This window comes from Microbulbifer variabilis, from assembly GCF_052468405.1.
Map to the genome: position 1 here is coordinate 2,501 of NZ_CP174343.1, position 115,343 is coordinate 117,843.

Consider the following 115,343-nt stretch of genomic DNA (forward strand, 5'->3'; position numbering starts at 1 on the left):
GCGAGGTTGAGTACTAACAATACTCAACATCAATATTGTGTGTCTCTCAAGCACACAATCCGGCGTCCGGGCCAATGATTTATTGTTGAGTCTGGATGTTAAAGTCGTTAGTAGTCGTTTGTGTTGTATGGTCAAGCGACTAAGCGTATACGGTGGATGCCTTGGCAGCTGGAGGCGATGAAGGACGTAGGAGCCTGCGAAAAGTCTAGGGGAGCTGGCACACAAGCTTTGATCCTAGAATGTCCGAATGGGGAAACCCACTCCTTTTAGGAGTATCCATAACTGAATTCATAGGTTATGGAGGCGAACCCGGGGAACTGAAACATCTAAGTACCCGGAGGAAAAGAAATCAACCGAGATTCCCTTAGTAGCGGCGAGCGAACGGGGATTAGCCCTTAAGCTCTTTATGTTTTAGTGGAAGGTTCTGGAAAGTACCGCGATACAGGGTGATAGCCCCGTACACGAAAAGGCATTTAGAGTGAAATCGAGTAGGTCGGGACACGTGTTATCTTGACTGAATATGGGGGGACCATCCTCCAAGGCTAAATACTCCCAGCTGACCGATAGTGAACCAGTACCGTGAGGGAAAGGCGAAAAGAACCCCGGAGAGGGGAGTGAAATAGAACCTGAAACCGTATACGTACAAGCAGTAGGAGCCCTTCGGGGTGACTGCGTACCTTTTGTATAATGGGTCAGCGACTTATTGTCTGTAGCAAGGTTAACCGCTTAGGGGAGCCGTAGAGAAATCGAGTCTTAATAGGGCGTTTAGTTGCAGGCAATAGACCCGAAACCCGGCGATCTATCCATGGGCAGGTTGAAGGTTGAGTAACATCAACTGGAGGACCGAACCCACTAATGTTGAAAAATTAGGGGATGACCTGTGGATCGGAGTGAAAGGCTAATCAAGCCGGGAGATAGCTGGTTCTCCTCGAAAGCTATTTAGGTAGCGCCTCGCGTCTCACCCTCGGGGGTAGAGCACTGTTTGGGCTAGGGGGTCATCCCGACTTACCAACCCCATGCAAACTCCGAATACCGAGGAGTGCAATCGCGGGAGACACACGGCGGGTGCTAACGTCCGTCGTGGAAAGGGAAACAACCCAGACCGCCAGCTAAGGTCCCAAATACCAATTAAGTGGGAAACGATGTGGGAAGGCCCAGACAGCTAGGAGGTTGGCTTAGAAGCAGCCATCCTTTAAAGAAAGCGTAATAGCTCACTAGTCGAGTCGGCCTGCGCGGAAGATATACCGGGGCTAAATTGGTAACCGAAGCTGCGGATGCCTTCGGGCATGGTAGAGGAGCGTTGTGTAAGCCGTTGAAGGTGGATCGGGAGGTCTGCTGGAGGTATCACAAGTGCGAATGCTGACATGAGTAACGATAAGGGAGGTGAAAAACCTCCCCGCCGGAAGACCAAGGGTTCCTGTCCAACGCTAATCGGGACAGGGTTAGTCGGCCCCTAAGGCGAGGGCGAAAGCCGTAGTCGATGGAAAACAGGTTAATATTCCTGTACTCGCTATTGCTGCGATGGAGTGACGGAGAAGGCTAGGCCAGCATGGCGATTGGTTGTCCATGTTTAAGGTTGTAGGCTGGGGACTTAGGCAAATCCGGGTCCCTAAGGCTGAGAACTGATGACGAGTCTCTTTTAGAGACGAAGTGGTTGATGCCCTGCTTCCAGGAAAAACTTCTAAGCTTCAGGCAATAGTGAACCGTACTCTAAACCGACACAGGTGGTCAGGTAGAGAATACCAAGGCGCTTGAGAGAACTCTGGTGAAGGAACTAGGCAAAATGGTACCGTAACTTCGGGAGAAGGTACGCCGGTTTTGGTGATGGGACTTGCTCCCTAAGCTGAGGCCGGTCGAAGTGACCAGGTGGCTGCGACTGTTTATTAAAAACATAGCACTCTGCAAACACGTAAGTGGACGTATAGGGTGTGACGCCTGCCCGGTGCCGGAAGGTTAATTGATGGGGTTAGCTTCGGCGAAGCTCTTGATCGAAGCCCCGGTAAACGGCGGCCGTAACTATAACGGTCCTAAGGTAGCGAAATTCCTTGTCGGGTAAGTTCCGACCTGCACGAATGGCGTAACGATGGCCACGCTGTCTCCACCAGAGACTCAGTGAAATTGAAATCGCTGTTAAGATGCAGTGTACCCGCGGCTAGACGGAAAGACCCCGTGAACCTTTACTACAGCTTTGCACTGAACTTTGAGCCTATTTGTGTAGGATAGGTGGGAGGCTTTGAAGCAGCGACGCTAGTTGTTGTGGAGCCGTCCTTGAAATACCACCCTGGTATGTTTGAGGTTCTAACTCTGGTCCGTTATCCGGATCGAGGACAGTGTATGGTGGGTAGTTTGACTGGGGCGGTCTCCTCCCAAAGAGTAACGGAGGAGTACGAAGGTGCACTCAGCATGGTCGGAAATCATGCAATGAGCATAATGGTATAAGTGCGCTTGACTGCGAGACAGACATGTCGAGCAGGTACGAAAGTAGGTCATAGTGATCCGGCGATTCTGTATGGAAGGGTCGTCGCTCAACGGATAAAAGGTACTCCGGGGATAACAGGCTGATACCGCCCAAGAGTTCACATCGACGGCGGTGTTTGGCACCTCGATGTCGGCTCATCACATCCTGGGGCTGAAGCCGGTCCCAAGGGTATGGCTGTTCGCCATTTAAAGTGGTACGCGAGCTGGGTTTAGAACGTCGTGAGACAGTTCGGTCCCTATCTGCCGTGGGCGTTGGAGATTTGAGAAGAGTTGCTCCTAGTACGAGAGGACCGGAGTGAACGAACCTCTGGTGTTCCGGTTGTCACGCCAGTGGCATTGCCGGGTAGCTATGTTCGGACGGGATAACCGCTGAAAGCATCTAAGCGGGAAGCCTCCTTCAAGATAAGATCTCCCTGGGAACTTGATTCCCCTAAAGGGCCGTGGAAGACTACCACGTTGATAGGCTGGGTGTGGAAGCGTTGTGAGGCGTTGAGCTAACCAGTACTAATTGCCCGTGCGGCTTGACCATACAACAGAGATGGTTACTAACGACTAGCTAAGCTAGCGGATTGTGAGTTAGAGACATACGATCGCTTGCGGTGTATTACTACAGATTGTTTTACCGACTTATTTGGGGTTATCGCCGGTCAACAACATGACCGAGGCAAACAGCGATAACGCGGCAGGCCAAGCACATTGCTTATAAGACCAGCGCCAACCCAAGCCAGTTTGCCTGACGACAATAGAGTTGTGGAACCACCTGATCCCTTGCCGAACTCAGAAGTGAAACGCAACATCGCCGATGGTAGTGTGGGGCTTCCCCATGTGAGAGTAGGTCATCGTCAGGCTTCTAATCCGAAAGGGCCACCCAATGGGTGGCCCTTTTTTTATGTGTGAAAAAAATATCCGTGAAGAGCCGTAAAGAAGAAAAGCAAAAACTTGGAAGTTAAAAATAAAAAAAGGCAAAGATGAAACGAAGAAAAATTAAAAAAGAAAAGCTAAAAATAAAAACTAAGAAAATAATGTGACAAAGAAACCCTGAAAAGTAATGAATAACCCAGTCAGGTTTTTGCCCTCAAAATCCAGTTGAAAAATTTAATCAGGAAAAACCCCGGTAAAAAGTCGAACACGTTTACGCGACTGTAAATAAAGAGTTCTCCTCGCGACTTTCTCTCCTGGAAAAAATTGAGCGCCCAGCTATTTTTTACTGCAATCTTCCCTGGAAGGGCATTCCCAAATAATTTACCGCAGTACTACTAGTAGTCTTCCCGGAAAAAATCTTCCCAATAAAGAAATTATCTCCGCTGTAAAAAAGGGCCTGACAGGGATAAAAGTGACACAAAAATACCAATGAAAAAGCCGGTGATTTTTTGTGCGCTCGCGCAATGTCACACAACTGTAAGGCTGGCAGCGGATATACCACAGTTATACACAAGTCTATCCAGCCATTCTGTTAATAACGGCCGACCTGTGGAAATCACCCTAGAATCAGTGGTGTTTTTTTACCCATTAAAAGGCCCCCTATGGAAACAGAGGCCTGAAAGTGGATATCCCGGAGTTATGCACAGGTCTATCCATGGATTCTGTTAGTAACCGTCTCTTCATCCGCTTGTCATCAGTTATAAACAACTACCTGTTTAGACAGAGATGTCAGTTTTATTAAAGGTGGCACGGAAGTCTTTGTGATCGAAAGTTTGGGTTGGGTGGAATAAGAGGGAAATAAAAAAACCCCTCTGAGTGGGGGCTTTTAAAAATAACTGGAGTATTTATAGATTACTCAGATTTAGTGGGAATACGCCCGAGGTCACCTTCCATTTCGGTGGCAAGGAAAGACATCACCACCCAGGCAGCGACATTTTGGCGCAGGTTCTCAGGGTCGATCTTGTCCAGGGTATCGTTGGGAGTGTGGTGGTAGTCGAAGTAATCAGTACCATCCTGGTAAAGGCCAAAGGCTGGCACACCCTGGGCGACGAAAACACTGCTATCGGGGCCGCCATAGGATTCGTTATTACCACGCTCAATACCTAGCGGCGCCAATAATTGCATCATCTGGTCGGCGATATCGAATTTACTCTCCGGTAGCCTAGTATCAAAGCGCCAGATTTTTCCTGCGCCAAAGTCAGATTCTGAAATGGCGATAATGTTGTCGAGTTCATGGCGGTGGGCATCGACATATTGCTTAGCACCGACCAAGCCAATTTCTTCTGCACCGAACAGGACTACACGCAGGGTGCGACGTGGACGCTCGGGTAACTCACCAATCAGGCGTGCAGTCTCCAAAACAATGGCGACACCAGCACCATCGTCAAGGGCACCTGTGGCTTCGTCCCAGGAGTCCAGATGGGCCCCAATGATCATGACTTCTTCCGGCTTTTCGCGACCAGTAATTTCCCCAATCACATTAAAAGAGGGGCCATCGGCAAGGCGCTCATTATTCACATTGAGCTTAACTTCTACAGGTGCACCGCGTTTGAGCATGGCTTCAAGCAGGTTGGCATCGGGTGCTGAGAGCGCCAGGGCGGGGACCGGATTTTTAATACCGTCGATAGACATCATACCGGTGTGAGCGAAACGGTCTGAGTCTGTGCCGACGGAGCGCAGGAGCAGGGCAGCTGCACCTTTCTCTGAAGCTGCGCGCATACCGCGACTGCGCCCCTGAACTGCAGGGCCATAGCCTTCACCGGTGCGGGCTTTTTCCATGCGTTTGTTGATAAACGCTATTTTACCCTTAACCTGTTTTGGCGATGCTTTAATTAAAGCCTCTACATCGGCGAACTCGACAATCTCGGCGGTGAGACCGCCATCGGGTGTTGCAACACTGTAGCCCAGGGAGCTGACAACCAGGGGTTGCGGATAAGGAGAAACAACTTCTGCGTGGGCATGGCCACGAGCCCAGCGCGGTACGTCTATCTGTTCCGTATAGACCCGGTCAAAACCCAGGTCTTGCATCTTTTTCTGAGCCCAGGCCACTGCACGCCGGTCTCCCTCGGTACCTGCGCGGCGAGGCCCAACCTCCACTGTCAATGATTCCACGATGCTGTATGCATCTGAGGACTCCAGGGCGCGGTCGCGTAGTACCTCGGCAACTGAGAGGTCCTCCTGAGGCAGCGGTTTTGCCTGGGCGATACCAATCGCCATGGTTGCTATAAGACCCCCGGTAAGGGATAACAGTGGTTTAAACATATGTTTATCCTTGATTAACACTCGTTGGCTCAAGATTTTGACTGTTTGTCTGATGTATTAATAAGTAGTTTGCTGCGAATTTGGCGCAGCTGTTCCAGTCCCCTTTCGGTAAATAAATAGGGTGGGCTATCACTGGACTCGTACTCTTCTATTTCCAGGCACTTGAGACGCATTTTCTCCAGCTCTGGGTCATGGCGCATCGGAATCGCCACCAAAGCACGCCACTCACTCTCGCTGGCCTGACCGGTAATGGCGTCTTCCAGGCCTTTAATAAAACTGGCTCTATCCATGCGAAAACGCGGGGTACGCAAGTGCATAAAAGTCCAGATTACAATGACGAATGCACAGAAGGACAGCAGCAAGGTGAGAAACAGGGTCACTTTTCTACGGCTCCAATAGTAATTTTATCGCGATAGCCAGGGTGGCAAGAATAATCACAGGCTTAATTAGCCTGGCTCCATGTGTGATAACCAGGTTGGACCCAAGTCTTGCACCAATTATCTGGGCGGCAGCCATAGTAATACCCAGCATTAGAGAGAGGTGGCCACCTAGTATAAATATAACTAGTGAAGTGATATTTGTGGCCAAAACCAATGGTTTGGTCGACGCAGTAGCTTTACGCATGTTGTAGCCGAGTAGCGCCGCAAATGCTAAGGCATAAAAGGCTCCCATGCCGGGGCCAAAAAAACCTCCGTAAAAACCTATCCCGCCACCGACAAAAAGATGAAAGAGCCTCGAGTCCATTCTGGGTTTGGAGTCGATGTCTGAAATTCTCGGTGAAAAACTGAAGTAGAGAGCAATGGCGATAATCAGTAAAGGCAGTAATGTATCCAGTGTTTCAACGCCGAGCTTTGTGACAGCCCAGGTCCCCATGGATGAACCGATCATTGCTGTGACAAGGCCGGGCCACAGGGGTCTCAGTTGCAAGTGCCCCTTTTGAAAATAGTTAAAACTGGATGAGAGAGTGCCGAAAACCGCTTGGAATTTATTGGTGCCGAGGGCATCGAGCGGGGGAAGGCCAGCCCATAAAAGTGTGGGCAGGGTGATCAGGCCTCCACCACCGGAGATGGCGTTGATAAAGCCCGCGGTGAAGGCCACCGCGGTGAGTATCAGGAGTGTGGTTAAGGTTAAATCGCTACTAAGTTCTATCACGGGAGGATTCGTTACCCTCCAAGGTGCCAGTCTGCATTTTGCGGTGGAACCCCTGGTATTTACTGAAGCGGTGCTGGATCTCTCTCATATCCTCGTCCAGGTTTCCGGTGGGATGGTAGAGGGAGTCAAGGCAGAAGCGTTTACGTGAAAAATCCCAGGCAACCAATAAGATTGGTACATTGGCTGCGTAAGCAATTCGCAGGAAACCACTTTTCCACTTGGTAACTTTCTTACGAGTTCCTTCGGGAGTAATACCGACCCACATTTTCTCGTTATTGCGGTACTGCGTGGCTACCTGTTTTGCGATACCCCCTGCGGAGCCGCGATTGGTAGGGACACCGCCGAGCCACATAAAGAGATTTTTAAAGGGAAAGAAAAAAGCTTCCCGTTTCATCAGCCAGGAAATTTTTACCCTGTAGGCCATGATAAAAGGCATGGCTACGACAAAATCCCAGTTGGATGTGTGTGGGGCCAGGGCCACCATCACTTTCTTCTCAGGGGGGAAGGTGCCCTCCAGGCGCCAGCCCATCAGCCTGATCAGCAGCCTGCCAATAGCAGCGGTGACGCTGTTGCCAAGGCGGGGTATCTCTGCCGGTAATTCTTTCTGCTGACTCATTATGGATCTCTCAGTCTACTGCTTAAACGCCCTGGAACTGGCAAATGGTCTCAGGAAAAGCCCGCATAAATTAATGCTCACGGGTAGCGTAGAAGCGAATATCCGGATAACGCTCCTCTGCCAACTGCAAATTCACTCGGGTTGGTGCCAGATAGGTTAGGTGGCCGCTACCGTCAATGGCGAGATTGGTACTTGCTTTGCGTTTGAAGTTCTCCAGTTCTTTGACGATTTCACTTTCCACCCAACGGGCTGTATTCACATTTACATTTTCGTAAATGGCTTCTACTTTGTATTCGTCCTTAAGGCGATAGGCAACCACTTCAAACTGCAATACACCAACGGCACCGACAATAATGTCGTTGTTATCCAGCGGGAAAAATACCTGGGTAGAGCCTTCTTCAGAAAGCTGTTGTAAACCTTTTTGTAACTGTTTCAGTTTCAACGGATCTTTGAGGCGAATCCGGCGGAACAACTCTGGAGCAAAATTGGGGATACCAGTAAATTTAAGAGCCTCACCTTCGGTAAATGTATCGCCAATCTGGATAGTACCGTGGTTGTGTAAGCCGATAATGTCACCGGCAATGGCCTCTTCTACATGGGTGCGGTCGCCGGCCATAAACGTCACGGCGTCGGCAATTTTTACATCCTTGCCAATGCGCACATGCTTCATTTTCATTCCGCGGGAGTAGGTACCGGAACAAACGCGCATAAAGGCGATACGATCCCGGTGTTTGGGGTCCATGTTGGCCTGGATCTTAAACACAAAACCGGAAAACTTTTCTTCGCTCGGTTCAACCTGGCGCTCTTGGGTAGCGCGGGACTGGGGACCCGGAGCCCACTCCACAAACCCATCGAGCATTTCACGAACGCCAAAGTTACCAAGGGCAGTACCAAAAAATACTGGGGTAAGTTCGCCCGCTAGGTAAGCTTCCAGATTGAACTCATGGGTGGCACCGCGCACCAGCTCGATCTCCTCGCGGATATCCTCTGCGTACTCCCCGAGCAATTCGTCAGCCTCTGCTGAATCAAGTCCCTTAATCTGGATATCATCCGGGATGGTGTGGCCTTGGCCTTGGGTAAATACGTGAATCGTATCGGTGTAGAGGTTGTAAACCCCTTTAAAGCTTTTGCCGGAACTGAGCGGCCAATTGATAGGAGCGGCCTGGATGTTGAGGACCTCCTCAATTTCATCCATCACTTCGATGGGGTCTCGAATGTCCCGATCGAGTTTGTTGATAAAAGATAGAATGGGAGTGGTACGCAGGCGGCACACATTCATTAGTTTTATTGTACGGTCTTCGACCCCCTTGGCCCCATCGATCACCATCAGTGCCGAGTCCACTGCGGTGAGTACCCGGTAAGTATCCTCGGAGAAGTCCTCGTGTCCAGGAGTATCGAGCAGGTTAACCGTGCGCTCTTTGTAGGGAAACTGCATGACCGATGAGGTGACAGAGATGCCCCTTTCTTGTTCCATGGTCATCCAGTCAGAGCGCGCATGGGGCCCCTTCTTACCTTTGACAGAGCCTGCCATCTGGATTGCGTTTCCGAACAAAAGTAACTTTTCGGTCACGGTTGTTTTACCGGCATCCGGGTGGGAAATGATGGCGAAAGTTCTACGTCTTTGAAATCGTTGAGAAAAATCTTGGTTCACTTAGATTTAACCTTATCTGTGTACGCCCTGTGTACACATATAGAAATATACTCCAAGGCCGAATCCGAAAGGACGCATTATATCAAATTGGCCTTTGGTTTTGCTCTTGGCTGGTGACCAATGAATACTATCCGGTCAGGCTGGTCGATGCTAATAGGGTGGCAGGGTAGGCTCTTGGCTGTATACATTTACTGTTGCTGGAGTTGACTCTTTCCAACGTTCCTGGGTTAGCTTCACTGATTAGTTTTTGCGGCCCATGTTTTGTATTGATGTGACAATATTGACATTTGATGACAGGCTGGGTTGAAATGGCTATGGACTTGCTGAAAGTCTTCACACGTCATTTTCAAGGAGCACTGAAATGGAAGTTAAACGAAAATTTTTTCTAACAGCAGCATTACTTGTATCAGTAGCGCACTCTGTACCGGCACTGGCATCTACATTATCAACCAGCATAGAACTCAAAAATAACACTTCTTCTGATAATGTGCTCATTAATGGAACAAATTCAACCGGGATTATTTCTCCATTATTTCCAAGCCCAGCAGTTGCAAACAATTCGACTTTCCACACCTCTATCACTAATGGTGTGGCGGATGCTGGGGTATTAACCTATCAATCATGTAGGTTCAATTGGTCAGTTATCCAGATGAATGGCTACTATCAATTTTCAATAGGAGCAACCCCTTCATCTAAGTGCAGTTCAGATGTATTGGTTCAAAATGTGTTTACTGGGGAATACAAAATAAGATTCAACATCGACGCCTAAATAAGTAAGTAATCCTTAGCGAAGGCGATGAGGTGCCTGCCATCGCTAAGGATGGACTGGAAAACAACTGTGTATTTTTTAGGCGTAAAATTTGAACCTCCCACTGCTCATCACCTTTGATCGACTAATATCCATTTAAAATCTTTTTGCCTTCGATATCGAAAATCCTTTAGAGATACACAAAATGTAATACCCGCTCAATTTTAACGCAGAAGAAATAATTATTTTCTATTAATTGATTATGGGTAATGGAGATAGATTTATTGAGAAATGCAATAAAAGACGCCGTGTAATTGTGTGTGATAAATAATGAACTTCGAAGCGTAACAACTTACCCCTTAGTGCCGACAAATAATCTCAAGTCAGATTTTTTACTTGAACTTAGTGGATAAATTTATTTGCGACGGTTATGTAAGGAGAATGATGATGTGTAATAGTTGTTATAGTTCTGGGGCAACTTATACCTTAATAAATAAAATTGAACTGTGGGCCAATAATGGTCTTACCTATACCGATTTAGAGTGTTTGGTTCGTTCATCTGCTGTGACTTATCCAAATACTTATGTTTTTGTTTTTAAAAATGCAATTATATTTAACGGTACTGCTCGAAAGGTATACGTCGACGTACATTATGTTGGCAACAAAATAATTCCGGGTTCGCCGCGACAAGCATTTGGAGGGCTTTGGGTGAGCGGAGTTGGAAATCAAGCGATGAAACCAGAACAGCACGGTGGTGTGCTACTAAGACAATTAAAATTGGAGCTTCCCAGTCATGCGCCAAAAGGTGGAGTAAAAGCTGTATTTGGTGACCGACATGGCAATCGGCCATTACCAAATGGGATAATTCAATCGAATAAGTTAATATAAGGTGCCCTTTTCGGGTTGATATCCTTCCCGCCCGATAAAATACAAGCTTTCCTCTTCGGGTGGGGAAGTATTGGTCTCAAGCTGCTTCTGGATGTGAAACTTGAGGCTCCCACTTTTCAATATCATCGATAGCCCAATGTTTGTGACTGTCAGATGCTTTGATGTGTGGCTATGGAAAAGGGTTTGTGTCTCGTTTTATCCATCTAAAAAATGTACGGCTTGAGCAGCGGTAGTGTTGGTATAAATCCTTGGTTGACCAATATCCTTTAATCATATTTTTTCTGTTTCTTAATATCTAGACATTTTGCTCTACACAAAGGCAAATCCCTGGCCGTTGTGTGTGAGTTCACCTGCTTGCTACACGGAGTCGTAAACGGGATTAACCGTTGCGTGTCCGAAGAAAATATCTTTGATAATATTGCGTATCATTAGGTGATGTGATCGCCGAAGTTACCATTACCGCTATACAGACTCCATACATCACCGGTGATTCGTAGGTAGATTTTCGGCAGGTCAGAAAGTCCATTATTGGGTCGTAATTGCCAGGTGAGGGGAAACTATACAAACGATCGAAAGACTCAATTTAAAGCCTGGCTAGGGAACCCTTTATCTGGGGGCTGTAGGTCCCCAAAAGAAATGGAAGATACAGGAGGCTTATATATCTCCTGCCTATACCATTAGGTGGGGACTTGCCAAGGGTGATGACTTGAGTAGTTAGTGGAAGCTGTACCTTAGGAGTGGGATTTGCTGAGGGTGGCAACTTGAGTGGCTTGCAGAAATTTTACCCTTAGAAAATTAATATTTAAATCAGGTAGTGTTCCACTTCATATTCTTTGTGCCATCTCAGCCACTGTATTCTGCCAAGTGTCCGACAGTGCTCAGTATGTATACATTTTCACGGTTAACAACAAGTCGATTTGTGAACATGCCTATATACAGATTTTCTTGTGGCTGAGGTTGGTTTTGTATGCGCCGGTACTGTTTAGAGGGTGGGGTATACTGCGAATTAGGCAATATGTGAGCTTGATCAGCGAAGACCAAGCTCCAATGGGCTGAGTTGCTGTCAGGGCTGGCGCTTCTGGACATCTTTCGAATAAAGTTGGCCTTTCAGCCAAATCAATGTTGGGCGGATTGCACAGTGGGACCAGTCAAGGCTGGTGAACGGGTTTGCAGTTCTCTTAAGTTAAGGGGGATCTATGAGTCAGGACAGGTTGCAGGCGTTGCGTGGTGAGCTCAAGCGGCAGGGGGTGGAGGCCTTCCTGGTTCCCCGCGCTGATGAATATCAGAATGAGTATGTACCCGCCGCCGATGAACGACTGTCCTGGATAACTGGGTTTACCGGGTCCGCCGGCATGGCAGTAATCAGTCAGAGGGAAGCAGCGCTGTTTGTCGATGGGCGTTATACATTGCAGGGAGAGCAGCAGATAGGGGATCAACCCATTGAGTTGGAAAACCTTGATGGTCAGGCTATTGCTGCTTGGGTTTGCGATCAATTACGTGAAGGACAGTCGCTTGGCTTTGACCCACGTTTACATACCGAACCTGGACTGGCACTGCTGAAAAAGCGTCTCGCCGAGAGGGATATCTCCCTCCGGCCACTGGAACAAAATCCAATAGATGCGGTTTGGCGGGATCGGCCCCACCCTCCCTGTGGAGCCGCGCGTCCACATCCATTGGTATTTACCGGGGAGCACTCTAGAGAAAAGCGCCAGCGTATTGCTGGATTACTGGCGGAAAAACGTGTAGATGCCCTTTGGCTGCCCAACCCCGAAAGCTGCGCTTGGCTTTTTAATATCCGCGGTGATGATATTCCCCACCTCCCCGTTGCCCTGGCTAATGCGGTGTTGTACCAGGATGGCAGTGCCACACTGTACCTGGCCGAGCAGGCTATTGGTGAAGGGGTGCTGGAGCATCTGGATCACGAAGTGATACTGGTGTCAGAAAAAGGGCAGTTATTCGAAGACTTGCGCCGTCGCCATGCCAATAAGATCTGGGTAGATGCCTCAATAAGCAATTGCTGGACCCTGCAGCAGCTGCGCGAACTGGATTTACAGTTGCTACTTGAGCGCGATCCCGTGATTGAGGCGAAGGCTTGTAAAAATTCTGTGGAGCTGGCCGGCTCCAGGGCCGCCCATGAGCGCGATGGCGCGGCACTGTGTGAGTTTCTGTGCGAGTTACCCAGTGCGGTTCAAAATGGCCTTGACGAACTGTCGGCGGTGCAACTGCTGTATAGCAAGCGCGAGGAGCGCGAGGGTTTCCGCGGAAATAGTTTTGAAACTATCTCGGGCTACGGACCCAACGGTGCCATTGTGCACTACCGGGTGAGTGATCAATCCAGCTTGGCGATGAAAGCGGAAAGCATTTACCTGTGTGATTCCGGGGCTCAATACCCGGATGGCACTACCGATGTCACTCGCACAGTGGCCCTGGGGAAATTTCCGGCACCTGCAAAGGAGCACTTTACCAGAGTACTGAAGGGCCACATTGCAATAGCCACCCTGCGCTTCCCACTAGGCACCTGCGGAGAGCAGATAGATGCTATCGCAAGGCGCTCACTGTGGGAGGCGGGTCTGGATTATGCTCATGGTACAGGCCATGGGGTTGGCAGTTTCTTAAGTGTGCATGAAGGACCACAGAGAATTGGCAAGGTAGCCACTGGTGTGGCATTGCAGCTAGGCATGATTCTTTCCAATGAGCCCGGCTTTTACCTTACCGGCCAATATGGAATTCGAATAGAAAATCTGGTTTTCGTTAAAGAGAGTGCGGATTACATCGGTTTTCTGGAGTTTGAGGAGCTGACATTGGCGCCGATCGATCACCGTTTAATTGATGTGGAGCTGCTGACAAAAAAGGAGTTGGACTGGCTCAATCGCTATCACCAGCGCGTACGCGATACTATTACGCCGCTGGTCAATGAGAAGACTGCCGAGTGGCTGCAAAAGGCGACCGAAGCCCTGTAATTTTTTAGCTGGGGCTTGCCCCCAGCAGTTGTTATAAGCACCAAAATTTGCCTGTGAATAACAAGGCTATTATTGCATCTCGAATTTATATCCCGCCCCATACACCGATTGAATAAGCTCTGTGTCTGGTAGTACAGCGGTTATTTTCTTGCGTACTTTTTTGATATGGCTGTCGATAGTGCGGTCGCTGATTACCCGGTAATCTGAATAGATGCGATCCATGATTTGCTCTCGGGAAAAAATGCGGCCGGGTTCACTGTAGAGCAGCTCAAACAAGTGAAACTCCAGGGAGGTCAAACCAACATCGCGGCCGCCAATACGCAGCTGCCTGGTTTTGGGTTCCAGTTGTATCGTGCCCAGGTCTGGTTGCCCGGTGGCAGTGGTACGACGTAATACCGCCTTTACCCTTGCTACCAGCTCCCTGGGACTGTACGGCTTGCACACATAATCGTCCGCACCAATTTCCAGCCCTCGCAGGCGGTCTGCTTCCTCTATTCTGGCGGTCATCATAATAATCGGTACATTACTGGTGCGACGGATTTCCTCGCAGATTTCCAGTCCGCCTTTTCCGGGGAGCATCAGGTCCAGCAAAATTAAATCTGGCGATTGGGACTTCACATAGGGCACAACCTGATTGCCATCAGAAAGGATATCGGCTTGATATTCAGCTGCGCGTAAATAGTCCAGCAGCAGGTTGGCCAGCTCGGTTTCATCTTCAACTATAAGGATTTTTGCGGTCATTATTCCTACCATTTGATCCGCTGAATAAGGGGGAGAAAAATACTGATTTCCAGGCCTCCTAAGCGCGAAGAGGTGGCTGAGATACTGCCCTCATGGGCTTTGACAATATTTTGACAGATTGACAAACCCAGGCCAGCCCCACCGGTCTCGCGGCTACGTGAACTTTCAGTACGGTATAGGCGGTCGAAAAGGTGGGGTATATCCCCATTGGTGACTCCAGGGGCTGAATCCTCGAAAGTGAGGATAACGGTTTGTGCTTTGGCACGGGCTGAAACTCGTAATTGGCCGCCACTATCGGTATAGCGCAAACTGTTAGTGAGCAGGTTGCCGAATAGCTGCTGTAGGCGCGCCGCATCGGCATAGATGAGCCTGTCTGCACTTAGTTTATTGGTCAATTTCAAGGCTATATTTTTCTGCGCAAAGGCACTGCGAAAATCATCGACGATATCATTTAGTAATGGAGCTAGGGGAATATCGGTTTTGCAATAACTAAGAGCTCCCACGTCAGATAGGGAGAGTTCGTAGAGGTCGTTGATCAGGCGATTTAACTGGTGAATTTTATCATGGAGTATATCGAGGTTTTTTGGGGAAGCGGTGCGTACACCATCCTGTAACGCCTCAATTTGTCCCTTCAACACTGCCAGTGGAGTGCGCAATTCATGGGATATATCTGCCATCCAGCGATTGCGTGCGTGCTCATTGGCCTCAAGGGTTGCAGCCAGCCGGTTGAAATCCGCACTTAGCTGGCCCAGCTCATCGCTGCGTTCAATATCGATACGGGTTTTGTAATTGCCGGAGGTAAGGCGATGGGTAGCTTCAGCTAGGCGGCGGATGGGGCGAACCAGCTGCCAGGCCAGGGGCAGGGCGATACCAAGGGCCAGGATGAAGGTGACAATAGAGATCAGTGCAAAAGTACGTGACTGTTCCCGTATAAAGCCCTGCTCATAATTATTGGACAGGGATGCCGGTGGGTTGATAGTGAGAAACCCCACTGTCTTGCCTTCAACGGTCAAGGGTTGGTAGAGCAATTTCTCTGCTGGTGCGGGGCGTCCAATCACCAGGCGCTTTTCGCTATCGAGCAGGCTTAGGCGTGGGCCGAGACGGTCACCAGCGGGTGGAGGCATTCCTGGTCTGCCACCTTCTGGACCCATGCCCCTTGGAGGCCTGCCGGGGCCGCCAGGGGGCGGTGGTGGTAATTGTCCCAGTTGGCGAAAGATGGTTTGATGGTGTAGGTCCAGCCATTCATGGCCGTTGCCTTCCAGGGACTGCCAGCTCCCTTTATGTGCATAAAAGTCTTCCAGCGCTTGAACAAGGTCTTCAACATCGCGTAGTTCCTGTGCACGCATGTAGGCGAGAAAACCGTGGCTAAAACTCCACTGGAAAAATACAAACATACCACCGACGGTAATTGCGGTGGTCAGTAAAAATGCCAAGCTGAGTTTGTAGCGAATATTTAACGACATATCGTATCCGGTTCGTCCTTCAGGCTGTAAACGCGGCGAATCCTCCCGTTCCGTTGATCCTGGGTCATGCCTGTGCTGGTCGGTTGTAACACAAGCGTACACGTACAGTAATTATGCAGTAAATACGCAGATGATTTTCTTTCCCATGGCGGGTGAGTAGCTTTTGCTGTGCAGAACAAAAGCTCAATTATTTGCAAGGGTGGCTCCCAGTGTTGGAGCCTGATTTTTAACGGAAGCTCCGAGAGAAATTGGCGAAGTGGAAAACCGGTGTAAGACAAAGTTTTCCCGGTCGCACTGTATAAAGAGGGTTGCCAGTATCCGTTTACCTCCACGGCTCCAGGTGCTGTGATCGTGTGCATTTAGGGTTACAGTGATTTGGTTAAATCCGGGCCGTAATAGCTTTTCTGGCAGGTGCACATCGGCGGCATAGAGGCGCTGTACTTTTTTGCCATTAATATAAAGATGTGCGTGGCCCTCAAGAAATCTTTGTGGGGTATCACTGGCATCGCGAGGTGATTCGAGTTCGAAGCGGTCAAAGTCGATGTGTAAATTGAATCCGGACATCGTATCCCGGCTGATGTTCAGCTCAATTCTCGGTGTGGCAATATGCATTGGTATTTCCACAATGGGGTGCTGATCACCACCGTGTCCTGTATGCGGATTGGCTTGGGCTATCACTGTGAGGGTGCCGATCACTGCATATACCAGGAACCCGGCAATTAAATACTTGTGTAATTTCATAAGCTGCTCGCTTCCAAGTATGATTAAACTTTAACGACCGAAAGTAGTGGAGCATCGATTCACGATAGTTTGGTCGTCCAGTTTTCCGTAAAAGCGCGGCCCAAAAGTAAATGGGAATGCCGGTATCAGCTGGGCATCATCACTGAGCGTAACCGTTAGGTGGTAGTGATAGCCGCGCTCGCTATCGCTGTGCCCGTTGTACTGATCAAGGTAGGCTCCGCCCAGAGCGGTTAATTCGGAATCCCAGTAGTAATCTTCGTAAAAGAAACCAGAGGTTGTATCGAATTCATTACCCGATAGTGAGGTATAGCTGCCGCTGGTAGTGGGACCGGTATTATTGGTGGTTTGGGTCCCCTGGTTGATGTTGTATTCATCTACCAAGAGACAGCTCCGCTCTCCGGCATCGCCACAGCCGGTTTTCGAGTTGGGATCGTTATAGTTGCGCACCGCCCAACTACTCAGTGCCAGTTGGTCGTCGTCTTCCCAGGGGCCGTGAATGGCATAGCCATCGGCAGTGTAGCCGTAGATTGGTGAGTGGCTATCACCCACATCACCCACCAGGTCAGCGAGGCAGTTGCTGTAGAAGTGATGGTGGTAGTCGCCATTGGCGGCATGGCCTCCACAGACATCCACATCGTAGACCTCTGCGAAAGGTGCGAGAGTGTGCCAGGTGTTGTTAACTGACTGGCCATCACTCCATTGGTAAATTGAGGTGCCGTTCACCCAGTAGCCCTGGACGCCGAGGCCGGTCTCGCAATCCTCGGTAGCAACTTCTGGCGTTTTGGGAATATAGCCTTCATGGGAAACGTTTTCTGGGCAAACGGGCCCCGGTGGCCAAAAACCATATCCAGCTTCAGCGCCGCAAGAGGAATTACTGCGGTAACCAATATCCTGACCAAAACTGATAATATCCCCTGGCTGCACTGTAGGGCTGCCACTGAGGAAGTCTGTGCTGACTTTGGGGCGGCTGAGAAGCGCGTTGAGGATATTGTCAGTGATAAGAATTTCGTAGTCGGGGATGCCTGTAGCAGTTACCCGTGTATAGTCTCTGCCACTCACCGTTACTGACTCGACACTTTGTACGTTTACCTGAACCTGTTCATTACTGTTATTCTCATAGATGTAAGGAGCGCGCTCATCGGTGGTGTTGATGATCCAAACACCGGCATCCCCCGAGCCGCCATCATCGCTGCTGTTATCCCCAGAGTCACTATCGCCATCACTGCCACTGCTGCTCACATCACTGCTTGTTTCTGTTTCAGAGGAGGAGTTTCCACCACCTCCACAGCCATGCAGTACACCAGCGAGTAATGTGAGGGTGAGGGCATAGGACAGTAGCGAGTACCCGTCGTGATTTAAGAGTGCTTTTACTTTCATAATCCACCGAGGCATCAAAGGATAAGTACTTTGAAACTACCCGAGAAAAGTGGACAAAATATGGATGCTTGCTGTGCATTTTGATACTGGATGCAGTACAAGAATTATACTGAGAAGCGGTTTCTAAACTGGAAATTCCCCCCGACAACCTAAACTGAAAAGCTGTCCTATGTCTTTGCCGCTAAGTAATTCAGTCATTTTTTAGAGAGAGCAAATTCCTCCTGTACCTATGATTATTTATCGCCGGGCATTGTGTACAGTGCGCCTGGGGTAATGGTGTTAATTTTTGCAAAGCCCAATATTTTTATGGACAGAGTTCCAGCGCACAGGCTGTGCGCTGGAGTCCCGTCGAGTCACGGAGGGAATCAGGGGCGCGGAGGTGGTCTGGGTGGCAGCCCGCCGCCGACTTCACCGGAGCAGACATTTACCAGGGTTTGATCGTCCAGCTTGCCGAAGAAGCGTGGGCCAAGGGTATAGGGGAAGGCTGGAATTAACTGCGTGTTGTCACTCAGGGTCACGGTCAGGTGGTAATGGTAGCCACGCTCTCTATTACTGTGCCCATTCTATTGGTCCAGATAAGCGCCGCCTTGTGCGGTTAGATGCGGGTCCCAGTAGTAATCCCTATAAAAGAAGCCGGCAGAAGTTTTGAAGATATTGCCGGACAGAGCGGTAAAAGTATCGCTGGTACTGGGACCAGGTTTATTCAGCACTTCATAACCTTGTGCCAGGCTTTATTCGTCGACCAGCCGGCGGTTCCTCTCTCCGGGAGAACCACACCCGCTGATTGAGTTGGATCGTCGTAATTTTCGGATAGCTCAGCTACTTTTGGCCAGCACACCATCTTCTTCCGAGGACCCATAAACTGCATAGCCGTCGGCAGTAAAGCCGTAAATGGGTGGGTGGTTGTTACCTATGTCGGCTACAAGCTCTGCAAGGCAGTCGCTATAGGAATGGTGGTGGTAATCGCCACGTGCGGCGTGCCCACCGCAAATATCCACATCCTACATTTCTGCCACTGGCGCCAGAGTGTGCAAGGTTCCATCCAAAACCTGGCCGTCGCTCCACTGATAGATAGAGGTACCGTTAACCCAGTACTCTTGGACACCCAGGCCAGTTTCACACGCCTCCCCAGACTCTTCCGGCACCAGCGGAAAATACCCCTCGTGGGAGATATTTTCCGGGCAGACCGGGCCTGATGGCCAGTAATCATAGCCAGCATTCACGCCACAGGAAGAGTTACTGCGATAGCCGATGTCCTGGCCAAATCTGATGAGATCGCCAACCTGTAGGAGTGGATTGCCGCTGACGAAATCGGTATCCACCCTGGGTCGACTTAGGAGCCATTCGTACAGGTCTTCAGTAATTTCGGTTTCATAGTCGGGGATACCGGGGGCCGTTACACTCGAATAGTCTTTTCCACTCACCGTAACCGAATCGACACTCTGTACATTCACCAGAACCTGTTCATGACTGTTGGCTTCGTAAATATAGGGCGCGCGTTTATTGTCGATATTTATTATCCAGGGGAAATTATCCAAGTTTTCAGTGAAGTTATTTAAATTCTCACTCGAGTCAGAGCTTTCTTGGGTTGGGTTATCCCGATCGCATCCGCCTAACAAGCCAATGAATATGATTAACAGGATTTTTTCAGGCAGCAGGCGCTGCATTGAGCGGGGGTATTCCATTGCTTCCATAGGTCACCGACCATGTTGGGAATTGGTCGATTTCTAAGTGATCCTTCACCGGAAATGCCGGATTTGAGGTGAGGCTTGCCGGTGGTGTCTGAAGCGATTGAGGAAAAGTGGAAGTAATGTGCATGAAGAGAAAAGTGGCGGTCGCTTCCTTGACTGGTACTGACGTTTGAGTGAGTGGAGTGCCTGAGGTGGGGAGTAAGCCCCGGTGTGCCCGGGGCTGCTGTTTAGCTGGCTGGCAGCTGCTCCGGGGTGGCTACTTCGGCCGTACGCTGTCGGGTATCGTGGCGTAGCCACCACCATGAAAGGATACCCAGGAGGATATTGGATGTGGCTGTCGCAACAAACAAACCGGTCATTCCCCATAGCTGATTTCCCAGCCAAGCCAGGGGCAGGTAGATACCGAGCACCCTCAAGAAGGAAATCATGGTAGCGGGCAGGGGGCGTCCAAGGCCGTTAAAGGCGGCATTGGCTGACATTACAAAGCCGTAACCGGCATAACTGATGGGCACCAGGGTGAGGTAGGCGACTGCCACGGCGATAACTTCTGGGGACTCACTAAACAGGCGCGCGATAGGTTCGCCAATAAAATATAAAAGTACTGCCAGGCTACTGCCCAGTATGAGGCAGAAACGTGCCAGTACGCTGACAGTTTCCCGCAGCCGATCGATTTTTCCAGCTCCAGCATTCTGTCCCATAAAAGGACCAACTACCGCTGAAAGCGCATAGAAGATAATCAGAGCCATCGGCTCAATACGCATCGCTACCCCCAGGCCGGCAACGGCATCATCACCATGCACAGCAACCAGTGCTACAACGACACCGCCAGACATGGGGATGATCACATTGGTCAGTATCGCCGGCAGTCCTACGGCCAGTATCTTGCGCCAGGATTCAATCAGGGTGCCCAGGTGCCATTGGGGTGGGGCCATCAAGTGTTCGCGGCGAATCAGGAAATAAAGAGCTGCAAAGAAACTCAGTGCGCGCACGATGACCGTCGCGATTGCCGCACCCTGTAATTCCAGGCGGGGGAAGCCAAACAGCCCAAAGATCAGGATGGGATCGAGAATAAGGTTAAACAGGGCCACACCCACCATAATACGCCCGGTCAAGGCGCTGTTGCCGATGGCGCGTAAGGCGGACATGGCGATCGTGGGGACAATCACGAAGATAGTGCCGAGGTACCAGGGCACCATATAGTCGGCAATGAGTGGCAGTAGCTCAGGGCTCGCACCAAGCAGTGAGAATAGTGGTCGGATCGTGAGCAGGCCGGCAACTGAGATTACCAGGGAGATCAGTAACGCCAAAATCGAAGTATCGGTAACCAGTCTGCGTACATCCTGTACTTCTCCGGCACCAAAGGCACGGGCGACTGCCGATGAGGTGCCGGCGCCCAGGCCGATAGCAAAGCTGTTGATTACCATCACTACGGGAAAGGTAAAACTCATGGCCGCCAGTGGCGCACTGCCCAATTGGGAGACAAAGAAAGTGTCCACAATATTGAAGGACATTACGGCGAGAATGCCCCATACCATAGGAAGGGCCAGCCTCTGCAGGTGAGCGGGCACCGAGCCTTCGAGGAGTGATGGGCTGCTGTTCGATAGCGTCATTCAATAACTCTTTTTACGCGGTCGGATCAGTGGGAACCTCGGTGATGCTGCCGCAAAAACTGATGGGTGGTGACGCTGTTTGGCAGGGCGCCCCCCTTGAAAGTCGCCCTCTAGGCGCAGTGAGAAAACGGTCCTTTCTGTCGTCAGTGGGTATTTTACGACCCGCTATCGTCCAGGGCGAGGCTCATGAGTACAGCATTCTCTCTGCTACCGTTTTCTGCGGGATAGTAATTCTTACGCAAGCCGTCTTCAGAAAAACCTAGTTTGCGGTAGAGCGAGAGTGCGGCGAGATTTGAACTGCGCACCTCAAGCAGTAGCCGCCGGATGTCATCGGGTAGCTCTGTGATTAACCCCTTGAGCAATCTCTCGGCGATGCCGTGCCGGCGCCAATTAGGAGCGACGGCTACATCGAGGATTTCCACCTCGTCGAATAGATGGCTGATGACACAGCAGGCGATCATTTCCCCTTCATTCTCAAGTAGCCAGCCTTGGTGTCCAGACTCAAGACTTTGTCGGTATTGGGTTTCATTCCACGGGTGGCTGTGAGCACTGCGTGCAAGCGCAGCGAGAGCTGCACAATCAGTTACTCCTGCCAGGCGTTTTCGTAACCCAACAGCTGCCGGCAAACTCATTTTGCCTCTGTCTCTGCCGGGTAAGTTACACGCAGTAATTGCCAGAGGTCGCGTTTGCGCTCGGGTTCCTGTAACAATAGGGACAGGCTTGGCATGCCGATGACACGGACCCCTTGCCAATTATTGACAGTTTCATCGAGTGGAATGGGAGTACAAAACTTCTGTGCTTCATCGCCCATCAGCCAAATAGACTTTACCGGGTGGCGGGCACAGGAAGCTTCTAGCCAGCTGGAAAAAGTATCTCGAGCTTCAGAGGCATCGGCTATCGGGCCAAAGCGGTTTTGTGCCAGAGGCCAGTGCAAGCGCTCCTGCTGACGCGATAACTGATGCCAGTTCATCGCTTGTACAATATTGCCAAACAGGGCATCCAGCGGTAGGGCGGCTCCGGGTTCATGGCTGTCCACAGCGAGAAGCTCTTCCCCGAGTCGCCAGCAATTGAGGACAAATGGCCGAACCTCCTGTCGGGGCGGCGCAACCTGCGTAATGACCGCAGGTTGCACTTGGGGTACGCCACCGGTAAGCGTTGCAATATCCGGCGGGCTAACAGCTGTGTCAGCCTGCTCTGGGGTAGAGACAATGTGCGCTACCGATTGAGGCAGAGGGTTGGCAGCGGGCTCTGCCTGTCGCAGTGGGGGTGGGGCAGCCTCTACAGCCGGTGGCAGCAGGGCTTGGCGAGGCTCCGGTGCGAGCGGCAATACGAAGCGCGGCGCATAGCTGGCGACACCAAGTACTGACAAATATTCCGCTCGCTGCAGTTCGTTCACTTACACGCCCTGTTTTTTACTCTCACTACTGGCGAGCAAGTTTAACGCATCCATATAGGCTTGTGCGGAGGCAATTAGAATATCGGTATCTGCCCCTACCCCGTTAACCAAACGGCCATCTTTTTCCAGGCGTACAGTCACTGATCCCTGGGAATCGGTTCCCTGGGTAACAGCATTCACGGAATAGAGTTTCAGGTCTGCACCGCTATCGACGATATGCTCAATGGCTTTAAACGTGGCATCTACGGGGCCGTCACCCTTAGCTTCTGTCTCGTGAGCTTTGCCATCAATTGACAGGCTGATAAAAGCCTGGGGGGCGCTGCCAATTTTGCTGCGTACATCCAGGTCGTTGAGCTGAAAGCGCTCCACAGGAGCTTCACTTTCAGCAACCAGGGAGTGTAAGTCTTCGTCGAAAATTTCGTGTTTCTTGTCAGCCAGTTCTTTAAAGCGCAGGAATACCTGATGGAATTCTTCGCTGTCTGAGAAATTGATGCCCAGTTCTTCGTAGCGGGCGCGCACGGCAGCACGACCGGAGTGTTTGCCTAAAACTAGGCGGTTCTGGCCCCAGCCCACATCCTCAGCACGCATGATTTCATAGGTTTCACGATGCTTGAGTACACCGTCCTGGTGAATGCCGGATTCGTGCGCGAAGGCATTGGCGCCGACGATAGCTTTGTTTGGCTGCACCGGGAAGCCGGTTACTGAGGAAACCATGCGTGAAGTGGGTACAATATGGCTGGTATCGATACCGGTTTCTACTGGGTAGAGATCCTGGCGGGTCTGCACAGCCATAACAATTTCTTCCAGGGAAGCATTGCCTGCGCGCTCTCCCAGACCGTTGATAGTGCACTCTACTTGACGTACCCCATTCATCACGGCGGATAGGGAGTTGGCTACTGCCAGGCCCAAGTCGTTGTGGCAATGGGTGGAGAAGATGGCTTTATCGGAATTGGGGACACTCTCGATAACCCGGCGGAACATGGCACCGTATTCTTCTGGTTCGCCGTAGCCGACAGTATCGGGAATATTGATGGTGCCAGCCCCGGCAGTGATTACCGCTTCAATAATGCGGTACATAAAATCGGGCTCGGAACGGCTACCGTCCTCCAGGGAGAATTCCACATCATCGGTAAACTGGCGTGCGGTTTTAACTGCGTTTACCGCTTGCTGCAACACGTCTTCCGGATCCATCTGTAGCTTGTACTTCATATGGATCGGAGAGGTGGCGATAAATGTGTGGATGCGGGAGGCGTTGGCTTTCTTTAAGGCTTCACCGGCACGCAGAATATCGGCGTTAACCGCCCGGGCCAAGCTACAAATCCGGGATTCGGTCACTGCTTCAGCGACTGCCTGCACGGCTTCGAAGTCCCCGGGGCTAGCGATTGCAAAACCGGCTTCTATAACGTCCACCCGCATGCGCTCCAGCATACGGGCAATACGTACCTTTTCCTCTTTGGTCATAGAGGCGCCGGGGCTCTGCTCACCATCGCGCAGAGTTGTATCAAAAATGACTAACTTATCTTTCTTTGTGCTCATTTTCGCTTGTTCTCCTTATTTGTTCCGAGGCTAAACAAGCGGCTCTGCTGCTGTCTATGCGCCGTCCAAATAAAGTTGGGAATTCTGTTGGGGGTGGGGGAGAGAAAAATTATATGCCGCGTAGCGGCAGTCGTAGCGAGGAAGCTAGGGCGAGATGATGCTGGCTAAATGTACAGATGTCAGTCTTCATGTCTGGCGATATCCGCGTCGGACTAGATTTCACACATTATGTATATTTTTCAACCTTGCAGTCAATGGTTATCCTAAATTTGCACTTTATTCTTTTTTTTGTGGTTTTTTCATCCTATTTTGTCTCGGTTTTCAATGAATTTTATTTAATAAATACATGTCCCCTCAAACTGTGAGGCCAATGAGGGGGCATAAATGGAGCAGTAGAGTCTATTTAGTAGGTGAACTGGCAGTCTCACTTCCCAGCTTATTCAGGAATTGCCAAAGGTCTCCGTGCAATTGCTCCACTTCAGACCGACTGATTGAAGACTGGTCAATGCGTTGTCGTACCCAGGCGCGGGCCCGGGGCTTAAGATCCAGAGCTACTTCGGTAGCCGATAGTAGGGTGACACGTTCATCCCAGGAGGCGCGGTATCTTTGGACCAGACCGCGCTGCTCCATGCGCTTTAATAGGGGGGTGAGTGTGCCCGAATCGAGCATGAGGCGCTGGCCAAGAGCTCCAAGGCTCCGATCTTTGTGGCTTTGATCCCCCTCCGCGGCCCACTCCCACAGAACCATCAATACCAGGTACTGGGGGTAGGTGATATCCAGGTCCTTCAGCATGGGCTGATATGCCCGGGTCATAGCTCGGGAGGCGGCGTAAAGGGCAAAGCAGAGCTGGCGATTGAGAGCCAGCTCTATGGAATCATCATCACAGACCACAGTCACAGCATCCGCTCAATTTCCGCCTGGAGGGATTCGGGAGTGTCCTTGGGAGCGTAGCGCTTTACCTGTTCGCCGTCCTTACTAATCAGAAACTTGGTGAAATTCCACTTGATTCCTTCGGTGCCAAGCAGCCCCGGTGCACGCTTTTTCAATTCTACAAACAGTGGATGTGCAGAGGGGCCATTTACGTCCAGCTTGGCGTAAACAGGGAAACTGACTCCAAAATTCAGCTCACAAAACTCCTGAATCTCTTCATCACTGCCTGGTTCCTGCTTGCCGAATTGGTTGCAAGGAAAACCGAGAACAGTCAGGCCGCGATCCTTGTACTCTTTGTAGAGGTTTTCCAGCCCACTGTACTGTTTGGTAAAGCCGCATTTACTAGCGGTATTGACTATCAGGATCACCTTGCCCTTAAAGTCTTCGAGAGTTGCAGTCTCACCAGCGGCAGTCTTGACGGGAATCGAGTAGAGGTCAGTCATGATCATCTCCTGTAATTTATATTGTACGCAATGTAATTGTGTGCAATATAAATTACAAGCTTATCTCTGAAGCAGTTAGTGTTCATGCGGACTTTGTTGTGAGAATGGTTATCAATTATATTATGCGCCATATTCTCAACATTGTTTGCAGCAACAGAAAAGGACTCTCCATGCGCCTTTCCCAATACCTGGCCCGCCTGTTTGTGGCGTTGTTGGCGATTACGATAATCCCCACCCAGGCCCAGCAGGCAGGCCTTTCCGAGCAGCAGCTGCGCCAGCTTATGCAGATGGCGGAATATATAGGTGTGGATTACCCGGAGGCGGTGGCCGACGGTGAGATCATTAACACGGATGAATATGCTGAGATGGAGGAGTTTGCCCAGTTGTTGATCGACCGTGGGCAACAGCTCGCGGATTCCGCAGAGGCTGTGACAATCCGCGCCGAAGCCAGGGCTTTACAGGAGGCGATTCAGCGCAAAGCAGCTATTGCCGAGGTCCAGGTGCATACGGCTAAATTGCGACAGGGATTACTGTCTATTGCGCCGGCGCTTTCTCTGCCTACCACGCTGCTCGATCTTAATGAAAGTCGTGCCCTCTATCAGGCTCAGTGTATCGCTTGCCATGGTGTGGAAGGTAAAGGGGATGGCCCTCTGGCGGCCCAGCTGGAACCTGCACCGACCGATTTCCACGAGCGCGAGCGGGCTGAGAATCGCTCGCTTCTTGGGCTCTATGATGCCATTAGCAATGGTATCGACGGTACTGCCATGACAGCATTCAAGAACCTCAACGAACAGCAGCGCTGGTCACTGGCTTTTTTCGTGGGGAGCCTGGCTTTTACAGGAGAAAGCGCTGACGCTGCAGAACCGAAGCTGAGCTTGCAGGATCTAGTGATGTACAGCCCACAGGTACTGCGAAGCGACCGTCCGGATTTTTCCCCCCAGTCAGTAGCGGCTCTGCGTGGAAATCCCAGCGCGCTGTTTAGCACTGCAATGGAAGAGGGGGACACCCCAATTGATGTCGCGCGTGTACAGTTGCAAAAATCCCTGCAAGCCTACCAGCAGGGCGACTTTGTCAGTGCCCGTACTCTGGCTATCAGCGCTTACCTGGATGGCTTTGAGATGGCTGAGAACTCGCTGGATTCACTGGATGTGCATCTGCGCCAGGCCACTGAGCGTGAACTGCTGGGTTTGCGTGCACAACTGAACGCAGACAGCGACCCACAACAGGTTGAAGATCAGGTTGAGGCGATTCTGCAGCAACTGGCTCAGGCGGAAGCACTGATGGAGGATAGCAATCTGTCCGGCGCCGCCTTGTTTATTGCCAGCTTGGTAATCCTACTGCGTGAAGGGCTGGAGGCCCTGCTGGTGGTAATTGCGCTGACAACAATTCTGGTGAAGACTGGACGCCGCGATGCCCTCAAATTTGTGCACTTGGGTTGGATTGGTGCATTTGCAGCTGGCTTTGCCACCTGGGTTGCGGCCCAAAGCGTTATCACCATCAGCGGTGCCAGCCGTGAGGTCATGGAAGGTGTCGCTGCGCTGTTGGCCGCAATGGTGCTCTTCTATGTAGGTTTCTGGATGCATAGTAAGACACAGGCGTCAGAGTGGCAGAAATATATTCAAGATAGTATCAATCGCAGCTTGAGTACTGGCGCCTTGTGGGGGATTGCCGGCTTAGCCTTCATTGCGGTTTATCGTGAAATTTTTGAAACTATTCTGTTCTATCAGTCGCTGTTGGCGCAGACTTCAGAAAGTCAGTACAACACACTCTGGGGAGGTATTGTCGCTGGTGTGGCCCTGCTCGCAGTAGTTGGCTTTGCCCTGATACGTTACTCAGTGAGCCTGCCGATTGGCAAGTTCTTCTCTGCGACCACTTATGTACTGCTGGCCCTGTCATTCGTGCTCGCAGGAAAAGCGGTGGCGGCGCTACAGGAAGCGGCCTGGATTGCTATTTCACCCCTTCCAGTACAATTCAGTATTGACTGGTTGGGAATTTACTCCACTTGGCAGGGGCTAGGTCTGCAGGCCACTATTCTTGTGGCCGCGTTATGGCTGATGAGAAAAGGCGGTGCTACTGCTGAAGCTGCGGGCAAAGCGGCTTAGATGTCAACGAGATACCCGTTCTTGTGGACGGGTATCACCTCCCCCTACTCCTCCTTCAAGTTTGCATTTGCTCTTGCAGAGTTTCCGCGTCAATTTTAAAAGCGGTCAAAGTCTTACCTGTCACGGCCAGAGTTCTGGGAAAGCTGGTTTTTTTCTTGTCTCTGGTTGTCGGGCCAGTGAGTTTGCAATATGGCTTTTGGGGAGCTAGGGGCATTACTGGCGCCGACGAACAATTGCTCAAGTACCCTTTGGAGATCATTGGTGAAAGGTTTTCGTATCTTCAGGAGTAATTGCTGCTCCAGCGGTGATATGAACTTTGGACAGAAGTTTCTGCCGCTTTTTACTCTTATTATTTCTGTGCGTATTGAGCCCCTGTAAAAAGATAGGAAAAAGGGGAGTAGTTATGCCGGACAGAACTCTGTCGATAGAGACCCGGTTATCTTGGGTATGATCTTTATCCGTTCCAGTACTGGGGAATAAGCAAACCAGATCACCATTGCCTAGCGCATTTTGGATGTCTCCAGATACTTTCTCTTCACCTTCGGTTATGTCATGGATGATGGGATTGGTGCCGTAATTCTTGAATATAAAGTGCAATACCGGTGCTTCATAGATAGACCTGGGCAACACAAAACGAATAGGGCGTGAAAACGTGTCCATTAATAGTAGAGGGGCAAGTTTCCCGTCAGGAGAGCAAGCCAATAGAGCCGCGCCCTTTTTGGGTATTTGATTGAGGTTTCCGTGTGTTGTGCGGACCAAAAGGCGAGATGAAAACCAGATTATCAGGTGCACAATAAATTCGGGTAATTTGCAAAAGAGGAAGGTTATGACTGCAATATTTAAAAGAGCGATGAGAATAAACAACTGTGGAATGGTGATTTTCAACACGTCCAAAAATACGATATTCAGCAGTGAGATAGCTACAATAAAGAAAGCGTTAAGTACGTTATTGAGAGATAAAACCTGAGCGCGAACCGTTTTTTCTGTTCGGTCCTGAATAATGGTATAGAGTGGAACGATAAAAATACCTCCAAAAATGCCCAGTAAAGCGGTGTATATCAGGATTGCATAGGCGCCATCGCTGCGGAGGTACTCTGCTACCGATGCCCCGGATAGTGTTTCAAACTGGGCGGCACTCCAACCCAACCCAAGACCGGCCAGTGTTATACCTAACGCACCGACAGGCACGATACCGAAGGTAATTCGTCCCCTGGAGAGACTCTCACACATCAGTGAGCCTACCGCGACCCCAATAGATAAACAGCATAAGATGAGGGTGATAACAGGTTCACTGGCGCCCAGTATATTTCTAGTGAAGCTGGGAATCTGGGCCAAATAGGCTGAGCTCACCAGCCAAAACCAAGAACAGGCAATAATTGCATAAAAAACAGATGGTGTTTTTATGGTCAGCCGTAAGATGCGCCAAGCCTGTGACAGGGGGTTCCAGCCGATATGTAGCTTGGAAGCCGATGATGGTGCTGTCGGGATCCAGCGACTAGTTAAGTAGCCAAATATTGCGACGATGACCATGATCCAGCCTATATCGAATAGACCAGGCTGTCCCGGTTTGGTATAGCCAGCCAGTAGAGAGCCGGCAATGGTACCGATAAGTACCCCGGCAAAGGAGCCCATTTGTGCAAGCCCGTTACCGCCCATTAACTCCTGGCGCTGCAAGTGCTGGGGTAAAATGGCATATTGCACTGGGCTGAAGATCGCTGTGTGTGCTGCCAGCAGGAAGAGCACAAGAAAGTCCAAGGTACGGCTGTTGTAAATCAGGGCATAGGCCCCGAGTATCACAATAAAAATCTCAGCCAGCTTCAATATTCTGATGATTACGCTTTTGTCATACTTGTCGGCCAACTGCCCGGCGGTAATGGAAAATAAGAAGTAGGGCAATATATAGAAGCCGGTAGCCAGGTTGATCAGTGCGTTGGCCTGACCTTCTGATAGGCGGAATGCCAACATTACCAGGAGAGCATTTTTGAATATATTGTCATTGAATGCCGCGGTAGTCAGCGACAGAAATAATGGCAGGAATCGGCGTCTACACAGCAGTTTGAATTGATTGTGCTGAGCCATTGATGCTCGCTTCATAGAATTATTAGCGCTGGATATTGCCGAGAGGCTCTAAGTATCTAGGGCATCAGTAAACGCAGCCTCGCCGCCCAATAGTGTGGAAATATCAAGATGCTAGTTATAAGAATGCTAGCAGGTTGTGGCAGTCATATTTGCCTGGCTTGTTTCAAGCTAGAAATACTTTTTCCATAGGTAAGAAAACTGTCGCTCAATACTCGCTTTATTTACACTGGCGTCATTAATAGGCTTATCAGCGAGGAGATAAAGCCGTCTAAACAGATGATGATGTTCATTATTGCCCTGTGTATCTTGAATTGAACCTGATTGCGTCTTTCCTGTTAAAAGTAGCGGAATGACTGGAAGTTCACTGTGCGCAAGGATCTTCCCCATCCGTCTATCCCAAGTACGTTCACCAACTTCTAGCTCAGGAAAAATACACAGTAGCTCGCCCTGACCGATGGCCCGCTCCAGTTCGGCACGAGTGGTCTTTGTGAAGTCCCCTGTGGATAAGTCATACCAAATAGGAGAGGGGCCGCCATGTTTCAGTGTGAATCGCAGAAGTGCCGATACTTCTTGGCAGTATAAAGCGGGCTTGTCGAGGCACCGTGTCATAAATAATCAGTGGAGCCAGTTGATCAAATGGGCTGCAGAATTTTACTGCCAATAAAGAGGGCGGCCGCACCCAGTAGAACTATAGGAATCTCTATCAGTTTGATGATTCGCAGCATACGGCTTTTATCTACCCTATCTGCCAATTGCCCTGCGGTAACTAAAAATAGGAAGAACGGGAGTAAGTAAAAACCGGTGGCGAAGTTGATCAGGGCATTGGCTTCTGACTTTGCCAGCTGGAATGCCAGTATGACCAGTAGAGCATTCCGGAATAAATCATCGTTGAAAAAGGTGGTGACGAGAGATAAAAAGAGTGGCAGAAAGCGACGTTTGCCCAGCAGTTTAAATTGATTTTCTCTGGCCATCGCCGCTTATTCTGGGAATAGGATTGTGCAGAGTCGTATAAATAACTGACAGCCATACTCTAGGCACATTCTGTACAATAAGTGGAGCGTCAGAGCGGAGCTAGGTGGGGAAAGGTTAGCGTTTGGGAGACTGTGGCTCAGTATCGTAACAATGAACTGGGGCTGAGCATGCAGGTCAGCCCCGGGAATAAGGGCTTTTAGCGCTGTTCGCCGCGCAATTCTAAAACTTCATCGTGGAGTATTTCTGCCTTGGCCTCGGGGGGCTCAATTGGACTACCGGCAACTACGCTCACTTTGGACCAGAAGCGCCGGGGCCAGGTGGAAAAAGCGTGCCCATCCTTGTGGCTGAAAAAACTGCCCCACAAGCCCCTTAGCGCCATAGGAATTACCGGCACCGGGGTTCGCGCCAATATTTTTTCAATACCGGCTTTAAACGGTTGTATTTCTCCATCCTTTGTCAGTTGTCCCTCGGGGAAAATACATAGTAGATCGCCATTCTTCAGCCCCTGTTCAATTTCCTGGAAAGCTTTTTCGTAACCCTCTGGGTCCTTCGCCTTGGAGCAGATGGGAATGGCGCGCCCGGTTCGGAAAATAAAATGCAAGACCGGAATTTGGTAAATGGGCTTGTACATGATGAAGCGAATCGGGCGTCGCACGGCGCCGGCCAATAGTAAAGCATCGACATAACTGACATGGTTGCACACAATTAGTGCCGGACCATTTGCGGGTATCTGTTCCAACCCTTCGTGCTTTACCCGGTACATCGTATGGGAAAGCATCCAGATCAGTAAGCGCATGGCAAACTCGGGCACCTTGGTAAATACGAAGGTGGCCACAGCGGCATTCATCAAGGCAATTACCAGAAAGAACTGTGGAATGGTGACTTCCAGGATATTCAGGAAGAACAGGCCGAGCAAGGCGGAGACCACCATAAACAGCGCGTTGAGGATATTGTTGACGGAGATAATTTGTGCGCGAATTTTTGGGGCTGAACGGTCTTGCATCATCGCGTAAAGAGGTACTATGTAGAGTCCCCCGCAGATACCGATCAGAACCAGACAGGTGAGGATTGGGTAAGCTCCGTCACTGCTGAGGAAAGCGCCCAGGCTTGCCTGCTGTAATTCGACAAAATTGCTGCCGAAAACAGATAGGGCAATACCGGTAACAGTAAGGCCGGCGGCCCCAAGGGGAACCAGGCCCAGTTCAATATTTCCATCCGACAAGCGCTCACATAGCAGTGAACCCAGGGCTATGCCAATGGTAAAGGTACATAACAGCAGTGTGACGAGGGATTCGTCACCGCCGAGAACATTTTTGGTAAAGCTGGGAATCTGTGTCAAGTAGGCTGCACCCATTAACCAGAACCAGGAAATACCAATAATTGCGTAGAAAATGGATGGGGTTTTGGAAGTCTGAACCAGGATGTTTTCTGTTTGGGTAAAAGGGTTTGGGTTGACGCGTAGGTTTGGCGCTGGTGCTGGAGCCAGTGGAATACTGCGACTAGTCAGATATCCCAGGACTGCCGCCCCCATAATCACCAGGCTTAGGTAGAAGAGGCCGTTTTCTCCCTGGCCGGTTATCCCTGCCAGCAGGCCTCCGACGATGGTCCCGGTAAGGATGCCGACAAAGGTTCCCATCTCTACCAATGCATTGCCGCCAACCAGCTCAGAGCGCTTCAGGTGTTGCGGCAGGATGGCATATTTAACTGGGCCGAAGAAAGCGGACTGTATACCAAGCAAGAAGAGCACGGCGAGACAGAATACATTATTTCCACTGTAAAGTGCGGTGACGCCAAGTGCCCCAATACAGATTTCCCCGAGCTTGATAAGCCTGATCAGACGGCTTTTATCGTACTTGTCGGCCAGTTGCCCGGCGGAGGCGGAAAAGAGAAAGAAAGGCAGGATGAACAGGCCCGCAGCCACATTAATCAGGGCATTTGCCTCGCTCTCTACCAGGCGGAAAGCAATCATCACGATCAGTGCATTTTTATAAACATTATCGTTAAAGGCACCGAGAAACTGGGTGAGGAAGAAAGGCAGAAAACGGCGGCTGCTTAGCAGCTGGAATTGGGTGCGATGGGCCATGAATAATCTCTTTCCAGTAAGCACCTTACCTATGTTACGCCATAGCGGCTACAAGTTGTCTAGGCTGTAGTGGCAATGAAATATGCGAAATTGGCTCGGGGCAGTGAATAGTGCAGAGAGGGGCAGGAGGAGAGATATCGCTGGGATAAGGATGACCGGCCGCTGGCGGCGGCCGGTCTTGAGAGGAAAGTCCGTTACCAGATTTTCACCCGCTCTTCCTCAGGCAGATACATGCCGTCACCCTCTTTTACATCGAACGCCTCGTAGAAAGCTTCAATGTTGGGCAATACGCCTTGGACTCGGTATTCGGCGGGAGAATGGGTATCTGTCTTCATACGACCGCTAAGCGCTTTATCGCGCATTTTACTGCGCCAAACCTGGGCCCAGCCCATAAATACACGCTGATCGCCAGTGAAGCCATCAATCACCGCAGCCTCTTTGCCATTGAGGGACATTTTGTAGGCTTTGTAAGCGATGCCCAGGCCGGAAAGATCACCGATATTCTCACCCAGGGTCAGCTCGCCATTGATATGTTCGCCTTCCAGCGGTTCGAAAGCGTTGTATTGGGAGACCAGCTTGCTGGTGAGGCTTTCAAAGTTGCTTCGGTCTGAGTCTGTCCACCAGTTGTTCAGATAGCCCTTGCCGTCGAACTTGCTGCCTTTGTCGTCGAAGCCGTGACCAATTTCATGGCCGATCACTCCACCAATACCACCATAATTCACCGCGTCGTCCGCATTTACATTGAAGAAAGGTGGTTGCAGGATAGCGGCCGGGAAAACAATCTCGTTCATCGCCGGGTTGTAGTAGGCATTAACGGTCTGTGGGCTCATGCCCCATTCGCTGCGATCGATAGGTTTACCCAGCTTGTCACGCTCGAAGTTGGCTTCAAACAAGTTGGCGGCCAGCACGTTACCTACCAGGTTATTGGCATCCACCTGAAGGGCGGAGTAGTCGCGCCACTTATCGGGATAGCCGATTTTTGTGGTGAAGTTATCCAGCTTAAACAGCGCCTGCTTGCGGGTATCCTCCCCCATCCACTCCAGAGACTGTATGGATTCACGGTAGGCCGCTTTCAGGTTATCCACCAGAATGACCATGCGCTCCTTGGCCTCTGGCGGGAAGTGCTTTTCTACGTAGCGCTTGCCGACAAGCTCACCCACCGCGCCGTTGACGAACTGTACTCCGCGCTTCCAGCGGGGCTCCATTTGCTCTACACCGTGAATAGTGGTGCTATAAAAGTCAAAATGGGCCTGTGCCAGTTCACTGTGCATATAGGGCGCCATAGCGGATAGGACTTTGACCTTTAGATAGCGCTTCCAGGTGGCCATATCGGTATCGGTGATAATCTGGTTGGCCGCTTCCAGGTATTCGGGCTGGCCGACGATGAAGCTGTCAGCCTTACCCAGCTTGGCCTTGGCCAGATAGCTGTCCCAGTCTACCGCCGGCATCAGCTTCTTTAGCTCCGCAACAGATTTTTTGTTGTAGTACTTCTCGGGGTCTCGGTTATCCAGACGGCTGCGCTGGTGCTTAGCTAAGCTCTCTTCCAGTTTGAAGATCTTGTCAGAGAAAGCTTTGGCATTGTCGAGCCCAGCCAACTCCTGGATTTGTGCCAAGTACTCTTTATATGCTTTGCGCAGTTTCTTGCTCTTCTCGGTATCCTCGAAATAGTAATCTCGATCCGGCAGTCCCAGACCCGCCTGCCAGAGGAAAGTTATGTAATTTTCAACCTGCTTCAGGTCCTGATAGATAGTACCGCCGAAAGGAACGTTGTAGCCGGCGGTATCTGCATAAGCGAAGAAGTCAGTTAGGTCTTTACGGGACTTGATAGCGTCTACCTTGGTGAGTTCACCGGAAACGGCAGACAAGCCCTTTTTCTCAATCAGCTTCTCATTCATAAAGCTGTTGTAGAGGTCACCAATTTGTTTAGCGCCATCGCTTTTGGCGCCCTTGCCCGCTTCCATAATGAGGGCTTTTACCTGCTCGGTGCTCTGGTCCCGCAGGATTGAGAAGCCACCCCAGCGGGATTTGTCAGCGGGGATTTCGGTGTTTTCCAGCCAGGTACCGTTTACATAGGCAAAGAAGTCATCCTGTGGACGTACGTTAGTATCCATGGCGCTGAGATCAATGCCTGAGGAGAGCTGCTCCTGCTGGCTAGCGGCTTTATGATGGCCAGAATTGCCGTGATCGTGTGCCTGGGCTGTTATTGATAGTTGGGTGCCGGTAAGGATGCCCGCGATAGCGACTGGTAATAATAATTTTTTCATTTTTGCTCTATTGGCTAAATTTTCATCGGTCAAAACAGCCGCATATGGTAAGAGGTGACCTCAGGCCAGGACAAGGGGAACTGCGTTCAGAGGGAGATTGGTCGCGATAGACTGCGGAGGGAGCAAGTAAAAAGAATGGGATGAGGGCGGTAAAAGTATCAGTTTGAGCCAGTAATAAGGCCCCATAAGCTGGGACCTTATTGGGATGGGACTTAGTCTGGTAAGTTAAAGGTAATTGGCAGTGAGAAGCTAAAGCCATCGCTCCCGAGCTGTGTGGGCACAGAGGGGTAGGGGGCTGCCCGCTCAACAGCAGCACGGGCTTCGCGATTGAGAATACTGTAGCGAGAGTCCTGTACAGTCTGAATTTCCTGGATATCACCAGCAGAATCAATTACCACATGCAAGCGTACACTGCCTTCCTGGCCGCGTTCCTGGGCGCGTTTGGGGTAACGAATATGGCTGAAAGTATGGCGCAATAGGGTGGAATGGAATATCTGACGGGCGAGAATCATATCTGCGGTGAGAGGGGCTTCTTCTTCCTCCTCAAGCATTTCCGCAGTGTCGGCGGAGGACTCCATGGCGTCAGTGGCAGCCAGTTGGTTGGCCTCTGCGCTGTCTACACCTGCGAGTTGGTGCGGTTCACCTGCTGACTGCAGGAGTTGGTCTGTTGTCTCAGCTCCGGCCGCGCTCTCTACCAAGTCTATGACTTCAATAGTCTCGGCAGCCGCGGGTGTTAGGGTCATTGTTGGGGGGGCGAGTTCGACTGCGGCCAGAGTCGGTTTGGGTAATACCTCCTCTTTTTCCGGCTCCTGGGCAGCCGCTAGGGCTTCTTCCTGGCTGATTTGCTTCAGCTGCAATTCGGCGATGCGTTCACTGCTGGGCTCGAGTGCTTCAAAGGAAGTGAGTAGGCCACTGGGAATATTTCCCGCAGCGAGCAGACCATCGCGGAAATCTGTGGATGGCGGTACAGGACCAACCCAGGCACGCATCAGGGTATCAAAGAAATCGGGATCATTGATCTCGCCCAGAGTAATGCCGTTTAAGGCTACGGTGGTGATGCCGGTATCTGCGGCAAAATCAATGGTCAACTGGTCCCCGCGTAAAAAGCGCCCCTTAAACAGATTGGCAAATGTCACCATGGTTTCAGCCTGGCTGCTCAAGGTATCGCCGCGGTTGTTAATGGCGATGCCTTCCATCCACTGGTTGCGGAATCGGCGTGCGGGAAGGCTACTGGCTAGTACACGCACCTCGAGCCGTCGTGGCAATTCACTATTAAGTAGCCCGGCGGAGTCACCGCTGAGATTTTCAGAATAGATGGCGGCGATGTAGAGCTCTTTGTTGAATTGCTTTTCGAGCGCGAGGCCGTTTAGGAGTGGTGCAGCTTTTGCAGATACAGCAAGTGTAAACACCAAAAGTGAGAAGACAATTTTTATCGATTTCATTGTTCTACGGTGTCTGATTACCCGGATTAAGAGGTTCCGGTAATTAAGAAGTTGGGGCCCCTCCCCAGTGCACACAAGTCAGATGAAAAAGTGCGCATTCAAAGTGTGAGCGAGCACACTGTACTCACCACTTCGTCTAACTCTACTGCAACTGCAATGGAGTTCAAGCCTAGAGCGGTTAGAATGTCCTCCTACAGGTGATTGGGCGATCACAGCGGGAAACGATTGTCACAAGTCAGGATGGGTGTTGCAGACTGTTATCGTTTAGAATCGCGCTTTATAAAGTCGCTTTGGCCACAGTTTCCAAAAAAATGGAATAGTTTTCACTAATTTGTCGTACGCATGGAAATTAAACCTCTTATCGATTACCCGCGGGATGCCGTGGATCGGCTGCTCAATGTCATTCATCTCTTTCGTGATATTCGCGCAGCCAGTGAATGGCAGTACGATGTACTGTTGAAGCGATCCAGGCTGGTAAGCCTGGAGCCGGGAGAGCAACTGTTGCGCGCCGGTGATGTGGATCAATGGGTCTATTTCCTGTTGCGTGGTGAGTTGCAGGTACAGATGGAAAATACCGGTAATGGTTTGGGGGTGTCCCCGGAGCGTACCTTGGCAGTTATTCGGCCGGGAGAATTATTTGGCGATTTGTCGATGTTGCTGGCGGAGCCGCGCAGTGCCAATGTATTTGCCGCGCGTCATAGCCGTGAGACTCAGGTACTAGGCCTCGATTGTACTTTGTTTGGTGATCTGGAAGACCTCTCCCTATTGCAGTTACCGGCTAAGCTGATTTTTTATCGCAACATGGTGCATTCACTGCGTTGGAAACTAGAGGTTTACCGCTCCAAGTATCCGGGCCACCAGTTGGCGGATAGCCACCGCAGGCTGAAACTTTATACTGGTCCCAAGAACAGTCGCGAGGAACTCCTTGCCCTTGCGGAGCAGGCTCGTGCATTGGCGCAAATACTGCTCGATTGGAATGCGGAGTTTGGTTCTGGCGAGTTGGTCGATGATGAATCTGATATGCTCGGCTTCCTCGAATCCATGCTCTCATGAGTATCAAACCAATTTAATCTTTAAGAGGGTTGAGCTGCTGTCGTGGCCCTAGGTAGTTAGTCAGAATTTGGCAGTGGCCAGCCTTCCCTCCTCTTTAGGTTAAATTCCCGGTTAAAACCAACGCTGTGATTAGGCTCCCCATATACTCAGAGTCTCTCAGACCTCTGTGGATGTAATCGGCCCTGTCGTCACGTCAGTTGGTCTATTTCCAGCAAAATTCAATTTTGGAATATGGCCGTGCTGTGTAAAATTTGGCCTGCTTAAGCCCCTGCTCCATTGAAGCGGGGCCTGTTTACCTTTGTTCAACAGGTTTTTATAGCTATGAGTTTATTGGCATCCATCTGGTCTAACCGCAATTACCGCATGGCAATGTTCATCAGCCTGTTGGCATTTGCCTGGCTGTTCAGCGGCGAATTGCGTTCGGGTGATCCTGTTGAGGAAGAGGAGAAAGCGGCGGCAGGTATAAAGCCTGAGGCGACTATGCGCGTCCAGGCCCAGCGTATCGAGGCACAGTCCTATGCAACCCAGGCACTGGTAAATGGGCACACAGAAGCTAACCGCAGTGTACGCCTGCGTGCGGAACTGGATGGGATCATTACCAATCTGCCTGTGCCCGAGGGCAGTTCTGTGCAACGCGGAGAGGTGATCTGCGAAATTGAAGCGGAGGATCGTCTGGATAAATTGGTGCTAGCGGAGGCAGCCCAGCGCAAGGCTGAGTTGGATTATGCCGGTGCCTTGCGCTTGAAAAAGAAGGGGTTGCAATCGGATACCGCCATGGCTGCTCAGCAGGTGGCATTGGCCCAGGCGCAAGCGGACTACATCCAAGCCAAGGTTATGGTTGATAACTTAAAAATCCGTGCCCCTTTTGACGGCGTTGTTAACAGCCGGGCTGTAGAGTTGGGAGACTTTATTCGCCGCGGTGAAGAGTGTGCCACTCTGTTGGATCTGGACCCGCTCCTGATAGTCGGAGAAGTATCGGAAAACCAAGTAGGCCACCTAATTCCAGGGGGACCAGCCAGCGCGCAATTACAGCGTGGAATACCGGTGCAAGGTAAGGTCCGTTATATCAGCCAACAGGCCCAGGAGATTACCCGTGCCTACCGGGTCGAGGTTGCAGTTAATAATCCTGATAATGCTCTACGGGGTGGCTTGAGTGGTCGCCTAGCCCTGCCTACCGGTGAAATCCTGGCACATTATATCAATTCCTCGCTATTGACCCTGGATGATCGGGGTGAACTGGGGGTGCGTATCCTCGATGAAAATAATCAGGTCAACTTTATTAATGTCACCCTGGTGGGCGATGGGGATGGTGGTGTCTGGGTTAGTGGTCTACCGGACAAGGTCACATTAATTACTGTAGGCCAGGAATATGTCAGTACTGGGGATATTGTCCGTGTGGAAATGATTGCACCCGAGCGGACTTTTGAAAGTCTTTCCCAGCCTGCAAATACTAACTCCGAGCCTATTTTAATACCTGCCTCGAACCAGCGCCCAATAGTAGAAGGTGACCAGCAATGAAGTTGTTGGAAGGCGCGATTGAGAGAAATCGCAGTACGCTTTGCTTGATGCTGCTGATTGTCCTGGTGGGGCTGGTGGCACGCGGAGCAATGACGATCGAATCCAGCCCCGAAGTAAATCCACCCTTTGTTATGGTGCAGGTAACCCATGAGGGAATCTCGCCGGAGGATGGAGTTCGACTGTTAGTGCGCCCAATGGAGCAGGAAATCCGTGCAGTCGAGGGCGTTGTCGAAGTGATTGCCGTCGCGCGGGAATCGCTCGCCTATATAGTGGTGGAATTTGATTCCGCAATCGACGTCGATGATGCCGTGGACGATATCCGCAATGCTGTTGAGAGAGCCAGGGCCGAATTACCCAGGGATGCGGAGGAGCCGACAGTTGAAGAGGCTTCAGCACAGCCATTCCCCACAATAGTAGTTACTCTTTCTGGAGAAAAGGTCAGTGAGCGGGTTTTACTCGACAGTGCACAACGGCTAAAACGCAAAATTGAAAATCTCAGTGATGTGCTGAGTGCAGACCTGCATGGAAACCGTGAAGAAGTTGTTGAAGCAATTATCGACCCGGTGCGCCTGGAGCATTACCAGGTAACCAGTAACCAGCTGATTAATGCGGTACTGGGTAATAATCTGCTGATTCCCGCCGGCGAACTGGATACCAAGCGCGGTCGTTTTTCAGTAAAAGTTCCAGGTTTGATAGAAACTGCCCAGGATGTTTATGAGATCCCCTTAAAAAACTCCCCCGATGGGGTCATTACCCTGGGAGACGTTACCGATATCCGCCGTACCTTCAAAGATGCCGTTAGTTATACAAGCATTAATGGCCGCCCCGGTCTCGCAATTAATGTCGAGAAACGTAACGATGCCAGCTCCGTAAATGTGGCTGACAGTGTCAGGCAGGTTGTACAGGAAGAGCTGGATATGCTGCCCAGGGGGGTGGAAGTGGAATTTGTCTTCGACCAGTCCAACTTTGCGCGGGATATGGTCAGTGAAATGCAGGGCAATATTCTCACAGCCATGCTGCTGGTGATGATTATTGTGGTCGCCGCACTTGGTTTCCGCTCGGGTATCCTCGTGGGTCTGGGCGTACCTTTTTCATTGCTATTTGGTTCCATTGTTACCTGGTATTTGGGTTACTCCTTCAACTTTATGGTGATGTTCGGCATGTTGCTGGCGCTCGGGATGTTGATTGATGGTTCCATTGTGATCACCGAGTTTGCCGATCGCAAAATGGCTGAGGGGTTGAGCGCACGCAATGCCTATATCGCCTCAGTCAGCCGCATGTTTTGGCCGGTGGTCGCCTCTACCGCGACAACGCTCGCCGCTTTTTTGCCGATTATGCTTTGGCCTGGAGTTGTCGGGGAGTTTATGCGTTATTTGCCGGTGACTGTATTTGCAGTTCTGGCGGGTTCGCTGTTGTACGCGCTCTTTTTTGCCCCGGTGCTGGGCTCCCTGTTTGGCAAGAGTAATCTGACTGCATCCACTCGAAATCACCTCAAGCAACTGGAGGAGGGAGAGCCGACCCTGCTGCCGGGCATTACCGGATATTACACACGCCTGCTGGCGTTTGTACTGCGTCGCCCCGCCGCAGCATTTGCAACCACGATAGTGATACTTGTGGCGATCTTTATGGCCTTTGGCCGTTACGGTGCTGGGGTGGAGTTTTTTACGGAAACTGAAGAGCAATATGGCAATGTAGAAATTCGGGCTCAGGGCAACTTATCTATGGCGGAAAAGAAAGTACTTGTAGCCCAGGTAGAAAAGGCTGTGTTAGGCGTACCGGAAGTTCGCGTTGCTCACAGTACTATTGGCTCTGGAGGAATATCCGGTAATTCCGATAGGGCACCGGATCAAATAGCCAATATGCTGGTAGAGCTGTTACCGGCAGAAGAGCGGGCAAGGCGCAGCCGGGAAGTATTTGAAGATATTCGTGCACGCACTGCCAACTTTGCCGGAATTAAGGTGACGGCCAATGTTATGGAGGGAGGGCCGCCGGTTGGTAAGGATATTGTCTTGGAGTTACGAGGGCAGGATTATGAAAAACTCCTGGCGGAGACTTGGCGATTGCACCGGGCGATGGAGGATGAATTCACAGGCCTGCGGGATGTTGTGAATACAGCCCCACTTCCCGGTATTCAGTGGGAGGTGCAAGTGGACCGAGCCAAAGCTGCCCTGTATGGAGCGGATCTCACTGAAGTAGGGCGCGCAGTACAATTGGTGACAAATGGTGTGCGCGTGGCCGAATACCGTCCCGATGACACTGATGAAGAGGTGGATATTCGTATTCGCTACCCAAGGAGCGCCCGTGGAATTACTGCATTGGAGCAGCTGAAGGTAAATACGGCCCGAGGTACAGTGCCGATCAGTAGCTTTGTACACACAGAGGCCATGCCCAAGGTTGATAAAATAGAGAGGATTGATGGAATAACCCGTATGCAGATTAAGGCGGACGCCCAGGAGGGAGTATTACCGGATGATAAGGTAAAAGAAATCCGGGCCTGGCTGGAAAAAAATCCGGTGGATCCGAGTATTGAATTACTGTTTCGTGGTGCAGATGAAGAGCAGAGTGAGTCTTTCCAGTTTTTAGGCGTTGCTTTCCTACTTTCACTATTCCTCATGTTTATCTTATTGGTGACCCAGTTCAACAGCTTTTATCAGTCATTGCTGATTCTATCCTCGGTAATTATGTCTACCATTGGCGTCATGCTCGGCCTGCTGGTAACCCAAAGTACTTTTAGCGTCATTATGACTGGAGTTGGCATCGTTGCTCTGGCGGGAATTGTGGTCAACAACAATATCGTACTTATTGATACTTACAATTTTGTGCGTAAGAGTGAACCGGGACTCACACCAGCCCAGGCTGCGCTAAAGGCCTCTACCCAGAGGCTGCGCCCGGTGTTTCTTACTACGGCCACAACTATTCTTGGGTTATTACCACTGGCTTTGGGGGTGAGTGTGGATATGGTTGGCAGGAATGTGGTGGTTGATGGAGTGATAGCCTCCTTCTGGGTCAAACTTGCCAGTGCTATTGTGTATGGTCTTTCTTTTTCCACATTACTAACGCTTCTGGTCACTCCGGTGATGCTGGTGCTACCGGGACATCTACGTGGAAAGCGATTTGGGACCGGGTTGGGCAAAATTCGCTGGAGTTAGCTTTATATAGTCTTATGATCACTAATTGCGGGGGCCATGGCCCCCGTTTTCTTTGTAGGAAATAAAAATGCTAAAAACCTGGCCCGAAAGTATTGTGGAGCGCAGCCGCTATCTTGTCGGGACAAACTTGCGCTCCAGTATCGTGGACTTTATTTCGCAGCATCAGTTGCCAGCGGAGTTTCACTCAGAGGTACTTCAATATTATTTGCCGCTGGCATTGTGGTTGCAGGAGTGTCATGCACCAGGAAAAACGCTGGTAGTGGGTATTAGCGGTGGCCAGGGCACTGGTAAGTCCACACTGACAGACTTTATTCGTTGCGTTTTGTCAGAGTTTGGACTCGATTGTTGTGCACTCTCCCTGGATGATATTTACCTGACCCGCGCAGAGCGACGACAACTTGCACAGGATGTTCACCCCCTTTTGCAAACTAGGGGAGTACCGGGCACTCATGACGTTCAAATGGGGATTGATATCCTTGAGGCTCTGTGTCATGCCAGCAGTCAAACGACTATAGCTCTCCCCCGTTTTGACAAAACTGTTGATGAGAGGGCGCCTCATGATCGGTGGCCGATACACAATGGGAAGGTGGATATAGTTCTGTTTGAGGGCTGGTGCCTTGGAGCTCGGCCAATGGTTAGAGCAAATTACCCATTAAACCTTCTGGAAAAGACAGAGGATCAAGCTGGTATCTGGAGGAATTACGTCAACCAACAGCTCAAAGATCATTACCAACAGCTTTTCGATAAAGTAGAAGTTATGGTATTGCTAAAGGCGCCAGATATGAGTTCTATTCTTGAGTGGCGAAAACTGCAGGAGCAAAAGCTACGTGAGCGGACTGGTATGGGGATGCGAGAAGAAGAGTTGGAGCGATTTGTTCAGCATTATGAAAGAGTAACTCGAAACATCCTGATGGATATGCCTAACTGGGCGAACTGTGTTTTGCAATTAGGTAGGGACCATCGAATTAAGAAAGTCAGACTCAGGCCAGAATGAGAGAATTACGCGGCTTGGAATAGGAGGAGTGGCAAACGAAAAGCTGAACCCCGGGCCAGCCGGGGTTCGTACAGCGGGAGTTCAAGTTCCCGTTGCTAGGGCACTTACTTGGCCTTGGGCGGGCGGCCACGACCGCGCTTTACAGGAGCAGTTTTAGTTGCAGCTGGGGCTGCGGCGTCTGCTTTTTTGGGGCGCCCTGGCTTTTTCTTTGCTTCTTCGCTTTTAGCTGGGCGTCCAGGCTTCTTTTGTGCAGTTTCTGCCTTCGGTGGACGGCCGCGGCCGCGCTTCACTGGAGCAGCTTCAGTTGCAGCTGGGGCTGCAGTGTCTGCTTTTTTGGGGCGCCCTGGCTTTTTCTTTGCCGCTTCACTTTTGGCGGGACGACCGGGCTTTTTCTTGGTTTCTTCAGTTTTCTTGGGGCGACCGGGCTTCTTCTTAGTCTCTTCAGCGGCTGCTGCTTTTGGCGGACGGCCAGGCTTTTTCTTGGCTTCTTCAGTTTTAGCCGGGCGTCCAGGCTTTTTCTTTACAGCAGTTGCCTTCTTTTTCTCTGCAGCGGCGGCCTTTTTGGCAGCAGCAGCAGCTTTTTTGGCTTCAGCAGCGGCTTTCTTCTTGTCAGCAGTAGCCAGCTTTTTGGCAATAGCAGTTTCTTCTTTAGCGACAACTTTAGCTACCTTAGCGGCAAGTTTGTTGGCAGCTTTGATCGCAGCCAGTTCTTCTTTGGCTTCAGCCGCGGCATTCTTGAGTTCAGTTGCTGCGGTTTTGGCAGCTGCTGCGGCATCGCGGGCTTTCTGCAGTTGCTTTTGCTGTGCAGGAGTCTTCTTCTTGGCGCGAACAGTGGCCAGTTTTTCCTGGGCGGTTTTAGCTTTTTCTGCAGCTTTCTTGGCGTTGATGGCCAATTTTTCTGCTTTAGTGGAAAGGTCTTTCTCTTGTTTGACTCGAGCGCTTTCCAGTTTTGCGGTCAAAGAGCGAAGCTCTGCTTCTAGTTGAGCGATATCGCTAGTAGCGACCTTAGGGGCTTTCTTTGTAGCCATTAAATTATCCCTGCAAAAGATTTGTTTTAGTAAATTGGAGGCATTCCTATCAATTATTCTCAGCCATCTTTGCGTTGCATTGCGTCACTAAAGACGTTTGTTTTCGGCAGAAAACAATTGATAGTGAGTCCCTCCAAGTAAGCGGCGCTAATTGCAGCTTATTTGTATACCTAAATGCAAGTGTTTTATAGGGTTTTTTGCAATTTAAGTTAAAAAAAATGGTTTTTTTTAACTTATTTCCATTTTGTGGACCTGTCAAAGAGGATTTCGAAGGGCGTTTTGTGTTTCTTGATAAGTTATGGACACGTTTTGTTTATCGTAGTGCACGTTTATCAAATGTGTTTAAAACGTGAATAGTTGAGTAATTTCGTATGGATTAATGGTCCTACATTTTTTGTGGCCAACTCTCTTTGTTGGCAAGCTTCTCACTACGGTTAAGATGAGTTAAGTAAGCAATTTAACTTTCTTGTCTACTCATCATGCTAACAAAACCTAACTGATGGCTGTCCATGCCACTTTGTATCTCCGGAAATTTCGCTGTGCAAAGGCATCTATTATCGGGGTGTATAAGTGTGGTGAAGCAAATCATGTAGTTTGAGTGGTTCTTGAGTGTAACTAGTGCGGTGTAAATTAAGTATTTGCAGTGGAAGTGAGTGGCAGACGATATAGCCTTCTTATTTATACGGTTTTATGAGAGCAGTTCTTTGGGAGCAGATTATTAGATGATGCTTTTTGTAACCCATGGTTCTACGGCAACATGGCCGATCTCCGACACCAATGTATAGATTAGTTTTGATGCTCCAGGTTAAGGGGTGCCAACTGATTGAGGGGTTTACACAATGTTTGTGACAGGATTACCAAATAAAAAGCAGGTCAGTTCTTTCAGCCAAAGGAGGGGAAGTTCTAGAGGGGTAGATTAACTAGTTGTTTGTTGATTCATACATTCTGTATTGTCCCTACTTCAGACCGAATCAATTCATTTTGTTATATAGTGACACAAGAACGTATTTCTCTCATTTGTGAATCCCAGTTGATGTTTCGAAGCTTGAAGTAGTCTCACTAGGCAGCATTCGGCCCACGAATTATCACTTTTGTTCATTTTCTATTGAAAGTTGTAAGGGCTTAGTTTGTTAATAGTGTTCATGGGCAGATGTCAGGCTGGGTTGGCGGCAACAAAGTTATTGCGATTGATATTTGCAATTGGGTGGGAGGAGGTTGGACTTTAGTGGATTCTTTTATGGGGCTCCGGTGAAAGGAAAAGACCAGGCTGTTTCTTTCACCGAACAACTAGCTATCTTCATTAGTAATGATTAGATCATAGTGGCCCGTATGGCAGATAGCGGTTATCAGAGTGTTGGCGAATCCACAGCAGCTGTTCTCGTGATAGCGCGGCTTTACGTTGTCGAAGAACCTTTGCTAAAGGTATTACGGCTGACTCCGCTCCCGCATCCCAGCCGGCCAATTGCATTTCTGCGAGTGTGAAAAAACGTATCAGTTGCCATAGCTGATCGTTATTCCAATGCTGGCTTTGCTCCAGCCACTGTTGAGCTGGAAGTCGGATAAGTTGTGAGGCTTGTTGGTCCTCCTCATTTATGGTTTCTGCTAGAGGGCTATCTATCACTGTGGCCGCAATAAATCTTTGCAGTTGATCCCGGTTGAATTCCCAATGGCTTTCTTCTTGCTGGCCATTCACCTGTGGCTCCCAGGCACCGACACTCATACTCACTCCTTTATATAGATAGGATTTTTTTCCTATTATAACGGGCTGGAAATATTCCTGCGGGAGAGAATTTTCTTAATTGGATTGGCAAAGGGTTTTCAAGGGGAGGATGCCAGAGCTAAAAGCCAGAATTAAGATAATATAGAAGAAAATCACCCTGCCGAGGTTCCAATGGAATTTATCTCTAAAGCCCTGCCTGCTACCAAACGCGTCGCTCTAGTGGCACATGATAACCGCAAGGGAACAATGATCGACTGGTGTTTGCGCCACCGCGCGCTTCTGGAAAAGCACAACCTCCTGGCTACTGGAACTACCGGTGGCAAGATTGAGGAGGCCACGGGCCTGAGGGTGGAAAGGTTGCTAAGTGGCCCCCTTGGTGGGGATCAGCAATTGGGGGCCAGAATCAGTGAGGGAGAGGTCGACCTATTGGTTTTCTTTTGGGACCCTTTTGAGCCGATGCCACATGACCCGGATGTTAAAGCGCTATTGCGTATCGCGGCAGCCTGGAATATCCCTGTGGCTTGTAATTCGAGCAGTGCTGATATGATTGTGCAGTCGGCCTTGATGGATCAGGCTTTCAATCGTGAAGTACCGGATTATCAGAACTATTTAGAACAGCGCTAGTCGGATTTTTTCGCTCAAAAAATGATCTGCGGGGCTGGGATTATTTTGTAAGCTATTGATTTTTATGGACTATTTGTCTGAGTTATAGGTTGTGCTTGCAATGCTTGCCGATTCGCGGCAATCTTGCCCACCAGATTAGACCGGTTAATCCGGCACCTTTGGTATTTGATAATTGCACGGTGTTTTATGAGTAGACGACGCGGAAAGGCCGTAGAAGAAGAAAAGGCGGATATCGACCTGACGCCCATGCTGGACGTTGTGTTTATCATGCTGATCTTCTTTATTGTGACGGCGTCCTTTGTGAAAGAGAAAGCGTTGGACGTAAATGTGCCTGATCCGAATCAGACCAACCAGAACCCACCTGATGAAAGTAATCAGAATATTCTACTGGTTGTGAATGCCAATGATGAGATCACTCTGGCGGGTAGCAGAATTGATAGCCGTGCGGTTCGTGCCCGTATCGCCCAGCTGTACGCTGAGAATCCCCAGGCAATCGTGATTGTACGTGCGCACAACAAGTCCAGTGCCGATACTTATGTACAGATTGCTGATGCGGCTAAGGAAGTAAGCCCGGTTATCCAGGTGTCACTGGTACCCTTCGAGAAGTAAGCTCACTCAACTATTTAGTTGAGGGTTAGAGTTAAAAAGCCAGCATTGTGCTGGCTTTTTTTATGCCTGCGCAGTTTTACGGGCAGGAAGAGCTACTTGACTATTCACCGACTTATAGTCATAGCTACTTTCTTAGGTCCCGAGTTGTACCTAGAATTCTGAGCGGATAGCCCACAGGTCAGGAAAAACGGCCTTGAACAGGGTAGTTTGCAAGTAGCCCACACCACTAGAGCCGCCGGTGCCAATCTTACTGCCAATGGTACGCTCCACCATCTTCACGTGCCGATACCGCCATTGTTGTAGTGAGGTATCAATATCCACCAAAGCCTCGCAAATCTCGCTAACCAGGGGATCATTGCGATAGATATCAATTAGAATTTGCTGTACCGCAGGGGATGGTTCGGCAACCAGGTTAAAATCACGCTCCAATAGACTATTGGGTATCTGGTGGCCCTCCTTAGCCAGGAAATTTAGAAAAGCGTCCCACAGTGTTGGGGATTTCAGTCGTTTTTGCAGGCGAGCGTAGTGTTCAGAACCCGGTAAATAGTTATCGAGCTTTCTTGGATCCTTGGCTCCATATAAGAATTCCAGCTCGCGGAATTGAAAAGATTGAAAACCACTGGCGGTTGAAAGACGATCACGGAAAGAGAGGAACTCCAGAGGGGTGAGGGTTTCGAGGATATCTACCTGCTGGATTAGGGTACGATAAATGGCATCCACTCTTTTCAGCGTATGCAGAGCGCGGTTGCGTTCGCCAGCATTGAAAAGGCTCACGAGGAAGTCCAGCTCGTGCAGCATTTGCTTAAACCACAATTCATAACTCTGATGAATCACAATAAATAAAAGTTCATCGTGCTCTGGGCCATCAGAAAGGGGCTTCTGGCATTGCAGAAGCTCGTCTACTTTAAGGTATGAGCTGTAGGTGAGTGGCATAGTGGGCAGCTTCCTGGTCGAGTTTTGATCAGCTACAGAATATTGCTCTCTTTAGCCAGTCAGGATCAAAACAAAAATTTCAGCAAAGTGATTAGTATGTTGCTCAATATTAGGCCCGGAGTTCTTTGAATGGAAAACCCCGTACAACAACTGCGTGTCGACGGTGCACGCCTATGGCGTAGCTTGATAGAGATGGCTGAAATTGGAGCCACTCCTGCTGGTGGCTGCAATCGACAGGCGCTGACGGATGAAGATCGCAATGGGCGCGATTTGTTTGTGCGCTGGTGCCGTGAAGTTGGCTGCGAGATTCGTGTGGACCGAATGGGAAATATCTTTGCCAGGCGAGCGGGTTTAGATAATAGCTTGCCTGCGGTTATCACCGGGTCCCATCTGGATACCCAGCCTACTGGCGGAAAATTCGATGGTGTGTATGGAGTACTGGCGGGATTGGAGGTACTGCGTACTCTGGAGGAGAAGGGGATAAGGACCAAAGCGCCACTGGAAGTAGTCGTGTGGACTAATGAAGAGGGCGCACGTTTTTCCCCAGCGATGGTGGGTTCTGGTGTTTGGGCTGGGGAGTTCAGTCTCGAGTACGGCCATAGCCGTGTTGATAAGGCGGGATTCAGTATTGGTCAGGAGTTGGAGCGCATTGGATACCTGGGAACTGAGCCAGCCAAGCCCTTCCCGGTAAAAGCGGCTTTCGAAGCTCATATTGAGCAGGGGCCGATTCTTGAAAAGCAGGATCAGGTGATTGGTGTGGTTACCGGGGTACAGGGTATCCGCTGGTACGATGTCACTTTTTTCGGTACTCCCTGTCATGCCGGTCCTACGCCTATGGAGGACCGCCGTGATCCGGTGCAGGCTTTGGCATGGCTTTGTGAAAGGCTTTACGGCGAAGTAAAGGCTTACTCTGAAGATGCCAGAATGACCTGTGGCGATCTGCGCGCAGCTCCGGGCAGCCGCAATACAGTGCCGGAAAAGGTTGTACTGGCCCTGGACTTGCGTCACCCCAAGCCAGAGGGGTTAGAGCACCTGCATCGCAGCCTTTACCGAGTGGCAGAGCAGGTGCAGGAAGCCAGTGGTGTTGCCATTGATGTGCGGGAGGAATGGTATTCGCCGCCGGTAGCTTTCGATGAGGCGTGTATCGATGCTGTTGACAGCGCTGTGCAAATCCTGGGTTACAGCCATCGCAAGATGGTCTCCGGTGCTGGGCATGACTCTGTTTATGTCTCCAGGGTTGCCCCGGTCTCAATGATTTTTGTCCCCTGTGCAGGTGGCCTTTCCCATAATGAGGCTGAATCCGCTGAGCCTGGACATCTTGAGGCAGGTTGTAATGTCTTGTTGCAGGCAATGCTTTCCAGTACTGATCTGGCCTGAGGCTATAGAGAAATAAATTAAAGACTGAATGGGCTTTTGGGGAATATAGCCAGTGGCCCGGCAATAGTAATTTGGATGGATTAGATGAGTGAATTTACCCTGAAGTACCGCAATGAGGATGGCGGCACAGTTCCCCTTGCCAATTGGGGGATGGATTCCGAATACGGCGTATTGCGCGATGTACTTATCGGGCCTGTGGATAACTTCAGCTGGCGGACTGGTAATGCCAGTGCCCGTCGCGCCGAGCGCCTCGGAATGCAGTTTGATCACAAGGTAGCTGAAGCCCAGCACGCGGAGATGCTTGATGCTTATCGACATGCGGGAGTAAATACACACCTGATTCCAGCCGATCGTAGCTTGCCTTACCAGATTTATGGGCGTGACTCCTCAGTAATGACTCCTTGGGGCCCGATAGTGACGCAGATGTACAGTCCCTGGCGTCGTGGTGAATGGGTGCCCATCGTCAAAAAATATGCCCAACTGGAAATTCCCATTTACGATGTGATTACTGCAGGCTCTCTTGAAGGCGGTGATTTCATGGTGTTAGAACCCGGGGTAATACTTTGTGGATACTCTGGCGAGCGCACTAGCCCCCAAGGCTTCGAGCAAATGCAACGCTGGGTGGAAAAAGAGGGCTGGGAAGTGAAGGGTTACCAGTTTGACCCCTTCTTCCTGCATATTGATGTCATGGTGGCGATGCTGGCAGAGAAGTTGGCAGCTATTTGTGTTGATGCTGTAGAGCCTGAGTTGGTGCAGTGGTTTAAGAGCCGTAATATCGAGATTATCGATATCCCTTTCCCTCAAGTTTTGGAACTCGGGGTTAATGTGGTGGCTCTGGGCAACGACCGGGTGATGTTGCCTAAGGCTAACACTGGCCTGGCGGAGAAATGCCGCGCTCATGGGCTGGAAGTGATTGATCCAGACATCTCCATGATCACCCCGGGGGGTGGCGGCGTTCACTGTATGTGTCAACCTCTACGAAGGGACCCTGCGGTAAAAGGCTAGCGGTGCAGTCCTCCTGGTGACTCTCAGCTGCCGGGTTAATCCCGTCAACGAAAGTGGTTGGTTATGAACTCGCCTAAGCGAGTGCAGCCGGTAATATGAATCGCCTGAATAGGTGCTCTCTGTTATTGATCCGCTCATTGAGTGGATAGCTGGAGTCGTTTTAATGCAAAACGGCTCTATGACAGGCCAATATAAAAGACTGTTTGGCAGTCTCAAATGATTCTATACCCGGAGAATAATATGCAAAGTGCATGTACGGAAATTCTGGCCCAGGTCAACGACCGTATACTGGAAATCACCATTAATCGCCCGGAACGCAAAAATGCTCTGACCATGGCCATGTATACTGCTATGGCTGAGCTGCTCAATAGTGCAGCGAATAACTCCGATATTCGAGTGGTCATCATAACTGGTGCAGAGGGCATTTTTACAAGTGGTAATGATTTAACAGACTTCCTCGGCGGTTCCGCTGAGGGTGAAGAGTCACCGGTATTCCAGTTCATGAGTGCGCTTTACAGCTTCCCCAAGCCTGTTGTAGCAGCGATAAATGGTCCGGCGGTAGGTATCGGCACCACTATGCTGTTGCACTGTGACCTGTCCTTTGCCGGTCATGATGCTATGTTCCAAATGCCTTTTGTAAACTTGGGGCTTTGTCCTGAGTACGGTTCCAGTTACTTGCTCCCCCGTATTGCTGGCCATGCCAAAGCTTCAGAACTTCTATTACTCGGCAAGAAGTTTTCTGCACAGGAGGCTGTGGATATTGGTATTTGTAATGCGGCGGTGGAACCTGAGCAGGCGATTGCTCGTGCTCGAGAGGCCGCTTTGGAACTTGCGGCAAAGGCACCGGCAGCTGTGCGCTTGACGAAACAATTATTACGTCAGGCGACACTGGAAAAAGGACTGGAGTTTATCCAGGATGAGGGGCGCCACTTCAAGGATCGACTAGCCTCGGAGGAATTCAAAGAAGCTGCGACTGCTTTTATGGAAAAACGTCCCGCAGACTTCTCAAAGTTCGACTAAAAGTAAAAGGCCGCTAAAAAGTGGCCTTTTTTGTTCGCTTGATTTACTTACTGTTGATGTTGCTTACGGTTGCCGCGGGATAGGTAATTGACTGCCTGATCGGGGTGATCTGTAAATAAACCATCCACGTGTAACTGGTAAGCGGCAAAATGTAAAAAGTGATTAAAACTTTCGAACTCTTCTGGGAGCTTTTCTGGGTCGGCGCGGAAAGTGTAAGGATGTACCTGTAAATGTCTGCGGTGAGCGCGGCGTACGACATTATTGGCACGTGGTTTTCCATCCTGAATTTCAATCAGCATGGGGTACCAGGGGCCGATGCCATCTGCGTAGTTGGCAATCTTACGCAAACCGCCCTGTTCCAACATCCAATCATAATCGTAATTTTGAATATTGCCGTTAACTTGAATTAATTTCTCTCCCCAGCTGGTTGCTGCAATAAGTTGAACCAGAGGGATGTCCATATCGAGAGCAGGCATTAGTTCATATTTGATTCGTTGTAATTCTTCAGCATCAAAACACTGGAAGAAGATTTTTTGATCCCTGTTGATGTAACCGTATTGCTTAAGTTTCTCCAGTGCAATTGCGGCAATGTCCTTACCTTCCCAGTGATGAAAGTAGGGTTTTTTGATTTCCGGATAGATACCAATGTCATAGCCGAGTGAGCGGTTCAATCCCTGGATCAGTTCAATTTCCTCTTCAAATGTAGAGAGTTGGAAACTGGATTTCCACAGGGGGAAACGATGTGGATATTTCGCCTGGGGTCCATCTTCACCCATGATGAATGCTTCACTGACACGTAGTTTTTTCAGTTCTTCCAAAGTGAAGTCAATAGTGTAAAAGTGGCCGTCCTCGCGGGCCCGATCGGGAAAAACATCAGCAACGTCGGTTGTGCTATCAAGATAAATATCGTGCATTACAATCAGGTGGTTATCTTTACTAAGAACCAGGTCCTGCTCGATATAATCAGGGTGCATACCGTAGGCCAGTGCTTTAGCCTCCAGGGTGTGCTCCGGTAAATAGGCAGATGCTCCACGATGGGCAATGACCAGAGTGCGCTTATTCTTGTCAAAAGAACTATCTGTTTCGGCACAGGTAAGACTTGCGGCAACGGAAGAAAGTATTATTAAAAAAGATAAAAATTTTTTGAACATTTGAAATGCATCCCATATAAAGATACGAGACTTTCTAGCAAATAAATATGACAGGGATGTATCAGTATACAGGATATAATCTGAGGTTGTGATCTGCCCAGCATTTTGCTGGGCTCCGCCAGTCAAGTCGTTGCATTCAGACAGATTCTTCATGTCTGTCTGAATGCAAAATTTACTAAACATTTTACTGCTGGATTTTATACGGTTATCTCTTGAGGCCATAGGTGTTCTGAAAATTTCTGACGCAGATCCTTTTTACTAATTTTTCCAGTAGCTGTGTGTGGTAATTCATCGATAATTATACAGTCATCGGGAATCCACCATTTGGCAAACTGCCCCTGGAAAGTACTGAGAATTTTATCGGGTTTTAGTTTGACACCTGTTTCGAGAACCACGAGCAATAGGGGACGCTCTGCCCATTTTTCATGAGTCACGCCGATAACTGCCGCCTCTGCTACACCCTCTAGTGTCATAGCGAAGTTTTCCAGCTCTATTGAGGAGATCCATTCACCACCAGATTTAATAACATCCTTAGTGCGGTCGGTAATTGTCAGGTATCCAAGAGAGTCGATAGTGGCAACATCGCCTGTGTCAAACCAACCGTCGGTGGTTAGAGCAGACTCTTCGGACTTAAAGTAGCGCTCACAAATCCAGGGACCGCGCACTTGTAAGGCGCCAAAGGCAGTCCCATTGTGAGGGAGGGGGTTTTCTTGAGGGCCGACAATACGCATTTCTACTCCAAACCCTGCTCGTCCCTGCTTGAGTCGTAGTTTTTTGGCTTCTTTAGGTGCAATAGAGGGAGCGATTCGGGCGTTATAGGTACCGAGTGGGCTCATCTCGGACATGCCCCAGGCATGGTGGGTATAGACACCATGCTGCTGTTCAAATTCTTCCATAATGCTCCAGGGACAGGCGGAGCCACCCACTACTACGCGGTTGAGGCTCGGAAGGGTCTCTTTGCTATTGCGTAGGTACTTCAGCAGTGCCAGCCAAACAGTTGGGACGCCGGCGGCAATCGTTACTGATTCCTGTCTTATCAGTTTACTAAGTGTCTCTCCACAACCCATACTGGGCCCAGGTAAAACGAGTTTGGCGCCGACTGCTGGTGCTGCGTAGGGAATAGACCAGGCATTGACATGGAACATGGGGACAACCGGGAGAATGGCTTCGTCGCGGCGAATAGCAAATGCATCTGGCATTAACACACCATAGGTGTGCAGTGCCATTGCGCGGTGGGAATAGAGTACGCCTTTTGGATTACCGGTGGTTCCAGATGTGTAGCAAAGAGCTGCCGCACTCTCCTCACGTAAATCTGGCCATTGGAAGCTGCTGGGCTGGTTGACTAGTAGGTCTTCATAGCAATAGTAATTGGCTAATTTACTATCGGGCATATGTGCCCTGTCTGTTAAGACAATTACACCCTCCACGGTGCTGAGCTTATCCTCCAATGATTCGATGAGTGGCACAAATAAAGGATCAATAAATAGCCAGCGATCTTCGGCGTGCTCAATAATATAGTGAATCTGCTCAGGGAAAAGCCGGGGGTTAATCGTGTGGCAGACCAAGCCGCTGCAGGATGTTGCGTAATAGAGTTCAAAGTGCCGGTGGTCATTCCAAGCGAGTGTGCCGATGCGGTCACCTCTATTTGCTCCGAGCATACATAATACTTGGGCGAGCTGCGCAGCACGAGCAAAAGCCTGCTTATAGCTGTAGCGGTGGAGGGGGTTATCCAGAGTAACCGAAATGACTTCACTATCCGGTGAATTACACAGGGCGCGGCGCATAACAGCGGTAAGTGTGAGCTGAGATTCCATCATCATGCCGTTCATAGTCGACTCCTATTATTATGTTTATTGTCATTTATCGGTAACTAGCCTGAATGGCCACACCGGACTTTAGGGGGTTCTTTCAAAATGATTCAGGTAAGCTTTGAAATCAGGGCCCAATGTTCAAGCTTATGAAAAAACAAATCACCCTTCATAAAGTAGGCAAATAAAAGCTTTACAGAAAAGAGATACTGTTGCCAAGAAATTAATGTGGATGAAGCATTCACAATGCGTTACCGCACTATCTTAATCCATTCACCAGGTTGAGGTTCACCGCGAGGGTAGTAACCATTTAAAAGTCGTAATTGCTCTTCGGCATATTCACCAATTTCCATATGTTTAGCCAGAGAGGAAAAAGTAGTTTTTTCATTTGCTTTTACGTAGCGCAACCGGCGAATATCTTTCTCCACAATATCTGTTTTACGTAGGGGCCGGAAACTACGGATACTAGTTAGGAACATAGTGTCATATTTTTCCAGGGCCTCTTTATCCTGAGAGCCAGAGTTGGTTACCTTGCCCTCCAACATAAATTGCCGGCTTCCATAGTAGATAACTGCAACTCTGTCGGGATCGGGCGCCTCTTTCTCAAGGTTGGGAAATTTTCCTGTGTGACCCACAAGCTGATATTGTTGTAATTTTTCCCCTTGCTCCAGTTTTCGTAAGTCATATTCCTCACGCAAGGCCATATCTGCAGGTTGGTTACCATCGCGTTTTGCTACCTTGATAGTAATTGTGGCGGAGCTATCTGGGGCGGATCCTACAATTGAAGACCGCTGGTTTGCCACCGTCCAGCCATCTGGGAAGAGGAGAGAGAAGCCCAGGCGTTTATGATTAAATCGATTTTTATTGGATTGCCGGGAGTTATCCCCGTACACCAGACCATCAGTCTTCTCCCGATAATAGGCCACTTTGGTTTCTTTATTATCTTCAGGTAGGGTACCCGCTGCTTTTACTACTTCCTGCAGGCGAAGATCATTACGAGGATGAGTAGAAAAAACACCATGATAGGTTTGGGGTTTTTTACCCTCAATACGGGCACGTCTTCTGGCAAAGGTCTCCTGGTCTTTTAATAGCCCGATAACATTTATCATTGCCTGTGGATCATAGCCCGCATTAAACATATATTGCGCACCGAATCGGTCTGCTTCCAACTCCATTTCCCGGCCATAACCCTTTACCGCTGCTGTACTGTATAAATTGGTTACATCGCCAACCACGCCGCTACCGGTTACTAGAACCGATAAAACTGATGCGACGCTGGCACCAGTGGCTGCAGTTTTTTGCCGAACAGCGTGTCGCGCAGTAATGTGCCCGATTTCATGGGCTAGTACGGCGGCCATTTCTGCCTCTGAATGTAAATAGGTGAGTAGGCCGCGATTGATATAGACATAACCGCCAGGAAGGGCGAAGGCATTGATGTCCTGGCTGTCGATGATGGTGAAATGGTACTTGAGGTCAGGCCGATCACTGGCAGCAGCCACTTTTTGCCCGACATGATTGACGTAGGCTGTGAGAATCGGATCCTGGTAAATAGGAGTACTTTCTATCAGCTTCTCATGCATCTCTTTGCCAATAGAGATTTCCTTGCCTTCAGACATTAACACCAAGTCTGGGCTTTTTGTGGCAGGGTTGAATGCACACCCTGCCCCCACTGCTACCAGCGCACTGGCGAGCCACCGATTAATGGTTTTCATTACCCCCTGCCTCCTTGTCTATTTATTGTCTAAGAGCTTGTACCACTAGCTGGAACCAGGAACTGTTGTAGCTGGGCCGCCATACCTTTACAGGCATTATTCTGTACCCTGGCAATCAAGGGGATTGGGATGACAATCGCAGGCATATAAGAGGTGCCTTTGGCATCAGCACTCAGTTTGCCTGATAATTCCCGATCGCGGAAATCCCAAACAGAGGCCTCATAGTCGGATTCCTTATCCCAGGTACCAAACCCGAAACAGCCGGCGCCGCCGGTACTGATGGTGCAGCTAATAGACCCAGCACTTGCCGTCGTTTCAGTGGATCCATCAATCCATACTATGTACTTAACCCCGTAGTTTTCCATGCGCTCACGCACGCCTTCATTTTCCATTAGACGGTCCAGAGAACGCACATGCATGGGAGCTGTGCGGGGTTCAAACCAGGGGTACATAATGTCGACAAATTCTTTCTCTGGAATGATGTTTACACCCATCTCCGGGTTGTGTAGCTCTCTGCCGACACAGGCAATAAGATCTGGTTCTGTCTCATAATCGCTGGAGTGACGGCGCCCGAGAATAACTACGGAGTCGCCTGCTCTTAGCTCTCCATCGCTACGCCGGTATTCGTCAATAACAACAGTGGTACAACCGGTCAGGAAAATCAGTGCGAAAATAATGAATGGCTTGAACACAACAAAAATCCTCTATTCAGCCTTGCTGGATTTCACTTTGAACTCCTGCAATGAAGCAGACCTTAATTTCCCAGAGAGAAATGCCTGTAACTCAGGTACTTTTTCGAAGCCGGTGTAGAGCGTTGCCCCTGCGTCACGCAGGGCAATGTTGATTGCCTGGGTTAGAGCCTGCTCCTGGGACTTCAGGAAGGCTGTAGGTGTTTTTCCGTAGGCAGTAATTACCCAGCTGGCTACCTGTTGCCCACGGGGATCATAAGCATTCATGTCATATTTGATCCACACTTCAAAAATATTAACTCTGGTTTCCCGTGGCATTGTGAATTGCAGCTCCCTGACTTCGGGAACTATTACCAACTCGACATTGTCAGGTACTTTTTGTGGGTACTCGGAAAGGGAAACTGTATTGGTAAACATGGAACCGAGTACTGTCTCGAACAGGTTTTTTTGTGCCCGGCCAGTATTAATCTTCCATTCCTCACGATCTTCGCTATCTTCCTCGTAAATGTAATTTCTAAAATCGTCACTGAGGTAAATGCCTACAGAGAGGGGGAGCTGTTCACCCACAGGTGATGGATACTTCCCCTCCACCCGCACAGTATGAGAGCAGGCCGCAACCAGTAGTGAAAACAACACCACCGCGGTAAAGTGGAGTGGCAAAGCCGCCTTTATCCTGTACTTCATGAATTGCTCCTGGAATCAATCAGCTAGCGAAAATCGTTTAGTCCTACAAAAGTGCCACCATTGCGATAGGTGAGTTCACGCATAAGGGCTGCAAATCGCAGGCCAGTGGTTTGCAAATGGGGAGGGCGGGAAAACTGGATGGGAAATCCCACAGCATGAATGCGGATATTGCGCTTTCCTTCTCCATGCTTTGCGTTCACCCGATCGACCGCTAGCATCACATTACGGATAGATTTACCAGTAAATTCATCGCCCAAGACATAGATACTGATTTTCTTGTCGGGATCGTAAAAGCTACGAACTGCTTTTTGTATACCTTCCACCGGACTGGAATTGCTAAAGGGGTTCCAGGTTTTTAAACGATTAAGAATAGCCTGGCGACGCCCGGGTGTATCGGGAATCCACTTGTTGCGGTAATTGAAAAACATGTAATCGCCCATGTCATTCATTACCTGAATGCCCTTAACATTGGGATAGAGATCCAGAGTATTAACCATTTCTGCCATCATGCGGTCCCAGCCGTAATTGAACATACTTCCGGAGGTATCGATGATGAAGAGAATGTATTCGCTGTCTACAGGAATACCGCCAATAACATTGTTTTTACGTTGATAGTTTTCACCCAGTAAGCGACGCATTTCTTCAGTCAGTGTCTGTAATGCGACGGTAAGTTCCCCTTTTAATTTCCCCTCTTCACTTTGCCCTTCGGTTTTACTGGCATAGACGGCCTGCAGAGCTACTAACTCTCCACGAAGATTGGCAATTCGCTTGTGTTCAATATCAATTTGTTCTCGTTTAGCATTGAGGTCTCGATTGAGGACTGTGGTCTCCCCACGGATTTCTGCCAACTGCTGTTGCAGTTCCATTACCTGGGCTTCCAGGTCGACTTCTGCCTCCTCTAGAACTATGGGTTCGGCAGTTTTAGCGATCATCAAGAGCAAGACAATGGCTCCGAAACCACAGCAGATTACGTCGAGAAAGGAAATACTGAACTCTTCTTGGCGTCTTTTCTTTCGTGAAACTGTCATGGCCAGTCCCTCGATGGTGCGAGAAAAGAGCCTTGGGTTTCCATTGCCAACTTCCAAAACTCGCTGGCAGCAAATGGGTCGCCTTCCATAGGAGTCAGGATAATATTCACGGGGACATTTTTAGGAAGTACCTTGACGGCGCGCTTGAACAGGTTGCGCCTTTCTCTACCAGAAATTGTGGAGCCCCTGGGCGATTTAATTCCCTGGGTAGGTAGCCCATCTGTGATGAGAATAATGTTATCCGGTAGTGGAGTCATAGCATGAATGGCGTTGAACACCCTTTCCAGGCTGGTACCGTTTTCAGGTACTATTTCATTCAGTCCTTTAATTGCCTGGTCCAACTGGTCGCGATCATCCACATTGAGCCAGCGATCTTCCGTACCGGCAATGGCGGCGCGAAAAGAGGTATTAAAAGTATAGATCTGGTACTGGCTGTCTGGAGGCAGCTGTGCGGTTAACCAAGAGACTGTGTTGATAGCCCTACGCCACTTTTCAGTTTGTCGTTTCACTCGTGACGACATATTTCGAGCGCGTATGATTTTGATCAGTTCATCGCCGAGCATAGAAGCGGAAGAGTCCAGCAGGACCAGGATTCTGTTGCCTCCCAGGCGTAGCCCGGTCAGGTATTGGCGATCACCATCACCGGTATATTTGCGCACATTGTTGCCTAACTTCTTATTTTCCTCCTCGAGATTTTTCTTGGCCTGTTCCAGCTTTTTAAGCTTATCCTGAAGCCTTTTAATATCCTCTTGTTCGTCAATGCTGTCGATTTCAGCGATATTACCTTTTACCTCTTCAATTTGATCCAGTATACGGCGGGCGAGCCCTTGGGCCTCAGCGAACTCATCGCTGACGATATCTAAGGTATTACGTGCCTGGACCAAGTGCTCTTGACCGAATTCAACCTCTTCTTGGAGCAGGTTTACTTCGGCGCTCAAGTCTTCTGTTTCCACCTCTATTTCGTGGTCTGAGCCGTGTTTGATGATTAAAAAAATCAGTGCCACGGCGCCGAAGCCACAAGACATGATGTCTAGGAAGGATAAACTGAAGGTGGAAAAACGACGCTGCTTACGTCTCATGGCGTTCCACGCTAATTGCCGTTATCACATCCGGTTGATTGGCAATACTAATTTGGTCTCCTGCATTTAGATTGACCGGAGCAGACACCTCCTCGCCATTCAGCATTAGACGGGTTCCCGCATCCACACGTAGAGCCAGGCGACCTGCGTGATTAGTGACTGTTGCTGCAGGGTGTTTTGGGGGAGTGGGAGTTATTTGAAACTTATCTTCATGCCAAAAAACAAACAGTGGCTGATGCGCAGCTAGGGCACGATGGCCGAACAGGAGATGCGTTGCCGCTGCTTCAGATGGCGCTTCGAGGCGTATGGTAATTTCGCTCTCCGGTGTTGCGCTGATACTGTTTATCAAGCGCAGAGCCGAGTCCTGGCTTCGCAGTTCCTGCCAACGATTATTGATGGATTGCGCGATACTGTCTCTGGAGAGAAGGTACATGTGCTGTGCCAGCTGAACACCTCCGGGAATCTCCGCCCAGCGGTGAGATATAAAGCTGACACTGTTATTCTCTGAGAGGTTTTCAATCATCGCCCGTACGCGGGAGAGTATAGGCGCAGTGGCATCCTGTAGCTGACGCAGAGTGATTTTTGCGGTGCGATCATCCAGCTCTGCCAGAACTTCTCCCTGGCGCATGGCGCGACTTACCCACTGTGGCATCAGGTCGTATAGCTGCTGTTCAGACTCTGCGGAGTGGAGTGGGTCAAAGCGACACTGCATGACAAAAGCGTCGGTAAAAACCCGTGCCCAAGCCTCCTGGAAATGATACTGTCCAGCATCGGCTACTGTTTCAGCGGACTTGACGACAGCCTCTTGATCAACATTGATACGGGAGACCAGGGTTTGGTGTAGTTGTAGTTCTACATGCAATTGCAATCCGGAAGGAGCAATATGGCCAATATTTGCAGTGGCAGAGTCAATAAGGCCCACAACATTTATACTGCTTTCTTTGATAATACCCAGCAACAAGGCCAGCTGCTCTCGAGTGAAATTTCCTGGCACTGCGAGTACAAGTTCCTCTGGAAGATCGCAATGCTCAGAAATTTCTTGTAAATGGCAGTAGGCCAAATCGGCATGATGACGACAGCTCTGGTTTTCAGATTTCAGTGATTCCAGGCTGAGCCTGCGCCAGAACTGATTATTGACTTGGGTTGGGTGGTTGCGTGCACGCATTTGTGCTGCAGTACCTATATGGATCTGTCGGGGTTCAATTACCGCTATACCAGGGCTTTCTAGAACTTCCGTAGTTCCAATAAAAACCCTTAGACCATAATCATTGATTTCAAGGACACCTTGTCCCATGGGGGCTTCCTCGCGGCCAATAACCGATATGTTGACAACCTGTGTCGGTTAACTAATTTTCAGGAATCGCAAAAGACGGTTGTCACAGTAGTTCTGCGTATCGAGTACCAGCCTCTCTTGCATCAATTGCAACTGGTGCGTAAAAAACATAATGACAATACTGATTACCAGAGCGATAAAAGTTGAATTGAAGGCGACACCGAGGCTCACGGTCACCCCGGCAATATCACCCTCCACAGCTTTGTGCGCTTGTGCTAGAGCTTCACCGATGCCACGCACCGTACCAATAAAACCAATAGAGGGGATTGCCCAGGTGATATAGCGAACCATTGCCAGCTCTGAGTCAAGGCGGTCTCCCTCGGTTTCACAAACCTCTTTTATAGAGTTGGAAACTGCAGCCACATTACGGGTTGAACCAAATCGCTGCAGGGCGGTGAGAATAGCTCTGGGTACCAGATAACTACGCTCCTCCTCAGGGAGTGCCTGAATCGGTCGAGACAGGTCGCGAGTATCTTCTGGTAAAATAGGCGTGCCTTCACTGACATTGAGAAGTGCTCTGTTGAGCAGCTTCCGTTCTCGCATACTTCGCTGGGCTTTCAAACCCATTATTGCCATGGCCCAGAGCATTAGTACAAAACAGGCCTCCTGCTCATAGTCTCGCATCACAATATAGATGGAGCGCTGTTGCACGTAGGTTTCTCCCGCCGCCTCACGAGCCAGCTGCTCCTCAATTAATGCATCAGCGTTTGGACGGATAATGGCTACATAAATGGCATGTACCAGGATAACTGAGCCCAACAGCGCAAATATCTGGAAAATAAAATCTGATGATTTGAATTTCATGATGGTGCTCTTGGCAACTTTTCTCTATATATCTACTGGATAGGAAATGGATAGATCCTCAGAAATTTCTTCGGAAGCTTTGTAATCATCGGAACTGCTTTTACTACTTTTTGACTTCTTTTCATCCGGTTTTTTTTGCGCGACCTGAGTGAGGGTCTCCCCTTCTTTTTCCTGCTTTTCCTGTGCAAATAAAAAGGAAGGTAACAGGAGGATGAAAATAAAAATAAATTTAGGCATAGCTCTCTCCTAATTGACCCAGCGCGCCACTCTGAAGCCGATATCGTTTCTTGGGGCCTCTCCATAGTCGCGATAAGACAAACGCAACTCCGTCAGCCCTGAGTGACGCCAGCTGGAGCCACGAATAACATGGTAGTCACCATCCTGTGGGCCCACTGGATTTTCCTCCTGGCGGGATGAAAGACCTGTGCCAATGGTATAGAGATCGTGTATCCATTCAGATACATTGCCTCCAAGGTCATAAATTCCCAACGGGTTTGGGTTATAGCTGGCTACAGGTGCAGTCGCTGCATAGCGATCACTATAGGTGCGCAGTACAGTGGGAATTAGCTTGGCAGCATGACTGTCGGCATAATTACCTGAGTTATTACCAATGGGCAGGTTATTCCCCCAAGGATATTTGCGCATAACACCGCGGTCGTAACGGGCTAGCCATGCCCATTCAGCTTCAGTTGGTAAACGATATCCATTTGCGGCGGAATCAAAGCCGACAACCCGACCGCGTTCTGTCAGGTATACAGGAGTCAGCCCATCCCGTTGGCTGAGCCAATTGCAAAAGAGAACAGCATCGGCCCAACTGACATTGACTACGGGAAGGTTGTCGTTATCTAAGCTCACACCGTTTACATGGCTTGAGGTATGTGAGGGTTTAAATCTTCGGTATTCCCGGTTGGTGACCTCTGTGGTGCCTATATAAAAGGGGCGGTTTAGAGCGACCTGCCGCATAACTTCATTTGCGCGACGCCCTTGCTCGCGTCGGGATGAGCCCATAGTGAATACAGCGTTGGGGCGCATTAATTTCATGGTGCCGCCTGCGCCATGGCGAAGCTCTGGTGGAACTTGTTGCCAGCGAGCCTGCTCCTTGGTTAATAAAACTGCACGCACAGTTTGCTCCAGTCTGGCACTGGGAATCACGCGGGTATCAAATGTTTCATAGCCTCGCTTGCGCACTTCAATACGGTGAGTTCTTGCGGGTAGGTTGAAAGTCTGTCCGGTATTCCCCGCAAATTGCCCATCAATATAGACTTCTGCATCTGGTGGCACACTGGAGACACGAACCCTGCCATACACTGCATTCAGGTTAATATTCAAGTCGCGCTGCATACCTGCAGCGAGGTCGATGGTGTGTTCTACGGAGGCATAACCGTCCTTAAAAAAACGCAGGCGATGGATTTCCCCTGATGTGAGCTCGAGCTCCAGTGGGGTATGACCTCGAAACTCCCCATCCACGGTTACACTCGCGCCCTCAGGAGTGGTAACGACACGCAATAGCCCGTCAGCTGGCCCGAGGGTTACTGTGGCTAGTGCCTGGTCTACTCCAGCGGTAACAGCGACAGGGATATCAACCGTCTTATGCTCGGCAAGGGAGATAGAGATAACTCTATCTCCCTGGATTAACTCTGCGTTAAGTGGCGTAGTTCCAAGTACCTTGCCGCCCACGGTTACTGTAGCGCCTTGCGGATTGCTGTTGATTCGGATACTGGCCCAGGCTGGACGTAGTTTGGCTTCAAGGCGGTAGGTTTTATCGAGCCCCTCGATATTAACCTCGCGGGTAAAAGGCAGATAGCGGTCAGATAAAACTGTTATCCGCATGGACCCCGTAGAGACATTTTTCACCAGACCATTTTCATTTGGAACTTCACGACCATTCATCAGAATTTTTACAGGTACTGGGGGATCCGTTTCGATTTGTAGATGGCCCGGAAGTTTTTCAAGGGTAACCGAGTGGCGACTATGGCCTTCCCGGCTGACTTCTACTTCGCCACTTTTGGCTAGATAGCCCTCAGCTTTAATTGTGTAGCTGTAGTTTCCAGGTAATACGAGGTGGCCATTGCCGAGGGGAATTGCAAAGCCACTGATACTGATTTTTGCATGGACGGGCTGTGTATCGAAAATTAGGGAGCGGGCGATAACTAAATAATATAGCGCCAACGCGCTTAAGAGTAAGCAGGCCGCAACAATCAAGGCGCGCTTGGAGAAAAATAACCGAGCACGAGTGGATTTTGGCTGTACTGGAGTGAAACCAATTGGTTCGATGAGGGGGGATTCATCGATTGCGGGTTTCTCATCCTGGACAGGTACTGCCTCTTTCACTGTCATTTATGCTTCCCTATTGCCACATCGTTATGGAGTTATCGCAATGACTTCGGTGTCGCTGGATAGGCCTTGTTAGGGCCAGGTTGGCAAAACCGAAGCAGGGGTGCTGTGTGCAACAAAGCTTAGCTCGCCGATACCATGGCTATGTGGCATGGTGAGAGGTTTGTCGCAGAACTCTTCATATCCTGAATTTAAATCAGGCGCTCTAAATCAGGCACGGCCCCACTGCGAAAAGACCTGTTTTTTTGATTTTTCGAGGCAATAGAGGTTCTTGTAATTAGCTGTTATTAGCGCCGTTAATTTTTTCCGCACATTGTATGACAACTTCTGTGACAGGTTTCCCTGGCTTGACGATAAACTCCCGACGCACATCCCGATAGCCGTCTCGGGTACCGATGGCTGTATAACGGCCGGGCTTTAAGGCAATTTCTCGCTGATCAAAATAGCCCAGCCTTCCCACATGATAAATCGTGACACTGGTACTACGGTCGGACTTAAAACGTACGGGCATGGGGATTAGTGCTTTAGTGAGTGCATCTTCAAGATCTTCGATCTGTTGTGCCAAACGTGGTGTTTGGCTATTGAGTTTCCGTGCATCACTGAGTACTTTTCTGGCAAAATGATTACGCTTTCCTTCGCCTAAAGTCAGAGGATCTTTAAGGAGATCCTGCATTTGATCATCCAGTTGAGCCCTGGCCGTGGCGCGGGCTTTCCCTGTCACAGCAGCCACTAAACTAGCGTCTTTTTTTACTAAGGTAGTGTAAATCTGCAGGGCTTTGTGCCAGTTTTCCTGCTTTTCCTGGTCGCGCGCGTGAGTGAGAAGTTCTTCGATCTTGGCCTGCTCGGCCCCATTTTTTGCCTGCTTAAGGCCTATACCTGGGGCCTTGGCTTCAGGCTTCAACTTACTGGCTTGGTTGAAGTGTTTCTTTGCTGAGTCAAATTTTTTATCAGCAATAGCGGCATACCCTGCGGACATGGCATTTTTGTAGTCGCGTTCGGTGATTTCCTGTTCTACTTTTGCCAATAATTTTTTTGCAGGCTTTGTTTGTGGATCAGAAGAAAGAGATTCCTTTAAAGATTTCTTGGCAAGATCTAAGTCTGAATCCAGATAGGCACTTTTCCCTTCTGTGAATTTCCACCAAGCCAGCGGAAGCTTATCGGTGCGCTCTAATCCTCTTAATCCCCTGGGGTGCTTCTCGGAAATTATAAGGGTAAGTTTGAAAGCTTCTGTTGCAGAATCCAGGTCCCCACTTTCTAGCGCTCTTTCGCCTTCAGCAAGATGTATTTCAATACGCTCGGGTATACCGTCACGTAATACTTCTAGTGCCTGCAATGATTCCTGATATTTCTCCAAAGCGGGCATAAATTGTCGTTTGCGGTAGAGGCTGTCGGCCTTGAGGGCCAGATCTTCTGCCGCATAGAATTCTTCATATGCCCATAGCTCTACTTTTCGCTCCTTTAATTCTTCCTTGAGGGCGAGAATATCCTGCAGAATTTTCTGGACCTCCCGGCGTTGCTGCATAATTTCGGCATCTGTATAAGGGGATGCTTGGGCAACATTTTCCGAGATGTTATTAGTTGGGGGGGAGCTTATTTGCAGGCTACGTAACGGAGGTTTTTCCACCACCTGGGGAAGCCCCCAAAAGACGCCAATGAGACCGCTGAGCATGGCTGCACCAATTACTATGGGTCCATAAAACCTTTCTTTTTTAGGTTTTCCCTTATTGGTGTTGGTTGCCTTGGGAGAATGAGCCTCCTCACCGCCAAAGGTAAAATTGGCTGGCTCGATTGGTGCTATATCTTCCTTGGCATTATCGCGGTGCTGCATAGTATTTCCGCCTAGTTATTCGTGGTCCCAGTGAAGATGTTGGGTGAAAAGAGTGGAAAAGCGCTTTGATTTACCTCAGTTAGTAACACTTGTGATGCTAGATACTGTTACTGGATGAGCCCGTCTCAGCATCGTATATTTCCTTCAGAATTTCGCGCCATTGCCGATATTGGTTTTCTACTGAACCGGTAAGAGTCACAGTACGATCCTCAAGCTCTACGATTTGTGGCTCAACTTCGGCCTCCATTGAGTCACCCAGCTCCTGCAGTGCCTCTAAGTGCATCTTGGCATCAGCACGGCGATCAAAGGCGCTCTTTATCAGGTAACCACCTGCGCCGATACCGACCTGGCCCGCAGCTTGGGCGCTGCCACCTCCAGCTCCTGCGGCAGCAATTCCGCCGATAATGGCTGCGGCACCCATAATGGTGTGATTACGGGCCTTACGCTTTAATTCGCGCATCTCCCGAACCTCCTCGTAACTGCGCGCACGCCATTCCTGATAGGGCACCTCCATGGTTTTTGCGAATGTGCCGTAATACTCCTGTAGGGTATCGACAAACAGGTAGTCCCGCTCACGAATTTTGCGCACCCTTGCTAGCATCGGATCATTTTCTGCGGGTAGGGCACTTAGATAGTAGATACCACTTTCGCTTTGGTGCAGGTAGCGGTCGAAGGCTTCAGGGGAGAAGCTGCGGGCAAAGCGCATTTCGGAAATAGTGCGAAGCTCGACAATTTGCTGATTTGATAGTTTTTGCCGGTACTGCAGCATGTCGTTGGCAATACGGTTGTAGATGCCTTGGAAAGCATCCCCCTCCGTAGGGTGCTTGCGATCGTAGGCATAATGCGAGGCGTTTTCACTGTACTCTTTTGTAAACCAGAGCTGGCCTCGGGAGTCAGCGACAGTAATTTCAACTGTCAGGGATTCGCCGTCGGATTTGAGAATACGGCCAGAGACGGTTACATCTATATTGGTGCGTGCAGATGGGATAACTCGAACTGCTCCCCATCCAAGGCTTGATTGCAATGAGTCGGCCAAGGTGACGGCCATAAAGCGAGACTCCGCCTGGCGCAATTCAGGAAATACCAGGGTATCTTCGTCTGCCTCAGTAGTTTCTAGGCCTGGGTCAAACTGAATTACGCCTACGTCGAGTAATCGCTCTTCAGCAATATTTTTGTCCTCAATAGTAAGGGGCGTAAATGCGGTAGTTCGTACTTCCGTTGTGGTACAGCCTGTGAAAATTAATGCGACTACCGACCACAATAATATGGTAAATAAGCATGTCGGGGAGTGGCCGCTTTTGTAAGTGGACTTGTAAAATGACATACAGGCATCCTTAGTAACTACTTCGTCGCTTTTTTATACTTTCGGTATTCTTCCCATAATTTTTCCCGCAATTCGGGGTCGGTTTCCCGGGTGGCTGCTTCACGAATTTGCCTTGCTACAACATCGTCATCTGTACCACTGGGTATATCTGCGGGTACTACGGCCTGTGAGCTGCTGTGGTTGTAGTCCCCCTGTCGCCCTTTTGTAGGCAGCCCGGGTCCGGTAACCTGGCCACTGGAGTTATTTTGCTGCGGTCCTCCTCCAGCTGGTGCTCCACTGCCTGGTGGTGCGGGGATTTCAGCTTCGGCTGATTCAATGAGGTCTTCCAGGGATTCCCCTGGCGGCGCTTCATCCATGGCGTCCTCGTCACTTTCAGCGGAGGCCGAGCCAGGCCTATTACGCACGTAATCACGTTCGCGCAGGATCATGCCGTCGTAACTCACCATGGTGGATTCAAAGCGGCCCTCCAGTTCCGCAACCTGCTCCGCAGCCGATGTCGGGGCTTCGTTGGGTGCGCTTCCCGCCCTTGATGCACTATCGCCTGGTTGCCCGGCATTAGCGCTATTGGCACTACTACTGCTGGAAGATGCACTGCTGGAAGAACTGCTACTGGAGGCGCTGGAAGATGAAGCGGTCTGATCCTCCTCGGAAAAATCGATTTCGTCTGGAGGAGTGCCTTCCTCTCCAGAGGAGGGGTCTGGCGGATTACTTTGATCCCTTTGTGATTGCTTTGAATCACTATAAACCGGTGTGGAGCGATTGCGGGAATCAGATTCCGGCATAGAATCTCCAGCTGAACTCTGGCGGGAAGCCTGTTCCTCTCCCGGTGCCGTACTGCTGTTACTCTGGGAGTTTCTTTCCGCACCGGGCATGCTCATACTGGGCTGGCTAGAAGAGTTGCTACGTGGCTGGCCGCTGCTACTGCTGGCGGTCTGCGACTGGCTGGAGCTCTGTGAACTGCTGCTGGACGAAGAACTGCTCTGAGACTGCGATTGCGACTGTGGCTGCGATTGAGACTGAGAACTGGCAGAGGGCATTGATGGCATTGCTGGCGGTTGCGATTGTGTCTGTTGGCTCTTACAGCCGACCATCGCTGAGGTCAATAAGGCAACGGAGAGCAGAGTATGCCAGCCAATACACTGGCAATGACCTTTTCGAAGCGCTTTCCGAATTGTCATCTGCTTTCTCCTAAAATATTTGATATGTGCCCGGGCAGGCGGGTCGGTGAACAGTCTACGTAATCTGCCAGTCCGATAAGTAAACGGTGTGGAATCTTAAAAATAGTTGTTATTTGATTATTTGCGCGTTTACCACACCGCTTTAAAAGTGCTTTGCAGCAAAAATCCTCAATCAAAGACGAATCGTTGCACTATGCCGCGGGTTTCTACTGCTTCGCCGTCCTCAAAGCGAGGGCGAAACTTGGCGCGCTTTAATATGTTGCGGACTTTGGAACGAATGCGCACCTTGTCCGATGGGTAGGCTCTCAACACCTTAATATTGCGTGCTTTTCCGAAAGCGGTAACGTCGTATGAAACAGTGATGTGGGAGTTGGCTAGGGCCTTACTGTCGGAGTCCAGTATTGGAAGTGCTGGCAGGGCGACAGGACGCCCAAAAATATCCTCTATTTCGTCATTGGAGGCGCCATTGTCCCATAGTGCCTGATAGGCTTCGCCATATGTCTGGCGAGCCGAATGCCACTTGTTAAACATCATGTACCAGTCACCTAGCTCTACTTTTGCTTTGGCTGAAGCTGCCGGTGGGGATAGGGGATTTCTTTGGTAAACGTCGACGATACGGGTTATGGCTTTTTTACCGGTGTTAAAACTCTTCGTCCGGTAGTGATCTACTTTGTGAAGTTGACTGGCATTGGATCCACCAGCGCCAAAGCTGGTATTGACGATAACTGGTGCCTGTGGTTCGCCCTTATAGGTTGCCAAGTAATAATTGGTTGCTTTGAGTCCGCGTAGAGCGTCTACCAAGCGCAAATCACTGGCACCAAAATTCTTTGTGATAATATCAACCGCTAAGGTATAAAGTTTTGTAGCATTGATCAGGTGCTCAACAAGAGTCTCACCTTTTTCTTCTATGTAAGACTGTAGATGCCAGCGGCTCAGGTTATTGATAACGGGTAACATCCGTGGATCTTTTTCACCGTAATTTTTTTCGTAAAGCCAGTAGAGGTACTGTTGATTGTCGTTAGCTTCCTCCCACTGATTGAGGGCAATCTGACTTTCGATCAGTCGCTCAATCATAGGGATCTGGTTGAGGGAGTAGAGTCCTTCATTGACCCTATTTACCAGCATGGCACGACGGAACTCACTGGCGGCTTCTTTATGTGCACCAGTTTTTTGCAAAGCTGTGGCTAACCCAAGTAATTGTTCATCAATTCCCGCGCCATAAGCACCGTGTTGTGCCTCAAGTTCTTCAATTCGTTCGCGGTAGCTTTCTACCGCCTCAGAAGGACGAAGTTGTCGTCGATTTTTTTGTAGGGGTTTGGAGGCGGCCTCAATAAATGCCTTGGGAGGGGCATTAGTATCCTGGCTCACAGTTACGCCATCTGCAGCGAAGGCGCTTTTACACAGCAGTGCTGTGGCTGTAAACATCAAGCCGATAGCAAGTGATTTGCTGGTATCTATCTGTGTCACGATTGAACCACTTCCATTCCGGTTTTCATTACCCACAACTGCGAAAAAAGCCATGGCCTCACGCAGGGTATGTGGGTCTCGTTTCCACCTGTGGACCCCAAAGGTCGTTGAGTGGAAGCTCTCTCCTGAAATGTGGTTCTGCTTCAACACGAGGGCCGGCGGTGAGTTCGCTCTTGGGGCCTCGGGGAAGACGCAGCCGGATGCTTATCTTTGCGCTCCTGGCTGCGTATTAAACAGTATAGCCAGCACAATCTGTCATCAGAGGGATTGTGACGGAGACTTCAACCAACCGGCTATCGATTTGCCGGCATGCCTGCGACCACCCTTTTGGTTTAGCAGGCCGGGAGAAATAGCAGAACTCAAGGTCGGTAAGCAGGTGCCAAAAGTTTATTGTGCTTGTTTGGGCGACAGTTGATATTGCCGGGGGGATGCCGTATCTGACACTGTGGGGCAAGTAATACGAACTGCTTAGTGGATTTTTATCCTAAATTTTTGCGTTTTTTTAGGGGCTATTAGCTGTATCTGATCAACCCTCGGGTGACATATTTGGATTGCAGCGCAACAGGCGCCATAATCAGCCAATTGGAATGAGAGGAGAGAGCTGGTGAGCATCTATATCGACCCTGACGTAGCCCCGAGCCTGCGTGGATATGAAATGCCTGAGAGGCTGGGTTTTGGGGCAGTAATGGCGCCAGTAATGTTTCGTGCTGTCTGTCAGGATGGTTGCTGGAGCAGTGGTGAGTTGGTCCCCTACGCACCACTATCTGTTGACCCGGCAGCTAAGGTATTGCATTACGCTCAGTCGTGCTTTGAGGGGATGAAAGCTTACCGTACGTCGCAGGGTATTGCCCTTTTCCGCCCTGAAAAAAATGCAGAGCGCATGTCTTATTCAGCCAAGCGCCTATGTATGCCTCCAGTGCCTGAGTCTCTGTTCATGGATGGTGTGCGCACTGTCGCTGCTTACTGCGCAAATTTAGTACCTGGTAACAGTGGAGAATCCCTCTACTTGCGTCCCTTTCTGATGGGTACCCAGGCAGACCTAACGGTATCTGCGAGCACCTCCTATGAGTTTTATGTGATCGCAAGCCCTTCAGAGGCTTACCACTCCGGTAATATGCGACTTTGGGTAGAGCGAGAAGACGCCAGAGCTGCAGTAGGGGGCACTGGGGATGCAAAGGTCGGTGGTAACTACGCAGGCTCCTTGCTTAGTATTGGTCGCTTAAAAGAGCGTGGCTTTGACCAGTCACTATGGCTTAACCCAGACGACCGCAGTAGTGTGGATGAGTTGTCTGGTATGAATTTCTTCGCGGTAATCGACGGCGAGCTTCACACTCCGGCGCTTAATGGCTCCATTCTAGAGGGGATTACCCGTTTTAGTCTGATTGAATTGGCTAGGGACCTCGGATACAAAGTAATTGAGGGTGCAATTCATATTGATGAATTACTAGGGCAGGTCGCCTCGGGCGTCTGCTCTGAAACATTTGCCTGTGGCACCGCTGCGATTATCAGCCCTATAAGCGTGATAGGTGATGAAAGTGGTACCTACAAACTTCCTCAGACACCTGGTCCTGTGGCCCAGCACCTGCGTCAGGCGCTCCTTGATATTCAGGAAGGGCGAGAGGAGGATCGTTTTGGTTGGATGTGCGCTATTCAGGCGGTCAGTTTCTGAGGCTGGAATGTCCCTCCAGGTAGCTGGCTGAGTTAATTCGCCAGCTACCTCTGATATGGCTATATCCACTTATTTGTCTCTCTTTTATTTATACAGATAATTATCCTCCCGGGTTGTTTTGTATCATTTTCGGTGGGTTAAATGTTTCTCCTAGAAACGCTCATGTAAGCATTTCCGCCAATTCCTTCCTTATTGTTGACTTGAACGACTTAAGCTCCTAAAAGTAAGTCGATAGAAGAAGAAATGAACTGGAGCTTCGAGGATGGCCTTTTAGTGGTACACCTCATTTTGACCAGCAGTTTCAAGATCAAATTGAGCAAATAGGTCGCACTTAGAGTTCCTTACAGAGCGTGAGGAAAACGGAATGTTGATCCATATGTTCGGCCTTATGATACAGCCCCGCAGGCAGTGGGAACTGATCAGTAGCCTCCCTGAAAAGAAATTACGCAGTCAGTTGCCCTACGTGATTGTTTTGGCGTTGCTTCCAGCAGCGGCGTGGTATTTTGGCACCACTCAGGTGGGTTGGAGTATTGGTGGCGGTGAACCGGTCAGAATTACAGGTCAGAGTGCACTGGAGTTAGTTGCGGTTTTTTACTGCACTATGGTATTGACTGTTGTTGCGATTGGCTACTTCATTCATTGGATGGCCAAGACCTATGGAGCTGAAACACACCCATTGAAGGGCGTTGTTATCGCAGGATTTACTGCAACACCAATCTTTTTAGTCGGTGTCGCCGGTATATACCCTTTGCTATGGTTAGATATTCTTTTGGCTACCGTTGCAGTTGCCTATGCCGTTTATTTGTTATATTTGGGAATTCCCATTGTTATGGGTGTCTCGGAAGAGCGCGGGTTTCTTTTTGCCAGTGCCATTATTACTGTCTCTCTGGTAATGGCTGTGTTGATTATGGTGGGAACTGTACTTTTCTGGAGCTATGTCTCCGAGCCAGTTTTCCACTGATATCACAATTATTCTTCAAATAGCCAGTTTACTTGTTAATTCTAAGCTGGCTGCTTTTAGTAGACAAAATAATTATATTTATAGATTCTTAATTATTTTCTATCAGTTAATCAGGACGCCTTTATGTATGGAGACTACTTATAATGTTGATGATTGCTTTGTGATTTACCTGAGAGGACAGCCTGTTGCGAAAGGTAAATGCGAAACTGATCCCTTTTCTGGATCAACTCAACGAGAGTATGGCTGCGCAAGCAGCTCAGGGGTTCAAGTTTAGTGTAATTAATTCTCGTGAGATGTCTGGAAATATGATCAGGAGTTACATTTCTGATATTCCAGAAGTGGACTACATATTTGATGAAGTAGTCTATTCCACTGGCTATAACGTGCCTGTCAGGGTATATAATCCTGCACCAGAGAAGAAGTTGCCTGTACTTTTATATTTCCATGGTGGTGGTCATGTTGTGGGAAGTGTAGAAAACTACGATCCGATATGCCGGAAGTTTTCCCTCGCGACGCAGCATATTTTGGTGGCACCAGAGTATCGGCTGGCTCCCGAAAATCCATATCCCGCTGCGGTGGTCGATTCGTGTGCTGTCGCTCGTGGGATATGGACGGTTTTGGATAAAAGAAAAGTCAATTATCAAAAAAGTTTATCTGTTGCTGGAGACTCTGCAGGTGGAGCCCTGTCTGCATCAGTTTCGCATCTCGCCCAATATGATCTAGGTATTACTATTTCCAAACAAGTTCTGGTCTATCCCTGTGTTGATTATACAGCTAGGTGTGCGTCATATAAGGAAAATGGTGTGGGCTATTATGTCGAACGCGATAAATGCATCTGGTTTTCTGAGCAGTACTTTAAGGATGGCCAATGTAGAAAGTCAGCATCTCCATTGCATATGGATTTCTCCGGAGGATTGCCGGATACTCTAGTTATAACGGCAGGGTTTTGCCCCTTGCGAGATGAGGGGGTGCTTTATTATCAGTCTATAAAAAATACTGGGGTTCGTTCAGAAAATTTCCACTTTCCAGATATGATACATGGCTTCTTAAACATGGAGGACTTAGTAAGAGATGAATGTCAAGAAACTTATTTTCAGGCTGGTAAGTTTCTAAATGGTTAATTACTTGTATTGTTTTATTTTGGAGTGTAATGATATTTTAAAATGTAGCCGTTGCTTAGCTCCAGCTCCTCTTGCTTTTCTATGTTCCTCATAAGATCAATTTCTCCAATAGTGTTAAATATCTGTTTTGGCTCGGTATCAATACAATGAATGCCCATACTTGCTACTGTCAAATCTTTATTGATTACTGAATACTCGATAAACTGTAGGTATACTCGATCATTCTTCTTGAAAATCTCTATGCCTGGACCGCTTGATAGCATCACCTTGTACTTAATTGCACCCCATGGGCCGTTGCACCGTATCGCTTGATACTCTTTCATTATTGCCCTTATAGATATTACGGGAGTGCTTTCTGTGAGTCGATTTTCCAATATTTGTTTTGTTTGAAATGTTTCTCCATCAGGTGTCATGATCACTACTTTAAGTGACTGCTCGGCGAGAGTGCTCTCCGCCAATAAGCTGATGGAAATCAAGGCTGGCTTTAAGATTTTCATCGCTTTAGCTTTCCTGGGCCAATTTTAAAGTGTAAGTGACGGATAATTTGCTAATGCCGAGTCGGTATTGTTTTCCGGTTCATTAATAATAGTGTCTTGATGCAGAGGCACTGGTTGGATAGTATCGGTAAAGCTATGTAAGAGGGTTTTTTGCGCAACCTAATTGGTACATTCGTGCCTATTTTTATAGATTGCCACTAATTGCTACCGATAATAATTCAAATAAAGGACGTATCATGAAAACATCAATCTGTGTGGGAGTGGTTTTGGCACTAATGGCTTCCACAGCTTGCTCGCCTGGTGACAAAGACAAGCGGGTACAAAATGACACTCCTGGCGTAAAAGCTAGCCATGATTTTCAGAAGCAACTACTCAGGCAGCTGATATCCGCAAAACCGGGGGATGTGGTGTTAATTCCCGAAGGAGAGTTTCAAATTAACCGCAGCTTATCCTTGAATGTGGATGGCGTCACGATACGCGGTGAGGGTATGGATAAATCTATTCTCTCGTTTAAAGGGCAGATTCAGGGGGCTGAAGGATTACTGGTGAATGCAAGTAATTTCACTATCGAAAATCTTGCCATTGAAGACACAATCGGTGATGCCTTAAAAGTAAATGAAGGCGAGAACATAGTGATTCGCAATATACGTGTTGAGTGGACAAATGGGCCAGCCACTGAGAATGGAGCTTACGGCATATATCCTGTTCAAACTAAAAATACCCTGGTGGAGAGTTCAGTTGCTATAGGGGCATCCGATGCGGGTATTTACGTAGGGCAGTCGAGAAATGTCATAGTGCGTAATAATCGTGCCGAATTCAATGTGGCTGGGATTGAAATTGAAAACACGATCGGCGCTGATGTATACGGAAATGTGGCAACTAACAATACGGGTGGAGTCTTGGTTTTTAATATGCCAAACCTTCCTCAGCCTGGGCATAGCACCCGTATTTTCAATAATAAAATTTTTAAAAACAATACATCAAATTTTGGTCATGAAGGTACGCCAGTAGCTGCAGTTCCTGCAGGGTCAGGTATTGTAATTAACTCCAATGATAATGTTGAGATATTTGAGAATGAGATAGCAGATAACGATACCGCTAATATAGTAGTGAGTAGCTACTTTACGGCGGGTTATTATAGCGACAAATCCACACAGGAAGATTTCGACCCATATCCTGAAGGAATTTATATCTATGATAACCAGTTTTCTGGTGGGGGCACTTCACCGGACCACCTGGAATTGAAAGCCTTGAAATTGGCTCGATTTGGACTGGGTGGAAGCATTCCCGATGTACTTTGGGACGGGGTTGTCAATCAAGAGAAAACAGTTGATGGAGCCCTGCCGGATCACTTGAAATTATGCATTGATAATGCAGAAGCTGGTATTCTCAATGTGGATTTCCTCAATGGCTATCAAAATATCTCTACAGATATTTCCGCACATAAATGCCAGCTTGAGAAATTACCCCAAATTGTCCTGGAGTTTGAGCAGCCCGTAGAGGATCAGAAGACAGATAATCATCTGGCAGTATTAGAGGGTAGAAATGAATAGTTGGATATCCTGGGCAAGTGCCTTTATCCTGCTTCCAGGAATGATGCTGTCCACTATAGCAGGCTGTGATAAATCTCGCCCTCAAGTGGTCGTGTTTGCTGAAAATGCGATTCCGGAACGACTGAGTGATTGGAACCTGGTAAATATTCTCGATGGTGTATTAACGCCAAATATCGGAGTGGTGCCCTATGATCTCAACACAGGACTATTTACTGATTATGCCCATAAGTTGCGTACAGTGTGGATGCCTGATGGTGTTTCGGCCCGATATGGCGATGAGCAGTTTGACTACCCTGTTGGCACAGTTTTAACCAAAACATTTTACTATCCAAGGGGCGAAAACGAGACAGTACTGCGCACTGATAATTTCGAGCATGACTATGCTGAAGGCCGTATGGGTGAGGCCCTGGATATGCAGCGGGTGCGTCTGATGGAAACCCGGTTGCTAGTGAGGCGTGAGAGTGGCTGGCAGGCGATTCCCTATATTTGGAATGAATCACAGACAGAAGCGGTATTTGAAATTGCTGGTGATGCCAGTCGACTTAAGCTAAAAACGGCAACGGGGGATATTACAGAATTTACCTATGTGGTGCCTGATGCTAATCAGTGTGCTGGATGCCATGCAGATAATTTCACCGGCAAGAAAATTTCACCTCTCGGCCCAAGGGCCAGACACCTCAATCGAGATTACCCCTACCTCAGTGGTACAGAAAATCAGCTGAAGCACTGGCAAAAGATTGGTTATCTTCGTGATGTTCCCAAGACTATTGAACTGCCCAGCTTAGCCAAATTTATGGATAACAGTGTAACGCTGAATGAGCGAGCCAGGGCCTATCTTGATATCAATTGTGGTCATTGCCATAACCCTGCTGGCGCGGCCGATACCTCTGGTTTAATGCTAAATCATAGTGAGAGAGACTTGCGTAAGTTGGGCTTGTGCAAGCCACCGGTGGCGGCGGGAACTGGCAGTGGCGAGCGCTTATTTGCCATAGTGCCGGGTGAACCGGATCACTCCATTTTGAATTTCAGAATTGAGTCTGTTGATCCCGGTGCGATGATGCCGGAACTGGGTCGCAGTTTGGTGCATGAGGAGGGGGTGGAGCTACTGCGCCAGTGGGTTGCGGCTATGCCGGGTACTTGCACATAAACCCTTCTAAAAGACGGAGCTAGTTCAGAATAATGGGTACAGTGCCTGAGGGCACCGTACCTTATCCGAACCCCATTTTAACCGTATGCTGCGGCTTCAGTAACCGGAGTGGCGGCGGGAATCAGCCCGTGGACCATCATGGTTACCGTACGCTCGAGTAGTGGTGAGTCGAGGGCAATAGTGCCACTCAGTATTTCATACTCTAGCTTTAGAATTGTGCCATGGGCGATCTGAGCTGCAGCTTCGGGGTCTGTGAGGCCAAGCAGGTGGAAGAATTCCTGCATCAGGGATTCCCGTGCATGGTTTGACATGCGTACTGCTCGTGTCAGCTGCTCATTCCGCAGTGCTTCATTGCGAAATGCTAATTCTATAAGGCGCCGGTCCTTGTCCTCAGCTTGGCTTCGGACATGGGTCAGCACAAAACGGGTTAGCTGTTGGACTAATAATTTGCGGCTACTGTTCGAGGCGCGTTCTTGTGCTGAAAGGTTACGGGCAGCGCTGAAGCTTTCTTCCTGAAGTTGGCGCGTACTCTCTAGTCCCTGTTCGACGAAATATGTAAATGAGTCGCTGATAAGGTCATTGAGGTCTTTAAAGTAGTAGGTAGTGGCAGCCAGGGGTACACTTGCTTCCCGGGCTACAGCGCGGTGACGAATACCGCGAATACCTTCCTTTACGATCAGTCGCAGGGTGGCCTCAAGGATTGCCTTGCGGCGCAGGCGGCTGTCGGCGCGCTGAGCGCGGCGGCCGTGGTAGACCAAATCAGACTTTCCATTGTCTACAGTCATAGCAGTATCCCTGTTCTTATTGCGTTGGCACCGATAGCACTCTCAAGCTGGTCGGTCGTGCCATTCTAGCCAAACGAATTCAAAAAGAGACAATAATGCTATTACATTCGATTACACCGGTATTGCACTGAAAAAGGGCTTTATTTCCAGTGTTTTAGCAAAGGTGTGTATTTATGGGCTTTTGGTGACAGATAGGTGTCTATTAATCTATCAAAGGAAAATAAATACGCCAAATATGAATATTTTATTTAGAAGAATAAATGAAATATGCCCTTTAAATAATCACTGGCAATCAAATGGTTTTCGCTAAACTAAGAGATTGCCGTCGGTATTTTTTCTCCAAGTTTATTTCTAAGAAATTTTTCCGGTAACGCGAACACGTTTAGAGCCGGGAACAATTTTTACTTGTTGGCTGCGACGACGTTCAATACCTGAATCTATTGCATTTTTTGCTGCGATTAGTAGACCTGCAACCAGGAATGCTCCTGGGGGGAGTACCGCCACAAGTACTCCAGGATAGTTACTACCCAGAACCGAGATGCCCCAGTCTTTTGCCATGGGGCCGAGTAATAAATCCATATCTGAAAAGAGAGTGCCCTGGCCCAATATTTCCCGTACGGCGCCAATTACGATTAATACTGCGGTAAAGCCAACTCCCATCATAAATCCATCTACCAGCGAGGGAAGGACCGGGTTTTTACTCGCGAAGGCATCTGCACGCCCGAGAATGGCGCAATTGGTAACAATCAAGGGAATAAAAATACCGAGCACCAAGTACAACTCATAAGTGAAGGCCTTCATGAGCAGCTCGACACAGGTAACGAAGGTGGCGATGATCATGACCGAAGCGGGCAGTCGAACAGTATCTGGCATTTGCTGACGCACGAGGGATACCGCCAGGTTTGAGCAGGTAAGAACTCCGGTTGTGGCTAGGCCCAATCCAATAGCGTTGACCACTGTGCCTGTCACTGCCAACAGGGGGCAAAGCCCCAGTAGCTGCACCAGTGCAGGGTTATTCTTCCAAAGCCCATTGTGGGTGATTTCTGCGTAACCGGGGGTTGCCATCAGTTTTGCTCCATCTCTGGTTGGGCCCCATCTGTTTTTTCTGCTTCGGGGTTCTCAACTTCCACCGCACGCTTTGATATTGGCGCACTAAAAATCTTTTGGTGATTCTGTGCGACAAACTCCAATACTTGACGCACCTCATTCACGACCGCGCGCGGGGTAATTGTGGCCCCGGTAAACTGATCGAACACTCCGCCATCTTTCTGTACTTTCCATTCATTAGCGGGTGGATTTTTTAATGACAAACCATCGAATTGCAGTATCCAGTCACTTTTCTTCAGCTCAACTTTGTCGCCGAGGCCGGGGGTTTCGCTATGACCTGTAACCCGCACCCCGGCAATAGTACCGTCGCGGTTTACTCCCACCAGCAATTGGATAGGGCCTGAATAACCGTCGGGTGCCACCGCTGGCACAATCACAGCGGAGATTTTTCCATCCTCCCCCCGCGCGAGGTTGATATCACCACCCTGGGGGAGGCCGAGCTGGTTCCAGAAGACCTTGGGAATTGGATAGGTATCAACCAGTAGGTCGTTACTGTGGCGATCCAGGGGAATGATTTCCAACAGTGCTTTTGCCGATGCTGCCCGTATGGCGCGCTCAATGGGTTCACGTGTAGTGATCTGGGTCACTGCCAGCGTTCCGGCAGTGACCAGGGCAAATAGGGTTAAGACAGCGGCGTTTGTCGCCATGGACTGTTTGAGCATCAGTGCTCCTCCAGATCGGTGGCGCGTCGTGGCCGCTTATGGCCATAAGTGCGGGGCAGGGAATAATTGTCGATAGTGGGCGCGGCAAAGTTCATCAAGAGCACTGCGAAAGCCACTGCATCCGGGTAGCTGCCCCATGCGCGGATAATATAGGTAAAGAGTCCTACCCCCGCCCCAAAAATCAGGCGCCCCTTATTACTCGTACAGCCGCTAACCGGATCGGTAATAATAAAGAAGGCCCCAAACATGGTGGCACCAGAAAATAGGTGCAATAGCGGCGAACCTTCAGACAGTGAACTGCCACTGTCATAAAAAAACAGGGATAAAAGAGTCAGGGTGGCAAGCATCGCGACCGGCGCATGCCAGGTGATAATGCCGCGGAAGAGCAGAAATAGTCCTCCGAACAGGAAACCAAAACTAATGGTTTCCCAGCCAGCCCCAGCAAAGGTGCCCTTGTTGAAAATGGGCTCCAATTCATACAGCTGTGACAAAAGAACTGATTCATTGAGGCGGACAATCTCCAAGGGTGTAGCGCGGGTGAAACCATCCACGTTGTAATTGCCGAAGACGAGGGCGAAGGCTTCCCCAACACTGGGGGCACCCCCGATTACATCTGCAGCGCCCACCCAGCGAGTCATGTCCACAGGGAAGCTGATGAGTAGCACCACATAGCCCACCATTGCAGGGTTGAACGGGTTGTAGCCCATACCGCCATAGAGGTGTTTAGCCAGTATTACAGCCACGGCACTGCCTACTACCGGCAGCCACCAAGCACAATAGGGAGGAAGGGCGATGCCAAGGAGCAATGCGGTAACAAAGGCACTATAGTCACGCAAGTAAAAGGCCACGGGGCGATTGCGTAATTTCATCACCGCCGCTTCGCACAGCATGGCGGTGATAATCGACAAGGCAATATTGATCAGAACGCCTATGCCAAAGTAGATTACCATCGCCAGTACACCCGGGGCGGTGGCGGCGGCCACCTGCAGCATCACTTTGGCTGTTTGATCTCCGGAGCGGGCATGGGGAGAGGTGGCACGGATCAGTGACATTATTGATCTCCACCCTGTGCCGATTGCTGTTCATGCATCTTGTTTTCCAATTTTTTCTGCAGCTTCTCCAAGGCGGTCTCAAAAGCCTCTAGATTAGCGTCATCTTCTTCCCGGGCCTTTTGCAGTCGTGCTTCGGCTTTGGATACCCTCTTGCGTAGAGCATCGATATCCGCAGTGAGCTTTTCCGCATCACTTAACTGGGCCCGCGCCTCTGCGGCGGAACGGGCTTTGTTGATAGCGCGTACAGCGGCATTGGTTTCTTCTTTGCTGGGTTCTCGCGCGGGGTCGCGGTCAGCGCGTCGCTTGGCCAGGGTGAGCTTGTGTTCAGCTTCCTGTAGTTTCAATTCAGCGGCTTTGAGTTGAGCGGCAAGCTGGTCGCGCTGGCTGTCATTGGCGGTTTCCAGTTTGCCGCGTAGGCGCTCCACGCGGCTCTCTGCACTGGAGAACGTGCGCTGAGCACGGGCGAATAATTGCTGGGGGTCCTCTTGGCGGGACTGGACCCTAGCTAGCGCTGCGGCGACAACATCGGCCTCCTGTTTACTGGCTTTGGCTTGCTCAGACTCTGGGTTTTGCTCGCGCTGCTGGCGGGCCAGTTCGGCTGCCTTGCGTCGGGCTTCACGTTTTGCCTCTTTTTCCTTTTCCGCCTTTTCCAGGCGCAGTTTACGGAATTCGAAGCGGTCGCGAGCACGGTCGGATTTCTCCTTCTCCGCCTCGGTCTGGCGTATAGCCCCCTTTGCCGCGCGGTAATACTGGACCAGAGGAATCGTGCTGGGACAAACATAGGAGCAGGCCCCGCATTCAATGCAGTCAAACAAATTGTAAGCCTGTAGTTTTTCCCGTTCATCAGCGCGTGCATACCAGTAGAGTTGTTGTGGTAGCAGCGATGCAGGGCAGGCTTCTGCGCAGAAACCACAGCGGATACAAGCTTTGGCTATTGGAGCGGGTGGCAGCTCATCAATGGTAGGTACCAGCAGACAATTGGTGGTTTTTACAACTGGTGAGCTTTCATCATCAATGGTGTACCCCATCATGGGGCCACCGATAATCACCTTTTGCATCAATCCGCGGTGAATTCCGTGATGCTGAAGGATATGACGAATGGGGGTACCGATGGGTACTTCAATATTGCGTTGTCGCTCCAGGGCTTTGCCCACTACAGTGGTAACCCGGCTGATCAAAGGCTCTCCGAAGTGTACTGCGCGGAATATGGCTCTGGCAGTACCCACGTTCTGGCATACGATACCGACATTGGCCGGCAGTCCCTGGTTGGGGACCTCACGCCCTGTGAGAATCTGGATCAGTTGCTTTTCACCGCCGGAGGGGTATTTAGTAGGAAATACGACAATATCGAAACGAGTGCCTTTGGCGGCCTCGCGCATCGCTGCAATCGCTTGAGGTTTGTTATCCTCAATCCCGATGAGAACCCGTTCCGGTTCATCAAGGATGTAGGAAAGGATACCGACTCCGGCAATAATTTCTCCAGCGCGCTCCCGCATCAGCATATCGTCAGCGGTGATATAGGGTTCGCACTCGGTGCCATTGATAATCAAAGTATCAATCTCTGCACCGCCATGAGGGTCCAGTTTTACTGCAGTGGGGAAACCGGCACCTCCCATTCCCGCGATGCCGCAGTCACGAATTTTCTCCAGCAACTCCACTCGGCTGAGCTGGGTAAAGTCCTCACAGGTCTCAAGCTTGCACCAGCGCTCCTCACCATCGGTGCGAATAACAACGCAGTCTTCCACCTGCCCCGATGGGTGGGGGACGGCGCAGGGCTCTATAGCAACGACCTTGCCAGAGCTGGGAGCGTGCACTGGACAGCTGATCAAGCCATCCGCTTCAGCAATTTTTTGCCCCTTTAATACATCGTCACCAAGATTAACCAGTGGCAGGGCTGTAGCACCTGTGTGCTGTAGAAGGGGCACTATCAGATCTTCGGCTAAGGGAATACTGCCAATGGGCTCGCCGGTACTTTGATGCTTATTCTCCGGGGGGTGTACGCCACCGTGAAAATCATTGGGGCGCAGCTCCCGCGCTTTTTCGCTGGCAATTAACTGGGCCTCACGGGCAGCGCGACGCTCGGTAACCGCTTTCCGCTGTTGGGCTCTCTCTTGCTGTGCTTGGGTCTCGTTCTCGGGGCTCAAACTGCACCTCCCCCAGTTTCTGTCTGATTACCGCGACGGTCAGAGGCTATTAACTGGATGCCGTCCTCAGGTTTCCGGGGGTGCCAGTCTTGTAAAGGCATATCCACAGGCACCATATCAATACAATCCACTGGGCAGGGTTCCACACACAGGTCGCAGCCAGTGCATTCATCGGTGATGACGGTATGCATGTATTTAGCAGCCCCGGCGATAGCGTCCACCGGGCATGCCTGGATACATTTGGTACAGCCGATACATTCTGCCTCGCGAATAAAAGCGACTTTCTTTACTTCCTCTACCCCGTGCTCGGCGTCCAGTGGCATGGGTTCCATGTCCAGTAAGTTGGCCAGCTCATTGATGGTGGCCTGGCCTCCGGGTGGGCACTTGTTGATGGCATCGCCGTGCACGATGGCTTCCGCATAGGGTCTACAGCCGGGGTAACCGCACTGTCCACACTGGGTCTGTGGTAGTAGCGCATCAACCTGTTCCACCAGGGGGTCGCCTTCAACTTTAAAGCGTACAGCGGCAAATCCCAGCAGGGCACCAAACGTCAGCGCCATGCCGCCAAGTACCAGTAGGGGAGAGGAAATTTCTGAGATCCAGTCCAGCATCGTAAAACCCTATACCAGACCGCTAAAGCCCATAAATGCCAGGGACATCAGCCCAGCAGTTACCATACCGATAGCTGCACCGCGAAATGGCAGGGGTACATCTGCGGCAAAGAGACGCTCACGCATGGAGGAGAAAAGAATCAAAACCAGGGAGAAGCCTACAGCAGCTCCGAAGCCGTACAAGGTGGACTGCATAAATGTATGGGCCTTCATGGTGTTTTGCAGGGCCACTCCTAATACTGCGCAATTAGTGGTGATTAGAGGTAGGAAAACCCCTAGTACCTTGTACATTAATGGGCTGGTTTTCTCGATAAACATTCGCGCAAACTGCACTACTACTGCAATTACCAGAATAAAGGAGATAGTGCGCAAATACTCGATACCAAAAGGCTCAAGCAGGTAGGTATTTACCAAGTAGGAGCAAATTGACGCCAGGGTTAGTACAAAGGTTGTGGCACCGGCCATGCCCACGGCGGTCTCCAACTTGTTGGAGACACCCATAAAGGGGCACAGGCCCAGAAACTGTACCAACACATAGTTGTTGACCAGGATGGTACTGAGCAGGATAACTGCGAATTCGGTCATAACAGGTCCGGTTGAAGCCCTGGGGCGAAATGGCACGAGCGCTATGGCGGTGTATATGCCCCTGCCCCTGATAGTGGTGCGTTCTGTGAGCAAGGTGTCCGTCGAATGTCGCGCAGGGCCGGTATTATGGGTGAGTCGCAGAGGGCCTTCAACTCGGAACAGGCATCTTCTGGCAGGTGAGGGGCCCCAGCTTCGGGGTCAGTAATATGACCAAATAGCCGCTGCATGACTATAAGCTGTGCGAGGTTATTGAGATATGGGGTTGTCGTTAGTGTCCATATAAAAAATAGGGCTTATTTCAGCTGGTTTGCCGGTTGTGAGTGTAGTTTCGGGTGAATTAAGTGAACTCCTTTGAACTTTCTCGATAAATGCTGGCGCGCCCCTTTACAGTAAATTGACGTGGCCATATCTATGGCTGGACAAATCCTAATATCAGTTGGAGCCGTGAAATGTCGGATCAACCTTATACCCCACCAAAAGTCTGGACCTGGGATTCGGAGAGCGGTGGGCAGTTCGCCAAGATCAATCGCCCGGTGGCGGGTGCCACACATGAGAAGGCGTTGTCCCGGGGTAAGCACCCGATGCAGCTGTATTCACTGGGGACGCCGAATGGGGTCAAAGTGACGATCATGCTGGAGGAGTTGTTGGAGCTGGGTTTTGATGGAGCTGAATACGATGCCCATCTGGTTCGTATTACTGAGGGAGATCAGTTTGGCAGTGGTTTTGTGGAGGTGAACCCCAACTCGAAAATTCCTGCTCTTTTGGACCAGAGCACAAATCCGCCTATCAGGGTATTTGAAAGTGGCTCGATACTCCTTTACCTGGGAGAGAAGTTTGGCGCCTACCTACCGCATACCCCGGAGCAGCGCACGGAAACTCTCAACTGGCTTTTCTGGCAAATGGGCGCTGCCCCCTATCTCGGTGGTGGTTTTGGCCACTTCTATGCCTACGCCCCTGAGAAGTATGAATATCCGATCAATCGTTTTGCTATGGAAGTAAAGCGGCAAATGGATGTCTTGGATCAGCAGCTGGCAAAACACCAATATATAGCCGGGCGTGAATACACTATTGCAGATATCGCGATCTGGCCCTGGTATGGAGCATTGGTACGCAATGAGGCTTATGATGCTGCCGAATTTCTCGATACCCAAAGTTACAAACATCTGAATCGCTGGGTTGAGGAAATTGCCGCACGGCCTGCGGTGCAACGTGGACGCATGGTAAATCGAACCTGGGGAGATCCCAAAAAACAGCTTCACGAGCGCCATGATGCCGGTGATTTTGAGACAAAGACCCAGGACAAATTAACAGATGAAGAGAGCTAACAGGGAGTTGTTTATGAGAAAAAAGCTCGCCTTCCTCTTTAGAAAGTACGCAGTGAAAGCATCAGCTGAACTATTTGCGAGGTGCGTGGCAGCCGCCACAATTTCTCGGTAATAAAACCAGCAGCGAATGCCAGACCGAGCATTAGTGGTACAGGAATTGAACTCAGGAGTTGGCGGGCCTGCTGCTGCTGTTGATTGATTAAGTGCAATGCGCTACGACGCTGTTTTTCTGTATCGTGGCGGCATTGTTCAATCTGTTTATTTAAAGTTCTCAGCGACATCGCTTAAGGCCTCTTTCACCTGCCGCTTGGTTTCTTCAAACCCAAGCAGCGGGCGCAGTTTCTGTTGGTATATCAGCACGCCGATAAAAATAGCAATTTGTAATAAGAGAAAGACGAGAAAGCCAATATAGATAGACTGGGAAAAATAGTAGGCAAAAAGGCCTACGCCGCCGCAAATAGTGACAAGCAGGGCTGTTCCCAGGGGCACTAACATCAGTTGCAAAAATATAAGGCGTTTGCCAGCAGTCAGAGTCCGATCCAATTCCAATTGGAATAATCGCTGAATATTGCTGATCCAGGCAGTAAGTAACGTGAGAGTGGCTTCGGCACGGGCCAAAGTTGTTTCTAAACTGTCATCGTCGCTATTTCCAACGCCGTTGGCTGATCCATCTGTTTCGTCCCGGCCGCGATCGTGCGCAGCCGGGCCGGAATTAGAGTCAGGCTTTTTTCCATTTCCCATCTAGGGTATCCCTACCGGTAAAAAAATGATCAGAGCTATTTAAAAAGCTTAGCGATTGCCCAACCGACTACAAAGGCACAACCCACCGCAAGAATTGGGCGTTCCCGCAATGAAGATTCCGCTTTTTCCATAACTTCCGCAGCACGCTGTCTCTGGGTTTCCACTGAAGATTTAGCTCGCTGTCTCAAGCTTTCCGCAGCATCAGTTGCCGCCTCGCCTGCGAGATTATAGGCCTGTTGCAGCTTTTCCCTACTGGAGTTTGTGTGGGGAGATCTTGCAGTTGCCATCGGGTTGCTCCTTTTCAGGGGTTGATTGGCAAGGAATGATATAGTCGTCCCCTGTATTCCCCAGTCAAATTAGCGCTTTTATTAGGGGAATTGAAAATAAGCACAATTAATTATTTTATAAAAAGCTATATACACTCTCTTTTCTTGTCTCCTAACCAAAATCACTGAAATTCCTTCCTGGGTATAAGTACTTTTTAGGGTGAGAATCGTGCCCAATGGGTAGGATAGTGACCCCGAGCCTTAATTGTGATCATTTTTCTAAGGCTCTGTTGGGTGCGGGGAGAGCATATAGATAGAAGAGGGAAGTCACGGCTTAAGGGGTGCGTTGTCGAATTCCCGTCTCCAGGATTCAATATTATTAACCACGCCATTTAATAGGCGCTGGCGGCTTTCTCGGCTGATCCAGGCATTGTGAGGGGTAAGGATTAGGTTGGGAATGTCGTTATCCAGCAGAGGGTGGCTTGCGGGTGGGGGTTCTTCGCTGAGTACATCCAAGGCTGCCCCACCCAGCTTGCCGCTGCGCAATGCGTCGGCGAGAGCTTCCTCATCTACCAGGCCGCCGCGGGCTGTATTGATCAATAGAGCGCCGGGTTTCATTGCAGCGATAAATGTGCGATCGATAAGTTTCTCAGTTTGCTCTGTGAGTGGACAGTGCAGACTGAGCACATCTGACTCCGACTGCAACTGCGCCAGGGGCACCCGGTTTTTCTTTTCAGTTTGTCCGGAGGATTCAGCGATCAAAATCCGCATATCCAGAGCCTCGCCGAGGCGAGCAACCCTCTGACCTAACTCCCCATAGCCAATAATGCCGAGAGTTTTTCCCGATAGTTCAACTACTGGATGATCCAGCAGGCAAAAAATCTCTGACTGACTCCATTGTCCCGCCATTACGTCCTGGTGATAGAGGTGCCAACGTGAGGCGAGGGCCAGCATTAAGGCCAGAGTATGTTGTGGCACTGAGGCTCCAGCGTAGCCTTGGACATTGCGCACTGGGATGTCGAATTCTTTTGCGGCCTCAAGGTCAACATTGTTGGTGCCGGTAGCGCATACACAGATCAGTTTGAGGTTTTTTGCTTGCGCTAAAACGGCGCGATTTAATACCACCTTGTTGGTGATTACCACCTCCGCATCGGCAATGTGCTCAGCAGTTTGCGTGTCGGAAGTGGTATCGTGGAAATCCCAGTGGTCTAGACTGTTTTGCAGGGCTGATATGTCCAACTCCTCCAGCTTCATTGTCAGTGCGTCAAGAAATACGCCGCGCATGGGGTCTCCTTAGTTTCTGTGTTGTTTTAGGCATGCTACGGCAGTTGATGCCGATTGCAATGGCTTCGCTGGAGGGGCGCGTGATCTGTCCTGTGTGGGTGGCTACGGTTTGTTTGTCGGGCCTTTCTGTTTCAGTTGAAGAGGGCTCTTAATGGGAATATCGGTAACCGCAGCAACACTGGTTTTAGTATCGGCATTTCTCCATGCGGGATGGAATTTACTGGGAAAATCCCGCACACCTTCCCCGGCTTTTTTTTGCATCGCCACACTGAGCGTGGGCTTATTACTTCTTCCCCTTGGTGTTTGGGTCTTGTCTCAAGCACAGGGATTGCCGCGTGCGTTCTGGCTGCTTCTGATAGGCAGTGGCTTTTTTCAGATGATTTATATGGGAGGCCTGGCGTTAGCATACCAGCGCGCCAATATGGGGCTTGTTTATCCCATAGCACGAGCACTGCCTGTATTACTGGTGGCGCTGGCAACGGTGCTGCTCGGACAGACTCTGCCGTGGCTTGCCTGGCTGGGCATGTTACTGGTCACCATTGGCTGTCTGTTAGTGCCACTGGTGTATTTTCGTCAATGGCACTGGCGCGCTTACTGGCGAGCTGATTGTGCCTGGGCCCTGGTCGCCGCACTGGGGACTGTAGGGTATTCACTGGCAGATAAGGGAGCTTTACTCCACCTGGAGACAGCTCTCGACGGTGCCGTTCGGCCTATGGCGATGGCATACAGTTACCTGGGTATGCAGTTCTTTGCCAGCGGCTTGTGGTTGCTTTTCGGTTGTCTTGGTAGCAATGGGCGTGCCCAATTGGTGCGAAGCCTGGGTGATTTGAAGCTCGGGTTAGTAACGGGACTGATGATGGGAGCTACCTATGGCCTTGTTTTGCTGGCCATGGCGATGACGGAGAATGTGAGCTATGTAGTGGCCTTGCGCCAGCTCAGTATTCCGCTGGGAGTTGGTTTTGGTATCTGGCTATTAAAAGAGCCGGCATACAGGCCCCAACTGCTTGGTGTGGGGCTAGTATGCGCCGGCCTGATTGCGGTGTCACTGCGCTAGGCTAGGGACATCGCCAGATTCAATTACATGACTCGCATGCCGGGCTTGGCGCCCTCGTGAGGCTCTAGAATCCAAAGGTCTTTACCACCAGGCCCGGCGGCCAACACCATACCTTCGCTCACCCCGAAGCGCATTTTGCGCGGCGCCAGATTAGCTACCATGACAGTATGCTTGCCCTCCAGTTCTTCTGGCGAATAGGCGCTCTTGATGCCGGCAAACACCTGTCGTGTTTCGCCGCCCAAGTCTAGGGTCAGCCGCAGTAACTTACCGGCGCCCTCTACGTGTTCTGCTTTGGCAATCAGGGCGATACGCAGGTCTACCTTGGCGAAATCATCGAACTGGATTTGCTCGGCAATGGGCTCATCGGCCAGGGGACCTGTGGCGGCCTTGGCCTCGGCCTGCAGTTGGGCCAGAGACTCCTTTGCCGCATCCATCACTGCATCCACTTGGGTTTTTTCTACACGCTGCAGCAGCGGCTTGAACTTGTTGATCTCATGGTCGACCAGAGGTGTAATCGCACTGTTCCATTCCAGCCCGCTGTTGAGGAATTCAGCCGCCTTTTGCGCGGTGTTGGGCAGTATTGGGGCGAGCCATGTGATCAGCGCGCGGAACATATTCACGCCTTGAGAACAAATTGCCAGTACTTCGGACTCAGCTCCTTCCTGCTTAGCCAGGGACCAGGGGGCTTTGTCGGCGATCCAGGCATTGGCAGCATCGGCCAGTGCCATAATGTCACGCATGGCGCGGGCATATTCGCGCTGCTCATAGTAATTGGCAACGCGTGGTGCGGCTTCTATAAACTGGTCCCACAATTTTTCATCGGCCAGTTCAGTGGCGAGCTTGCCACCGGCCTTACTGACAAACTTGGCGGTGCGTGAGGCGATATTGACTACCTTGCCTACCAAGTCGGAATTCACCTTGGCGATAAAATCATCCAGGTTGAGGTCCAGGTCATCCACTCCGGCGGTGAGTTTGGCGGCGAAGTAGTAGCGCAGGTATTCGGGATTCAGGTGATCCAGGTAGTTGCGGGCGTTGATAAAAGTGCCGCGGGACTTGGACATTTTCTTGCCGTTGACGGTTAGGAAGCCATGCACACATACCTTGTTGGGGGTGCGGAAATCTGCGGAGTCCAGCATGGCCGGCCAGAATAGGGCGTGGAAGTTGACGATATCCTTGCCGATAAAGTGATATACCTCAGCATTGCTGTCTTTCTTCCAGTAATCCAGCCAGTCGCTACCATTCTTGTCGCAGTAATTTTTCAGGCTAGCCATATAGCCGATAGGAGCATCCAGCCATACATAGAAATATTTGCCCGGCGCGTCTGGGATCTCAAAACCGAAGTAAGGTGCGTCGCGGGAGATGTCCCATTCCTGCAACCCCTCTTCGAGCCACTCGGCCAGCTTATTGGCGACTTCATCCTGCAGGGTACCGGAGCGAGTCCAGTCACGCAGAAATTCGGTGAAGGCGGGCAGTGTAAAAAAGAAGTGCTCGGACTCTTTTTCCACCGGTGTAGCGCCAGAGATGGCGGAAACCGGATCGATTAGCTCTGTGGGGCTGTAAGTAGCGCCACAAGCCTCACAGTTATCACCGTATTGATCGGGTGTGCTACAGCGTGGGCAGGTACCCTTGATATAGCGGTCTGCCAGGAATAGCTGTTTCTCTGGATCGAATGCCTGGGTGATGGTGCGAGAGGCGATATGGCCATTGTCGCTCAAACGCTGATAAATCATAGAGGACAACTCGCGGTTTTCCTCTGAATGGGTGGAGTGGTAATTATCCACGCCGATCAGGAAGTCGGCAAAATCACGCTCATGTTCCGCCTGCATGTTGGCGATGTGCTGCTCCGGAGTCAGGCCCAATTGTTCGGCCTTGAGCATGATTGCGGTGCCGTGCGCATCATCTGCGCAAATGTATAGGCAATCGTTGCCGCGCGCACGCTGGAAGCGCGACCAGATGTCGGTCTGGATGTACTCGAGAACGTGGCCCAGGTGCAGGGAGCCATTGGCATAAGGGAGTGCGCTGGTGACTAGGATTTTGCGCGTATCGGGCATCGGTTTTTCCATCGCTTTGGGGTTGCGGCCGGGGGCTCCGCTGGAGCGGCCGGAGAACGTCAAAAGACCGCGGAATATAGCAGATTTGTGCTATGCCGGGGAGGTATGTGGGATGTCGTTGAAATGATCCATTCACTGGCGTTGGGCTGTTTCATCCTACACAATGCATCCCAGACAAGAAGCACCAAGAGGGAGATACCGTGAGCGATCATCACGACCATGAAGAGCTATCAATGGAAGTTCAGGCCGAACTCGAGCGCCTGGCTGAATGCCTTGGTCAGTTGCACGACTCGGCCAGTGGGTTGTTACTGGACGAGTTGGATGCGGACATTGAGGTAGGTTACGAGGGCGATACAGTGCTTGTAGGTATAACCCTTGGCTACCCTTGCGCGAGCCAGGTGGAATCCTGGCACAAAAGGGTCAAAGAGGCCTGTGAGCCCTTGTTGAAAAGTGGCCCCCTGGGTGGTAGCAGCCTGCAGTTTGAGCTCTTCAGTGATATCCCCGCGACTTCATCGCCAAGTGCCCCTGAGCCACTGCAAGGGGTAAAAAATATCGTTGCGGTAGCCTCTGGCAAGGGGGGGGTGGGGAAGTCCACCACAGCAGTAAACCTGGCGCTGGCGCTGGCGGCAGAGGGAGCCCGGGTAGGGTTACTCGACGCAGATATCTATGGCCCCAGCCTACCTACGATGCTCGGTACTGAGGGGCAACGTCCTCACGTAAAGGAGCAGAAATTCTTTGTGCCGGTGGATGCTCTGGGAATTGAGACCATGTCTCTGGGCTACCTGATGACTGAGGATACCCCAGCTGTATGGCGTGGCCCGATGGCCAGTGGTGCTCTTAATCAAATCCTTACCCAGACTTTATGGTGCGATGCAAAGGAAGAGCTAGATTACCTGATTGTGGATATGCCGCCCGGCACAGGTGATATTCAGCTGACATTGGCACAAAAAACTACTCTAGCTGGGGCGATTATAGTGACTACCCCCCAAGACTTGGCGCTGAAAGATGCCATCAAGGGAGTAGAGATGTTCCGTAAGGTCTCTGTGCCTGTACTTGGTATCGTCGAAAATATGGCACTGCACACCTGCTCCAAATGTGGTCACAGCGAACCGATTTTTGGCGTTGGTGGCGGTGAACGCATTGCTGAGGAATACGATACACATTTACTTGGTGAGTTGCCGTTGGCACAAAAAATCCGTGCAGATGTCGATAGTGGCTGTCCGAGCGTTACCGCAGATCCAGATGGGGAGATTGCTGGGTTTTATCGGGAAATTGCTCGTAAAGCTGCTGCTCAAGTCTGGCTCAATGCCAGTAGCGAGGAGGACCTTCCAGAAATCGAAATTAGTTGAACCCATTCGCGATATTGATCACAAAGAATTAATTTTTTTATTATTGTGGTTTTTCGCGGTGGTAAAAATCCCTATATTGAGCCTCTCCGGTGTGCCTTCCATGGAATTTTCTGTTGTGTGAAAGGTGCCTAAATCAATGGCCGGGTATTATACCCGGCCATTACGTATCAACTGTCGGTTTGTGAGTTCTGGCCGAACAGTGCCTCAACCTTTTAATTAAAATATTTTTCGTAATTTACGGGTATCACTGTAGGTTGCCTTATTTAGAAGCTTAAAGGGAGGTTGTCCGTATTTGCAGTATTTTAGGGGGCATTTGCTCTGCACTGAGATTGATGATTGTGTTAATGAGCATTTATACCTATTTAAGAAAAATTAAGTATTTATGCTGTATTTATGCTGGTGGTCGTCATAGCTATTAGTCAGTGATTCTGCCAAGGCTTCACAATTCAGGGAGGGCAAAAGGCCGATATAGATTGCGTGATAAGAAATTTCGACGATCCGGCAGAACAGCACAAATTTGTCGGGTTAAAGTGATAATTTCAGGAGTGTGCGAAAAGTCCCCAGCAGCTGCGTTAGCCATAGTTGCAGGTGAGGCTCATAAAAGGCATTGCAAAAGCTGTAGTCGATAAAAATAACAAAGACAAAAGCGCGGGTGCTTATATCAATGAATTTTCAAATCAGCTATCGACCGATAGGGGGTATTGCGCGGGTATTATTTTATGGGCCGGTTGGTTTTGCGGAGAAAATGGAAGCTGCAGCCCGGCTTGTGGAAAAATACCGCCACAGGGTGCCATTACGAGTACTTTTGGACCTGCGCTATGCGCGTTCGAAAGTCACTTTAGAGGAGCAGCGGAAATTTACTACTTACATCGCGGAGCATCCGGTATTGCGACGTGCTTATATAGCTGTGTTGCATCCACGCAGTCGTTGTACATCTCCGCTGGCGACACAGGGGACCTGCCTATGCAGACATAGCTCGCGGGAATTTGTCGCCGAAGCCGAGGCTGAGGCCTGGCTTACCCAAAATAAGGGAGCTGTCAGGCCTGTCGCGCTCTAGTTATTTTAAGCCTGCTGCTGGATCTGTGTGCGCTGGGCTTCAGCCTGGCGTCGGCGCTCTTCTTTTTTCTGCAGACGTTTATTTGAGGTCAGGTCACGGGCATCCTGTCCCATATGTTTTTCGCCCCGTTGTTTGGCCAGCTGAATCTGCCTTTCACGCTCGCGGAAGCGGGTGCGATCGGCATCGCTGACCTTGTCGTGGCAGTGTGGGCAACTGACCCCCTGTTCAAACAGTGGGGACTTCTGGTCTTCCTGAGTGATCGGCATTCGGCAGGCGTTGCACTGGTCGTACTGCCCGCGTTCCAGGTCGTGGTTGACAGTAACACGCTCGTCGAAAACAAAGCACTCACCTTCCCATAGGGACTCCTCTTTGGGCACCTCTTCGAGGTACTTCAAGATCCCGCCGTGCAGGTGATACACCTCTTCAAAGCCCTGCTCTTTCATATAGGCTGTGGACTTCTCGCAGCGAATGCCCCCAGTGCAGAACATGGCGACCTTCTTGTGTTTGGTCGGGTCCAGGTTTTCTTTTACGTACCGGGGAAATTCGCGGAAAGTATCGGTTTTTGGGTTGATTGAATCCTTGAAAGTACCGACTTGGAATTCATAGTCATTGCGAGTGTCGACTAAAACGACTTCTGGGTCGCTGATCAGGGCATTCCAGTCCTTGGGTTTGACGTAGGTCCCCACCACGCGGAGAGGATCAATACCCTCCACACCCATAGTGACAATTTCCCTCTTCAGTTTGACCTTGCTGCGAAGGAAAGGCATCTCGCCGGTAAGGGATTCCTTGTATTCCAGTTCGGCTAGACGCTTGTCAGATCTTAGGTGGGCAAGGACAGTGTCTATGCCCGCGCGGGAACCGGCAATAGTGCCGTTAATGCCCTCGCTGGCCAGAAGTAGGGTGCCGCGTACACTGTGTTCCAGCATGACATCCAGTAGAGGGGCGCGCAGAGACTCGAAGTCCTCCAGGGTGACGAACTTATAGAGTGCACATACAACAAATTGATCCATGGTACTTCCTCATTTGCGGGCCGGAGCGTAAATCCGGAGCAGAAAAAATCGCCGCGCATTTTATCGCAAAAAAAACAGCTTGTCGTACATTTAGCAAGCAGTTCATAGCTTGCCCCAACACAGATTTGTGGTTGACCGGGAGGCTGCAAATTGTCAAAGTTCTGGCCGAAATATAAGGGTCACAGCGAGGCGAACCCCATGGGCGAAGAATTTGCACCGAAAGAGTCGGAGTTAAGCCAGGTCTACCGCGAGGGCGAGGTTTCTGTCCAAATTGATATTTATGAGGATGGAGAGGGCGGCTGGCTACTTGAAATCGTCGATGAGAATAATAACTCCACGGTGTGGGAAGACTCATTCGAGACTGAAAAAGAGGCCCTGGATGAGGCGGTGGATGCTCTGCGTGAGGAGGGCATTACGGCCTTTATAGGCCCGGTACAGGAGGTAGATGGTCATTGGTGAGTAGTTCTTTTCATACATCATGCGGGAGGCTGCGCCCCGTCTAAAGCCGGCAAACCCACCGGCTTTTGAGGTGCCACCGACTTTTACTGCTATGGTTAAGGTGAGAAGGGAATCGCGACTGTGTGACAGCACACCCAATCACCGCGCCGTCGCGAGGCAACTGTGTAGTCTTTGTCTCCGGCGGTGCTATCTAGCCAGCGGTTACCCTGCCGATGAAACTGCGCTGCGTATTGCCTCTTCTATCTTTGTGCATTCTGCCAGCCTCTGCTGAAACCTTAATTCTCTCCGATAAACAGCTGCTTAATACAGGCCTCAAGGAAGCTCGTCTGATTTCAGAACTACATGGTTACGCCATTGTAGCTGGGCGCTATTGCGTGGATTGTGATGAGAATTTGGCAATTTATATTCATCAGATCCCCCGACAGGAGGAGGGTGGTGGTGAATTGCTGGGCTCGATAGGTTCTGACCGCTATACCTACCCAGGTCGCTATATCGATTACATGACCAAAAAACTGGTAGAGAAAACCCGGATGTTTTATGGCTACTGTTATGAAGGGCAAGCTTCTTTACTGTGGCTTACGGAATACTTCACTGGTGACAAGTGGGTCAAAGCGGAGTATCTGATAGTGCTGGGTGATAATGGACTAGAACATCGCTATAACGAGAACCAGCAGCCGGGTATTTTTAATCTTGAAAATGAAGACTGTCGGGAGTTGAAGGGTATCTTTGCAGAAATGGAGCCTTAGGGATTTTTAAAAAGAATATAAGCCCTTAGGCTCATCTGTGCTTTTAATAGCAAGGTATCGCACAATAAAAAAACCCCGCTGGAGGGCGGGGCCAAAAGGGTCGTTGAAATCAGTTCTGCTTACTTAACAGGTTCGAAAACAATCTTCAGTTTTTTCTTGCCCCAAGCTCGGGCTTTGCGAATATCTTTTTCCATCCACACGTCAATACGGTTGGTAAATCGCTTGTTCATACGGTCACGCACAGTGTAAGTACCGGGCAGACCTTCAATTTGTACTTTGGCACCGTTCGTCAGGCCGTGCTTTTCCAAGTCACGGGATACGGCAATTATTTTATCGCCTGGGCGCAGGCGGTTGTTCCAGGCGGCAACCCAAGGGTCGCTGTCAGTTTGTCCTGGTACAGAGTTATAGGCGGTTGCATCAACGATCATGGTTTTCTTGATTGCCGCGGACGCGTTGACACTTACACCAATTGCAAGAAGAGCGGCGATGAAAAAAGCTGTATTGCGCAGAGTCTGTTTCATGATGTCCCATTACCTCCAGGAATCAAATGGTCACAAGCCAAGAGGCGCTTGTGAAATTTCCAAGTGTTTTTGGAAATCGTTGATCAATATTTAATCAACGCTGGTTATATTACCGGCGATTTAGGAGGTATCAACTTTTTCTTATTTGATGACAGGATCACCAGCAGAACGGAGGCGGGCATAAAAACTTTGGAATTATTTGTTAAATAAATAGATAAAATAGAAATTTTAAAAGCATAATATGGAAATTTATTACTCTAAAAAAGAATTAAAAAGGTCTTTCAGAGGGAAATAATTTCAATATCAAAAATCCACCTGACAGCGATGTCATTCTAAATATTGCTGGGCGGTACGAGGATCGGCTTTCTAATTAGCAGCAAAAAAGTAAAAAATTTCTCTGTAACTATTTGTGACTAGACCTTCAAAACCTTCATATTGGAGAGATATAGGGTTATGAAATGGTGTGACTAATTATTCATATGGCCGGTTCGGGCTTAAAGAGCATTTTTGTCGAAGGCTAAAGAGTAGTTTCGGGGTTCTGACCAATAGGTTCCACCTGCTGACGCAATGTGGCGAGATAGTCAGCATCCTCTTTCAGGTCAGGGAGTTTGTATTGAAGATCTAGTTGTACCGCTTTCTCCAGCCATGCGATAGCTTCTTCCAGATTTCCTTGCCACTCACATACCTGTCCGATATTGAAGTAAGTAATGGCCAGGTTATGCCACTCTTCCTGAGCCGATAGCCCGTTAATAGCACTCTTATAAAGAAGGTAAGCGGTGTTTAGTAGGTGGGCACGTTGGGTTATGGTTTCCTCGCTGGCTGCTTGGCGATGGTAGGTGTGTGCCATAGCTGAGCGCACCCTGGCAGCAGAGTGTGGCAATTCAGCACCGGAGTCCAGGTAATTCAATACAGATTTAAACTGGGCGCGAGCCAGAGGGTAGAGATCAGGGCGGGATTTTGCTCCCAGGGCATTTAACACAATGCCATAGCGATAACGCAGGGCCTGCTGCTGTGCTGGGTAAGGGGATAGTGCGGAGATAGCTTTTTCATAAAGGGGCAGAGCAGCACCGTATTCCCCTTTACGAGCCAGAGTTTCAGCTTCATTCACCCAGGTAACAGCGCCATGGGTGCTGCTGTGCGAGTCGAGCTTCTCGATTTGGGCATGTTGTGTGATCGATATAGCGGGCACTAGTATCGCAAGGGTGAGAAGGGCGCAAAATAGGATCTGAAAACTGAAAAAATTTCTGTGCATAAGGATTTCCGCAATCTGGCCCGGTCGACGGTAACAAGGCCCACTTTCGTAGGCCCCTTACGTCAGTAAATCCCTAGTTCTTGAGTTGTGCCAGGAGTCCTTGCAGAGGGTGGCGCAGGCTGACACCTGCGAAGCGATTGGCTTGGCAGCGACAGGAATAACCGGTGGCTAGTTGGTTGCCCTTGCCGCCACTAAGTTTGGGTGCCCATGACTGCTGGAATATTACTTGCGAGGTATCCTTGTGTGTGGCCTCGTGGCCATAAGTGCCCGCCATTCCGCAGCAGCCGAGACTTTCGGTTTGCAGTTCCAGGCCGAGGGTGGCAAAAACCTCCTGCCAATCCTTCAAAGAAGCGGTGGCGTTGGTTTGTTCACTGCAGTGGGGCAAGAGCTGAAAACTGGCTGGGCGCACCCGCTCGCGTTGTTTGTATAGGTGTTCTTCTTGCTGTGCCAGCCACTCCTGTAAAAGATGGACTTTCGGTGCCTGTTCGCCCAGGAGTTTTTTGTACTCGGAGCGGTAGGTGAGAGTCATGGAGGGGTCTATCCCCACAAGAGGTATGCCACTGTCCGCCAGATTGTTGAGCATCTCGCTATTACCCTCGGCAACCCGTTGAAACTGGCGCAGGAATCCATGCACATGCAAGGGTTTGCCGTTGGCGCGGTAGGGAGCAAGTATCGGTACAAAGTCCAACTGTTTGAGCAGGCGCAAGATATCGGCCACCACTTCAGCATCAAAATAACTGGTGAAAGCATCTTGCACGATGATTACCGCCCGGCTGCGCTGGGACGGTCCCAGGGTTTCCAGGCAGGCTTTACTGGCAGTAGGCACGCCGAGTTCACGCACACTGGCTTGCAGAGTTTTCTGCGATAACTGAGGACTATCTACCATGCCGAAAATACGTTCCATTAAGAAGGAAACCGGCTTCAGTTTTAAGGGCCAATTGTAGAGCTGTGGCAGTTTTGCCATATGCGGCATCAGAAATTCCAGTCCGCCGACGGCGTAATCTTTTAACGGACGCAGGTATCGGCTGTAATAGAGTTCGAGAAACTTGCTGCGGAATTCCGGTACATCTACTTTGATTGGGCATTGGCCGACACAGGACTTACATGCGAGGCAGCCTTGCATGGCTTCATTCACTTCGTGGTTGAAGTCGTATTCGCCGCGGGTTTTAGCCAGGGTATTGATGAAGCGTTTGGGCAGGCCGACAAAAAAGGAGCGCTCGCGGTACTTGCGCGCGCTGGCTACAGCATCTACATCGTGCTTGCTTAACAGCCGCAGCCATTCGCGCATTAGAGAGGCGCGCCCCTTGGGAGAGTGGATTCGATTGCGGGTGGCCTTATAGGACGGGCACATCGCTTCATCGGGGTTCCAGTTAAAGCAGGCGCCGTTGCCATTACAGTGCACGCCTTCATCATAGCCCTCCCATACCTGGGCTGGGATCTGTCGGTCGAGTTCTCCGCGGGTGTTTACCGCATCAATTTTCAGCAGGCTGGAGTTGTCATCAGGCGTGGCAATTTTGCCGGGATTAAACTGGTTACGTGGATCGAAAGCGGATTTAATTTTTTGCAGCTCGGGATACAGTTCCCCAAAAAATTCTGGTGCATACTCGGAGCGAATGCCTTTGCCGTGTTCCCCCCAAAGTAGCCCCTTATATTTTTGCGTAAGTGCCACGACCTGGTCGGTGATTGGGCGAATTTGTGCGGCCTGCTGAGGATCTTTCATATCGATAGCTGGACGCACATGTAATACACCGGCATCCACATGACCGAACATGCCATAGTCGAGGTTGGCTTTATCCAATACTGCGCGAAACTCAGCAATAAAATCTGCCAGGTTTTCGGGCGGTACGGCGGTGTCTTCCACGAATGGAATCGGGCGTTTTTCCCCTTGGGCATTACCCAATAGGCCTACCGCTCGTTTGCGCATGGCCCATATCCGGTTGACCTCCGTGTGACCGCGGGCGATGGAATAGCCGAAGCTTTTACCCGGTCGGCCTATGGTCTCATCAATGTGCCCAGTGAATGTTCTTAATGCATGCTCCAGCTCTTCTTCTGTGTCTGCAGCGTATTCCACCAAGTTGACACCTTTGACTGGGCGATCCTCTGAGGGAAAAAATTCGCTCACGCTGTGCCATACGATATCTTCCATGGCCAGCTGCAGGACTTTACTGTCTACCGTTTCGATAGACATGGGCCCCGCGCGCATCAAATCATTAGCATCGCGCAGTGCTTCCTGGAAGTGATCATACTTCAAGTTGACTAGCGCTACGCACTTGGGGATGGGTAGAAGGTTTAGCTTCGCTTCAGCGATAAAACCGAGGGTCCCCTCGGACCCGCAGAGTACACTATTGAGGTTAAAGCGCTCGCCTTCGCGGATATGGGCCAAGTCATAACCAGTAAGGCAGCGATTGAGCTTGGGGAACCTCTGTTCAATTAATTCGGCTTTTTCCCTGGCGATGTCATCACAGGTTTCGTGTACCTTTGCGGAGCGGCTGTCCTCTTGACATATTTTTTGTAGCTCTGTTTCCTCTATGGAAGAGGAGTGCCACAGCTCCCCCCCCATGAGTACTGTATGCAGCTCGAGCACGTGATCGCGGGTTTTACCGTAAACACAGGAGCCCTGGCCTGAGGCATCGGTATTGATCATGCCGCCGATGGTGGCGCGGTTACTGGTTGATAGCTCAGGTGCAAAAAACAGACCATGGGGTTTCAAGGCGGCATTTAACTGGTCTTTAACTACGCCAGCCTGCACTCGCACCCAGCATTCTTTTGCATTGATTTCCAGGATTTGATTCATATGACGGGAGATATCCACTACCAGTCCGTCAGTGAGTGACTGGCCATTAGTGCCAGTGCCGCCACCTCTAGGAGAGAGCACAATAGAGTGAAACTCTTTCTGATCCGCCAGCGAGGCCAGCAGCTGCAAATCGCGGCTATCACGGGGGTACACCACTGCCTGTGGCAGCACTTGATAGATGGAATTATCGGTGGCTAGGACCGTGCGGCTGGCGTAACTGGGGGTGGTATCGCCGCGGAAACCCGCATCTGTCAGTTCTTGCAAAAACTGCAAATAGAGCGCTTGAACCTCGTCGACTTCGCGCAATGCTGGAATCATGAGCTAATCCGTACTTTCGGGGGAGGTGAAGGCCGCATACAAGACCGGAGTGGAAGGCAGGTAACAACTTAAAGCCTGGCCGCTCGGTAGGAATGCGGCTCTGCATTGTAGCTGCGGTGTGGGTGGGCGCAAGCGGCATAGCGCTAAATCCAGGGTGCCGAAAAAGTTATACAAAGTGGAAGCTTGTATAACTAATTGCCGCAGGCTATAAAAAAGATACATGAAATTTTTCTGCGCACCATAACTATGCACATCCATCTACTGCCTAAGAAAATCCCTGTGGGAATTAGTCGCTGCGCGGTGGGGGACCCAGTGCGTTACAACGGCAGTCACAAGCACAGTAAAGTCTGCACTCAGCTGCTGAGCAATTGCTTCGAGCTCCATTCCTATTGTCCGGAAGTGGCAATTGGCATGGGAGTGCCTCGACCACCTATTCATCTCATTGTGAGTGACCGCCTGCGAGCGGTGGGAAGAGAGGATGCCACCCTGGATGTGACGGAGTCACTGGAGCACTATGCGGATCAGGTAGTACCAGAAGTGGAAAATCTTCGCGGTTTTATTCTGATGCAGAAGTCTCCCAGTTGTGGCATTCGCACCACGCCCCATTACAAGGTGGATGGAACCGGAGTACTTGCCCATGACTCTGGATTGTTTGCCGCGCGTTTACGCCATCATTTTCCGCATTTGCCGATGGAAGAGGTGGGGCGTCTGAATGCCAGTGATATACGTGAAAATTTCCTCACCCGCGTTTTTGCCTACGATGCCTGGCATCGCTACGTGGCTTCCGACCCCCGCCCGGCTCGCGTGATCGAGTTTTATACCGCTTATAAGTACTTGCTGTTGGCCCATAGCCAGCCACAGACACGTGCACTTGGCCAGTTTGTTTCAAATTCCCGAGCGTTGGAAGCTGAGCGATTTGCCTATGAAGTGCGGGGAAAAATTATGGAAATTCTTACCAACCAAGCCAGCCGCAAGGATCGAACTAATGCCCTGATGCATAGCCAGGGCCACCTGAAAGGTTATTTGACCAAAGAAGAGCGGGCCGAGTTGGCACACCTTATTGATGAGTACCGCCAGGGGCGCAAACCTTTATCGGCAGTGCTTACTATGCTGCGCCATTATTTACCGCGCAGTCCCCATCATTTTATCCATAGCCAGGTCTTACTTGCTGCAGAGCCAGCTGAACTTGGTTTGTGTGAGTTTCGTTGATGGTTAGCATGAATGATACAGGTCTCACAGAAGTTGCCTATCTGCCTATTCGAGAAGTGGCACGTCGCACTGGTGTTCAGCCGGTAACATTGAGGGCCTGGGAGCGCCGTTACGGCCTCTTGACTCCGGTCCGTACCAGTAAAGGCCATCGTCTCTACAGTGACGAGGAGGTCGGGCGTATCGAAACTATTTTGACGTTCCTAGCGCGTGGCGTGTCTATAGGACAGGTTCGTGCACTATTGGAGCGTGGTGATGGAATAGTATTGCGCGCAGAGGAAAGTATAGAAACCGGGAGCAATTGGCGTGAGTTACTTGATGAAACTTGTGAGCTGCTTCGAGAGGTTGCTGAGCCTCAGTTACGCCGGCGATTAGATCAGTGGATAACCGGTTTTTCTCCGCAGTTATTATTGGAGTGCTGGTTAAAGCCCTTGAGAGAAAGACTGGATCGGTCGCCTTTACCTGACAGGACGTTGGTTCTTTCCCTTTTTTGGCAGTTGCTACATGAGCAGCTGATAGTGGCCAACGATATTGCCCGCAAAAACCTGCGTAAAGATAATAAACCAGATAAGTGTCGTATTTTTCTCCTGGGGCCTCCGGGTGAGGAGCAAAAGGTTTTTACCCTGATGTTTAGCAACGTGCTGCTTGCCAATGGTATTGATGCTTTTGTCTTTAATGGTCAGGTAGGCATGGGCAACTTGGCAGCAATTATGCAAAAGCTGCAGGTGGATGGTGTACTTTGTTATAGCTACCGTGCGTTGCCCAAGCATTTTGTTACTAGGGATTTATCGATTCTGGCCTCAGGGCTTCGGGTGCCTCTATGGCTGGCGGGGGACTATGTTGAGATCCAAATTACTGAGTTGGATGGCATTATGAGACTGCCTTTTTGCTCAATTCTGCCAGGAGCTACCGCTAGTATTATTGCTCAACTACGGGAGCAGCTGAAGTAATGAGCCAACAATTTACCCTGGGGCGCGGTTTAGTTTGGTTGCGCAGTGATCTGCGGTTACATGATAATTCTGCGCTCTACCATGCCAGCAAATGTTGTGAACAGTTGGCAGCGATTTTCATTGCATGCCCCGATAGTTGGAAAAGCCATAATGAAGGTGATGCATTAGTGGCTTTTCGTATGGGCTGCCTTTACGAACTACAGCTCCAGTTGCAAACCAAAAATATCCCCCTGTATTTTCTCGAGGTGCCCACATTTTCTGGGGTTCCCCAGGCACTGCAGAAAATTATCCGACGCCTTAAAATAGACGCGCTATTTGCCAATGCTGAATATCCCCTAAATGAACAGCGCAGGGATAATGCTGTGCGGGAAAAGCTACAGAGAAGTGGTATTCAGGTAAATTATTATAGTGATCGTACGCTCTTTTCTCCGGGGTCAGTGAGGACAGGTAGTGGAGATCCTTACAGGGTTTTTACTCCTTTTAAGCGCGCACTGATAGAACGATGTACAGATAGTGATGTTAAGCCTTTGCCCGCCCCTCGAAAAATACCCCTGACTGATGAGAGAGCACAATGGCCGAGGTCGGTGACCCTGGAGGGGGGCGAAAAACTGAATCAAAAAGTACCTGGTAAGTTATTACATTTTTCAATTGAGGCCTTTAATTCGGGGGTTGTCAATGGCTGGAAGACTGGGGAAAAAGCTGCGCAAAAACGCCTGAAGGCATTTAGTGAAATAGTTAATAAATATCAGGCAGAACGGGATTTTCCTGCCTTGGATAGTACCTCGCGGCTATCGCCCTACTTAAATAGTGGGGCTATCTCAATCCGTCAGTGTGTAGGAATGGCCCTAAAACTCAATGACGGACACTGGTTAGGTGGACAAGATGGTATCGCCTGCTGGATTAGTGAGCTGATCTGGCGGGAGTTTTATACCCATTTATTGGTGGATTTCCCTCGGCTGAGTAAAGGAAAACCATTCAGAGAGGAAACTGATCAAATTCCCTGGTCATATGATAAAGATAGATTTGAGCGTTGGAGCCGAGGTGAAACTGGAGTGCCTATTGTCGACGCGGCTATGCGACAGCTGAACGAAACGGCATGGATGCACAACCGGTTACGTATGATAGTAGCTTCATTTTTAAGCAAAAATATGCTTATCGATTGGCGCTGGGGTGAACGGTATTTTATGCAACGCTTGATTGATGCTGACTTTGCATCTAATAATGGCGGTTGGCAGTGGACGGCATCCACCGGTACTGATGCTGCACCCTATTTCCGTGTATTCAACCCTTATAGTCAATCTCGGAAATTTGATCCCAAAGGTGAGTTTATCCGAAAATTTGTGCCGGAGTTAGCTTCTCTTGATGACAAGGGTATCCATGATCCACCACCTGTTGCAGGTTATCCGCAGGTTATTTGTGATGTGGGAGCTGGACGAAAACGGGCGATTGAGCTTTTTTCGAAATTGAAATAAAGGCCGCTAACGTGTTTTAGTAAGTATCATGTGCTCCAGTTAATAAGATACGTTCAAAATATTTCATCTTCATCATATGTAGAGATTGATAAGTCTCCATTCATATCAATATTTATGCGAAAAACTATTGGATTGCAACATACTTGGCAGTCTTCGGTGTATTGCTGTGGGGTTACAGAGGTGTCGATCAATACCGTAATTGATTCACCACAATATGGGCAATATATTCTCTCTTCAATTAAGGCATTAGGCATGGTCTGCTACCTTGCTAAGTTGGGGTAAAACTTTCATTTATCTTGCCATAAGAAAAGCTTTTTGAAATCGTTGTTCGAATCTATGATTAGAATATTCGACAATTTGTGTCATGATTACTTATGTGAATATAGCAGAAATTATTTCTTTGCTATAAGGCGGGCTCCCTATTGTAACTACCCCCCCCCCCCCCCCCTCTTTTTTTTTGGAGAATTTTTTAATTTATGAAGTTGTCGATGTGAAAGGGGATGGCTTAATTAAAACAGGGGAGAGTCTGGTTTTAAACCTGAAAGCAGATTTTGCCATTTTATAACAGGGCTTTTTCATGTCTAGCCAGCTTTATTGGCTTTAAAAAGAAAGAGAGCTACTTTTTAGATCGTCATTTTCTTCCGATGAATAATAAATTGATACTACAAGATCTTGTTGCCCTCTAAGGCAGTAGCATATATGGTGTGGATTATTGCTTTAGGACTTCTGTATTACTTGACAGATATAAAGGTAGCTTTGAAATTTATGGGCAGCTTGGTTGATTTTGGGTTTGTAGGTCTTTTTATTTCCGCATTCTTGGCTGCAACTATCTTACCTTTAAGTTCAGAGGTTATTTTAAGTGCATTATTATTAAGTGGCCTATCACCAATTTCTTTAATTGCTGTAGCAACTGTTGGGAATGTGGCAGGCTCTCTGACTAATTATGCCTTGGGGTACTGGGCTGGCTTGGGGCTTGCGAAGAAATGGCTTAAGATGACCGAGAATGAATTTGATCAGGCAGAGCAAAGATTTAAGAAGTACGGGGTACTTTCACTTTGCTTTTCCTGGGTTCCAATTATTGGCGATCCATTGACAGTTGTAGCTGGTATTTTACGGGTGCGCTTGTTGTGGTTTTTGATATTAGTAGGCCTGGGTAAGCTGCTTCGATATATAGTTCTTAGCTATATGGTGTTAAAAGTTGTATAGCTATAAGGCTTTGTTATGTTTTCCTCCTGTAATGTCCAGTTTATGGTATAAAGGGTCGTGTTGCCTAATTGGAGTGGCGAGTACCGTAATGCTACTTCTCAAAGAGGTGAAGTAGAGGCGAAAAGTAAGATATGTTTTTTGGACTAATTTATTAGAAGTCAAAATTTGTATATGCTCAGTCATTTTTACTTTATAAAACGAAATGCTCAATTGTCTTGCTGTTAAGCCAGTTTTTCAATTTTATTTCCAGTTTTTAATACCTCCGATATGGACCTCGTCGACATGGTAGTATAAGAATGTGCGGTCTCCGCGTTCAAACTTGTGCATTAACCTATCGATAAAGCTTCTATCAGCTGGTGTGGAGAAGAGAGAGTAAACAAATTGACCTGTTTGGGAATGTAAGTGTGCCTGCCCATTTCTCAACATATGTCTCCAGTTTTGGCTTGGTAGCTTCAAGAATGTATTGATATCCATTAGCTTTAATCTGTGTTCGGGCGGATTAACCCAATTATAATTTTTCTTGTGGCGAGTGATTTTAAACTGTCTATTTACTTTTGATATAGTTTCCATCTGTTCAGCTAATCCCTCATTTAGCCTGGAGGGAGAGTAGGGTGTTATAGTATCTTTGATAGCGTGGCTAACCTCATGTTTGGTTGTACGAAACGTCCTAGCTCTTGTTTGCTTATCTAGGTATTTAACGTTTCACCGGTGATTTTGAACGGAGATCAGTCTGATATGTACTTTTTAGAATTGATTATTTCTTGTTTTACATTTTCATTTTTCTTATCACTAAAATGTACTTGACCGATTTTCATCGGCCCACTTATAAATATTGGCATTGGCTGTAAACGAAATTAGGATAAAAAAGAAAAAGGTAATGGAAGATAAAGGGGAGGTCACTGCGGGTATTCTCTAGATAACAGATACTTGGTGCTTTTGTATATATTAATGATTGCTATTTTGACCGTATCAATATCGCTTCTGCCATAGCTGCCTCTGCCAACAATCGATTGGAGTTTAACGTTGGAATGGGTGAATTACTATCGTTAATTATCAATGGTATTTCCGTGCAACCAAGGACTACAGCATCGCATCCCGCTTCCCCGAATTGCCTTATGATATCCTGAAAATATTGAATGGTGTCTGGTTTAAAAATCCCGTTGACCAGTTCATACATAATTAAGTGGCCGACTTTTTCAATTGTTCTTTGTGGTGGGCGCTGCCAGCTTATATTTGCCGCCTCAATTTTTTCCGGATATACATCACTCTCCACAAGCCACTGGGTCCCAAGTATGCCTAGATTTGTGTAGCCCTTTGACAGTGCTGAATCAACTACACAGTCAACGATATGGAGCCAAGGCAGTGGAGACTTTGAGCTTATATAATTGAATGCTTGATGGATGGTATTGTCAGGGCAAATTAGTAGATCAGCCCCTTGAGCTTTGAGTTTTTTTGCGGAAGAGAGCATTAGGTCGCCGACACCCTCGAAATTATTTGACTCCAGGTACTGTACATAACTTGCCAGGGAGTGGGTGTGCATGGAAACCTCAGGATGGGCGTGTTTCCCAAGATACTTGGCGCTCTCATTGCAAATTGTCTTGTAGCAAAGCGCTGCTCCCTCAGCGGAGCATCCCACAATACCAATGTGCTTTATCTCGTTGTTTAGCTTCACTGACTACTTCCTTTGATGTTTGAATAGCCCCCAAACACGTTCTCAGTTGCTTATAGGGACAGGGTTTACTGCCTCGGCAATAGGAATAGTTATCTTAAACGATTCATCCAATGGAAAGAATTGTCAGGGATTAGCTTTTCCTTTGGTAATCTCACCAAGTAGAGAGGCTCTCTTTAAGTGTATTTGGTAGTAAGCAAATGCTTTTGTACTAGAGAATGTGTTTTTGCTGGCCCTAAAAAAATAGGAGTATCAGATCTTCTTTCACCGTTAATATTATCGGAAGTTCAGAGTTCTGATGTTTTATTGGAAGCTTTCCAATAAATGCTGTTCAAGTGTGTAGGCATATCAATAAGTAGCTGCCAATCGGCTGGCCCATATTTCCATCACCGCCACAATTATTCCTGAGAGTAAAGATGATGAAATCGGTATCTTCTGCTTGTGTCTCTTTAGATTGGGAAGCCCTCTGTAGACTTTTGTGAATTGCAGGAATGTTTCCTGTAGGATGTAACAGCTGGACATTTCCAAGTTAAGCGCACTAATTAAAGTGTCTTTTTGCTCTTTTGGTAAAGACGTGGAGAAGGCTAAACTTGCGATATGTAATAGCGATTTAGCCAGACATCTGTTCATTTGGTCCAAGCTCTTTTTTATTTGTCCCTGAATGTCCAGTTCAGAATGGCAACTGAAAATTATCGGCGATTGTAAACCTAAAAAGGTTATGACAGATCTTCCTAGTCTCGGTTGCAGAAATAGGCGCCAATAGAAAACAGGTTTGTGCACCTTGGTAACAGGTTGACTCTTACCGGGCCTAAAATGAATTTTGCCTATCTGATCAGGTTGCTGCTGAATTATCCAGACCAACTGGTCATATTCAGGTGCTTGATAGCATTATCTGATTACCTGCTTTAACTCCTCCCCTTTAACTCTCTCTCTGGTATCTCTTTGCCGACCAGAACCCACTCCCCGGTCGCAAATCGAGAGAGACGGATACTCACAGAATTTTCTGCGGTAATGCCCCTGCAAAATTCTGCCTAATGCGAAATCAGCCCTGATTTATAGCCATCAATTACCCTGACGGTTGTTACCGTATCGGGCATAAATGGCAGATAAATAGTGAAGAACGTGATAGATTTTACTCCCCGATTCAGCCTGCAAAGTCAGGCTCTGAACAGCGAGGATTCTAATGTATGGGCCGTCAGTGACCGGGCCCATGGCCTGGCTGACAAGGGGGAGGACGTCATATTTCTATGTGTGGGTGATCCAAACTTCGACACCCCGGAGCCCATACTGGATTTTGCCCGTGCCAGGCTTGGCGTGGGACGTACCCATTACTCTCCCGCCGCGGGGGAGCCTATGTTGCGCCGCGCTATTGCCGATATCGAGAGTAAGGTATCTCAACACCCCTGCAACCCCGATGATGTCGTAGTGTTTCCAGGTGGAACCAACGCTATCTACGCAGTGCTTTCCTGCCTTCTGAATCCTGGTGAGGAGATAGTGATTCCCGAGCCGATGTATATTGGTTATGTGCCAATTTGCGACGGTCTCAGGCTCTCTGTTAAGCGGGTGGCTTGCCCTGCAGAGAAAGATTTTGCTTTCGATGTGGAAGCAATCAAGGCAGCTATTGGTGAAGAGACCCGGGTGGTAATGATCAATACCCCGGTAAACCCCACTGGCGCCATGGCAACCCCAGAGCAGTTACATGAACTGGCGGCATACTGTCGCCAGCGCAATGTCTGGTTGGTGTGCGATGAGATGTATTCCATGATTACGTTCGCTCGCCGTCATACTTCCCTACGCACGGCCGCTGAAGAGCTGGATAACATTGTGGTCATTGACGGCCTATCTAAATCCCATGCCATGAGTGGATGGCGCCTTGGCTGGGCAGTAGCTCGTGGTCCGTTGGTTGATCGGCTGGCGGAGTTTGCAGGTGCTACTATTTTCGGTTGCCCACAGTTTATCCAGGAAGCAGCGGCTTTCGCCCTGGAGTTCGATTCCTATTTCGTCAAACAGATGCGGGATGCTTACGAGCGCCGCCGCGACTTAATTGTCGAACGCATTGGCAAAATACCTGGCCTTAGCTGCTACAGCCCAGAGGCGGGAATGTTTGTTATGGTGAACGTGTCTGAAGTCGCTACCTCTGGGCAGGAGTTTGCCGAGGCCCTGCTGGATGCTGAGCGGGTATCCGTGCTACCTGGCGCACCTTTTGGTGAGAGTGCAGTGAACCATGTTCGCCTTACCCTTGCCGCGGATGAAGCTGAACTGTCCCGAGCGTTGGATCGTATCGAGCAGTTTGTCACCAGTGGAAATCGCCAGGCCGGCTGAGCCGATGAGCGAAAGAGGTCGCCTCAGACTAAAGTGTTGAGGCGGTGGCTTTTGCCGCTGTGGAGGCTGTAATGTTTCAGCCTTCAGCGAATACCGCTATCCTTGCCCCCTTTCAGATTCAAAAGAAATCAGTTCTGTGAAAATTGACCGGCATAATTTGCGTATTTTGCGGGCGCTGCAAACCAACGCCCGTATTAGCAACCTGAATTTGAGTGAACAGATTGGTCTGTCGGAGAGTGCCTGCCTGGCTCGGGTTAAGCGCCTGACCAGTGAGCGCTACATCCGCGAATTTCTTGCCGAGATTAACTTGGATAAGGTGCGCCATGCAGAGTTTTATGTAAACGTGGCCCTTAAGCGCCAGGATGCGCGTACCAGTGAAAATTTCCGGCGGATTATCAATGACATCCCTCAGATAGTATCCTGTGTGAAGATGTCTGGTGAGTTTGACTATATGTTGCGTTTCGTTTGCCCTGATGCGGCGGACTTCAATCGGGTCTCTGAGCAGCTGCTGGCCAACGAGGAAGCTGCGATCTCACGTATGACCTCGCACTTAGTCATTGAAAAAACCAAACCTTTCACTGGCTATCCCCTGGAGCTGCTGTTTCAGGACTGAGCCAAAACCGCAGGTGGTGGGGCTGAATAGCCCTACCACTGGAGCCAAGGGCTAGATTAGTAGCGATAGAGTTCTATCCAGACACCACCAGCAGGCGACTGCGCCGATCAAGTAGGCAATTGGTGTTGCTATCCAGACTGTTATATTGCCCCTTTCCCACTTCTTTTCAGGCACCTGCTGCCCTGGGATGTATCGTTGATGGAGCAGCCTGAGTATGTGACAAAACCCTATGAATAGAGTGGCAGTGATGGCGACAAACAGTATTTGTCCAGCTTCCACACCCAGGTTGAAACTGAGAAGTGCCAGGGGGATAGAGCTTTGCGGTAGCCCAATATCCGCCAGAGCACCGGCAAAGCCGAGGCCATGCAGCAAACCGAAGGCGAAGGCCACAAGCCATGGCAGGCGCGTTGTCAGGCTGCTGTAACCATGACCCTTGGCCAATATTTCTCGGGCTATAAAGACAATGCTGAGAGCGATGATTACTTCGACAGGGGCTTGTGGCAGGGATAAATGCCCCAGGGTGGTGGCGCCCAGGGTTATGCTGTGAGCTAGGGTGAAACCGGTGAGGGCAAGCAGTAGCTGCTGCCAGCCACTGCAGAGCAACATCAGGGCCAGGACAAACAAGAGGTGATCTATGCCGAGTAGAATGTGTTCCAGGCCGAGCTTGAAATAGGTGCTGGTAACTTGATCATGGGATTCCTTTTTGCCGACAGTAAAGCCAGTGCGCTCGGGCATCAGTCGTTGGAATATTTCATTCCCATCTAGCCAGGCAATCCGTACAAGTACGTCGGTGAGGGTGTGTTCCAGCCCATCAATGGAGATGGGCAGTTGTGAAAGCGCATTGGGGTGATATATCTGCCAGCGCTCTGTATAAAATCCGTTTTGGAAGCCACCACTGGCTGGGCCAAGTACAGTAGAACCCAGGCCCAGATGTACATCCAGAGACAGCCGTAATTCTCCGCGCGCGGGCACTCGCCACATAACATCAAATCGCCGTGAGTCTATCTGTTCAATTTGGAGATAGGCGGATCGTAACTCATGGGCGGTGGTAGGGAGTGAGAGAGCAGCTATACACAGCACTAATAAGTATATTTTTGCCCAGCTTTTATAGTGCATCTTTTTCGTCCTGCTATAGTGTGGCAATTTCAGAGGGATGGGGCGTCAATACGTACTGTGTAATTTTCTCGGTACTGCTGATATTGCTGTTCCAGTTGTGCTTTTCGCCTGTTTAATTGCCAATCACGCAGCACCTGAGTCCGCACTTCTGAAAACTTGACTGCGCTGCTGGGTTCATAATCATCTACGAAAACCAGGTGCCAACCATAAGCGGACTTCAGTGGTCCAAACCAGTTTCCCTGCGATGATTTAGTAAGTTGGCTGGAAAAGCCGGGGCCAAATAGCTGATCAATACGCGTGCTGCTCTTATTGTTTATCTGATTGGGCAATAGGCTACTGTCTCCGGCAGAGGCGTCTTCCAGGCCCTGGTTAAGCCGGATGAGGACTTTTTTAATATCCTCCTGGCTATTACTGGTTTGAAAATAGAGTTGTCGGAAGCTGAAGTGGGCTTGGCGCTGGTAGTCTTTCCCATTTTGCTCCATGTATTGCTGCAGCGTGCTTTCCGCCGGCTCAACGTTGTCGGCAATATCCCTGGCGGCAAGTTCTATCTTCATACGTAAACGTCGCCGGATCACGGTGTCATTGTGATCCAGACCGAGGTTCAGCGCCTCACGGTACAATATTTCTTCTCGCACATAAGTTTCCACAAGCTGCTGTACCTCAACAGGAGAGGGTGCCCGTTGCCAGCGACGGGAAAATACTGCGGAAAGGTGCTCAATACGGTCCTCAGTTATGACAATTTTGTTGCGGTCCACCGATTGTTCTTGTACAAGCGTATCAAGGATAAACAGTGCACCGCCGATGATTAACATATGAGTGAGCGGCTCTTTGATTAGTGCTCTCATACTCGGGACCTGTTTGAAGTAACTGGTGGGAATGAAGTGGCGACCGGTAAGTATGGAAGGCGGTAAGTGTTTTGCCAGAAAGAAAAAGCTTTCCCTGCCGGCCAATTTACCAAGGAATGGTGACCTATTAGAAAGAGTGGCGGCTTGGGCCTCATATATACTTGAGGAAGGCTTTCGGGAAGGCTTGCGGTTTTGCGAGCCTTCCTAGACGTTAGATCACCGCTGGTGGAGGGGAGTTGCAGTTGAAATATTTGGGTAGAGTCTATTTAACTCTCAACTTGTTGATTTTTGCGTCTATCGGTCTGGGAGCTCTGTTTAATCCAGAGGCTTTCGCTGCAGCAGTTGGCCTGTCATTCATTTCCCCTGCAGCTGTGCCAGAGTTTCTTGCTACTTATGGTGGCTTTATGCTGGCAATTGCCGTAATTCTCTTAATTGCTCTGGCAATGCGGCCACACCGCCGGGCAGCCTATGCGGCTTTGTCGATTTCTTATATTGGGTTCGCCATGGGTAGACTTTTTGGCATGCTGGCAACCGGCAGCTTTGACGAGCGCAACTTGTTGTTTTTGGCCCTGGAAATATTGATGGTGGTCTGGGGACTTTTCTGTTATCGAGAATCTCGCTGGTTGCCGTTGCAACATGGACACTAAATGAGAGTTTTCCAATTCAAGTTGTACCTCTAAAGCTTTCGCTTATTGATAAATGACTTATTCTTTTCCCATCCAATAATTTTCCTTGTATTAATTATTGCCAAAAAGCCTGGCGAGGGCTTTCAGCCCTGGCCTGCTGTGTCTTTTTTATCAATTGAAAAATTGTTGCGCAGTGGCCCTGTGTGGCCTCTGATTGGTGGGTGAAATGTCACAGTTCCAAAGCTTGGTTGAAGCCTTGGTTATCCTGGTTGCTCTCTGTGCCTCGGCAATCTGGTTGCGTAAGCACCGGGTGATTCTCGAAGAGGAGCAGGGCGTTTTTGGGCGCCTAACGACGGATTTTGCACTGCCCGCAGTCATCCTACTCAGTTTGAGTAAGGTTCCTTTTTCCTCTCAGGCGTTAATACCGGCTGCAATTTTGTTCGTGGTTAGCATCGGTATTATGGTGCCCGCGTGGCTCATCGGAAAAATGATGGGATTAGGTCGCAAGACACTTGGCTCTATTGTATTGGTGGCTGGGTTTGGCGGCTCATCCACCTTGGGACTATCGTTGATCCGGCGGGTTTTTAACAATAATCCACTGGTAATGAGAGATAGTGTACTGATAGGGGAATATGGCGCCTTATTATCCGTGTTTACTTTTGGTGTTGCCGTAGCTATTTACTTCGGCAGGGATGAGGGAAAAAGGGAAAGTCTGTGGGAAGCCTGCAGGCCTTTTTTTACATCGCCAATTTTCATTGCCATGATCCTAGGAACTGTTATTTCTCTTATTAGCTTGCCTCAGGGAAATGTCTTTGTTCAACTATTTGAAGATATTTTGCGAGTTTCGGGTCGGTCCCTGATTGTACTGGTGGCATTCAGTATCGGTTTGGCATTGCGTCCAATTGCGGTGCGTGAACTGGCGGGTCTGATTACTGTTGCTGTGCTTTTGAAGTTAGCGGCAGAGCCTCTTCTTGCCTGGGTTCTGGCGCTGTCTTTTGAGCTGCCACACCTGGAGCGGGAGTTACTGGTTTTACAGTCTGCTATGCCCTCTGGTGCGATTGCTGCTGTCCTGGCTAAACGTTATGGATGTGATGGTGCGGTTGCCTCAGCTATGGTGGTGGCGACAGCCTTTATCAGCTTGGTATCACTGCCACTCACGCTGTATTTGGGAGGATGAGCATTCGGGATCCGGACCTGTGAATATCAGTTGAATGCCACAGGTCCGACCGAACGCCCTATGCGATAATTTTTTCTCCGTCCTCCCTATCTGGAGTTGGTGCCGTCCCATGGGCTTGAGGCAGCTTTTCACCATGGAGCTCCCCGTCTACCGCTTGGCGGAAAACTTTCTTGTAGTCTTTGAATTCAGTACCCATCAACCGGTCCCACCAAGTGAAGTAGAAGCCATAATTACCCTGGAATCGCTGGTGGTGAAGGTCGTGGTGGGTGGTTGTAGTCATATTGTCCAGCGGACCATCCACCCAGCTGCGTGGGTGAAATTCGCGGCCGGTATGTAGCATGGAGTTACGGAAAATCATTACAAACAGGAAACTGAGCCAGATAGTTGGGTGTAGGGGTATTGTTAGTGCAATCAGGGGGGAGAAGAGCCCATTAACAAAAATTTCCCCGATTGAAAAACTGTAAGCCGTCCAGGGTGTGGGAGTCCGCGACATATGGTGCAGACGGTGGAAGTGTTTAAACACCCTTGGGTGGTGCATGGCCCTGTGGGTCCAGTAAAAGTAGGCGTCATGTAAAAGGATAACTACAGGCAGGCTGATCAGGTTCCACCACATAGGGTAATCACTCCACTGCCAGTAAAGCTTGGCAATGCCCATATCCTGCAGCAGATTAATAGTGATACCGAAAAGAGTGAAAATACAAACGGTCAGCATTGAGTAGCTGACTTCTCGTCGAATGTCCCCCCAGTTGGCTCGGCGTTCTTGAATTCGGCGCCGGTTCATCCAAGCGCGAAATAGCCAGCCTGCACAGATACTCATTACCGAAGCCGCCAGCACATAGCGAAATAGGGTTAATTTAAAGTGAGTGGCTCCGTAGTGACTCACGTCCATTAGAAAATCCATACTCTCACCATCAATATTGTATTGGAAATGGAGTCGCTGTTTTCCCGGTAGGATTGGGGCAGCGCGTGCGGTGGAGTTTCCAGTCTGGGGACGTTTTTTAATAGAGGCTTGCGGAAAATGAAAAAATGCTGACGGATTCCGAACGGCTGCCCAATCAGGCGGGCAGCTTCTCGCGACGGTACTCGGTGGGAGTCAAATTATGGCGGCGCTTGAAGGCAGCATTAAAGGGGCTGAGTGAGCGGTAGCCGATATCCAGGGCGATAGTCAGTACCGGAAGGTGCGCCTGTTCAGGGTCTGCAAGGCGGGCGCTGGCTTCATCAATACGGAACTGATTTAGATACTCATTAAAATTCCGATAACCGAGATGGCGATTAATCAGGGTGCGCAGCAGGTGTTCGCGAGTATCCAGTTGCTCTGCCAGCTCCCGAATAGTAAGACCCGTGTGACGGTAGCCGCCGTTTTCCATATGCTCCTGCAGTTTTACCAGCTGTGCCTGCTGCTGTTCATCCAGACTTGGCACTGGTTCTGGTGGTGGTGCCTCTTCCTCTGGGGATTCTACTGGTGCTTGTGAAAGGGACTCCCCCAAGGCGCTGGGTGCTAGTGCCAGCAGCCATAAACAAGCTGCCAGCGATAAAAGGCTGGCTAACAGTGCGTGTAGGGTCGGTACACCATTCGGCACAGGTCGGTAAGCAAACAAAGACTCGGCACTGATCACAATAAACATATAAGCGCCAACTACAATTAACAGGATTGCGCGCAGGCGGCGGCGCTCTTCCACAAGGTCGGATTGGAATTGCCCTAACAGTGTCAACACTCCCAAGCCAATCAGGGCGAGGCGCAGGAATTGGGATAGATTAAAGAAAATTTCCTGTGCGTTGGTGCTCACTGAAATTGGTGCGTGATTTGCCATGACGCTGAAGATGATGGAGAGGGAAATCGGGAGCCAGCCCCAATGTGGGAAGGATTCCTCCTCTCGGCATAGCAAATGTGTAAAAAGCCAAAAGGCGGCAGGCACCAGAATCACAGGCATATGAACAAGCATGGCAACGGTGCCACTAAGTGTGGGCAGTGTCGGTAGTAGCAGGTAGCAAATTACGCCTAGCAGGACCAGAATCAGCCACCGA

The 115,343-nt window shown here is 49.7% G+C and carries 99 protein-coding genes and 2 rRNA genes (1 of these 101 cut by a window edge); 36 read left to right on the plus strand and 65 right to left on the minus strand.

Going from position 1 to position 115,343, the window contains the following annotated elements:
* Positions 1-129 precede the first annotated feature (129 nt).
* Positions 130-3,007, plus strand: a 23S ribosomal RNA gene (locus tag ACJJJB_RS00335).
* 203 nt (positions 3,008-3,210) lie between these two features.
* Positions 3,211-3,326: ribosomal RNA gene (gene rrf, locus ACJJJB_RS00340) — 5S ribosomal RNA — on the plus strand.
* Between the two features lie 925 nt (positions 3,327-4,251).
* Here rrf and ACJJJB_RS00345 read toward each other — a convergent pair.
* From ACJJJB_RS00345 to ACJJJB_RS00365, 5 genes are all read right to left on the minus strand, one after another.
* Positions 4,252-5,661, minus strand: coding sequence for a M20/M25/M40 family metallo-hydrolase (locus ACJJJB_RS00345; RefSeq protein ID WP_282951705.1), 1,410 nt, complete (start codon positions 5,659-5,661; stop codon positions 4,252-4,254).
* Between the two features lie 29 nt (positions 5,662-5,690).
* The gene (locus ACJJJB_RS00350) at positions 5,691-6,041 is read right to left on the minus strand and encodes a hypothetical protein (protein WP_282951704.1); all 351 of its coding nucleotides are present in this window, start codon (positions 6,039-6,041) and stop codon (positions 5,691-5,693) included.
* Between the two features lie 4 nt (positions 6,042-6,045).
* A complete protein-coding gene (locus ACJJJB_RS00355; protein ID WP_282951703.1) occupies positions 6,046-6,813 on the minus strand; it encodes a TSUP family transporter in 768 nt (255 codons plus the stop codon).
* Positions 6,800-7,429 (minus strand): lysophospholipid acyltransferase family protein, encoded by a 630-nt coding sequence (locus tag ACJJJB_RS00360; RefSeq protein ID WP_020411846.1) that lies wholly within the window; start codon positions 7,427-7,429, stop codon positions 6,800-6,802. The genes ACJJJB_RS00355 and ACJJJB_RS00360 overlap by 14 nt, the downstream gene beginning before the upstream one ends.
* A gap of 70 nt (positions 7,430-7,499) precedes the next feature.
* Positions 7,500-9,080 (minus strand): peptide chain release factor 3, encoded by a 1,581-nt coding sequence (locus tag ACJJJB_RS00365; RefSeq protein ID WP_282951701.1) that lies wholly within the window; start codon positions 9,078-9,080, stop codon positions 7,500-7,502.
* Positions 9,081-9,441: 361 nt separating this feature from the next.
* On the opposite strand from ACJJJB_RS00365, the gene ACJJJB_RS00370 reads away from it, so the two are divergent.
* The 4 genes from ACJJJB_RS00370 to ACJJJB_RS00385 all read left to right on the plus strand — a co-directional run bounded on the left by ACJJJB_RS00370 (position 9,442) and on the right by ACJJJB_RS00385 (position 13,676).
* Positions 9,442-9,849: a hypothetical protein gene (locus ACJJJB_RS00370; protein WP_157533335.1), complete on the plus strand. Its 408-nt coding sequence runs from the start codon at positions 9,442-9,444 to the stop codon at positions 9,847-9,849.
* Positions 9,850-10,224: 375 nt separating this feature from the next.
* Positions 10,225-10,716, plus strand: coding sequence for a hypothetical protein (locus ACJJJB_RS00375; RefSeq protein WP_445365493.1), 492 nt, complete (start codon positions 10,225-10,227; stop codon positions 10,714-10,716).
* 610 nt (positions 10,717-11,326) lie between these two features.
* Positions 11,327-11,434, plus strand: coding sequence for a hypothetical protein (locus tag ACJJJB_RS00380; protein ID WP_157533350.1), 108 nt, complete (start codon positions 11,327-11,329; stop codon positions 11,432-11,434).
* A gap of 478 nt (positions 11,435-11,912) precedes the next feature.
* Positions 11,913-13,676 carry an aminopeptidase P family protein gene (locus tag ACJJJB_RS00385; RefSeq protein WP_282951698.1) on the plus strand — a complete coding sequence of 588 codons (1,764 nt, stop codon included), beginning with the start codon at positions 11,913-11,915 and terminating at the stop codon, positions 13,674-13,676.
* A 69-nt stretch (positions 13,677-13,745) separates the two neighbouring features.
* Here ACJJJB_RS00385 and ACJJJB_RS00390 read toward each other — a convergent pair whose 3' ends face one another.
* The 13 genes from ACJJJB_RS00390 to ACJJJB_RS00450 form a co-directional block, all read right to left on the minus strand.
* Positions 13,746-14,417 (minus strand): response regulator, encoded by a 672-nt coding sequence (locus ACJJJB_RS00390; protein ID WP_282951697.1) that lies wholly within the window; start codon positions 14,415-14,417, stop codon positions 13,746-13,748.
* Between the two features lie 5 nt (positions 14,418-14,422).
* Complete coding sequence (locus ACJJJB_RS00395; RefSeq protein WP_282951696.1) at positions 14,423-15,880, minus strand: ATP-binding protein; 1,458 nt, start codon at positions 15,878-15,880, stop codon at positions 14,423-14,425.
* Positions 15,881-16,063: 183 nt separating this feature from the next.
* Positions 16,064-16,621, minus strand: coding sequence for a hypothetical protein (locus ACJJJB_RS00400; RefSeq protein ID WP_282951695.1), 558 nt, complete (start codon positions 16,619-16,621; stop codon positions 16,064-16,066).
* Between the two features lie 30 nt (positions 16,622-16,651).
* On the minus strand, positions 16,652-17,998 hold the full coding sequence (locus ACJJJB_RS00405) for a YHYH protein (protein ID WP_445365494.1): 1,347 nt from the start codon (positions 17,996-17,998) through the stop codon (positions 16,652-16,654).
* Between the two features lie 563 nt (positions 17,999-18,561).
* The gene (locus tag ACJJJB_RS00410) at positions 18,562-18,708 is read right to left on the minus strand and encodes a hypothetical protein (RefSeq protein WP_020411857.1); all 147 of its coding nucleotides are present in this window, start codon (positions 18,706-18,708) and stop codon (positions 18,562-18,564) included.
* A gap of 105 nt (positions 18,709-18,813) precedes the next feature.
* The gene (locus ACJJJB_RS00415; RefSeq protein ID WP_353376957.1) at positions 18,814-18,996 is read right to left on the minus strand and encodes a YHYH protein; all 183 of its coding nucleotides are present in this window, start codon (positions 18,994-18,996) and stop codon (positions 18,814-18,816) included.
* Between the two features lie 3 nt (positions 18,997-18,999).
* Positions 19,000-19,683, minus strand: coding sequence for a hypothetical protein (locus ACJJJB_RS00420; protein WP_157533337.1), 684 nt, complete (start codon positions 19,681-19,683; stop codon positions 19,000-19,002).
* Positions 19,684-19,916: 233 nt separating this feature from the next.
* Positions 19,917-21,299 carry an MATE family efflux transporter gene (locus ACJJJB_RS00425; protein WP_020411860.1) on the minus strand — a complete coding sequence of 461 codons (1,383 nt, stop codon included), beginning with the start codon at positions 21,297-21,299 and terminating at the stop codon, positions 19,917-19,919.
* Between the two features lie 155 nt (positions 21,300-21,454).
* Positions 21,455-21,931: a ribosomal protein S18-alanine N-acetyltransferase gene (rimI, locus tag ACJJJB_RS00430; protein WP_020411861.1), complete on the minus strand. Its 477-nt coding sequence runs from the start codon at positions 21,929-21,931 to the stop codon at positions 21,455-21,457.
* Positions 21,928-22,695 carry a hypothetical protein gene (locus ACJJJB_RS00435; protein ID WP_020411862.1) on the minus strand — a complete coding sequence of 256 codons (768 nt, stop codon included), beginning with the start codon at positions 22,693-22,695 and terminating at the stop codon, positions 21,928-21,930. Before ACJJJB_RS00435 ends, rimI begins: the two co-directional genes overlap by 4 nt.
* Positions 22,696-24,231, minus strand: a complete 1,536-nt coding sequence (locus tag ACJJJB_RS00440) for a 2-isopropylmalate synthase (RefSeq protein ID WP_444945726.1) — start codon at positions 24,229-24,231, stop codon at positions 22,696-22,698. It lies immediately after the preceding gene.
* Between the two features lie 399 nt (positions 24,232-24,630).
* Positions 24,631-25,128, minus strand: coding sequence for a MarR family winged helix-turn-helix transcriptional regulator (locus ACJJJB_RS00445; protein WP_445365495.1), 498 nt, complete (start codon positions 25,126-25,128; stop codon positions 24,631-24,633).
* Positions 25,125-25,604, minus strand: a complete 480-nt coding sequence (locus tag ACJJJB_RS00450; RefSeq protein WP_020411865.1) for a glutathione peroxidase — start codon at positions 25,602-25,604, stop codon at positions 25,125-25,127. The genes ACJJJB_RS00445 and ACJJJB_RS00450 overlap by 4 nt, the downstream gene beginning before the upstream one ends.
* 170 nt (positions 25,605-25,774) lie before the next feature.
* Here ACJJJB_RS00450 and ACJJJB_RS00455 point away from each other — a divergent pair, with 170 nt between their 5' ends.
* Positions 25,775-27,706 (plus strand): cytochrome c/FTR1 family iron permease, encoded by a 1,932-nt coding sequence (locus ACJJJB_RS00455; RefSeq protein WP_445365496.1) that lies wholly within the window; start codon positions 25,775-25,777, stop codon positions 27,704-27,706.
* Positions 27,707-27,961: 255 nt separating this feature from the next.
* Here the strand turns inward: ACJJJB_RS00455 and ACJJJB_RS00460 are convergent, their stop codons facing one another.
* From ACJJJB_RS00460 to ACJJJB_RS00485, 6 genes are all read right to left on the minus strand, one after another.
* Positions 27,962-29,785, minus strand: coding sequence for an MFS transporter (locus ACJJJB_RS00460; RefSeq protein ID WP_445365497.1), 1,824 nt, complete (start codon positions 29,783-29,785; stop codon positions 27,962-27,964).
* Between the two features lie 168 nt (positions 29,786-29,953).
* The gene (locus ACJJJB_RS00465; RefSeq protein ID WP_445365498.1) at positions 29,954-30,394 is read right to left on the minus strand and encodes a hypothetical protein; all 441 of its coding nucleotides are present in this window, start codon (positions 30,392-30,394) and stop codon (positions 29,954-29,956) included.
* A gap of 23 nt (positions 30,395-30,417) precedes the next feature.
* On the minus strand, positions 30,418-30,756 hold the full coding sequence (locus tag ACJJJB_RS00470) for a hypothetical protein (RefSeq protein WP_020411870.1): 339 nt from the start codon (positions 30,754-30,756) through the stop codon (positions 30,418-30,420).
* 197 nt (positions 30,757-30,953) lie between these two features.
* Positions 30,954-32,840 (minus strand): MFS transporter, encoded by a 1,887-nt coding sequence (locus ACJJJB_RS00475; RefSeq protein WP_444945722.1) that lies wholly within the window; start codon positions 32,838-32,840, stop codon positions 30,954-30,956.
* A 194-nt stretch (positions 32,841-33,034) separates the two neighbouring features.
* Complete coding sequence (locus tag ACJJJB_RS00480; protein WP_445365499.1) at positions 33,035-35,104, minus strand: M13 family metallopeptidase; 2,070 nt, start codon at positions 35,102-35,104, stop codon at positions 33,035-33,037.
* 212 nt (positions 35,105-35,316) lie between these two features.
* Positions 35,317-36,546: a TonB family protein gene (locus tag ACJJJB_RS00485; RefSeq protein WP_445365500.1), complete on the minus strand. Its 1,230-nt coding sequence runs from the start codon at positions 36,544-36,546 to the stop codon at positions 35,317-35,319.
* A gap of 342 nt (positions 36,547-36,888) precedes the next feature.
* On the opposite strand from ACJJJB_RS00485, the gene ACJJJB_RS00490 reads away from it, so the two are divergent.
* The 4 genes from ACJJJB_RS00490 (at position 36,889) to ACJJJB_RS00505 (ending at position 43,260) form a co-directional block, all read left to right on the plus strand.
* Positions 36,889-37,599 carry a cyclic nucleotide-binding domain-containing protein gene (locus ACJJJB_RS00490; protein ID WP_020411874.1) on the plus strand — a complete coding sequence of 237 codons (711 nt, stop codon included), beginning with the start codon at positions 36,889-36,891 and terminating at the stop codon, positions 37,597-37,599.
* A gap of 321 nt (positions 37,600-37,920) precedes the next feature.
* A complete protein-coding gene (locus ACJJJB_RS00495) occupies positions 37,921-39,117 on the plus strand; it encodes an efflux RND transporter periplasmic adaptor subunit (protein ID WP_445365501.1) in 1,197 nt (398 codons plus the stop codon).
* On the plus strand, positions 39,114-42,266 hold the full coding sequence (locus ACJJJB_RS00500) for an efflux RND transporter permease subunit (RefSeq protein ID WP_353376964.1): 3,153 nt from the start codon (positions 39,114-39,116) through the stop codon (positions 42,264-42,266). The genes ACJJJB_RS00495 and ACJJJB_RS00500 overlap by 4 nt, the downstream gene beginning before the upstream one ends.
* Before the next feature lie 67 nt (positions 42,267-42,333).
* Positions 42,334-43,260: a phosphoribulokinase gene (locus tag ACJJJB_RS00505; RefSeq protein ID WP_282951678.1), complete on the plus strand. Its 927-nt coding sequence runs from the start codon at positions 42,334-42,336 to the stop codon at positions 43,258-43,260.
* Positions 43,261-43,364: 104 nt separating this feature from the next.
* Here the strand turns inward: ACJJJB_RS00505 and ACJJJB_RS00510 are convergent, their stop codons facing one another.
* Positions 43,365-44,288 carry a hypothetical protein gene (locus ACJJJB_RS00510; RefSeq protein WP_445365502.1) on the minus strand — a complete coding sequence of 308 codons (924 nt, stop codon included), beginning with the start codon at positions 44,286-44,288 and terminating at the stop codon, positions 43,365-43,367.
* Between the two features lie 1,315 nt (positions 44,289-45,603).
* Positions 45,604-46,008 (minus strand): hypothetical protein, encoded by a 405-nt coding sequence (locus tag ACJJJB_RS00515; protein ID WP_020411879.1) that lies wholly within the window; start codon positions 46,006-46,008, stop codon positions 45,604-45,606.
* Between the two features lie 171 nt (positions 46,009-46,179).
* On the opposite strand from ACJJJB_RS00515, the gene ACJJJB_RS00520 reads away from it, so the two are divergent.
* Positions 46,180-46,632 (plus strand): methylglyoxal synthase, encoded by a 453-nt coding sequence (locus tag ACJJJB_RS00520; RefSeq protein WP_020411880.1) that lies wholly within the window; start codon positions 46,180-46,182, stop codon positions 46,630-46,632.
* A gap of 186 nt (positions 46,633-46,818) precedes the next feature.
* A complete protein-coding gene (locus ACJJJB_RS00525) occupies positions 46,819-47,241 on the plus strand; it encodes an ExbD/TolR family protein (protein ID WP_020411881.1) in 423 nt (140 codons plus the stop codon).
* 150 nt (positions 47,242-47,391) lie between these two features.
* Here ACJJJB_RS00525 and ACJJJB_RS00530 read toward each other — a convergent pair whose 3' ends face one another.
* Entirely contained in the window at positions 47,392-48,183 is a 792-nt protein-coding gene (locus ACJJJB_RS00530; protein ID WP_444946937.1) for a tryptophan 2,3-dioxygenase, read from the minus strand.
* Positions 48,184-48,303: 120 nt separating this feature from the next.
* Here ACJJJB_RS00530 and ACJJJB_RS00535 point away from each other — a divergent pair, with 120 nt between their 5' ends.
* From ACJJJB_RS00535 to ACJJJB_RS00545, 3 genes are all read left to right on the plus strand, one after another.
* On the plus strand, positions 48,304-49,551 hold the full coding sequence (locus tag ACJJJB_RS00535; protein ID WP_445365503.1) for a Zn-dependent hydrolase: 1,248 nt from the start codon (positions 48,304-48,306) through the stop codon (positions 49,549-49,551).
* Between the two features lie 84 nt (positions 49,552-49,635).
* Positions 49,636-50,556 carry a dimethylarginine dimethylaminohydrolase family protein gene (locus ACJJJB_RS00540; protein WP_444902251.1) on the plus strand — a complete coding sequence of 307 codons (921 nt, stop codon included), beginning with the start codon at positions 49,636-49,638 and terminating at the stop codon, positions 50,554-50,556.
* Between the two features lie 240 nt (positions 50,557-50,796).
* Positions 50,797-51,576 carry an enoyl-CoA hydratase gene (locus ACJJJB_RS00545; protein WP_444945716.1) on the plus strand — a complete coding sequence of 260 codons (780 nt, stop codon included), beginning with the start codon at positions 50,797-50,799 and terminating at the stop codon, positions 51,574-51,576.
* 47 nt (positions 51,577-51,623) lie between these two features.
* On the opposite strand, the gene glpQ is transcribed toward ACJJJB_RS00545, so the two are convergent.
* The 14 genes from glpQ to ACJJJB_RS00615 form a co-directional block, all read right to left on the minus strand.
* Positions 51,624-52,727, minus strand: coding sequence for a glycerophosphodiester phosphodiesterase (glpQ, locus tag ACJJJB_RS00550; RefSeq protein ID WP_445365504.1), 1,104 nt, complete (start codon positions 52,725-52,727; stop codon positions 51,624-51,626).
* A 197-nt stretch (positions 52,728-52,924) separates the two neighbouring features.
* Positions 52,925-54,556, minus strand: coding sequence for a long-chain fatty acid--CoA ligase (locus tag ACJJJB_RS00555; RefSeq protein ID WP_445365505.1), 1,632 nt, complete (start codon positions 54,554-54,556; stop codon positions 52,925-52,927).
* Between the two features lie 230 nt (positions 54,557-54,786).
* Positions 54,787-56,247 carry a M48 family metalloprotease gene (locus ACJJJB_RS00560; protein WP_445365506.1) on the minus strand — a complete coding sequence of 487 codons (1,461 nt, stop codon included), beginning with the start codon at positions 56,245-56,247 and terminating at the stop codon, positions 54,787-54,789.
* A 29-nt stretch (positions 56,248-56,276) separates the two neighbouring features.
* On the minus strand, positions 56,277-56,939 hold the full coding sequence (locus ACJJJB_RS00565) for a hypothetical protein (protein ID WP_020411889.1): 663 nt from the start codon (positions 56,937-56,939) through the stop codon (positions 56,277-56,279).
* A 12-nt stretch (positions 56,940-56,951) separates the two neighbouring features.
* The gene (locus tag ACJJJB_RS00570; RefSeq protein WP_020411890.1) at positions 56,952-57,620 is read right to left on the minus strand and encodes a hypothetical protein; all 669 of its coding nucleotides are present in this window, start codon (positions 57,618-57,620) and stop codon (positions 56,952-56,954) included.
* Positions 57,621-57,643: 23 nt separating this feature from the next.
* On the minus strand, positions 57,644-58,648 hold the full coding sequence (locus ACJJJB_RS00575) for a VWA domain-containing protein (RefSeq protein ID WP_020411891.1): 1,005 nt from the start codon (positions 58,646-58,648) through the stop codon (positions 57,644-57,646).
* Complete coding sequence (locus ACJJJB_RS00580) at positions 58,645-59,727, minus strand: VWA domain-containing protein (protein WP_444945713.1); 1,083 nt, start codon at positions 59,725-59,727, stop codon at positions 58,645-58,647. The genes ACJJJB_RS00575 and ACJJJB_RS00580 overlap by 4 nt, the downstream gene beginning before the upstream one ends.
* Complete coding sequence (locus ACJJJB_RS00585; RefSeq protein ID WP_282951669.1) at positions 59,717-61,021, minus strand: hypothetical protein; 1,305 nt, start codon at positions 61,019-61,021, stop codon at positions 59,717-59,719. Before ACJJJB_RS00585 ends, ACJJJB_RS00580 begins: the two co-directional genes overlap by 11 nt.
* 48 nt (positions 61,022-61,069) lie before the next feature.
* Positions 61,070-61,864: a MotA/TolQ/ExbB proton channel family protein gene (locus ACJJJB_RS00590; protein ID WP_020411894.1), complete on the minus strand. Its 795-nt coding sequence runs from the start codon at positions 61,862-61,864 to the stop codon at positions 61,070-61,072.
* Positions 61,865-61,888: 24 nt separating this feature from the next.
* Positions 61,889-62,101 (minus strand): hypothetical protein, encoded by a 213-nt coding sequence (locus ACJJJB_RS00595; RefSeq protein WP_445365507.1) that lies wholly within the window; start codon positions 62,099-62,101, stop codon positions 61,889-61,891.
* Between the two features lie 9 nt (positions 62,102-62,110).
* Positions 62,111-64,201 (minus strand): PEGA domain-containing protein, encoded by a 2,091-nt coding sequence (locus tag ACJJJB_RS00600; protein WP_445365508.1) that lies wholly within the window; start codon positions 64,199-64,201, stop codon positions 62,111-62,113.
* A 274-nt stretch (positions 64,202-64,475) separates the two neighbouring features.
* Positions 64,476-66,026 (minus strand): tetratricopeptide repeat protein, encoded by a 1,551-nt coding sequence (locus ACJJJB_RS00605; protein ID WP_445365509.1) that lies wholly within the window; start codon positions 66,024-66,026, stop codon positions 64,476-64,478.
* 97 nt (positions 66,027-66,123) lie between these two features.
* A complete protein-coding gene (locus tag ACJJJB_RS00610) occupies positions 66,124-67,350 on the minus strand; it encodes a hypothetical protein (RefSeq protein ID WP_282951664.1) in 1,227 nt (408 codons plus the stop codon).
* Positions 67,351-67,367: 17 nt separating this feature from the next.
* On the minus strand, positions 67,368-68,132 hold the full coding sequence (locus tag ACJJJB_RS00615; protein ID WP_353376975.1) for a hypothetical protein: 765 nt from the start codon (positions 68,130-68,132) through the stop codon (positions 67,368-67,370).
* Here ACJJJB_RS00615 and ACJJJB_RS00620 point away from each other — a divergent pair.
* Complete coding sequence (locus tag ACJJJB_RS00620; RefSeq protein WP_157533339.1) at positions 68,110-68,334, plus strand: hypothetical protein; 225 nt, start codon at positions 68,110-68,112, stop codon at positions 68,332-68,334. The genes ACJJJB_RS00615 and ACJJJB_RS00620 overlap by 23 nt on opposite strands.
* A 362-nt stretch (positions 68,335-68,696) precedes the next feature.
* On the opposite strand, the gene ACJJJB_RS00625 is transcribed toward ACJJJB_RS00620, so the two are convergent.
* Positions 68,697-69,995: an energy transducer TonB gene (locus tag ACJJJB_RS00625; protein ID WP_040628222.1), complete on the minus strand. Its 1,299-nt coding sequence runs from the start codon at positions 69,993-69,995 to the stop codon at positions 68,697-68,699.
* A 604-nt stretch (positions 69,996-70,599) separates the two neighbouring features.
* Here ACJJJB_RS00625 and ACJJJB_RS00630 point away from each other — a divergent pair.
* From ACJJJB_RS00630 to ACJJJB_RS00640, 3 genes are all read left to right on the plus strand, one after another.
* On the plus strand, positions 70,600-71,664 hold the full coding sequence (locus ACJJJB_RS00630; protein WP_445365510.1) for a branched-chain amino acid aminotransferase: 1,065 nt from the start codon (positions 70,600-70,602) through the stop codon (positions 71,662-71,664).
* 364 nt (positions 71,665-72,028) lie between these two features.
* Positions 72,029-72,625 carry a Yip1 family protein gene (locus tag ACJJJB_RS00635; protein ID WP_282951661.1) on the plus strand — a complete coding sequence of 199 codons (597 nt, stop codon included), beginning with the start codon at positions 72,029-72,031 and terminating at the stop codon, positions 72,623-72,625.
* Between the two features lie 185 nt (positions 72,626-72,810).
* Positions 72,811-73,746, plus strand: a complete 936-nt coding sequence (locus tag ACJJJB_RS00640; RefSeq protein ID WP_445365511.1) for an alpha/beta hydrolase — start codon at positions 72,811-72,813, stop codon at positions 73,744-73,746.
* Between the two features lie 14 nt (positions 73,747-73,760).
* On the opposite strand, the gene ACJJJB_RS00645 is transcribed toward ACJJJB_RS00640, so the two are convergent.
* Complete coding sequence (locus ACJJJB_RS00645) at positions 73,761-74,243, minus strand: hypothetical protein (protein ID WP_020411906.1); 483 nt, start codon at positions 74,241-74,243, stop codon at positions 73,761-73,763.
* Positions 74,244-74,518: 275 nt separating this feature from the next.
* On the opposite strand from ACJJJB_RS00645, the gene ACJJJB_RS00650 reads away from it, so the two are divergent.
* Both ACJJJB_RS00650 and ACJJJB_RS00655 read left to right on the plus strand, forming a co-directional pair.
* Entirely contained in the window at positions 74,519-75,796 is a 1,278-nt protein-coding gene (locus tag ACJJJB_RS00650) for a parallel beta-helix domain-containing protein (protein ID WP_445366252.1), read from the plus strand.
* Positions 75,789-76,943, plus strand: coding sequence for an SO2930 family diheme c-type cytochrome (locus ACJJJB_RS00655; protein WP_445365512.1), 1,155 nt, complete (start codon positions 75,789-75,791; stop codon positions 76,941-76,943). The genes ACJJJB_RS00650 and ACJJJB_RS00655 overlap by 8 nt, the downstream gene beginning before the upstream one ends.
* A 77-nt stretch (positions 76,944-77,020) precedes the next feature.
* Here the strand turns inward: ACJJJB_RS00655 and ACJJJB_RS00660 are convergent, their stop codons facing one another.
* The 7 genes from ACJJJB_RS00660 to rsxA all read right to left on the minus strand — a co-directional run bounded on the left by ACJJJB_RS00660 (position 77,021) and on the right by rsxA (position 83,889).
* The gene (locus ACJJJB_RS00660) at positions 77,021-77,728 is read right to left on the minus strand and encodes a TetR/AcrR family transcriptional regulator (RefSeq protein ID WP_020411909.1); all 708 of its coding nucleotides are present in this window, start codon (positions 77,726-77,728) and stop codon (positions 77,021-77,023) included.
* A gap of 351 nt (positions 77,729-78,079) precedes the next feature.
* On the minus strand, positions 78,080-78,793 hold the full coding sequence (locus ACJJJB_RS00665; RefSeq protein WP_353376979.1) for an electron transport complex subunit E: 714 nt from the start codon (positions 78,791-78,793) through the stop codon (positions 78,080-78,082).
* On the minus strand, positions 78,793-79,497 hold the full coding sequence (gene rsxG / locus ACJJJB_RS00670) for an electron transport complex subunit RsxG (RefSeq protein ID WP_282951657.1): 705 nt from the start codon (positions 79,495-79,497) through the stop codon (positions 78,793-78,795). Before rsxG ends, ACJJJB_RS00665 begins: the two co-directional genes overlap by 1 nt.
* Positions 79,497-80,549: an RnfABCDGE type electron transport complex subunit D gene (locus ACJJJB_RS00675; RefSeq protein ID WP_444945705.1), complete on the minus strand. Its 1,053-nt coding sequence runs from the start codon at positions 80,547-80,549 to the stop codon at positions 79,497-79,499. The genes rsxG and ACJJJB_RS00675 overlap by 1 nt, the downstream gene beginning before the upstream one ends.
* Positions 80,549-82,693: an electron transport complex subunit RsxC gene (gene rsxC / locus ACJJJB_RS00680; RefSeq protein ID WP_444945704.1), complete on the minus strand. Its 2,145-nt coding sequence runs from the start codon at positions 82,691-82,693 to the stop codon at positions 80,549-80,551. The genes ACJJJB_RS00675 and rsxC overlap by 1 nt, the downstream gene beginning before the upstream one ends.
* Positions 82,690-83,304 carry an electron transport complex subunit RsxB gene (gene rsxB, locus ACJJJB_RS00685; RefSeq protein WP_020411914.1) on the minus strand — a complete coding sequence of 205 codons (615 nt, stop codon included), beginning with the start codon at positions 83,302-83,304 and terminating at the stop codon, positions 82,690-82,692. Before rsxB ends, rsxC begins: the two co-directional genes overlap by 4 nt.
* A 9-nt stretch (positions 83,305-83,313) precedes the next feature.
* Positions 83,314-83,889, minus strand: coding sequence for an electron transport complex subunit RsxA (rsxA, locus tag ACJJJB_RS00690; RefSeq protein ID WP_020411915.1), 576 nt, complete (start codon positions 83,887-83,889; stop codon positions 83,314-83,316).
* 449 nt (positions 83,890-84,338) lie between these two features.
* Between rsxA and yghU the strand changes: the two genes are divergently transcribed.
* Entirely contained in the window at positions 84,339-85,214 is an 876-nt protein-coding gene (yghU, locus tag ACJJJB_RS00695; RefSeq protein WP_282951655.1) for a glutathione-dependent disulfide-bond oxidoreductase, read from the plus strand.
* Between the two features lie 38 nt (positions 85,215-85,252).
* Here yghU and ACJJJB_RS00700 read toward each other — a convergent pair whose 3' ends face one another.
* The 4 genes from ACJJJB_RS00700 to ACJJJB_RS00715 form a co-directional block, all read right to left on the minus strand.
* Positions 85,253-85,495, minus strand: a complete 243-nt coding sequence (locus ACJJJB_RS00700) for a hypothetical protein (protein ID WP_020411917.1) — start codon at positions 85,493-85,495, stop codon at positions 85,253-85,255.
* Positions 85,473-85,955: a hypothetical protein gene (locus ACJJJB_RS00705; protein ID WP_020411918.1), complete on the minus strand. Its 483-nt coding sequence runs from the start codon at positions 85,953-85,955 to the stop codon at positions 85,473-85,475. Before ACJJJB_RS00705 ends, ACJJJB_RS00700 begins: the two co-directional genes overlap by 23 nt.
* A gap of 35 nt (positions 85,956-85,990) precedes the next feature.
* Positions 85,991-86,242 carry a hypothetical protein gene (locus ACJJJB_RS00710; protein WP_020411919.1) on the minus strand — a complete coding sequence of 84 codons (252 nt, stop codon included), beginning with the start codon at positions 86,240-86,242 and terminating at the stop codon, positions 85,991-85,993.
* Between the two features lie 306 nt (positions 86,243-86,548).
* Complete coding sequence (locus tag ACJJJB_RS00715; protein WP_444945703.1) at positions 86,549-87,505, minus strand: D-2-hydroxyacid dehydrogenase; 957 nt, start codon at positions 87,503-87,505, stop codon at positions 86,549-86,551.
* Positions 87,506-87,656: 151 nt separating this feature from the next.
* On the opposite strand from ACJJJB_RS00715, the gene ACJJJB_RS00720 reads away from it, so the two are divergent.
* Positions 87,657-88,559: an EamA family transporter gene (locus tag ACJJJB_RS00720; protein WP_020411921.1), complete on the plus strand. Its 903-nt coding sequence runs from the start codon at positions 87,657-87,659 to the stop codon at positions 88,557-88,559.
* Between the two features lie 23 nt (positions 88,560-88,582).
* Here the strand turns inward: ACJJJB_RS00720 and metG are convergent, their stop codons facing one another.
* Entirely contained in the window at positions 88,583-90,610 is a 2,028-nt protein-coding gene (gene metG, locus ACJJJB_RS00725; RefSeq protein ID WP_445365513.1) for a methionine--tRNA ligase, read from the minus strand.
* A 233-nt stretch (positions 90,611-90,843) separates the two neighbouring features.
* Between metG and apbC the strand changes: the two genes are divergently transcribed.
* Positions 90,844-91,959 carry an iron-sulfur cluster carrier protein ApbC gene (gene apbC, locus ACJJJB_RS00730; protein WP_020411923.1) on the plus strand — a complete coding sequence of 372 codons (1,116 nt, stop codon included), beginning with the start codon at positions 90,844-90,846 and terminating at the stop codon, positions 91,957-91,959.
* A 664-nt stretch (positions 91,960-92,623) separates the two neighbouring features.
* Positions 92,624-93,016 carry a hypothetical protein gene (locus ACJJJB_RS00735; RefSeq protein WP_020411924.1) on the plus strand — a complete coding sequence of 131 codons (393 nt, stop codon included), beginning with the start codon at positions 92,624-92,626 and terminating at the stop codon, positions 93,014-93,016.
* A gap of 5 nt (positions 93,017-93,021) precedes the next feature.
* Here the strand turns inward: ACJJJB_RS00735 and trhO are convergent, their stop codons facing one another.
* Complete coding sequence (trhO, locus tag ACJJJB_RS00740) at positions 93,022-94,026, minus strand: oxygen-dependent tRNA uridine(34) hydroxylase TrhO (protein WP_445365514.1); 1,005 nt, start codon at positions 94,024-94,026, stop codon at positions 93,022-93,024.
* A gap of 198 nt (positions 94,027-94,224) precedes the next feature.
* Between trhO and ACJJJB_RS00745 the strand changes: the two genes are divergently transcribed.
* Both ACJJJB_RS00745 and ACJJJB_RS00750 read left to right on the plus strand, forming a co-directional pair.
* Positions 94,225-94,485: a hypothetical protein gene (locus tag ACJJJB_RS00745; protein ID WP_444945701.1), complete on the plus strand. Its 261-nt coding sequence runs from the start codon at positions 94,225-94,227 to the stop codon at positions 94,483-94,485.
* A 212-nt stretch (positions 94,486-94,697) separates the two neighbouring features.
* Positions 94,698-95,231 carry a hypothetical protein gene (locus ACJJJB_RS00750; RefSeq protein ID WP_020411927.1) on the plus strand — a complete coding sequence of 178 codons (534 nt, stop codon included), beginning with the start codon at positions 94,698-94,700 and terminating at the stop codon, positions 95,229-95,231.
* Positions 95,232-95,350: 119 nt separating this feature from the next.
* On the opposite strand, the gene ACJJJB_RS00755 is transcribed toward ACJJJB_RS00750, so the two are convergent.
* The 3 genes from ACJJJB_RS00755 to ydiJ all read right to left on the minus strand — a co-directional run bounded on the left by ACJJJB_RS00755 (position 95,351) and on the right by ydiJ (position 100,116).
* On the minus strand, positions 95,351-95,752 hold the full coding sequence (locus ACJJJB_RS00755; RefSeq protein ID WP_020411928.1) for a 3D domain-containing protein: 402 nt from the start codon (positions 95,750-95,752) through the stop codon (positions 95,351-95,353).
* A gap of 517 nt (positions 95,753-96,269) precedes the next feature.
* Complete coding sequence (locus ACJJJB_RS00760; RefSeq protein WP_353376982.1) at positions 96,270-97,004, minus strand: tetratricopeptide repeat protein; 735 nt, start codon at positions 97,002-97,004, stop codon at positions 96,270-96,272.
* A 73-nt stretch (positions 97,005-97,077) separates the two neighbouring features.
* Positions 97,078-100,116 (minus strand): D-2-hydroxyglutarate dehydrogenase YdiJ, encoded by a 3,039-nt coding sequence (gene ydiJ / locus ACJJJB_RS00765; RefSeq protein WP_444945700.1) that lies wholly within the window; start codon positions 100,114-100,116, stop codon positions 97,078-97,080.
* Positions 100,117-100,395: 279 nt separating this feature from the next.
* Here ydiJ and ACJJJB_RS00770 point away from each other — a divergent pair, with 279 nt between their 5' ends.
* Genes ACJJJB_RS00770 through ACJJJB_RS00780 form a run of 3 tightly spaced genes read left to right on the plus strand, consistent with a single transcriptional unit; the run spans position 100,396 to position 103,744 of the window.
* A complete protein-coding gene (locus tag ACJJJB_RS00770; protein ID WP_353376984.1) occupies positions 100,396-101,325 on the plus strand; it encodes a YbgA family protein in 930 nt (309 codons plus the stop codon).
* Positions 101,326-101,333: 8 nt separating this feature from the next.
* Positions 101,334-102,272, plus strand: coding sequence for a MerR family transcriptional regulator (locus ACJJJB_RS00775; protein ID WP_445365515.1), 939 nt, complete (start codon positions 101,334-101,336; stop codon positions 102,270-102,272).
* Entirely contained in the window at positions 102,272-103,744 is a 1,473-nt protein-coding gene (locus tag ACJJJB_RS00780) for a cryptochrome/photolyase family protein (RefSeq protein WP_445365516.1), read from the plus strand. The genes ACJJJB_RS00775 and ACJJJB_RS00780 overlap by 1 nt, the downstream gene beginning before the upstream one ends.
* 53 nt (positions 103,745-103,797) lie before the next feature.
* Here ACJJJB_RS00780 and ACJJJB_RS00785 read toward each other — a convergent pair whose 3' ends face one another.
* The gene (locus tag ACJJJB_RS00785; protein WP_083922672.1) at positions 103,798-103,998 is read right to left on the minus strand and encodes a CPXCG motif-containing cysteine-rich protein; all 201 of its coding nucleotides are present in this window, start codon (positions 103,996-103,998) and stop codon (positions 103,798-103,800) included.
* 445 nt (positions 103,999-104,443) lie between these two features.
* Between ACJJJB_RS00785 and ACJJJB_RS00790 the strand changes: the two genes are divergently transcribed.
* Positions 104,444-104,950: a YqaA family protein gene (locus ACJJJB_RS00790; protein ID WP_353376987.1), complete on the plus strand. Its 507-nt coding sequence runs from the start codon at positions 104,444-104,446 to the stop codon at positions 104,948-104,950.
* A gap of 955 nt (positions 104,951-105,905) precedes the next feature.
* Here ACJJJB_RS00790 and ACJJJB_RS00795 read toward each other — a convergent pair.
* Positions 105,906-106,622: an aspartate/glutamate racemase family protein gene (locus ACJJJB_RS00795; protein WP_445365517.1), complete on the minus strand. Its 717-nt coding sequence runs from the start codon at positions 106,620-106,622 to the stop codon at positions 105,906-105,908.
* A gap of 1,110 nt (positions 106,623-107,732) precedes the next feature.
* Between ACJJJB_RS00795 and ACJJJB_RS00800 the strand changes: the two genes are divergently transcribed.
* Positions 107,733-108,941: a pyridoxal phosphate-dependent aminotransferase gene (locus ACJJJB_RS00800; RefSeq protein WP_445365518.1), complete on the plus strand. Its 1,209-nt coding sequence runs from the start codon at positions 107,733-107,735 to the stop codon at positions 108,939-108,941.
* A gap of 136 nt (positions 108,942-109,077) precedes the next feature.
* A complete protein-coding gene (locus ACJJJB_RS00805; RefSeq protein WP_282951640.1) occupies positions 109,078-109,554 on the plus strand; it encodes an Lrp/AsnC family transcriptional regulator in 477 nt (158 codons plus the stop codon).
* A 51-nt stretch (positions 109,555-109,605) separates the two neighbouring features.
* Here ACJJJB_RS00805 and ACJJJB_RS00810 read toward each other — a convergent pair whose 3' ends face one another.
* Both ACJJJB_RS00810 and ACJJJB_RS00815 read right to left on the minus strand, forming a co-directional pair.
* A complete protein-coding gene (locus ACJJJB_RS00810; RefSeq protein ID WP_445365519.1) occupies positions 109,606-110,670 on the minus strand; it encodes a HupE/UreJ family protein in 1,065 nt (354 codons plus the stop codon).
* 29 nt (positions 110,671-110,699) lie between these two features.
* On the minus strand, positions 110,700-111,515 hold the full coding sequence (locus ACJJJB_RS00815; protein ID WP_445365520.1) for a peptidylprolyl isomerase: 816 nt from the start codon (positions 111,513-111,515) through the stop codon (positions 110,700-110,702).
* A gap of 242 nt (positions 111,516-111,757) precedes the next feature.
* Here ACJJJB_RS00815 and ACJJJB_RS00820 point away from each other — a divergent pair, with 242 nt between their 5' ends.
* Positions 111,758-112,162, plus strand: coding sequence for a DUF4345 family protein (locus ACJJJB_RS00820; RefSeq protein WP_169337095.1), 405 nt, complete (start codon positions 111,758-111,760; stop codon positions 112,160-112,162).
* A gap of 205 nt (positions 112,163-112,367) precedes the next feature.
* The gene (locus ACJJJB_RS00825; RefSeq protein WP_020411947.1) at positions 112,368-113,318 is read left to right on the plus strand and encodes an AEC family transporter; all 951 of its coding nucleotides are present in this window, start codon (positions 112,368-112,370) and stop codon (positions 113,316-113,318) included.
* 58 nt (positions 113,319-113,376) lie between these two features.
* Here ACJJJB_RS00825 and ACJJJB_RS00830 read toward each other — a convergent pair whose 3' ends face one another.
* Positions 113,377-114,219 carry a sterol desaturase family protein gene (locus tag ACJJJB_RS00830; RefSeq protein ID WP_020411948.1) on the minus strand — a complete coding sequence of 281 codons (843 nt, stop codon included), beginning with the start codon at positions 114,217-114,219 and terminating at the stop codon, positions 113,377-113,379.
* A gap of 154 nt (positions 114,220-114,373) precedes the next feature.
* Positions 114,374-115,343 carry the 3' portion of a helix-turn-helix transcriptional regulator gene (locus ACJJJB_RS00835; protein ID WP_444902234.1) on the minus strand. The gene runs 98 nt beyond the window's last position, so only the last 970 of its 1,068 coding nucleotides appear in the window; its start codon lies beyond the right edge, outside the window; it ends in the stop codon at positions 114,374-114,376.

Bases quoted from the DNA above. Each gene is read 5' to 3' on its own strand.
- ACJJJB_RS00345 (WP_282951705.1), bottom strand. From the start codon at position 5,661: ATGTTTAAACCACTGTTATCCCTTACCGGGGGTCTTATAGCAACCATG.
- ACJJJB_RS00360 (WP_020411846.1), bottom strand. From the start codon at position 7,429: ATGAGTCAGCAGAAAGAATTACCGGCAGAGATACCCCGCCTTGGCAAC.
- ACJJJB_RS00370 (WP_157533335.1), top strand. From the start codon at position 9,442: ATGGAAGTTAAACGAAAATTTTTTCTAACAGCAGCATTACTTGTATCA.
- ACJJJB_RS00385 (WP_282951698.1), top strand. From the start codon at position 11,913: ATGAGTCAGGACAGGTTGCAGGCGTTGCGTGGTGAGCTCAAGCGGCAG.
- ACJJJB_RS00390 (WP_282951697.1), bottom strand. From the start codon at position 14,417: ATGACCGCAAAAATCCTTATAGTTGAAGATGAAACCGAGCTGGCCAAC.
- ACJJJB_RS00395 (WP_282951696.1), bottom strand. From the start codon at position 15,880: ATGTCGTTAAATATTCGCTACAAACTCAGCTTGGCATTTTTACTGACC.
- ACJJJB_RS00400 (WP_282951695.1), bottom strand. From the start codon at position 16,621: ATGAAATTACACAAGTATTTAATTGCCGGGTTCCTGGTATATGCAGTG.
- ACJJJB_RS00405 (WP_445365494.1), bottom strand. From the start codon at position 17,998: ATGAAAGTAAAAGCACTCTTAAATCACGACGGGTACTCGCTACTGTCC.
- ACJJJB_RS00420 (WP_157533337.1), bottom strand. From the start codon at position 19,683: ATGGAATACCCCCGCTCAATGCAGCGCCTGCTGCCTGAAAAAATCCTG.
- ACJJJB_RS00425 (WP_020411860.1), bottom strand. From the start codon at position 21,299: ATGACGCTATCGAACAGCAGCCCATCACTCCTCGAAGGCTCGGTGCCC.
- rimI (WP_020411861.1), bottom strand. From the start codon at position 21,931: ATGAGTTTGCCGGCAGCTGTTGGGTTACGAAAACGCCTGGCAGGAGTA.
- ACJJJB_RS00440 (WP_444945726.1), bottom strand. From the start codon at position 24,231: ATGAGCACAAAGAAAGATAAGTTAGTCATTTTTGATACAACTCTGCGC.
- ACJJJB_RS00450 (WP_020411865.1), bottom strand. From the start codon at position 25,604: ATGACTGACCTCTACTCGATTCCCGTCAAGACTGCCGCTGGTGAGACT.
- ACJJJB_RS00455 (WP_445365496.1), top strand. From the start codon at position 25,775: ATGCGCCTTTCCCAATACCTGGCCCGCCTGTTTGTGGCGTTGTTGGCG.
- ACJJJB_RS00460 (WP_445365497.1), bottom strand. From the start codon at position 29,785: ATGGCTCAGCACAATCAATTCAAACTGCTGTGTAGACGCCGATTCCTG.
- ACJJJB_RS00465 (WP_445365498.1), bottom strand. From the start codon at position 30,394: ATGACACGGTGCCTCGACAAGCCCGCTTTATACTGCCAAGAAGTATCG.
- ACJJJB_RS00470 (WP_020411870.1), bottom strand. From the start codon at position 30,756: ATGGCCAGAGAAAATCAATTTAAACTGCTGGGCAAACGTCGCTTTCTG.
- ACJJJB_RS00475 (WP_444945722.1), bottom strand. From the start codon at position 32,840: ATGGCCCATCGCACCCAATTCCAGCTGCTAAGCAGCCGCCGTTTTCTG.
- ACJJJB_RS00480 (WP_445365499.1), bottom strand. From the start codon at position 35,104: ATGAAAAAATTATTATTACCAGTCGCTATCGCGGGCATCCTTACCGGC.
- ACJJJB_RS00485 (WP_445365500.1), bottom strand. From the start codon at position 36,546: ATGAAATCGATAAAAATTGTCTTCTCACTTTTGGTGTTTACACTTGCT.
- ACJJJB_RS00490 (WP_020411874.1), top strand. From the start codon at position 36,889: ATGGAAATTAAACCTCTTATCGATTACCCGCGGGATGCCGTGGATCGG.
- ACJJJB_RS00495 (WP_445365501.1), top strand. From the start codon at position 37,921: ATGAGTTTATTGGCATCCATCTGGTCTAACCGCAATTACCGCATGGCA.
- ACJJJB_RS00500 (WP_353376964.1), top strand. From the start codon at position 39,114: ATGAAGTTGTTGGAAGGCGCGATTGAGAGAAATCGCAGTACGCTTTGC.
- ACJJJB_RS00505 (WP_282951678.1), top strand. From the start codon at position 42,334: ATGCTAAAAACCTGGCCCGAAAGTATTGTGGAGCGCAGCCGCTATCTT.
- ACJJJB_RS00510 (WP_445365502.1), bottom strand. From the start codon at position 44,288: ATGGCTACAAAGAAAGCCCCTAAGGTCGCTACTAGCGATATCGCTCAA.
- ACJJJB_RS00515 (WP_020411879.1), bottom strand. From the start codon at position 46,008: ATGAGTGTCGGTGCCTGGGAGCCACAGGTGAATGGCCAGCAAGAAGAA.
- ACJJJB_RS00520 (WP_020411880.1), top strand. From the start codon at position 46,180: ATGGAATTTATCTCTAAAGCCCTGCCTGCTACCAAACGCGTCGCTCTA.
- ACJJJB_RS00525 (WP_020411881.1), top strand. From the start codon at position 46,819: ATGAGTAGACGACGCGGAAAGGCCGTAGAAGAAGAAAAGGCGGATATC.
- ACJJJB_RS00535 (WP_445365503.1), top strand. From the start codon at position 48,304: ATGGAAAACCCCGTACAACAACTGCGTGTCGACGGTGCACGCCTATGG.
- ACJJJB_RS00540 (WP_444902251.1), top strand. From the start codon at position 49,636: ATGAGTGAATTTACCCTGAAGTACCGCAATGAGGATGGCGGCACAGTT.
- ACJJJB_RS00545 (WP_444945716.1), top strand. From the start codon at position 50,797: ATGCAAAGTGCATGTACGGAAATTCTGGCCCAGGTCAACGACCGTATA.
- glpQ (WP_445365504.1), bottom strand. From the start codon at position 52,727: ATGTTCAAAAAATTTTTATCTTTTTTAATAATACTTTCTTCCGTTGCC.
- ACJJJB_RS00555 (WP_445365505.1), bottom strand. From the start codon at position 54,556: ATGAACGGCATGATGATGGAATCTCAGCTCACACTTACCGCTGTTATG.
- ACJJJB_RS00560 (WP_445365506.1), bottom strand. From the start codon at position 56,247: ATGAAAACCATTAATCGGTGGCTCGCCAGTGCGCTGGTAGCAGTGGGG.
- ACJJJB_RS00570 (WP_020411890.1), bottom strand. From the start codon at position 57,620: ATGAAGTACAGGATAAAGGCGGCTTTGCCACTCCACTTTACCGCGGTG.
- ACJJJB_RS00575 (WP_020411891.1), bottom strand. From the start codon at position 58,648: ATGACAGTTTCACGAAAGAAAAGACGCCAAGAAGAGTTCAGTATTTCC.
- ACJJJB_RS00580 (WP_444945713.1), bottom strand. From the start codon at position 59,727: ATGAGACGTAAGCAGCGTCGTTTTTCCACCTTCAGTTTATCCTTCCTA.
- ACJJJB_RS00585 (WP_282951669.1), bottom strand. From the start codon at position 61,021: ATGGGACAAGGTGTCCTTGAAATCAATGATTATGGTCTAAGGGTTTTT.
- ACJJJB_RS00590 (WP_020411894.1), bottom strand. From the start codon at position 61,864: ATGAAATTCAAATCATCAGATTTTATTTTCCAGATATTTGCGCTGTTG.
- ACJJJB_RS00595 (WP_445365507.1), bottom strand. From the start codon at position 62,101: ATGCCTAAATTTATTTTTATTTTCATCCTCCTGTTACCTTCCTTTTTA.
- ACJJJB_RS00600 (WP_445365508.1), bottom strand. From the start codon at position 64,201: ATGACAGTGAAAGAGGCAGTACCTGTCCAGGATGAGAAACCCGCAATC.
- ACJJJB_RS00605 (WP_445365509.1), bottom strand. From the start codon at position 66,026: ATGCAGCACCGCGATAATGCCAAGGAAGATATAGCACCAATCGAGCCA.
- ACJJJB_RS00610 (WP_282951664.1), bottom strand. From the start codon at position 67,350: ATGTCATTTTACAAGTCCACTTACAAAAGCGGCCACTCCCCGACATGC.
- ACJJJB_RS00615 (WP_353376975.1), bottom strand. From the start codon at position 68,132: ATGCCGGAATCTGATTCCCGCAATCGCTCCACACCGGTTTATAGTGAT.
- ACJJJB_RS00635 (WP_282951661.1), top strand. From the start codon at position 72,029: ATGTTGATCCATATGTTCGGCCTTATGATACAGCCCCGCAGGCAGTGG.
- ACJJJB_RS00645 (WP_020411906.1), bottom strand. From the start codon at position 74,243: ATGAAAATCTTAAAGCCAGCCTTGATTTCCATCAGCTTATTGGCGGAG.
- ACJJJB_RS00650 (WP_445366252.1), top strand. From the start codon at position 74,519: ATGGCTTCCACAGCTTGCTCGCCTGGTGACAAAGACAAGCGGGTACAA.
- ACJJJB_RS00655 (WP_445365512.1), top strand. From the start codon at position 75,789: ATGAATAGTTGGATATCCTGGGCAAGTGCCTTTATCCTGCTTCCAGGA.
- ACJJJB_RS00660 (WP_020411909.1), bottom strand. From the start codon at position 77,728: ATGACTGTAGACAATGGAAAGTCTGATTTGGTCTACCACGGCCGCCGC.
- ACJJJB_RS00665 (WP_353376979.1), bottom strand. From the start codon at position 78,793: ATGGCAACCCCCGGTTACGCAGAAATCACCCACAATGGGCTTTGGAAG.
- rsxG (WP_282951657.1), bottom strand. From the start codon at position 79,497: ATGCTCAAACAGTCCATGGCGACAAACGCCGCTGTCTTAACCCTATTT.
- ACJJJB_RS00675 (WP_444945705.1), bottom strand. From the start codon at position 80,549: ATGTCACTGATCCGTGCCACCTCTCCCCATGCCCGCTCCGGAGATCAA.
- rsxB (WP_020411914.1), bottom strand. From the start codon at position 83,304: ATGCTGGACTGGATCTCAGAAATTTCCTCTCCCCTACTGGTACTTGGC.
- rsxA (WP_020411915.1), bottom strand. From the start codon at position 83,889: ATGACCGAATTCGCAGTTATCCTGCTCAGTACCATCCTGGTCAACAAC.
- yghU (WP_282951655.1), top strand. From the start codon at position 84,339: ATGTCGGATCAACCTTATACCCCACCAAAAGTCTGGACCTGGGATTCG.
- ACJJJB_RS00700 (WP_020411917.1), bottom strand. From the start codon at position 85,495: ATGTCGCTGAGAACTTTAAATAAACAGATTGAACAATGCCGCCACGAT.
- ACJJJB_RS00705 (WP_020411918.1), bottom strand. From the start codon at position 85,955: ATGGGAAATGGAAAAAAGCCTGACTCTAATTCCGGCCCGGCTGCGCAC.
- ACJJJB_RS00710 (WP_020411919.1), bottom strand. From the start codon at position 86,242: ATGGCAACTGCAAGATCTCCCCACACAAACTCCAGTAGGGAAAAGCTG.
- ACJJJB_RS00715 (WP_444945703.1), bottom strand. From the start codon at position 87,505: ATGCGCGGCGTATTTCTTGACGCACTGACAATGAAGCTGGAGGAGTTG.
- ACJJJB_RS00720 (WP_020411921.1), top strand. From the start codon at position 87,657: ATGGGAATATCGGTAACCGCAGCAACACTGGTTTTAGTATCGGCATTT.
- metG (WP_445365513.1), bottom strand. From the start codon at position 90,610: ATGCCCGATACGCGCAAAATCCTAGTCACCAGCGCACTCCCTTATGCC.
- apbC (WP_020411923.1), top strand. From the start codon at position 90,844: ATGGAAGTTCAGGCCGAACTCGAGCGCCTGGCTGAATGCCTTGGTCAG.
- ACJJJB_RS00735 (WP_020411924.1), top strand. From the start codon at position 92,624: ATGAATTTTCAAATCAGCTATCGACCGATAGGGGGTATTGCGCGGGTA.
- trhO (WP_445365514.1), bottom strand. From the start codon at position 94,026: ATGGATCAATTTGTTGTATGTGCACTCTATAAGTTCGTCACCCTGGAG.
- ACJJJB_RS00745 (WP_444945701.1), top strand. From the start codon at position 94,225: ATGGGCGAAGAATTTGCACCGAAAGAGTCGGAGTTAAGCCAGGTCTAC.
- ACJJJB_RS00750 (WP_020411927.1), top strand. From the start codon at position 94,698: ATGAAACTGCGCTGCGTATTGCCTCTTCTATCTTTGTGCATTCTGCCA.
- ACJJJB_RS00755 (WP_020411928.1), bottom strand. From the start codon at position 95,752: ATGAAACAGACTCTGCGCAATACAGCTTTTTTCATCGCCGCTCTTCTT.
- ACJJJB_RS00760 (WP_353376982.1), bottom strand. From the start codon at position 97,004: ATGCACAGAAATTTTTTCAGTTTTCAGATCCTATTTTGCGCCCTTCTC.
- ydiJ (WP_444945700.1), bottom strand. From the start codon at position 100,116: ATGATTCCAGCATTGCGCGAAGTCGACGAGGTTCAAGCGCTCTATTTG.
- ACJJJB_RS00775 (WP_445365515.1), top strand. From the start codon at position 101,334: ATGAATGATACAGGTCTCACAGAAGTTGCCTATCTGCCTATTCGAGAA.
- ACJJJB_RS00780 (WP_445365516.1), top strand. From the start codon at position 102,272: ATGAGCCAACAATTTACCCTGGGGCGCGGTTTAGTTTGGTTGCGCAGT.
- ACJJJB_RS00785 (WP_083922672.1), bottom strand. From the start codon at position 103,998: ATGCCTAATGCCTTAATTGAAGAGAGAATATATTGCCCATATTGTGGT.
- ACJJJB_RS00790 (WP_353376987.1), top strand. From the start codon at position 104,444: ATGGTGTGGATTATTGCTTTAGGACTTCTGTATTACTTGACAGATATA.
- ACJJJB_RS00810 (WP_445365519.1), bottom strand. From the start codon at position 110,670: ATGCACTATAAAAGCTGGGCAAAAATATACTTATTAGTGCTGTGTATA.
- ACJJJB_RS00815 (WP_445365520.1), bottom strand. From the start codon at position 111,515: ATGAGAGCACTAATCAAAGAGCCGCTCACTCATATGTTAATCATCGGC.
- ACJJJB_RS00825 (WP_020411947.1), top strand. From the start codon at position 112,368: ATGTCACAGTTCCAAAGCTTGGTTGAAGCCTTGGTTATCCTGGTTGCT.
- ACJJJB_RS00830 (WP_020411948.1), bottom strand. From the start codon at position 114,219: ATGGATTTTCTAATGGACGTGAGTCACTACGGAGCCACTCACTTTAAA.